General features: G+C 62.4%; 111 protein-coding genes (1 of these 111 running past the window's edge). 58 read left to right on the top strand and 53 right to left on the bottom strand.

All coding sequences use genetic code 11. The features are described 5' to 3' along the window. From rnc to NKI99_RS03700, 8 genes are all read left to right on the top strand, one after another. A protein-coding gene (gene rnc, locus NKI99_RS03735; RefSeq protein WP_352441267.1) for a ribonuclease III crosses the window boundary here: on the top strand, positions 1 to 141 show its final stretch. 612 nt of this gene lie to the left of the window's left edge; 141 of the gene's 753 nt are visible here — the last part of the coding sequence; its start codon lies off the left edge, out of view; its stop codon occupies positions 139 to 141. Next, positions 138 to 1,064: a GTPase Era gene (gene era, locus NKI99_RS03730; protein ID WP_128303038.1), complete on the top strand. Its 927-nt coding sequence runs from the start codon at positions 138 to 140 to the stop codon at positions 1,062 to 1,064. Before rnc ends, era begins: the two co-directional genes overlap by 4 nt. Before the next feature lie 5 nt (positions 1,065 to 1,069). After that, a complete protein-coding gene (locus NKI99_RS03725; RefSeq protein WP_352609816.1) occupies positions 1,070 to 1,963 on the top strand; it encodes an aminoglycoside phosphotransferase family protein in 894 nt (297 codons plus the stop codon). Positions 1,964 to 2,008: 45 nt separating this feature from the next. Further along, the gene (locus NKI99_RS03720) at positions 2,009 to 2,140 is read left to right on the top strand and encodes a hypothetical protein (RefSeq protein WP_352609815.1); all 132 of its coding nucleotides are present in this window, start codon (positions 2,009 to 2,011) and stop codon (positions 2,138 to 2,140) included. Positions 2,141 to 2,690: 550 nt separating this feature from the next. Continuing rightward, complete coding sequence (locus NKI99_RS03715) at positions 2,691 to 3,848, top strand: porin (RefSeq protein WP_352609813.1); 1,158 nt, start codon at positions 2,691 to 2,693, stop codon at positions 3,846 to 3,848. A 132-nt stretch (positions 3,849 to 3,980) separates the two neighbouring features. Beyond that, positions 3,981 to 4,757, top strand: a complete 777-nt coding sequence (gene recO / locus NKI99_RS03710) for a DNA repair protein RecO (RefSeq protein WP_352609811.1) — start codon at positions 3,981 to 3,983, stop codon at positions 4,755 to 4,757. Further along, positions 4,754 to 5,272, top strand: a complete 519-nt coding sequence (locus NKI99_RS03705) for a PaaI family thioesterase (protein ID WP_023812876.1) — start codon at positions 4,754 to 4,756, stop codon at positions 5,270 to 5,272. Before recO ends, NKI99_RS03705 begins: the two co-directional genes overlap by 4 nt. 112 nt (positions 5,273 to 5,384) lie before the next feature. Then, entirely contained in the window at positions 5,385 to 8,129 is a 2,745-nt protein-coding gene (locus tag NKI99_RS03700) for a DUF2339 domain-containing protein (RefSeq protein WP_352609810.1), read from the top strand. A gap of 50 nt (positions 8,130 to 8,179) precedes the next feature. On the opposite strand, the gene NKI99_RS03695 is transcribed toward NKI99_RS03700, so the two are convergent. Beyond that, complete coding sequence (locus tag NKI99_RS03695) at positions 8,180 to 8,575, bottom strand: hypothetical protein (RefSeq protein WP_352609808.1); 396 nt, start codon at positions 8,573 to 8,575, stop codon at positions 8,180 to 8,182. Beyond that, a complete protein-coding gene (locus tag NKI99_RS03690; protein WP_023812878.1) occupies positions 8,568 to 8,819 on the bottom strand; it encodes a type II toxin-antitoxin system Phd/YefM family antitoxin in 252 nt (83 codons plus the stop codon). Before NKI99_RS03690 ends, NKI99_RS03695 begins: the two co-directional genes overlap by 8 nt. 219 nt (positions 8,820 to 9,038) lie before the next feature. Between NKI99_RS03690 and NKI99_RS03685 the strand changes: the two genes are divergently transcribed. From NKI99_RS03685 to NKI99_RS03665, 5 genes are all read left to right on the top strand, one after another. Beyond that, on the top strand, positions 9,039 to 9,557 hold the full coding sequence (locus NKI99_RS03685) for an RNA polymerase sigma factor (protein WP_023812879.1): 519 nt from the start codon (positions 9,039 to 9,041) through the stop codon (positions 9,555 to 9,557). Next, entirely contained in the window at positions 9,554 to 10,345 is a 792-nt protein-coding gene (locus tag NKI99_RS03680) for an anti-sigma factor family protein (RefSeq protein WP_352443177.1), read from the top strand. Before NKI99_RS03685 ends, NKI99_RS03680 begins: the two co-directional genes overlap by 4 nt. Before the next feature lie 310 nt (positions 10,346 to 10,655). Further along, positions 10,656 to 11,759, top strand: a complete 1,104-nt coding sequence (locus NKI99_RS03675; RefSeq protein ID WP_127257394.1) for a peptidase C39 family protein — start codon at positions 10,656 to 10,658, stop codon at positions 11,757 to 11,759. Then, positions 11,759 to 13,222: a RimK family ATP-grasp domain-containing protein gene (locus NKI99_RS03670; RefSeq protein ID WP_352609806.1), complete on the top strand. Its 1,464-nt coding sequence runs from the start codon at positions 11,759 to 11,761 to the stop codon at positions 13,220 to 13,222. The genes NKI99_RS03675 and NKI99_RS03670 overlap by 1 nt, the downstream gene beginning before the upstream one ends. 18 nt (positions 13,223 to 13,240) lie before the next feature. Beyond that, on the top strand, positions 13,241 to 13,513 hold the full coding sequence (locus NKI99_RS03665) for a DUF3303 domain-containing protein (RefSeq protein WP_127268533.1): 273 nt from the start codon (positions 13,241 to 13,243) through the stop codon (positions 13,511 to 13,513). 18 nt (positions 13,514 to 13,531) lie between these two features. Here the strand turns inward: NKI99_RS03665 and NKI99_RS03660 are convergent, their stop codons facing one another. Beyond that, positions 13,532 to 14,443: a LysR substrate-binding domain-containing protein gene (locus NKI99_RS03660; RefSeq protein ID WP_352609928.1), complete on the bottom strand. Its 912-nt coding sequence runs from the start codon at positions 14,441 to 14,443 to the stop codon at positions 13,532 to 13,534. Between the two features lie 111 nt (positions 14,444 to 14,554). Between NKI99_RS03660 and NKI99_RS03655 the strand changes: the two genes are divergently transcribed. Then, positions 14,555 to 15,445 carry a fatty acid desaturase family protein gene (locus tag NKI99_RS03655; protein ID WP_352609805.1) on the top strand — a complete coding sequence of 297 codons (891 nt, stop codon included), beginning with the start codon at positions 14,555 to 14,557 and terminating at the stop codon, positions 15,443 to 15,445. A 12-nt stretch (positions 15,446 to 15,457) separates the two neighbouring features. Here the strand turns inward: NKI99_RS03655 and NKI99_RS03650 are convergent, their stop codons facing one another. The 3 genes from NKI99_RS03650 to ygfZ form a co-directional block, all read right to left on the bottom strand. Further along, positions 15,458 to 17,599: a putative bifunctional diguanylate cyclase/phosphodiesterase gene (locus tag NKI99_RS03650; RefSeq protein WP_352609803.1), complete on the bottom strand. Its 2,142-nt coding sequence runs from the start codon at positions 17,597 to 17,599 to the stop codon at positions 15,458 to 15,460. Positions 17,600 to 17,662: 63 nt separating this feature from the next. After that, positions 17,663 to 18,295 carry an HD domain-containing protein gene (locus NKI99_RS03645; RefSeq protein WP_127289343.1) on the bottom strand — a complete coding sequence of 211 codons (633 nt, stop codon included), beginning with the start codon at positions 18,293 to 18,295 and terminating at the stop codon, positions 17,663 to 17,665. Next, positions 18,295 to 19,155, bottom strand: a complete 861-nt coding sequence (gene ygfZ, locus NKI99_RS03640) for a CAF17-like 4Fe-4S cluster assembly/insertion protein YgfZ (RefSeq protein WP_352609802.1) — start codon at positions 19,153 to 19,155, stop codon at positions 18,295 to 18,297. Before ygfZ ends, NKI99_RS03645 begins: the two co-directional genes overlap by 1 nt. A 75-nt stretch (positions 19,156 to 19,230) precedes the next feature. Between ygfZ and NKI99_RS03635 the strand changes: the two genes are divergently transcribed. Beyond that, entirely contained in the window at positions 19,231 to 20,562 is a 1,332-nt protein-coding gene (locus NKI99_RS03635; protein WP_352609800.1) for a dihydroorotase, read from the top strand. A 35-nt stretch (positions 20,563 to 20,597) separates the two neighbouring features. On the opposite strand, the gene NKI99_RS03630 is transcribed toward NKI99_RS03635, so the two are convergent. From NKI99_RS03630 to NKI99_RS03615, 4 genes are all read right to left on the bottom strand, one after another. Beyond that, entirely contained in the window at positions 20,598 to 21,386 is a 789-nt protein-coding gene (locus tag NKI99_RS03630; protein WP_023812890.1) for a hypothetical protein, read from the bottom strand. A gap of 70 nt (positions 21,387 to 21,456) precedes the next feature. Continuing rightward, on the bottom strand, positions 21,457 to 21,714 hold the full coding sequence (locus tag NKI99_RS03625) for a hypothetical protein (RefSeq protein ID WP_008874920.1): 258 nt from the start codon (positions 21,712 to 21,714) through the stop codon (positions 21,457 to 21,459). Between the two features lie 355 nt (positions 21,715 to 22,069). Beyond that, the gene (locus NKI99_RS03620) at positions 22,070 to 22,447 is read right to left on the bottom strand and encodes a TIGR02301 family protein (RefSeq protein ID WP_013532565.1); all 378 of its coding nucleotides are present in this window, start codon (positions 22,445 to 22,447) and stop codon (positions 22,070 to 22,072) included. A gap of 83 nt (positions 22,448 to 22,530) precedes the next feature. Next, entirely contained in the window at positions 22,531 to 22,965 is a 435-nt protein-coding gene (locus NKI99_RS03615; RefSeq protein ID WP_352609798.1) for an NUDIX hydrolase, read from the bottom strand. A gap of 127 nt (positions 22,966 to 23,092) precedes the next feature. On the opposite strand from NKI99_RS03615, the gene NKI99_RS03610 reads away from it, so the two are divergent. After that, a complete protein-coding gene (locus NKI99_RS03610) occupies positions 23,093 to 23,854 on the top strand; it encodes an SOS response-associated peptidase (RefSeq protein ID WP_352609796.1) in 762 nt (253 codons plus the stop codon). Between the two features lie 71 nt (positions 23,855 to 23,925). Here the strand turns inward: NKI99_RS03610 and NKI99_RS03605 are convergent, their stop codons facing one another. Beyond that, a complete protein-coding gene (locus tag NKI99_RS03605; RefSeq protein WP_023812894.1) occupies positions 23,926 to 24,081 on the bottom strand; it encodes a hypothetical protein in 156 nt (51 codons plus the stop codon). 393 nt (positions 24,082 to 24,474) lie between these two features. On the opposite strand from NKI99_RS03605, the gene cysS reads away from it, so the two are divergent. The 9 genes from cysS to NKI99_RS03560 all read left to right on the top strand — a co-directional run bounded on the left by cysS (position 24,475) and on the right by NKI99_RS03560 (position 32,495). Continuing rightward, positions 24,475 to 25,977: a cysteine--tRNA ligase gene (cysS, locus tag NKI99_RS03600; protein WP_023812895.1), complete on the top strand. Its 1,503-nt coding sequence runs from the start codon at positions 24,475 to 24,477 to the stop codon at positions 25,975 to 25,977. A gap of 280 nt (positions 25,978 to 26,257) precedes the next feature. After that, complete coding sequence (locus NKI99_RS03595; protein ID WP_023812896.1) at positions 26,258 to 26,665, top strand: endonuclease domain-containing protein; 408 nt, start codon at positions 26,258 to 26,260, stop codon at positions 26,663 to 26,665. Beyond that, complete coding sequence (locus tag NKI99_RS03590) at positions 26,662 to 27,048, top strand: VOC family protein (RefSeq protein WP_023812897.1); 387 nt, start codon at positions 26,662 to 26,664, stop codon at positions 27,046 to 27,048. Before NKI99_RS03595 ends, NKI99_RS03590 begins: the two co-directional genes overlap by 4 nt. Positions 27,049 to 27,054: 6 nt before the next feature. Beyond that, complete coding sequence (locus tag NKI99_RS03585) at positions 27,055 to 27,546, top strand: GFA family protein (RefSeq protein WP_023812898.1); 492 nt, start codon at positions 27,055 to 27,057, stop codon at positions 27,544 to 27,546. After that, positions 27,543 to 28,019 (top strand): GFA family protein, encoded by a 477-nt coding sequence (locus tag NKI99_RS03580; protein ID WP_023812899.1) that lies wholly within the window; start codon positions 27,543 to 27,545, stop codon positions 28,017 to 28,019. Before NKI99_RS03585 ends, NKI99_RS03580 begins: the two co-directional genes overlap by 4 nt. After that, positions 28,016 to 28,975 carry a prolyl aminopeptidase gene (pip, locus tag NKI99_RS03575; RefSeq protein WP_023812900.1) on the top strand — a complete coding sequence of 320 codons (960 nt, stop codon included), beginning with the start codon at positions 28,016 to 28,018 and terminating at the stop codon, positions 28,973 to 28,975. Before NKI99_RS03580 ends, pip begins: the two co-directional genes overlap by 4 nt. A gap of 197 nt (positions 28,976 to 29,172) precedes the next feature. Next, on the top strand, positions 29,173 to 30,789 hold the full coding sequence (gene cimA / locus NKI99_RS03570) for a citramalate synthase (protein WP_352609793.1): 1,617 nt from the start codon (positions 29,173 to 29,175) through the stop codon (positions 30,787 to 30,789). An 83-nt stretch (positions 30,790 to 30,872) separates the two neighbouring features. Next, the gene (gene rarD, locus NKI99_RS03565; RefSeq protein WP_352609792.1) at positions 30,873 to 31,799 is read left to right on the top strand and encodes an EamA family transporter RarD; all 927 of its coding nucleotides are present in this window, start codon (positions 30,873 to 30,875) and stop codon (positions 31,797 to 31,799) included. Positions 31,800 to 31,808: 9 nt separating this feature from the next. Continuing rightward, positions 31,809 to 32,495 (top strand): glutathione S-transferase family protein, encoded by a 687-nt coding sequence (locus NKI99_RS03560; protein ID WP_023812903.1) that lies wholly within the window; start codon positions 31,809 to 31,811, stop codon positions 32,493 to 32,495. 16 nt (positions 32,496 to 32,511) lie between these two features. On the opposite strand, the gene NKI99_RS03555 is transcribed toward NKI99_RS03560, so the two are convergent. Then, positions 32,512 to 33,510 (bottom strand): transporter, encoded by a 999-nt coding sequence (locus tag NKI99_RS03555; RefSeq protein ID WP_352609789.1) that lies wholly within the window; start codon positions 33,508 to 33,510, stop codon positions 32,512 to 32,514. Between the two features lie 179 nt (positions 33,511 to 33,689). Continuing rightward, on the bottom strand, positions 33,690 to 33,980 hold the full coding sequence (locus tag NKI99_RS03550; protein WP_128303053.1) for a muconolactone Delta-isomerase family protein: 291 nt from the start codon (positions 33,978 to 33,980) through the stop codon (positions 33,690 to 33,692). Positions 33,981 to 34,088: 108 nt separating this feature from the next. Here NKI99_RS03550 and NKI99_RS03545 point away from each other — a divergent pair, with 108 nt between their 5' ends. Beyond that, positions 34,089 to 34,973 (top strand): LysR substrate-binding domain-containing protein, encoded by an 885-nt coding sequence (locus tag NKI99_RS03545; RefSeq protein WP_023812906.1) that lies wholly within the window; start codon positions 34,089 to 34,091, stop codon positions 34,971 to 34,973. Positions 34,974 to 35,086: 113 nt separating this feature from the next. Here the strand turns inward: NKI99_RS03545 and NKI99_RS03540 are convergent, their stop codons facing one another. Further along, on the bottom strand, positions 35,087 to 35,698 hold the full coding sequence (locus NKI99_RS03540) for an LOG family protein (protein ID WP_023812907.1): 612 nt from the start codon (positions 35,696 to 35,698) through the stop codon (positions 35,087 to 35,089). A gap of 143 nt (positions 35,699 to 35,841) precedes the next feature. Between NKI99_RS03540 and NKI99_RS03535 the strand changes: the two genes are divergently transcribed. Further along, a complete protein-coding gene (locus NKI99_RS03535; protein WP_128303054.1) occupies positions 35,842 to 37,326 on the top strand; it encodes a LysM peptidoglycan-binding domain-containing protein in 1,485 nt (494 codons plus the stop codon). A 24-nt stretch (positions 37,327 to 37,350) separates the two neighbouring features. On the opposite strand, the gene NKI99_RS03530 is transcribed toward NKI99_RS03535, so the two are convergent. Continuing rightward, positions 37,351 to 38,145 carry an NAD(P)H-dependent oxidoreductase gene (locus tag NKI99_RS03530; RefSeq protein ID WP_023813729.1) on the bottom strand — a complete coding sequence of 265 codons (795 nt, stop codon included), beginning with the start codon at positions 38,143 to 38,145 and terminating at the stop codon, positions 37,351 to 37,353. Positions 38,146 to 38,240: 95 nt separating this feature from the next. Here NKI99_RS03530 and NKI99_RS03525 point away from each other — a divergent pair, with 95 nt between their 5' ends. The 6 genes from NKI99_RS03525 to NKI99_RS03500 all read left to right on the top strand — a co-directional run bounded on the left by NKI99_RS03525 (position 38,241) and on the right by NKI99_RS03500 (position 43,803). Further along, positions 38,241 to 39,173: a LysR family transcriptional regulator gene (locus tag NKI99_RS03525; protein WP_031213735.1), complete on the top strand. Its 933-nt coding sequence runs from the start codon at positions 38,241 to 38,243 to the stop codon at positions 39,171 to 39,173. 67 nt (positions 39,174 to 39,240) lie between these two features. Next, the gene (locus NKI99_RS03520; RefSeq protein ID WP_031213736.1) at positions 39,241 to 39,573 is read left to right on the top strand and encodes an ArsR/SmtB family transcription factor; all 333 of its coding nucleotides are present in this window, start codon (positions 39,241 to 39,243) and stop codon (positions 39,571 to 39,573) included. Positions 39,574 to 39,649: 76 nt separating this feature from the next. Further along, complete coding sequence (locus NKI99_RS03515) at positions 39,650 to 41,530, top strand: ABCB family ABC transporter ATP-binding protein/permease (protein WP_023813732.1); 1,881 nt, start codon at positions 39,650 to 39,652, stop codon at positions 41,528 to 41,530. Positions 41,531 to 41,651: 121 nt separating this feature from the next. Then, a complete protein-coding gene (locus NKI99_RS03510; RefSeq protein WP_023813733.1) occupies positions 41,652 to 41,999 on the top strand; it encodes an antibiotic biosynthesis monooxygenase family protein in 348 nt (115 codons plus the stop codon). Positions 42,000 to 42,282: 283 nt separating this feature from the next. After that, entirely contained in the window at positions 42,283 to 42,981 is a 699-nt protein-coding gene (locus tag NKI99_RS03505; protein ID WP_352442157.1) for a phosphatidylserine decarboxylase, read from the top strand. A gap of 3 nt (positions 42,982 to 42,984) precedes the next feature. Further along, entirely contained in the window at positions 42,985 to 43,803 is an 819-nt protein-coding gene (locus NKI99_RS03500; RefSeq protein WP_502895160.1) for a CDP-alcohol phosphatidyltransferase family protein, read from the top strand. Between the two features lie 234 nt (positions 43,804 to 44,037). Here the strand turns inward: NKI99_RS03500 and NKI99_RS03495 are convergent, their stop codons facing one another. Together NKI99_RS03495 and NKI99_RS03490 are read right to left on the bottom strand one after the other, a co-directional pair. Continuing rightward, complete coding sequence (locus NKI99_RS03495; RefSeq protein ID WP_352609786.1) at positions 44,038 to 46,260, bottom strand: AMP-binding protein; 2,223 nt, start codon at positions 46,258 to 46,260, stop codon at positions 44,038 to 44,040. A gap of 123 nt (positions 46,261 to 46,383) precedes the next feature. Beyond that, positions 46,384 to 46,791 (bottom strand): tautomerase family protein, encoded by a 408-nt coding sequence (locus NKI99_RS03490; RefSeq protein ID WP_352609784.1) that lies wholly within the window; start codon positions 46,789 to 46,791, stop codon positions 46,384 to 46,386. A 113-nt stretch (positions 46,792 to 46,904) separates the two neighbouring features. Between NKI99_RS03490 and NKI99_RS03485 the strand changes: the two genes are divergently transcribed. After that, positions 46,905 to 47,762 carry a LysR substrate-binding domain-containing protein gene (locus NKI99_RS03485; protein ID WP_352609781.1) on the top strand — a complete coding sequence of 286 codons (858 nt, stop codon included), beginning with the start codon at positions 46,905 to 46,907 and terminating at the stop codon, positions 47,760 to 47,762. Between the two features lie 164 nt (positions 47,763 to 47,926). On the opposite strand, the gene NKI99_RS03480 is transcribed toward NKI99_RS03485, so the two are convergent. The 3 genes from NKI99_RS03480 to NKI99_RS03470 form a co-directional block, all read right to left on the bottom strand. Continuing rightward, positions 47,927 to 48,835 (bottom strand): DMT family transporter, encoded by a 909-nt coding sequence (locus NKI99_RS03480; RefSeq protein ID WP_352609778.1) that lies wholly within the window; start codon positions 48,833 to 48,835, stop codon positions 47,927 to 47,929. A gap of 60 nt (positions 48,836 to 48,895) precedes the next feature. After that, entirely contained in the window at positions 48,896 to 49,783 is an 888-nt protein-coding gene (locus NKI99_RS03475; protein ID WP_128303058.1) for a DMT family transporter, read from the bottom strand. A gap of 178 nt (positions 49,784 to 49,961) precedes the next feature. After that, positions 49,962 to 51,479: a S10 family peptidase gene (locus NKI99_RS03470; RefSeq protein ID WP_352442162.1), complete on the bottom strand. Its 1,518-nt coding sequence runs from the start codon at positions 51,477 to 51,479 to the stop codon at positions 49,962 to 49,964. A 153-nt stretch (positions 51,480 to 51,632) separates the two neighbouring features. Between NKI99_RS03470 and NKI99_RS03465 the strand changes: the two genes are divergently transcribed. Further along, complete coding sequence (locus tag NKI99_RS03465; protein ID WP_352609775.1) at positions 51,633 to 52,340, top strand: helix-turn-helix transcriptional regulator; 708 nt, start codon at positions 51,633 to 51,635, stop codon at positions 52,338 to 52,340. A gap of 73 nt (positions 52,341 to 52,413) precedes the next feature. On the opposite strand, the gene NKI99_RS03460 is transcribed toward NKI99_RS03465, so the two are convergent. Together NKI99_RS03460 and aguA are read right to left on the bottom strand one after the other, a co-directional pair. Next, on the bottom strand, positions 52,414 to 53,508 hold the full coding sequence (locus tag NKI99_RS03460) for a polyamine ABC transporter substrate-binding protein (RefSeq protein ID WP_352609773.1): 1,095 nt from the start codon (positions 53,506 to 53,508) through the stop codon (positions 52,414 to 52,416). Positions 53,509 to 53,553: 45 nt separating this feature from the next. Then, on the bottom strand, positions 53,554 to 54,660 hold the full coding sequence (aguA, locus tag NKI99_RS03455; protein WP_352609770.1) for an agmatine deiminase: 1,107 nt from the start codon (positions 54,658 to 54,660) through the stop codon (positions 53,554 to 53,556). Between the two features lie 203 nt (positions 54,661 to 54,863). Between aguA and NKI99_RS03450 the strand changes: the two genes are divergently transcribed. After that, the gene (locus NKI99_RS03450) at positions 54,864 to 55,370 is read left to right on the top strand and encodes an OsmC family protein (RefSeq protein ID WP_352609768.1); all 507 of its coding nucleotides are present in this window, start codon (positions 54,864 to 54,866) and stop codon (positions 55,368 to 55,370) included. A 3-nt stretch (positions 55,371 to 55,373) separates the two neighbouring features. Here NKI99_RS03450 and NKI99_RS03445 read toward each other — a convergent pair whose 3' ends face one another. The 16 genes from NKI99_RS03445 to rpsF all read right to left on the bottom strand — a co-directional run bounded on the left by NKI99_RS03445 (position 55,374) and on the right by rpsF (position 69,939). After that, complete coding sequence (locus tag NKI99_RS03445; protein WP_013532531.1) at positions 55,374 to 55,595, bottom strand: hypothetical protein; 222 nt, start codon at positions 55,593 to 55,595, stop codon at positions 55,374 to 55,376. 167 nt (positions 55,596 to 55,762) lie between these two features. Next, complete coding sequence (locus tag NKI99_RS03440) at positions 55,763 to 56,404, bottom strand: hypothetical protein (RefSeq protein WP_352609765.1); 642 nt, start codon at positions 56,402 to 56,404, stop codon at positions 55,763 to 55,765. A 77-nt stretch (positions 56,405 to 56,481) separates the two neighbouring features. Beyond that, on the bottom strand, positions 56,482 to 57,222 hold the full coding sequence (locus NKI99_RS03435) for an SDR family NAD(P)-dependent oxidoreductase (protein ID WP_352550555.1): 741 nt from the start codon (positions 57,220 to 57,222) through the stop codon (positions 56,482 to 56,484). A 44-nt stretch (positions 57,223 to 57,266) separates the two neighbouring features. Beyond that, the gene (purF, locus tag NKI99_RS03430) at positions 57,267 to 58,736 is read right to left on the bottom strand and encodes an amidophosphoribosyltransferase (RefSeq protein ID WP_352609763.1); all 1,470 of its coding nucleotides are present in this window, start codon (positions 58,734 to 58,736) and stop codon (positions 57,267 to 57,269) included. Positions 58,737 to 58,840: 104 nt separating this feature from the next. Continuing rightward, on the bottom strand, positions 58,841 to 59,509 hold the full coding sequence (locus tag NKI99_RS03425; RefSeq protein ID WP_352609760.1) for a CvpA family protein: 669 nt from the start codon (positions 59,507 to 59,509) through the stop codon (positions 58,841 to 58,843). 63 nt (positions 59,510 to 59,572) lie between these two features. Beyond that, positions 59,573 to 60,976 carry a DNA repair protein RadA gene (gene radA, locus NKI99_RS03420; RefSeq protein WP_023813748.1) on the bottom strand — a complete coding sequence of 468 codons (1,404 nt, stop codon included), beginning with the start codon at positions 60,974 to 60,976 and terminating at the stop codon, positions 59,573 to 59,575. A 231-nt stretch (positions 60,977 to 61,207) separates the two neighbouring features. Further along, entirely contained in the window at positions 61,208 to 62,698 is a 1,491-nt protein-coding gene (locus NKI99_RS03415; RefSeq protein WP_127261333.1) for a replicative DNA helicase, read from the bottom strand. Positions 62,699 to 62,924: 226 nt separating this feature from the next. Further along, the gene (locus NKI99_RS03410) at positions 62,925 to 64,154 is read right to left on the bottom strand and encodes an RNA polymerase sigma factor (RefSeq protein ID WP_352609758.1); all 1,230 of its coding nucleotides are present in this window, start codon (positions 64,152 to 64,154) and stop codon (positions 62,925 to 62,927) included. Further along, on the bottom strand, positions 64,151 to 64,516 hold the full coding sequence (locus tag NKI99_RS03405) for a YciI family protein (protein WP_128303068.1): 366 nt from the start codon (positions 64,514 to 64,516) through the stop codon (positions 64,151 to 64,153). Before NKI99_RS03405 ends, NKI99_RS03410 begins: the two co-directional genes overlap by 4 nt. A gap of 45 nt (positions 64,517 to 64,561) precedes the next feature. Continuing rightward, a complete protein-coding gene (locus NKI99_RS03400) occupies positions 64,562 to 65,275 on the bottom strand; it encodes a DUF1428 domain-containing protein (RefSeq protein ID WP_352609755.1) in 714 nt (237 codons plus the stop codon). Positions 65,276 to 65,415: 140 nt separating this feature from the next. Then, positions 65,416 to 66,387, bottom strand: a complete 972-nt coding sequence (locus NKI99_RS03395; protein ID WP_352442170.1) for a small ribosomal subunit Rsm22 family protein — start codon at positions 66,385 to 66,387, stop codon at positions 65,416 to 65,418. Position 66,388: 1 nt separating this feature from the next. Continuing rightward, positions 66,389 to 66,712, bottom strand: coding sequence for a YnfA family protein (locus tag NKI99_RS03390; protein ID WP_352442171.1), 324 nt, complete (start codon positions 66,710 to 66,712; stop codon positions 66,389 to 66,391). Positions 66,713 to 66,779: 67 nt separating this feature from the next. Then, on the bottom strand, positions 66,780 to 68,084 hold the full coding sequence (locus tag NKI99_RS03385; RefSeq protein WP_352609751.1) for a cyclopropane fatty acid synthase: 1,305 nt from the start codon (positions 68,082 to 68,084) through the stop codon (positions 66,780 to 66,782). A gap of 301 nt (positions 68,085 to 68,385) precedes the next feature. Further along, the gene (gene rplI / locus NKI99_RS03380; RefSeq protein ID WP_127289263.1) at positions 68,386 to 68,970 is read right to left on the bottom strand and encodes a 50S ribosomal protein L9; all 585 of its coding nucleotides are present in this window, start codon (positions 68,968 to 68,970) and stop codon (positions 68,386 to 68,388) included. A 220-nt stretch (positions 68,971 to 69,190) separates the two neighbouring features. Further along, entirely contained in the window at positions 69,191 to 69,439 is a 249-nt protein-coding gene (rpsR, locus tag NKI99_RS03375; protein WP_006203718.1) for a 30S ribosomal protein S18, read from the bottom strand. Further along, positions 69,439 to 69,939: a 30S ribosomal protein S6 gene (gene rpsF / locus NKI99_RS03370; protein WP_013532520.1), complete on the bottom strand. Its 501-nt coding sequence runs from the start codon at positions 69,937 to 69,939 to the stop codon at positions 69,439 to 69,441. The genes rpsR and rpsF overlap by 1 nt, the downstream gene beginning before the upstream one ends. A gap of 453 nt (positions 69,940 to 70,392) precedes the next feature. On the opposite strand from rpsF, the gene NKI99_RS03365 reads away from it, so the two are divergent. Continuing rightward, positions 70,393 to 72,051: a pilus assembly protein TadG-related protein gene (locus tag NKI99_RS03365; RefSeq protein ID WP_352609748.1), complete on the top strand. Its 1,659-nt coding sequence runs from the start codon at positions 70,393 to 70,395 to the stop codon at positions 72,049 to 72,051. A gap of 8 nt (positions 72,052 to 72,059) precedes the next feature. On the opposite strand, the gene NKI99_RS03360 is transcribed toward NKI99_RS03365, so the two are convergent. Beyond that, positions 72,060 to 73,991: an LTA synthase family protein gene (locus NKI99_RS03360; protein ID WP_352442174.1), complete on the bottom strand. Its 1,932-nt coding sequence runs from the start codon at positions 73,989 to 73,991 to the stop codon at positions 72,060 to 72,062. Between the two features lie 276 nt (positions 73,992 to 74,267). Between NKI99_RS03360 and fabD the strand changes: the two genes are divergently transcribed. From fabD to gmk, 8 genes are all read left to right on the top strand, one after another. Next, positions 74,268 to 75,209, top strand: coding sequence for an ACP S-malonyltransferase (fabD, locus tag NKI99_RS03355; protein ID WP_352442175.1), 942 nt, complete (start codon positions 74,268 to 74,270; stop codon positions 75,207 to 75,209). Positions 75,210 to 75,274: 65 nt separating this feature from the next. Beyond that, positions 75,275 to 75,499: a type II toxin-antitoxin system RelB family antitoxin gene (gene relB, locus NKI99_RS03350; protein WP_023813761.1), complete on the top strand. Its 225-nt coding sequence runs from the start codon at positions 75,275 to 75,277 to the stop codon at positions 75,497 to 75,499. A gap of 30 nt (positions 75,500 to 75,529) precedes the next feature. Continuing rightward, complete coding sequence (fabG, locus tag NKI99_RS03345; protein WP_023813762.1) at positions 75,530 to 76,267, top strand: 3-oxoacyl-[acyl-carrier-protein] reductase; 738 nt, start codon at positions 75,530 to 75,532, stop codon at positions 76,265 to 76,267. Positions 76,268 to 76,477: 210 nt separating this feature from the next. Then, positions 76,478 to 76,714, top strand: a complete 237-nt coding sequence (locus tag NKI99_RS03340) for an acyl carrier protein (RefSeq protein WP_006203723.1) — start codon at positions 76,478 to 76,480, stop codon at positions 76,712 to 76,714. Positions 76,715 to 76,748: 34 nt separating this feature from the next. After that, complete coding sequence (gene fabF / locus NKI99_RS03335; RefSeq protein WP_352609745.1) at positions 76,749 to 78,011, top strand: beta-ketoacyl-ACP synthase II; 1,263 nt, start codon at positions 76,749 to 76,751, stop codon at positions 78,009 to 78,011. Positions 78,012 to 78,113: 102 nt separating this feature from the next. After that, positions 78,114 to 79,322 carry an endolytic transglycosylase MltG gene (gene mltG / locus NKI99_RS03330; RefSeq protein WP_352609742.1) on the top strand — a complete coding sequence of 403 codons (1,209 nt, stop codon included), beginning with the start codon at positions 78,114 to 78,116 and terminating at the stop codon, positions 79,320 to 79,322. Between the two features lie 157 nt (positions 79,323 to 79,479). Next, positions 79,480 to 80,370, top strand: coding sequence for a YicC/YloC family endoribonuclease (locus NKI99_RS03325; protein WP_352442178.1), 891 nt, complete (start codon positions 79,480 to 79,482; stop codon positions 80,368 to 80,370). A 3-nt stretch (positions 80,371 to 80,373) separates the two neighbouring features. Further along, complete coding sequence (gene gmk, locus NKI99_RS03320; RefSeq protein ID WP_013532512.1) at positions 80,374 to 81,030, top strand: guanylate kinase; 657 nt, start codon at positions 80,374 to 80,376, stop codon at positions 81,028 to 81,030. A 50-nt stretch (positions 81,031 to 81,080) separates the two neighbouring features. Here the strand turns inward: gmk and rsmA are convergent, their stop codons facing one another. From rsmA to NKI99_RS03285, 7 genes are all read right to left on the bottom strand, one after another. Then, positions 81,081 to 81,920: a 16S rRNA (adenine(1518)-N(6)/adenine(1519)-N(6))-dimethyltransferase RsmA gene (gene rsmA, locus NKI99_RS03315; RefSeq protein WP_352609739.1), complete on the bottom strand. Its 840-nt coding sequence runs from the start codon at positions 81,918 to 81,920 to the stop codon at positions 81,081 to 81,083. Between the two features lie 10 nt (positions 81,921 to 81,930). Beyond that, a complete protein-coding gene (pdxA, locus tag NKI99_RS03310; RefSeq protein WP_502895161.1) occupies positions 81,931 to 82,947 on the bottom strand; it encodes a 4-hydroxythreonine-4-phosphate dehydrogenase PdxA in 1,017 nt (338 codons plus the stop codon). A gap of 13 nt (positions 82,948 to 82,960) precedes the next feature. After that, positions 82,961 to 83,890, bottom strand: coding sequence for a peptidylprolyl isomerase (locus tag NKI99_RS03305; RefSeq protein ID WP_023813768.1), 930 nt, complete (start codon positions 83,888 to 83,890; stop codon positions 82,961 to 82,963). A 99-nt stretch (positions 83,891 to 83,989) separates the two neighbouring features. Further along, the gene (locus tag NKI99_RS03300; RefSeq protein ID WP_352609735.1) at positions 83,990 to 86,428 is read right to left on the bottom strand and encodes an LPS-assembly protein LptD; all 2,439 of its coding nucleotides are present in this window, start codon (positions 86,426 to 86,428) and stop codon (positions 83,990 to 83,992) included. Beyond that, positions 86,428 to 87,513 (bottom strand): LPS export ABC transporter permease LptG, encoded by a 1,086-nt coding sequence (lptG, locus tag NKI99_RS03295; protein WP_352550966.1) that lies wholly within the window; start codon positions 87,511 to 87,513, stop codon positions 86,428 to 86,430. The genes NKI99_RS03300 and lptG overlap by 1 nt, the downstream gene beginning before the upstream one ends. Then, positions 87,510 to 88,712, bottom strand: a complete 1,203-nt coding sequence (gene lptF / locus NKI99_RS03290) for an LPS export ABC transporter permease LptF (protein ID WP_128305684.1) — start codon at positions 88,710 to 88,712, stop codon at positions 87,510 to 87,512. The genes lptG and lptF overlap by 4 nt, the downstream gene beginning before the upstream one ends. Positions 88,713 to 88,823: 111 nt before the next feature. Continuing rightward, positions 88,824 to 89,012, bottom strand: coding sequence for a hypothetical protein (locus tag NKI99_RS03285; RefSeq protein ID WP_127289235.1), 189 nt, complete (start codon positions 89,010 to 89,012; stop codon positions 88,824 to 88,826). 51 nt (positions 89,013 to 89,063) lie between these two features. Between NKI99_RS03285 and NKI99_RS03280 the strand changes: the two genes are divergently transcribed. Together NKI99_RS03280 and NKI99_RS03275 are read left to right on the top strand one after the other, a co-directional pair. Then, positions 89,064 to 90,575: a leucyl aminopeptidase gene (locus tag NKI99_RS03280; RefSeq protein WP_352609926.1), complete on the top strand. Its 1,512-nt coding sequence runs from the start codon at positions 89,064 to 89,066 to the stop codon at positions 90,573 to 90,575. A gap of 28 nt (positions 90,576 to 90,603) precedes the next feature. After that, complete coding sequence (locus tag NKI99_RS03275; protein ID WP_023813773.1) at positions 90,604 to 91,053, top strand: DNA polymerase III subunit chi; 450 nt, start codon at positions 90,604 to 90,606, stop codon at positions 91,051 to 91,053. 91 nt (positions 91,054 to 91,144) lie between these two features. On the opposite strand, the gene NKI99_RS03270 is transcribed toward NKI99_RS03275, so the two are convergent. Together NKI99_RS03270 and NKI99_RS03265 are read right to left on the bottom strand one after the other, a co-directional pair. Further along, complete coding sequence (locus NKI99_RS03270; RefSeq protein WP_031213743.1) at positions 91,145 to 91,663, bottom strand: DUF995 domain-containing protein; 519 nt, start codon at positions 91,661 to 91,663, stop codon at positions 91,145 to 91,147. Between the two features lie 174 nt (positions 91,664 to 91,837). Next, the gene (locus tag NKI99_RS03265; RefSeq protein ID WP_031213745.1) at positions 91,838 to 92,761 is read right to left on the bottom strand and encodes a glycoside hydrolase family 26 protein; all 924 of its coding nucleotides are present in this window, start codon (positions 92,759 to 92,761) and stop codon (positions 91,838 to 91,840) included. 623 nt (positions 92,762 to 93,384) lie between these two features. Here NKI99_RS03265 and NKI99_RS03260 point away from each other — a divergent pair. The 3 genes from NKI99_RS03260 (at position 93,385) to NKI99_RS03250 (ending at position 98,797) form a co-directional block, all read left to right on the top strand. Beyond that, positions 93,385 to 95,271, top strand: a complete 1,887-nt coding sequence (locus tag NKI99_RS03260; RefSeq protein WP_023813776.1) for a glycosyltransferase family 2 protein — start codon at positions 93,385 to 93,387, stop codon at positions 95,269 to 95,271. Positions 95,272 to 95,498: 227 nt separating this feature from the next. After that, positions 95,499 to 97,940, top strand: coding sequence for a sulfatase-like hydrolase/transferase (locus NKI99_RS03255; protein WP_023813777.1), 2,442 nt, complete (start codon positions 95,499 to 95,501; stop codon positions 97,938 to 97,940). Positions 97,941 to 98,398: 458 nt separating this feature from the next. After that, on the top strand, positions 98,399 to 98,797 hold the full coding sequence (locus NKI99_RS03250) for a hypothetical protein (RefSeq protein WP_023813778.1): 399 nt from the start codon (positions 98,399 to 98,401) through the stop codon (positions 98,795 to 98,797). Between the two features lie 260 nt (positions 98,798 to 99,057). On the opposite strand, the gene NKI99_RS03245 is transcribed toward NKI99_RS03250, so the two are convergent. Continuing rightward, positions 99,058 to 100,059 carry a glycosyltransferase family 2 protein gene (locus NKI99_RS03245; protein WP_245273299.1) on the bottom strand — a complete coding sequence of 334 codons (1,002 nt, stop codon included), beginning with the start codon at positions 100,057 to 100,059 and terminating at the stop codon, positions 99,058 to 99,060. 44 nt (positions 100,060 to 100,103) lie between these two features. Beyond that, positions 100,104 to 101,030 carry a lysylphosphatidylglycerol synthase domain-containing protein gene (locus NKI99_RS03240; protein ID WP_031213747.1) on the bottom strand — a complete coding sequence of 309 codons (927 nt, stop codon included), beginning with the start codon at positions 101,028 to 101,030 and terminating at the stop codon, positions 100,104 to 100,106. A gap of 547 nt (positions 101,031 to 101,577) precedes the next feature. Between NKI99_RS03240 and NKI99_RS03235 the strand changes: the two genes are divergently transcribed. Next, positions 101,578 to 102,054: a DUF995 domain-containing protein gene (locus NKI99_RS03235; protein ID WP_352442186.1), complete on the top strand. Its 477-nt coding sequence runs from the start codon at positions 101,578 to 101,580 to the stop codon at positions 102,052 to 102,054. A 690-nt stretch (positions 102,055 to 102,744) separates the two neighbouring features. Here the strand turns inward: NKI99_RS03235 and galE are convergent. Further along, positions 102,745 to 103,824 carry a UDP-glucose 4-epimerase GalE gene (gene galE, locus NKI99_RS03230; protein WP_352442187.1) on the bottom strand — a complete coding sequence of 360 codons (1,080 nt, stop codon included), beginning with the start codon at positions 103,822 to 103,824 and terminating at the stop codon, positions 102,745 to 102,747. Then, the gene (locus NKI99_RS03225) at positions 103,821 to 104,858 is read right to left on the bottom strand and encodes a UDP-glucuronic acid decarboxylase family protein (RefSeq protein WP_352442188.1); all 1,038 of its coding nucleotides are present in this window, start codon (positions 104,856 to 104,858) and stop codon (positions 103,821 to 103,823) included. The genes galE and NKI99_RS03225 overlap by 4 nt, the downstream gene beginning before the upstream one ends. Positions 104,859 to 105,911: 1,053 nt before the next feature. Between NKI99_RS03225 and NKI99_RS03220 the strand changes: the two genes are divergently transcribed. The 5 genes from NKI99_RS03220 to NKI99_RS03200 all read left to right on the top strand — a co-directional run bounded on the left by NKI99_RS03220 (position 105,912) and on the right by NKI99_RS03200 (position 109,618). Next, entirely contained in the window at positions 105,912 to 106,517 is a 606-nt protein-coding gene (locus tag NKI99_RS03220; RefSeq protein WP_352609732.1) for a hypothetical protein, read from the top strand. Positions 106,518 to 106,579: 62 nt separating this feature from the next. After that, the gene (locus NKI99_RS03215; protein ID WP_352609730.1) at positions 106,580 to 107,434 is read left to right on the top strand and encodes a 23S rRNA (adenine(2030)-N(6))-methyltransferase RlmJ; all 855 of its coding nucleotides are present in this window, start codon (positions 106,580 to 106,582) and stop codon (positions 107,432 to 107,434) included. A gap of 183 nt (positions 107,435 to 107,617) precedes the next feature. After that, positions 107,618 to 108,070 (top strand): hypothetical protein, encoded by a 453-nt coding sequence (locus NKI99_RS03210; RefSeq protein WP_127289218.1) that lies wholly within the window; start codon positions 107,618 to 107,620, stop codon positions 108,068 to 108,070. Between the two features lie 133 nt (positions 108,071 to 108,203). After that, on the top strand, positions 108,204 to 108,785 hold the full coding sequence (locus tag NKI99_RS03205; RefSeq protein WP_352550511.1) for a TetR/AcrR family transcriptional regulator: 582 nt from the start codon (positions 108,204 to 108,206) through the stop codon (positions 108,783 to 108,785). Further along, a complete protein-coding gene (locus NKI99_RS03200; RefSeq protein ID WP_352609727.1) occupies positions 108,782 to 109,618 on the top strand; it encodes an EamA family transporter in 837 nt (278 codons plus the stop codon). The genes NKI99_RS03205 and NKI99_RS03200 overlap by 4 nt, the downstream gene beginning before the upstream one ends. Before the next feature lie 38 nt (positions 109,619 to 109,656). Here NKI99_RS03200 and NKI99_RS03195 read toward each other — a convergent pair whose 3' ends face one another. Beyond that, complete coding sequence (locus NKI99_RS03195) at positions 109,657 to 109,968, bottom strand: transcriptional regulator (protein ID WP_352550507.1); 312 nt, start codon at positions 109,966 to 109,968, stop codon at positions 109,657 to 109,659. A gap of 574 nt (positions 109,969 to 110,542) precedes the next feature. On the opposite strand from NKI99_RS03195, the gene NKI99_RS03190 reads away from it, so the two are divergent. Both NKI99_RS03190 and NKI99_RS03185 read left to right on the top strand, forming a co-directional pair. Beyond that, positions 110,543 to 111,007: a hypothetical protein gene (locus tag NKI99_RS03190; RefSeq protein WP_024504297.1), complete on the top strand. Its 465-nt coding sequence runs from the start codon at positions 110,543 to 110,545 to the stop codon at positions 111,005 to 111,007. A gap of 412 nt (positions 111,008 to 111,419) precedes the next feature. Further along, positions 111,420 to 112,016 carry a glutathione S-transferase family protein gene (locus NKI99_RS03185; protein ID WP_031213750.1) on the top strand — a complete coding sequence of 199 codons (597 nt, stop codon included), beginning with the start codon at positions 111,420 to 111,422 and terminating at the stop codon, positions 112,014 to 112,016. Positions 112,017 to 112,178 lie beyond the last annotated feature (162 nt).

Genomic DNA, 112,178 nt, shown 5'->3' with positions numbered 1-112,178 from the left:
CCGATAAGCGGTACTGGCGGCTCCCGCAGGGTGGCCGAAGAAGCGGCGGCTTCGGCATTTCTTTTGCGCGAAGGCGTCTGGACCACCACATCGGCCCAAAAATCGGAGCGCGCGCGCTCAAGTGAAGGGAGTGCGGCATGACCGCCACCGAAGAACCGGCAACGGAAGCTGCCCCCACGCATTCCGGTTTCGTTGCCCTGATCGGCGCGCCCAATGCGGGCAAGTCGACGCTGGTCAACCAATTGGTCGGCGCCAAGGTGTCGATCGTCACCCACAAGGTGCAGACGACCCGCGCCATCGTGCGCGGCATCGCCACGCATGACAATGCGCAGATCGTTTTCGTCGACACGCCCGGCATCTTCAAGCCGAAGCGGAGGCTCGACACGGCGATGGTGACCACCGCCTGGGGCGGGGCCAAGGACGCCGATATCGTGCTGCTTTTGATCGACGCCGAGCGCGGCATCAGGGGCGACGCCGACGCCATCCTCGAACGGCTGAAGGATGTGCGCCAGCCGATGGTGCTGATCCTCAACAAGGTCGACCGCGTCAAGCACGAAGCGCTGCTGGCTCTGTCGGCGGCAGCGAACGAAAGGGTGCCGTTCAAGCGCACCTTCATGGTTTCGGCGCTGACTGGTTCCGGCTGCAAGGACGTGCTCGATTACCTAGCCGAGGCTCTGCCGGTCGGTCCCTGGTACTATCCGGAAGACCAGATCTCGGACCTGCCGATGCGCCAGCTCGCGGCCGAGATCACCCGCGAAAAACTTTATCTCAGGCTGCATCAGGAACTGCCCTATTCCTCGCATATCGAGACCGAGAAATGGGAAGAGAAGCCGGACGGCTCGGTGCGCATCGACCAGACCATCTATGTCGAGCGGGACAGCCAGAAGAAGATCGTTCTCGGCCACAAGGGCGAGACCATCCGCGCCATCGGCCAGGCGGCGCGGATGGAGATAGCAGGCATTCTCGAACAGAAGGTGCATCTGTTCCTGTTCGTCAAGGTGCGCGAGAACTGGGGCGACGACCCCGAGCGCTATCGCGAGATGGGGCTCGAGTTTCCGCGCTAGGCTCGATGGTCAACAAGCCGAATATCGACATAGCACTTGTCAGCCGATTGATCGCCGCGCAATTTCCCAAGTGGAAGGATCTTGCGATCAGGCCGGTTGCATCAGGCGGCTGGGACAACAGGAACTTTCATCTCGGTGACGAGATGACCGTGCGGCTGCCGAGTGCCGGGGCCTATTCCCTGCAGGTGGAAAAGGAGCATCGTTGGCTGCCGAGACTGGCGCCTCTGTTGCCGCTGCCGATTCCGGTGCCGCTGGCGATGGGAGTTGCGGCCGAAGACTACCCGTGGCACTGGTCCGTCTACCGCTGGATCGAAGGCGAGACGGCAGAGCGCGAGCGGATTGCCAGCCTGCCGCAATTTGCGACCGATCTGGCCGCGTTCCTGGTCACCCTTCAGCGTATCGATGCCACCGGCGGACCGGCGCCGGGACAGCACAATTTCTTTCGCGGCGGAGCACTCAGCGTCTACGATGGCGAGGCCCGGCAAGCGATTGCCGCCCTCGACGGCAAGATCGATACGGACGCCGCCAGTGCGGTGTGGGAGGCAGCACTTGCCGCACAATGGCACGGTGCACCGGTCTGGTTCCACGGTGACGTCAGTTGGGGAAACCTGCTGGTCAGGCAAGGCCGGTTGAGCGCGGTGATCGACTTCGGAACCTCCGGCGTCGGCGATCCCGCCTGCGATCTGGCGATTGCGTGGACGCTGTTGGAAGGCAAAAGCCGGGAGGCGTTTCGTGCCGGCCTTCCGGCCGACGGGGCGATGTGGGCGCGCGGTCGTGGCTGGACGCTTTGGAAGGCGCTGATCACGGTTGCCGGGCAGATCGACGTCAACCCTGTCGAGGTTGAAAGATCCCGTCATGTGATCGATGAAGTGCTTGCCGATCACGCGCACGGGGCGTGAGGCGCCAAACGTTCAAGCCGCTCTCGCCCACCAGATCCTGATCCTGTGGCCGAACCATCCTCGCATGGCGCGACCAGGGACATTCTGACCGAAACGACGCTTTCCCGGACTTATGGAGTGCCGATCCGCCTGATCGAGGCGGGCGACCACGTCGCCTGCGTCGCCAAGGTCGACTGAGAGGCGTCGCGAAGGAATCGCCTTCAACGGTTGACTGCTGTCACAATCAGCGACGCGACAGCGCTCCAGGGGGTTTCGATCGCTTTGGAAGAGGCAGACAGGCTTGGAGGCGTCATCCCGCTTTTCGCCTCGGTATCAAAGTGGGTTTGGCGGATCGGCGGCATCTGACGATAAAGGGGGCGGCAAGATTCAGGCGATTTCGGCGTAAATCAGGTAGATATTCCGCATTATACGGTCATTTTGGAAATATAGCACGTCACAATTGTATTTAGCCGCGAAAGTATCGGTATATATATTTAATAAATGACATTGTGCCAGTTGTGCCACTCGTCGGATTCGCAAGTGTTATTTGTGCAACACAGTATTAATCTGTTCAAGGAATTGGCATTATTCGAGAAATCGTCATTGAAGACAGATGATCGATGGGTATGTTCGCCGCTGAAAAGGGCGAGCGATGCGAGCCTTTTTCGCTGTGGGGGTGAGGCGGGAAAACATTGCCGCCAGCCACAAATCCGAAGCCATTTATAACTATGACTGGAGAGGTCAGAAAATGAACATCAAGAGCCTCCTTCTCGGCTCAGCCGCGGCCCTCATCGCGGTCAGCGGCGCGCGGGCCGCCGACGCTGTCGTCGTTGCCGAGCCGGAACCTGCCGAATACGTCAAGATTTGCGACGTCTATGGCGCCGGCTACTTCTACATCCCGGGCACCGAGACCTGCCTGCGCATCGGCGGCTATCTCCGCTACGACATGGGCGTCGGCGATTCCGGCACGTTCGATGGTGTCAACAACGTTGCCGATCACATGGACGGCGATAGGCACGACACTTATTACAAGAACATGCGCTTCACGCTGAGGACTTATACCGGCCAGGAAACCGAGCTCGGCACGTTGAAGACCTTCACCGAGACCCGGTTCCAGTTCGGCAACTCCTCTGGCGACTATGACGGAAGCTCAAGCACTGGCTGGCAAGCCGGCAATAACAAGGCAGATGGAACCAGCAAGACTTCGCTGAATTTCGCCTGGATCCAGCTCGGTGGCCTGCGGGTCGGCAAGGATGAAACGGTATACGACCAGTTCATCGGCTATGCCGGCAATGTCATCCAGGACACGCTCATCCCGTATGGTGTCAAGGATACCAACCTCATCAGCTACTACTTCGACGCAGGCAGCGGCTTCACGGGCGTGGTCTCGCTCGAAGAAGGCACCGCCGTCAACACGATCGACAGCTACGTTCCGCATGTTGTCGGCGGTTTGAAGTACAAGGGCGACTGGGGTGCGATCACCGGCGTCGTGGCCTATGACAGCAACTATGAGGAAGTGTCCGGCAAGGTCCGTCTGGACGTCAACGTCAGCAAGGAACTGACGCTGTTCGTCATGGGCGGCTACGGCACCAACGACAACATCAACGACTTCGGCACAGGCCGTACCCAATACAAGCCATGGGGCGGAAACTGGGCGATCTGGGGCGGCGGCACCTACAAGTTCAACGACAAGACCTCGTTCAACGCCCAGGTCTCCTATGACGACTGGAAGAACCTCGGCGTCGCGGCCAACGTTGCCTACACCATCGTCCCCGGTTACACGATCACGGCCGAAGTCGATTACCTCAATGCAGGAAAATTCGACGACTTCGATTTCAACAACTGGACCAAGGCCGACAAGAAGAGCAGCGTCGGCGGCATCGTTCGCTTCCAGCGCAATTTCTAACAGATCGACTGACCTCACCAGCCCGCCCGCAGCACATCGCTGCGGGCGGTTTTTTATGCCATTGGCATGAGAGTTACCCAGGGCCAAGCCGATACCTTGATTTCGCCACCCGATCGGTGAAAAGCTCCTGAAATGGAATGGCGCGACGATGGAATCATTCTCGGCACCCGCAAGCATGGCGAAACCAGCGCCATTCTCGAGGTGTTGACGCGAGCGCATGGCCGTCATCTCGGCCTTGTTCGCGGCGGCCGTTCGCGCAAGCAGCAGCCTGTTCTCCAGCCCGGCAACCGTGTCGACCTGTTGTGGCGAGCGCGCCTTGACGAGCACCTCGGCACGTTCCAGGCCGAAGCGATCGAGATGAACGCGGCCCGGCTGATGGACAGCGCCGTCGCCGTCTACGGCTTGCAGACCATGGCCGCGCATCTGCGCCTGCTGCCCGAGCGCGATGCGCACGAAGGTCTTTACGAAACGCTTGCCGTAATGATCGTCCATCTCGACGATGCCGAAATTGCCGGCGAACTGGTGGCGCGCTTCGAGCTTCTGGTGCTGGACGAACTCGGCTTCGGCCTCGATCTCAGTCAATGTGCCGCCACCGGCACGCGACAGGACCTGGCCTATGTCTCGCCGAAGTCGGGACGCGCGGTATCGCGCGAAGCCGGTTTGCCTTGGCGCGACAAGATGCTGGCTCTGCCGGCTTTCCTGCAGCGCGGCTCCGGCCTGCGCGCCGATGCGGCAGCGGTCGAGGACGCCTTCCGGCTCACCGGCTTCTTCTTCAACCGCCATGTCTATGAGCCGCGCGGCTTCGAGCCGCCAGACGCTCGTACCGGCTTCCTCGCCGCCTTGCGCAAACATCACGCGCGCGGCAAGGCCATAGCTGGCGAGGACGCAGCCAGAGAAATCATCACATGAGCGAGGTCGAACTTTATCCTGGCCGGGTCTCACCGCTCGGCCTCGGCACCATTCCGCACGCCGACATCCTGAAATACACCGGTTTGGAATTGCTGCAGCGCATCGTCGACGGCAAGTATCCGGCGCCGCCGATTTCCTTTCAGCTGAATTTCACTCTCACCGAAGTCTCGGAAGGGCGCGCTGTCTTTCGTGGCATGCCGAGCGAGCGCCATCTCAATCCGCTGGGCAGCGTACATGGCGGCTGGGCGGCGACGCTGCTCGATTCGGCACTGGCCTGTGCCGTGCAGACGCTGCTCGAAAAGGGCGAGGCCTATACGACGGCGGAGTTCAAGGTGAATTTGACGCGTCCCATCACGCCGAGGACCGGCGAGGTGGTGTGCGAGGGCAGGGTTGTTCACAAGGGCCGCACGTTGGCGGTGTCGGAAGCGACGTTGAAGGATGCCGGCGGCAAGCTGCTGGCTTTCGGCACCGAAACATGCTCGATCTTTCCGGCCGCCAATCTGGCGGCGCGTTGACTGGCGGCGCATTGAGTTTTCCGAGCTTGGATTTTCTGGCCGCTTGGCCGCCGCATTTGAATGTCAGTACGACGGATGTCAGTGAAAACTGGCCTGGTTTGGGGGAACCGCCATGTTTGAAAGCCTGATCGGCCTTGTCGCCATCATCGCTTTGTTCGTCATCATTTCGCGCCAGCAGAGCCGCATCGGCCTTGTCGAGCGCGAGCTTGGCGCGCTGCGCAGCCTGGTCCTTTCCGGTGCCGTGCCGCCTGCGGCCCAGTCGTCCGAACAGGTGGACGACAACGCGCCCGCCGACATGGCTCCGGACGCAGCGGCTGCGACCGATATCGTTCCGCCGGAGGTAAGCGCATCAGTCACCGCCCCGGCGCCAGCCACGGACACGGAAGACTCGACCGGCGAGATCGTCTCCGGGCCGTGGACCGCTCCAGAACCGGCACCGAAGGCGGTGGATCCCGCGGAGCTTCCCGGAGCGGCGAAAGCCGCCCGCCAATCCGATGTCGAAACCGCGCTCGGAACCCGCTGGGCGGTCTGGGTTGGCGGCATCGCACTGGCGCTGGGCGGCCTGTTCCTGATCCGCTACACCATTGAAGCCGGCATTTTCGGTCCCGGCGTGCGGCTGGCCATGGCCGGCGTGCTCGGCCTGGTGCTGGTCGCCGGCGGCGAGTTCATCCGCCGCACCGGCTTCAAGGTGCCGGTGCAAGGGGCCGCCGGCGCTTATATTCCAGCAATCCTGACTGCTGCCGGTGCCTTCATCCTGTTCGGCACCGTCTATGCCGCGCATGGCATTTACGGCTTCATAGGCCCGGCACTCGCTTTCACGCTGCTCGGCGTCATCGGCGTGGCGACGATCGCGGCAGCCCTCGTCCATGGCCAGGCGCTGGCCGGCATCGGTCTCGTCGGTGCCATGGTGACGCCGGTGCTGGTCGCCTCGCAGGCGCCCAATCCCTGGGCGCTGTTCGGCTATCTCGCGATCGTGCTCGCCGCCACCGGCGTCATCGCCCGCATGCGCGCCTGGACGTCGCTGATGGCGGCGGCCTTTTTCGGCACCTGTGTCTGGACCATCCTTTACATGACCGATGCGCGGGGGGCGAACCTCTCCGCCATCCTGTTCATCGACGCCGTCACGCTGGCTGTGCTGGCCCTTGTCTGGCTCGCTCGCCGTGGCGATGAAACCGGGCAGGCCAGGGTTTTCGACTGGCCGTCTATCGTGCCTGGCTTGTTCATCGCATTCTCGGCGCTTGGCCTGTCGGTCGACCCGGTCTTTGCAGCCGCCGGCGATGCCTTGCCGGGCGCGGTGGTGATCGCCGCAATGGTGGCTGTCGCGCTTTATCGTCCGCTGGCGCTGCCGCTCCTCTATGCCGCGGGACTGGTCATGGTGCTGATCTATCTCGGCATCATCCCGCCAACCTCGATCGCTTCCGATTTTTCGGGCGGTGCCCTGGGCGTCGACGGACTGCCGGTGGCCACGTCCAACGCGCTGACCTTGCGCATCGGCATCGTACTTGGCCTGGTTTTCATCGGCGCCGGCTTCTGGGCCGCACGCCGGTTCGCCGCCGGCACGCAGATCCGCGCGGCCTCATGGGCAGCGTGGGGCGTCATCGTCCCGCTGGTCGTCCTGCTGGCGCTCTGGTTCACTTTCGGCAATCTCGACCGTGACTTTGTCTACGCTGCCGCGGCGGCACTGCTGGTCGTCATTTTCGCCGCCGGTGGCGAGTGGATCGCGCGGGCCGAGGAGCCGCCGCTCAAGGGCGGTGTCGCGGTGTCGTTTGCCTTGGGCGGCGCGGCCATCGCCGGGCTCCTGCTCATGCATATGGCTTTCGATTCCGGCTGGACCACCATCCTGCTCGGTGCGGCGGCCATCGTGCCGGCGCTGGCCACGCGCCGGCGCGCCTATCCGGTGCTCGGCTGGATTTCGGTCGGCGCTGTGATCGCGGTGCTTGGCCGCGTCGCTTTCGACCCGACCATTGTCGGCGCCGGGTTCCTGTCGAGGACACCGGTCTTCAACTGGCTGTTGCCCGGCTACGGCGTGCCGGCGCTGGCCTTCGGCTTCGCCGCCTGGCAGCTCGCCCGCACCACGAATGGCCGGCCGCGCCTTGCCATGGAGGCGGCTGCGGCGCTGTTTGCGCTGCTCACGCTCGCCATGCTGGTGCGCCACGCCATGCACGGCGGCGTCATCGACACGGGTGCTATGACGCTCGCCGAACAGTCGATCTACACGCTGATCGCCATTGGCGCCGGCGCCATCCTGGTCGCCATCGACATGCGCTCGCCAAGCTCGGTGCTGCGCTATGGTTCGATGGCCGCCGGTGTGGCCTCGGTCGCCTTCATCGTTGTCAGGCATTTCGTCTTGCTGAACCCATTGTTCACCGACGAATCGACCGGCCGCATCCCGGTGTTCAACCTGTTGTTCCTCGCCTATCTCTTGCCAGCGGTCGCCGTTGGCGCGCTGGCGCTCTACACCAGGGACAAGCGGCCGAAATGGTATGCGCAGATGTTGGCTGTGGTGGCTGCCGCGCTTGCCTTCGCCTATGCCACGCTCTCGGTGAGGCGTCTGTTCAAGGGCGAGTTCATCGGCTTGTGGAGCGGCCTCGGCCAGCTGGAAACCTACACCTACTCGGCGCTTTGGCTGGTCATCGGTGTGGCGCTGCTCACCGCCGGCGTCTGGCTGAAGTCGCAGGTGCTGCGAATTGCCTCGGCCGCGCTGATCGCGATCGCCGTGCTGAAAGTCTTCATCTTCGACATGTCGGAGTTGGAGGGAGTGCTCAGGGCGCTGTCCTTCATCGGCCTCGGCGCGGTGCTGATCGGCATCGGACTGTTTTATCAGCGGCTGCTGACGCGGGCGGCGAAGGAGGGATGACACGCTTGCTTCCGTGAACAGTTCTTACCGGTTCATGGACCGCCTATTCGCTATTTTCGGATGGTGCCACGCACGCGGCGTTGTACGACTGCCTCTTTGATGAGGCCCGCGATCTTGCGGACAAACGCCGGGCTGAAGGAACCTATTGGCTTCGTCGTGACCAGATCATAAGCTTCGTCGACTTGTACGCGGTTGTACTCGTCTAGAATCAGCCACGACGGAAAATCGAGCCCACCTCTGCGGCACTCGATTTCGCTCACGGCAACATGCGTGTGGGACTGGTCGGGCTTTTGCGAAGTGAGCGGGAACAAGAAGAGTGCGGCAGGCGTTGCCGGCGTTCTAACCACAATGCAGACGGGCCGCGCCTTGCGGCCGGACTCCTCGCCGACATCAGCCTGCCGCGCCCATAGATAGTAGTATCGAAGCAAATCGCCGGGCTTAAGCATCCGGCTTGTCGCCGGTTGTGATGGCCTCCAATCCGGACATGAGTTCATCGTGGATCTCGTCCGGCGCGTCCTCAAGCGTGTAGGCTACGGCATGAGGCGAACTGACGAGCTGCCGGTATTGGGTGGCTGACAGGATGATCAGCTTCTCCTTGCCACGTTTCGTGAGAGCGACAGGCTCGATCATTGCCGTTTCGAGAATTTCGCCGGACGCCCGGTTCATGTCTGAAAAGGTGAACTGCTTCATCGGGTGGTCCTCATATGTATTTCACCTATTGTGCATATTTTACGTATCTAAGCAATCGATTTGCCGCTGCCTTCCGGTCGGGAATAAATCGGCACCAGCCAGCGTTATCTCATTGCTTGGGTGACCGGAGCGGCGGACCGCTTCGCGCTGGCCGCTTGCGCCGCGCCCGGAAGGCGCGTTCAATCGGATCAACAAGGGCGACCTCGAAAACCAGCGGTCATGGACGAAAAGAAGGCAGCAATCCTTGGCGAAATACCGCGCCTGCGCCGATACGCACGCTCGCTTTTGCGCGACCGCGACGCAGCCGACGACCTTGTTCAGGATTGCCTCGAGCGGGCGCTTGTGCGGCTCGACAATTGGCAGACAGGAGAAAGCCCCAGGAGGTGGCTGTTTACGATCATGCATCATTTGTTCATCGATCAGATGCGCAAGGTGAACCGCCGCGGCGAGGCGGCGATGCTGCCGCTGGAGGCGGGCGAGGCCGTTGCCCAGCCGGCCGAGCAGATGGAGAGCATTGCCTCGCGCGAGATCATCGACGCATTGCAGGCGATCAGCCCCGACCGTCGCGCAGCCCTTGTCATGGTTGCCATCGAAGGTTTTTCCTATGCCGAAGCCGCCAACATTCTGGGCGTGCCTGCGGGCACGCTGATGTCGCGCATTGCGCGCGGGCGTGAGGAATTGCGCGGGTTGCTGGACGACACGGCGCGCCGCCGGGCGATAAGGATCGTCGAGAAATGATCCGCCGCGACTTTTCCGAACGTGACATCCACATGGCGCTCGATGGCGAGCTGCCCGGCGATGAGCGCTCGGCCTACGATGCCTGGCTCGACGCCAATCCCGAAATGAAGGCCAAGAGCGCCCGTTTCACCGCCGACCGAGCGGCGCTGCGTGCCGCCTTCGCCGACGTGCTGGACGAAGCCGTGCCTGCGCGGTTGCGCAAGGTCGTGCTTGGCGAGGTGCCGGTCAAGGCATCTGTGCCACGCTCACGCTGGTGGCTTGCCGCTGCTGCCGCCGTGCTTCTGGTCACTGGCGGACTTGGTGGCTACTTTGCCGGCATCGATGGCATCGGCCAGGAGGACCCGGCGGAAGATCGGCTGGCCGAGCAGGCAATCGCGGCCCATGTCATCTATGCCGCCGAAAAGCGGCATGCCGTCGAGGTGCCGGCCAGCGACAAGGACCATCTGCAGACTTGGCTGTCCAACCGGGTAGGGCTGAAGCTGGTGGCGCCGGACCTGACCGCCGACGGATTCCAGCTGGTGGGCGGCCGGCTGTTGCCGGCAGGCGAGAGCAAGGCCGCCATGCTGCTTTACGAGGACGGCAATGGGCAGCGTATCTCGCTGTTCGTCACCACCGAATCGACCGAGAATGCCAAGGGCACCTACGCCGCCGCGCAAGACGGACCCGAGGCCGTCTACTGGCTGGACAAGGGCTATGGTTGTGCCGTGGTCGGCTCCTTGCCGCGCGAGCGGTTGGCCGAGGTCGCGAGGAGCGCCTACACGCAACTTGTAAACGGGCTGGCAAGCTGAACGGCATCGCTTTTGCCGGTGCCGTCGATCCAGGAATGCTGATCCGGCCGAAGGACCTTTTGCGCCCGTCGGGCCGGCGTCGGATTTGTCACAATTCGGCCCTAATCGAGGTGCGATAGCGCTTGATGAATGCCGTCGCATCGCCCCGAAAATCGGAAACGGTTTTTGGTAACCCGAGGCGAAGATTCAAGGTGGTGGAGCGGACTTCGTGCGCCCAGGTGGACGCCGGTTTTCCCAACGCCCTGGTTGGCGTCAAGGACGTGTTCGAGTAGGGCCATTTCCACCACCAATCGAGGTTTTCTGAAGCCGCATGCCTGCCGAGATCCGCACGGCCCGCGCGTCTGACGTCGATGATCTCGCCGCCATTGAGAAAGCTGTTTTCTCAAGCGACCGTATTTCCCGCCGCTCCTTCCGCCTGTTCATCGAGCGTGAAACCGCCGAGACGCTGGTCGCCGAAGTCGACGGCCGCGTGGCCGGCTATGCGATCGTGCTGTTTCGCAAGGGCAGCGGCGTGGCGCGCCTCTACTCGATTGCGACCAGTCCGTTTTTCGGCGGACTGGGTGTCGGCCGCATGCTGCTCGGATCCGCCGAAGATGCCGCCTTCGAGCACGACCGCATGATGCTGCGCCTCGAAGTTCGCGAGGACAACAGCCGCGCGATCCGCATCTACGAACGGGCCGGTTATCGCAAGATCGGCCGTGAGCCCGGCTACTATGAGGATGGCGAAACGGCACTTCGCTACGAAAAGACCTTGCGTGGCGACATTCCGATCGCCACCAAGGTTCCGTTCTACCCGCAGACCTGCGAATTCACCTGCGGCCCGTGCTGCCTGATGATGGCGATGGCCAATTTCGATCGCGGCTTCGTGCCGGATCCGGTCATGGAAATCCGCCTGTGGCGTGAAGCGACGACCGTCTTCATGATGTCGGGTCCCGGTGGTTGCGAGCCATTCGGCCTTGCTGTCTCGGGCTACGAAAGCGGGCTCGCGGTGGAGATCTACGTTTCCTTCTATGGCGCGCTGTTCCTGCAATCGGTGCGCAGTGAGGACAAGCGCAGGGTGATGGAACTGGCCCAGGTCGACTTTCGCCGACGCGCGGAACTTTACGGTATCCCGGTGAATTACCGTGCATTCACAATCGACGATATCCGCGCTGCGATCGCTGGGGGAAAGCTGGTGCTGGTGCTGATCAGCGGCTTCCTGATGTTCGGCAAGAAGGTGCCGCACTGGGTGCTGGCGATCGGCGATGACGGCGACCATATCCTGATCCACGACCCTTGGGTCGAGGATGAAAGGCAGGAGACCATCCTTGATGCAGCCAACATTCCCGTGCCTTACGGCATCTTCATGAACATGGCGCAGTTCGGTCGCGATGGACTGCGTGCCGCCATCACTCTGGGAAAGCGTGACAGATAATGACCTGGGTCATCCTTACCGGCAGGCAGAGCGATCTCGACCAGGTGGCGACACCACACAAGATCATCACCAATCGCGACTATCTTGCGCATCCGTCGCTGTTTCGCGGCCAGCGGCCGAAGGTCATCAACCTGTCGAACAACTACGCCTACCAGAGCCGCGGCTACTATGCGTCGCTGCTGGCAAGCTCGCGCGGCCACAAGGTGATCCCGACCGTCGAGACGATGATCGACCTGTCGGAGCGCAAGCTCTATGAACACGCTTTGCCGGAACTGGAACTGGCGCTCAACAAATGCCGCAAGGACCTCGGCGACGTTTTTCCGCAAAAGGTCTGCATCTTCTTCGGCATCGGCCCGTCGAAAATCTGGGACCGCTTCGCCAAACTTCTGTTCGACTGGTTCCGCGCGCCGGCGCTCGAAGTCCACATCAAGGACAGCGCCGAATGGGCCTCGATCCGCAAGATCGGTTTCCATCCGCTGGCGCGGATGACCGAGGACGAGGAAAAAAGCTTCATCCAGTGCCTGGAGACCTACACCAACCGCGAATGGCGCGACACCAAGGGCCGCACGCCGGCGCGCTACACCTTCGCCACGCTGGTCGACCCGCATGAGGAATTGCCGCCCTCGGAGATATCGTCGCTGCGCTATTGGGCCAAGATCGCCGAGAAGATGGGCGTCGAAATCGAGCCGATCACCAAACGGGACCTCGCCAAGCTCGCCAATTACGACGCGCTGTTCATCCGCGAGACCACCTCGATCTCCAACCACACCTATCGTTTCGCCCGCCGCGCCCAGCAGGAAGGAATGCCGGTGATCGACGATCCGCTGTCGATGATCCGCTGCACCAACAAGGTCTATCTCAACGAGCTGATGGCCTACAACAAGGTACCGGTGCCGCCGACGGTGATGATCGCCGGCACCTCGGATCTCGAACTGGCGGCGCAGACCCTGGGCTTTCCGCTGGTGCTGAAGATCCCGGATTCGTCGTTCTCGCGCGGCGTCAAGAAATGCGCCAATTTCGAGGAACTGAAGACGCTGGCCACCGAATGGCTGGAGGATTCCGACCTTCTGATCGCGCAGAAATTCATTCCGACCGAGTATGACTGGCGCGTCGGCGTGCTCGGCGGCCAGCCATTGTTTGCCGTGCACTATCTGATGGCCAAGAAGCACTGGCAGATCGTCAACCACAAGGCCAACGGCAAGCCCGACCAGGGCGGCATCAAGACCTTCACGCTAAAGGAAACGCCGGCGCTTGTCGTCGAGACGGCAGTGAAGGCGGCGCGCTGCATCGGTGACGGGCTCTATGGAGTCGATCTCAAGGAGACCAAGGACGGCGTCTTCGTCATAGAGGTCAACGACAATCCCAACCTCGACCATGGCTGGGAGGATTCCGGCGAGAAGGACGAGGTCTGGGTGCGGCTGACGCAGTGGTTCCTGGAGCGGCTGGACCGGCCGGGGCGGTAATTTGATCGGGGGTAGAACATGCAGTTCATCGTCATCGAGGATTTCACCGGCTGCGATCGCAAGGAGATCTACCGCCGCTTTCGCGACCGCGGCCGCCTGAAACCTGACGAGCTTCTCGTGCACCACAGTTGGATCGCGGCGGACATGAGCCGCTGCTTCCTGCTGGTGGAGACCGATGACGTCACACTGCTGCAGCGTTGGGTCATCGAATGGGCGGATCTGGTGGAGTTCGAGATCATCCCCGTGGCGACAAACAAGGACATGGCTGAGGCATTGAGCGGGCACCTCTGATCATCGCCGCACACTACGTCAACGCAGTGCCGGCGAGCCGACTGCGCGCCGACACTCGTCGATCAGCCACAGGCGAAACGCCGCCACGACATCGCGCCTGGCGCTGCGCTCCGGGATCGTCAGGCAATAGGGCTGGCGCAGCTCCAGTGCCTGGGCGAGGGGCCTGACAAGTCGGCCGTCTGCCAGCGCCGCGGCACAGTAGATCCCTTGCGCCAGCGCCACGCCCAATCCCGAAATGGCAAGGTCGAGTGCCGCGCGCGATGAGTTGGCCGAGAGGCCGCGCTGCGCTGCCCGGCCGGGCTCGATGCCGGCCGCCTCGAACCAGTTGTGCCAGGACGGAAAGGACGCACCAGTCGGTCCCCAGCCCGTGTGGATAAGCGGCAGGCTGGCCAGGCCCTCGGGTTTGATTGTGTCCGCCAGCCCGGGGGCACACACGGGATAGACTGCGTCCTGGACGATGTCCTCGGTCGGGTGCTCGCGATAATGCGGCCCATAGGAGAGCCTGATGTCGATCAGTTCACGGTCGAACGGCACCGGGTCGTCGTCGCCTCTGAGCGATATGTCGACGACGCCATGGCTTGAGGCAAAACCAGCGAGACGCTGCGAAAGCCAACCCATGGCCATGGATGGCGGCACCGACACCACAAGGCGTGGGCGGAACGTATCGCCGCCCAGCTGGCGCGCGACGCTGCCGATCTCCTGGAAGGCCATGGTCAGCCTGGGCAGCATCTCGACGCCGGCCTCGGTGAGGACGACGCGCCGGTTGACGCGGTGGAACAGCTTGCGGCCCATCTGCTCCTCGACCGTGCGGATGAGCTGGCTGACGGCGGCGGCCGATACCGAAAGCTCTTCCGCCGCCGCGGCAAAGCTGCCCGCACGCGCCGCGGCCTCGAAGGCCTGAAGTCCTTTGAGAGATGGAAATGTGACCATGATCATCAGATAGATAAGCTCAGCTTATCAAAATTGCAGAAATCGTCGTTTTTGGAAAGTTTTTTCTTTGACTACAGTCGGTGCCATCAAATCCAGCCCGGATCGAAGCCTATGGATCATCGCGACGTAATTTCATCGTTGACGCAGGAAGAGCGCAACCGCCTGACCGCCAAGTCGGATGTCGCGGGTCTCGTCCAACTCGGCGCTCATTGGGGTGCGATCGTGATCATCGGATCGCTGATCGCCGCCAAGGTGCCCTTCTGGCCGCTGCTGATGCTGCCGCAAGGCATCCTCATCGTGTTCCTGTTCACGCTGCTGCACGAAACGGTCCATCGCACGGCCTTTGAGTCGCAATGGCTGAACGATGCCGTGGCGCGGGTGTGCAGCCTGGCGATCGCGCTGCCGGCGGACTGGTTTCGCTATTTCCATTTCGCCCACCATCGATACACGCAGGACCCGCAGAACGACCCGGAACTGGCCTTTCCCAAACCGGAGACATGGCGGCAATATCTTGTCCACATATCCGGCATTCCATTGTGGTGGGGCCACCTCAAGACGCTTTATGCCAACGCGATGGACCGCGGCCGGGAAAGCTACGTTCCACCCAAGGGCTATGACAAGGTGCGCATCGAGGCGCGTGCCATGATTGCCTTCTATGCCGTGGTCATTCTGCTGGCCGTCTATTTCCAGCTCTCGGTGCTTCTCTATGTCTGGATCCTGCCCGCGCTGTTGGGACAGCCGTTTCTGCGCCTCTATCTCTTGGCCGAGCACGGCCGTTGTCCGTTCGTCGCCAACATGCTGGAGAACACCCGGACCACGCTGACCAACTGGCTGGTCCGCAAGCTGGCGTGGAACATGCCGTTCCATGCCGAGCATCATGCCTATCCCGGCGTGCCGTTTCATCAACTGCCGCAGTTTCATGCACTGATCGGGCGGCATCTCAAGGTGGTCGAGCCCGGCTATGTCAGCTTCCACGGCAAATACATCGACACGCTGCGTTGACGATGGCCGGCCTCAGCCGGTCTGGCTGTGGAGCGCTCGGGATTTCAACAGACGCTGGATCTCGGCGGCCGTTGACGGCACGCCGATCAGATAGCCCTGCGCCTCGGTACAGCCATTGCCGCGCAGGATGTCGAGTTGCACCTCGGTCTCGACCCCCTCGGCGGTGACAGTGATGCCAAGCTCGGCGCCCAGCCCGATGACGGTGCGAACGATCGCCGCGGCGTCACGATTGCCCAGGTCGTGGATGAACGAACGATCGATCTTGATCTTGTCGACGGGAAAACGCCTGAGGTAGCCGAGCGAGGAATAGCCGGTGCCGAAATCGTCCAGCGCGATGCGGACGCCGAGTTCGCGCAACTGCCGCAGCGTCCTTAGCACCGCCTCGCTTTCGTCCATCAGCACGGTTTCGGTTATCTCCAGTTCCAACCGATCGGCTGGCACGCCGGAGAAAGCCAGCGCCGAGATGACGCTGCGGGCGAAGCTGCCGCTTTTAAGTTGCACGGCCGAGACATTGACCGCGACGCGCAGGCCGGCGGGCCAGTCGGCCGCCGCCGTGCAAGCTTTCCTCAGCGCCCATTCGCCAAGCGGCACGATCAATCCAGTGTCTTCGGCGACCGGAATGAAGCTGTCCGGCGCCACCGTGCCGCGTGTCGGCGAATGCCAGCGCATCAAGGCTTCCGCGCCGACGATCTCCCCGGATGCGATGTTCATGATGGGCTGGAAGTCGAGGTCGAATTCCTGGCGCGGCAGCGCGGTCTCGAGGTCGATCTCCAGCGCACGCCGTGCCTGTACCATAGCGTCCATTCCGGGTTCGAAGAACCGATACTGATTGCGCCCTTCGCTCTTCGCCCGGTAAAGCGCTGTATCGGCGTTCCTCAGCAGCGTGTCGGCATCTCCACCGTCGTCGGGGAAAACCGCTATGCCCAGGCTGATGCCGATATGCATCTCGCGGCTCTTGTCGCGGAACGGTTTTCCTATTGTCTCGATGATGCGCTTCGCGAGTTTTTCAGCATTGGCAATGCCCTTGAAATTGAACTGGATGATGACGAATTCGTCACCGCCGAAGCGGGCAACGACGTCGTTTTCATTATGAAGGCAGCGCTGCAGCCGCTCGGCCACGCTCTTCAGCAGCCAGTCGCCGGCCGGATGTCCCCAAGTGTCGTTGACCGCCTTGAAGCGATCGAGATCGAGCGAGAAGATCGCCAGCGGCGTGGCCGCCGTGTCCTCCAGCGCAAGGTCGAGCCGTTCGCGAAACATCGAGCGGTTGGGCAGTCCGGTCAGCATGTCGTGATGCGCAAGATGGGTCATGCGCTCTTCGGTACGGCGGCGCTCCGTAACATCGTCAAAGGTCGCCACCCAACCGCCGCCGTTCATCGGCTGGCGGGTGACCAGAACCGTCCTGCCGTCTGTAAGATGCCGATAGGCCGAATGCATTTTTTTCGCCACCAGGCAGGCCTCGGTCTTGGCGACTTCGCTGTCGACATCGATCTTCGTATAGATGCCGAGTTCCAGCAATCGTTCGAGCGCGTCGCGGTGCGTCGTTCCAAGCGGGAAGTCCGCCGCGGTGACGTTGTAGAGTTCTAGGAAACGCCCGTTGCGCACGATCATCTTGCCGTCGGCGTCATACATCAGCAGGCCTTGCGACATATTGGCGAGCGCTGCGTCGAAGCGGCGGTGCTGCTCTTTGAGGTCCTCTTGCGCGCGGCGCTGCTCAGTGATGTCCTCATAGATCGAGACCCAGCCGCCCAGAGCCAGAGGGCGGTGCGAGATGCTGACGATGCGGCCGTCCGACAGTGTTTCTTCGTAGGTCGAGGGCTTTGCCTGATCGATATAGGGTTTGCGGATGGCGTAGAGTTCGTCGGCGGTTTGCGAGGCGATGCCGATATCGACGCTGTGGCGCAGAATGTCGAGGAACCGGATGCCGGGCCTTATCACCCTGGTGTCGAGGCAAAAGATGTTTAGGTAGTTGCCGTTGCAGATGATCATCCGCTCGTCGGCGTCGAACATGCACAGGCCGTGCGACATGTTCTCGACCGCAGCCGAAAAGCGTTGGTTCTGCTCGCGCAGTTCGTCTTCCATGTGGCGGGAGCGGTCCATGCCTTCGGCCTCCCGTTTCGGGTTGGTCGAACCATCCTTGGCATCAGCGACGGGCATGAGCGCGCCTGCGGACCGTGATCGAACGCGCTATTGTGGCCGCCGCCGGTTAATTTAGCGTTTTTAGTCGATTGCGGTCGCCGAAACCTGGTGTCGCGATGTCTCGATCGCGGAAAACCGCTTCAGGAACGCATTTTGCGCCCAGGTCACCGAGCGTGGCGTGAAATCGAAGCGGTCGGCATTGAAGCCGCGCGGACGGCCGAAGAACTCGGTCGCCTCCGCGGTCGAAAAGCCGGCGAGCAGCGTTGCCTCGAAATAGGCGGCGATCTGGTCGGCGCGCTTGATCTCCTTGCGCAGCGCAGCACCCGGTTCCGGCAGCGAGAAGCGCAGATGGATGGCGCGCTGCAGCCGCAACTCACAATCCTTGTAGCTGCCGCCCATTACCGATTTGAACGGTGAGATCATGTCGCCGATGACATATTCGGGGGCGTCGTGCAGGAGGGCCGCCAGCCGGGCGTCGGCCGAAGCCTCGGGTACCAGGTCGCGGAACAGCGCTTCGACCAGCAGCGAGTGCTGGGCGACCGAAAAGGCATGCTCACCGCTGGTCTGGCCGTTCCAGCGGGCAACGCGGGCGAGCCCATGCGCAATGTCTGAAATCTCGATGTCGAGCGGCGAGGGGTCGAGCAGGTCGAGCCGGCGGCCCGACAGCATGCGCTGCCAGGCGCGTGCCGGCGCGCCAACGCGGTCGGCGGCCATCAGACCCCCTCCGCGCTGACGGCTTCCTGCGGGAAGGTGAATTTTGCCCAACCGGGAATGGCGAGTGAAACGGTGGCGTCCCCGGCCATGATCGGCTGGCCGGCGTCGAGCGCCGCCTTGACCCGGTCGATGCGGGCAATGGCCAGACCGGTCGTGCCGGTGGTCGAGCCGAGCGTGCCAACCGGCCGGCCTGCAACGGTTAGCTCGGCGCCCGGCGCGGGCAGGGGTCCGTCGGCCGATACAATCAGCACGCGCCGCCTGGCGGTGCCGCGATGCTGCATGCGAGAGACGACCTCCTGGCCGACATAGCAGCCCTTCTTGAAGCCGACGCCACCGGTTTCGTCCAGCAGCACGTCGTGGGGGAAGGCGTCTCCGAGTTGGTAGTCGCTGCCGCTTTCGGCAATGCCGCCGGCAATGCGGAAGGCTTGCCACGCGGCAAGATCGCTGCGCTCATCTGTTTCGCCATAGGAACGCGTGACGGCACCCTTCGGAAAGCGTGTGTCGGCGGCTGCCGTTGAATCAGATTGTGAGGGTGTTGATTCATGTCCCCATGCGACGGTGACAAATGCCTTATCGGATTTTGCAATCTCGACCTTAGCGCGCAGTTTGTAGAGCGTCAGCCGGCGTATGAAATCGTCCGCTATGTCGGCACGGCATTCGAGCCGGAATGCATTCTCGCCGGTGCGCGAGATCAGGAAATCGAACAGGATCTTGCCTTGCGGCGTCAGCAGCGCACCGGGCTTGGCTTCGCCGGGAGCCAGAATGTCGAGATCGGTGGTCACGATGTTTTGCAAAAAATGCTCGGCATCCGGACCTGATACGGAAATGAGGGCGCGGTCTTTGAGCTGGGCAAAGGGCATGGGCGGAAAAGCAACCTGATCTTGCAAAATGGTCGGCCTTTACGTAAGCCGCTGGCACTCCCCCCGCAAGAGAGCATGGCCATGATCTACGACCTCATCCTGACAGGCGGCACAGTGGTCAACCATGACGGCGAAGGGGCTCGCGACATCGGCGTGAAGGACGGGCGCATCGCTGCCATCGGCGGTCTCCGCCAGGCCTCGGCCGGCGAGACGATCGACTGCCGCGGCCTGCATATCCTGCCGGGTGTCATCGACAGCCAGGTGCACTTTCGCGAGCCGGGACTGGAGCACAAGGAAGATTTGGAAACGGGGTCGCGCGCGGCCGTGCTTGGCGGCGTCACCGCCGTGTTCGAGATGCCCAACACCAATCCTTTGACCACCAGCGAGGCAGCGCTTGCCGACAAGGTCCGGCGCGGCACGGATCGCATGCATTGCGATTTCGCCTTCTGGGTCGGCGGTACCCGCGAAAACGCCGGGGATGTCGGCGAGCTTGAGCGGCTGCCGGGCGCTGCCGGGATCAAGGTTTTCATGGGCTCGTCCACTGGCGACCTGCTGGTCGAGGATGACGAGGGCGTGGCGTCGATCCTGAGAAACACGCGCCGGCGCGCCGCCTTTCATTCGGAAGACGAATTCCGGCTGCGCGAGCGTCTTGACGAGCGCATCGAGGGCGACCCGGCATCGCACCCTGTCTGGCGCGACGAGATCGCCGCCTTACGCTGTACCGAACGGCTTGTACGCATCGCGCGCAGCGTTCGCGCCCGCATTCATGTCCTGCACATCTCGACGGCCGAGGAGATTGTGTTTCTCGAACAACACAAGGATGTCGCGACCTGCGAGGCAACGCCGCATCATTTGACGCTAAGCGCCGACGACTACGCACGCCTTGGCACGCTGATCCAGATGAACCCGCCGGTACGCGCCGCCCGCCATCGCGACGGCGTCTGGCACGGCATTGCCCAAGGCGTCGTCGACGTGCTCGGCTCCGACCATGCGCCGCACACGCTGGCCGAGAAGGCCAAGCCGTATCCGGCCTCACCGTCGGGAATGACCGGCGTGCAGACGCTGGTGCCGATCATGCTCGACCACGTCAATGCCGGCCGGCTGACCTTGCAGCGCTTTGTCGACCTGTCCAGTCATGGCCCGCAGCGGATCTTCGGCATGGCCAGGAAAGGCCGCATCGCCGCCGGCTATGATGCCGACTTCACCATCGTAGACATGATGCGGCGCGAGATGATCACCAATGCGCAGGCCGGCTCGAAAGCCGGCTGGACGCCTTATGATGGCAGGGAAGTGACGGGTTGGCCGGTCGGCACCGTCATTCGAGGCCGACGTGTCATGTGGGAGGGCGAAATCGTCACGCCAGGCCAAGGCAAAGCGGTGGAGTTTTCCGAGGCATTGCCCGTCTAGGCTCCCGGATCTCTGCAAGGGCAGAGGCAGAAAGCTCAATCCCCGGCGACGAAGAACGACCACTGTCCGGCAGGCGTGATGCCGACACGGTAGAAGATATAGGCGCCGAACTGCTTCATATCATTGAAATCGCCGGCGGTGACGATCTTGAAGAGCTCGACCCGCTGCTTGGCGTCCAGCTTGTCCAGCGGCAGGGCGAAGAAATACGGCCACACATAGAGTTCTTGTGGCGTGCCGGCATCGAGGTGGACGTAGCCGGCATTAAGCACCTCCTCCAGGATGGCCAGAATCTCCTGGCCGTCTGGGTCTCCGGAGAGGCCCTTGAGGAAGGCGATGGCGTCGCCGTCTATGTCGGTCAGCGATATCTGTGTCATGCTCTCGCCCGTGCCGATCAACGGCCGCAGCTTTTCGATATCGCCGCCCTTGCAGGCTTCGACGATCAGATCGTGCATGCGCCGCACCGGTTCCGGCAGCTTGCCGAGATCGTAGACGACCTCAGGCACCGGCGTTTCCGGATCGACGCGCGGTCTGGTCACGCCGCCATCCGCCGGGCTGTCCGGCTCGGCTTCGGCAGGAGCAGTCGGCTGGCTGGCCGGCGGCGGTGTTCCGACCGGGTTGGGCATTGGCACGGCGCTTCCGGGGGGCGACATGTCGTCGTCGGCCGGCGGCGTGACTGTCGGGGGGAGCTCTTCGCGCTTGATTTCGCTCAGCGCATACACGGGGCTGCTCGCGAGACACACAAGCAGGGGAATCGCGGCACAGCAAGCGGCGAAGGAGATGCGAAGGATCAAGCCACACGGCTTGCCTGACATCGAAAAACTCACTGCCCGTTTCTCCCTGCTTCCGGGCATGACGCCCGAGCGGCATGTTCCCGTCAAAGAACCGGACGTCGGTTCAGTGCCGCAGCCGTTCAGGTTCGAAGGCGCCAGCAATCACCTTTTCACGCATACGGTCGAGCAGGGCAAGGGCCGAGGTCTCGCCATTGGCACGCAACATCTCGCCGAAGGCTGTTTCGAGCGCTGCTTCGGCGATGATCTCGGGCTCTATCCCGGCGGAGAGACCTTCCGCCCAGGCCTCGCTGTGGCTTTCCACGGCGGTCAGGCGTTTTTCTTCCCTGACCAGCGCGTCGATGTCGTTGACACCATGTTCCATAAGCGAATGTCCACCCTTTCAAGCTGCGATCCATCGATGTGGATCAGGCCTGATCTGTTCATTTCACACGCAGGGGCAATTAAGTATTTGTAAATACGACATTTTTTTGATCGTCTTTTACAAAGCCCGATTGCCTTGTGCGAAGCTGCGTTCAGCTCGAGTCAAACTTAGCCGATTGGGGCGGCCTGCGGGGCGAAAACCTTCAGTTTGAGTTAATTCCGCTTTCGCGCGGTAAGGTTTCGTTAATACTGTTGCAGAAGTGCAACATGAGGATTGCACCAAGATATCGCCTGGCACAAGCCGATATATCGGCTGTGCCCAGCAATGATCCGGATAGTTGTTGATGAGCGAATGCCTAGTTGCCGTAACGCGAGGCGATATCGCGAGACAGCGTCTCGCCTTCCTTCATGTAGCGGCTGATGGCTTCGGTCGCCGAGGGCGTGCACCTCGTATAGGTGCCGCCGAAGGAGCGGTAGCCGCGATTGAAGCTGGCGATGAAGCGGGCGCGCCGCTCGGCGTCCGGATTTTCCGAATCGAGCAGTTTTGTCATCTCGACACGCCACTGGTCGCCCTTCTCGCCGCACAGATTGCGCAGGAAATGCAGCGAGCCCAGAACCTCCGCCAGCCGCATCAACCCAGGCTCGAACGGCGATTCGGCGCTGAGCGCGGGCCGTATCGAAACGGTCGCACCGACCGCAAGACACACGGCGAGGAGCATGGACGGACGGTTCATAAGCCTTCTCTACCCAACGGCGTGGCTCTGCCAAACAGGATAAGTCTTTGTGGCGAAACAATTTGTCGCCTGCAAGGCGGTTTTCAGGGCTTCGGCCCGTCGTCTCCGTCCGGGTCCAACAAGTCCTCGGCCACGGCGAACACCGAGCCGGCGAGCGGCAATGCCGCCATCTCACTGAGCATATAGAAGGCCGCCGTCTCTGCATCGTCGCTGGCTACGGCCTCGCCGCCGGCATAGGCGGCGCCGAAGACCGTGAGGAGATAATCGACCGGGTGGCTGTCATCCCTGCCGTCGATGTGGATTTCCCGCAGCGGGCGGTAATCGGTGGCCCGCAAGCCGGTCTCTTCCAACAGTTCGCGGACCGCGGCCTGTTCCAGCGTCTCACCGGCTTCGACCTTGCCACCCGGAAAGGCATAGAGCCCTTGCGATGGTTGCCGGGCGCGCTTGACCAGAAGCACGGCATCCGCGCGTATGACGGCGACCGAAACTGCCGGAACTATCTTGCGCGCTTCGTTCACGGGTTCCCGATCAGGCGTGTAGGCAGGTCTGTTGTGGATCGCCCAGTATGGGCAAGCTTTAGCGGTTGCGCAACGCCGGTTGCATCGCCACTTTCAAGCTGAACCATTCGAAGGACGCCAATCGACCATGTGCGGACGTTTTGCCTTGACCGCGACGCCGGACCAGACTGCCGCGTTGCTAGGCTTGGCGGAACTGGAGGATTTCCCGGCGCGCTACAACATCGCCCCGACCCAGCCGATCCTGATGGCGGTCGCCGGCCCCCCGCGGGCGCCGGGCTCCAATCAGCCGGACCGGCAGCCAATGCTGGTGCGCTGGGGGCTGATCCCGACCTGGGTGAAGGACACACGCGAGTTTCCGCTGCTGTTCAACGCGCGCTCCGAAGGGGCTGCCGAAAAGGCGTCGTTCAAGGCCGCCATGCGCCATCGCCGCGCCTTGGTGCCGGCGTCCGGCTTTTATGAATGGCGGCAAACCGGCGGCAAGAAAGGCCAGCCTTACTGGATACGCCCAAGGCATGGCGGGCTGGTCGCCTTTGCCGGCTTGATCGAGACCTATGCCGAGCCGGGCGGTTCGGAAATGGACACCGGCGCTATCTTGACCGTCAACGCCAATGCCGACATCGCCCATATTCACGACCGCATGCCGGTGGTGATCGATCCCAGGGATTTCGCCCGCTGGCTGGATTGCCGCACGCTCGAGCCGCGCGATGTCGCCGACCTGTTGCGGCCGGCACAGCCTGATTTCTTCGAGGCAATTCCCGTCTCCGACCTCGTCAACAAGGTCGTCAACACCGGACCGGAGATCCAGGAGCGGGGCGAGATCGGGCCGGAGCCCGAAAAAGTCAAGCGCCAGAAGCCCGGCGCGGACGACAGTCAGCTGACGTTGTTTTAGCTGAGCTGTTCTTCAGGGCCGCATGTCAGCGCCCTCATGCCTGGCACCTTTGGCGCCAGCCACACACTGCTTCAGGCAGCGCGGGGCGATACGATCTTCTGCGCCGGCTTCTTCTTCTTCGCGGTGTGGAGAAGTGCGGCGACGATCGCGGCCGGGCCTATGGCGCGATAGTGGTTGGCCAGCGCCGGTTGCTTGGCGCGATTGGATTCCTGCTTGCTTCGGAGCATGTCTCTCTTCCCAGGTAACATTTTCGTGTCTGCGTTTGATGGCCGATTCTGACCAAATCGTGACGCCTGCTGATCTAGCCGGCGAATGTTTCATGACTGTGCCGACATGTTTAATAAAATGTTTCAGTGGCTCATTACCTGTGATCCAGCGACGTTTTTGCCGAAACTAGCGACTTGACGGCAACACTCGCCAAGGCGATAAAGCCGCCCATGAAAACGTCTTTCGCCATTTGTGGCATTTGCATTATTGGCTAGCCTCGCGCTGGTCCGGACGTTTTCGCCTCATCTTTCCCCAGATTGGACAAACGCCCCGGCCAGCAGGCTGGAGCCTGATTTGCGTCTTGGCGCGGGCTGGCTCCATCCAGATGAAAGATCTGAAACGGGAAGGCACGAATGTCTGACGCATCGCAGGGCCTGCGCCTCTACAACACGCTGACGCGGACGAAAGAGGATTTCGTCCCGATCGATCCGCTGAACGTGCGCATGTATGTCTGCGGTCCGACCGTCTACGACTTTGCCCATATCGGCAATGCCAGACCGGTGATCGTCTTCGACGTGCTGTTCCGCCTGCTGCGCCAAGTCTATGGCGAGGCGCACGTCACCTATGTGCGCAACATCACCGACGTCGACGACAAGATCAACGCGCGCGCTCTGCGCGACTTCGGCGGCGAGATCGCTTCCGGAACACTTTCGCTCAACGAGGCGATCAGGCGGGTCACCGAAAAGACCGCCGACCAGTTCCACAGCGATGTGGCGGTTCTCGGCTGCCTGGAGCCGACGGTCGAGCCGCGCGCCACCGAATTCGTCGAGCCCCGCGCCGACGGCAAAGTCGACATGATCACCTTGATTCAAAGCCTGATCGAACGCGGCCATGCCTATGTTGCCGCGGGCGAAGTCCTGTTCGATACGGCGTCGATGCCGGACTACGGCCAGCTGTCGAAGCGCAATCTCGACGAGCAGCAGGCTGGTGCTCGCGTCGCCGTCGACGCGCACAAGAAAAATCCCGGCGATTTTGTCCTGTGGAAGTTGTCGTCGCCGGAGGAGCCCGGCTGGAATTCGCCATGGGGCAGGGGTCGGCCGGGCTGGCACATCGAATGCTCGGCAATGTCGGCCGCCTATCTTGGCGAGGTGTTCGACATCCATGGCGGCGGCCTCGACCTGATCTTCCCGCACCATGAGAACGAGATCGCCCAGTCGCGCTGCGCCCATGGCACGGACGTGATGGCCAACATCTGGATGCACAACGGCTTCCTGCAGGTCGAAGGCCAGAAAATGTCGAAAAGCGTCGGCAATTTCTATTCGATCAACGAACTGCTGGAGACCGAGACCTTTGGCGGCCGCAAATGGCCGGGCGAGGTGCTGCGGCTGGCGATGCTGATGACGCACTACCGCGAACCAATCGACTTTTCCGTGCGCAAGCTGGAAGAGGCCGAGAACACGCTGCGCAAATGGAAGCGAGTAGCTGATGGAGCGCGTTATGAAACGGGCCCCCCTAGCAGCTTTGTTAAGGCACTTTCGGACGACCTTTCGACACCTCAGGCCTTTTACATATTGGCGGAGCTCGTTTCAGACGCGAGCAAAGGTCTGGGGTCGGAGGGCTCAGAAACGCCCTTTGTTGAAATTGATGGCGATCCAATAGACGTCGAATTTAAGTTGAATGCCGCTGCTGAGGTAAAGGCAGCTTTGTTATTTCTTGGTTTTGACTTTGCGGAAGCAAAAGTTGCCGAACATGCCATTGTTGAGGCAATTGAAACCCGACTTGCCCTCATAGCGTCGAAGAACTGGGCCGAGGCCGACCGCATCCGCGACGAACTGCTGGCGCAAGGTGTACAGTTGAAGGACGGTAAGGATCTGGTCACTGGCGAGCGAGTGACGACGTGGGAGGTCAAGCGGTGAGGTTGGCGCGAAACACTTTTGAAAGGTTGGCGGAGACCCTGGTGACAGCCGATCTCCCCCCTTGCGGGGGAGATGTCCGGCAGGACAGAGGGGGGTGTGAAGGAACGCCATCGTTTCTGTTTGCCTACCCTCGTTTCGACCGTTTCCTGAGAAGGCAGCGGTCTCCAATTGATAAGCGGGCGGGACAGCACCCCCCTCTGCCCTGCCGGGCATCTCCCCCGCAAGGGGGGAGATCAGCCCTCGTCGCCGATTTCGCTAATCACCGGCGAAGGGGTGTTTGATGGGACACGATCTCGTTCCGCAACGACACCGCCGGAATGCAAAATCCATGCGTCGCGTCATGACCGATGCGGAGTTGAAACTTTGGAATGAGTTGCGTGCTCACCAGCTTATGGGGATGAGCTTTCGACGGCAGGTGCCGATCGGACCTTATATCGTTGACTTTGCTTGCTCGGCCTATCGTCTCATCGTCGAGGTAGACGGCAGCCAGCATGCGGATAGCGAAAATCTACAACAAGACGAGACACGCAGCGCATATTTTAAGAGCAGTGGCTGGACCATCCTGCGCTTCTGGAACGACGACGTCATTCGCGATATCGACAATGTCTGCCAGCACATCGTCATCGAGGCCGGCCTGGCCGCTGCCGAAGTGCTGGCGATCGAACCAGCTAGGGAGGCAATTTCATGATAGACCATCTTGGCATCACCGTTGCCGATTTCGATGCTTCGAAGGCTTTCTATGACAAGGCGATGGCGCCGCTTGGTGCAGCGCTCCTCTACATGGTGCCGCTGGAATACACCGGCGGCGCCAAGGTCGGCGGCTATGGCCGTGACCGGCCGGTGTTCTGGCTGAGTTCGGCCAAGGACAAGCCCAGGGATCACCAGCACGTCGCCTTCACCGCGCGCAGCCGCGCCGAGGTCGATGCCTTCCACGCAGCGGCACTTGCTGCCGGTGGCAAGGACAATGGCGGGCCGGGCCTGCGCCGGCATTATCACCCGAACTACTATGGCGCCTTCGTCTTCGATCCCGACGGCAACAATGTCGAAGCCGTCTGCCATGCGCCGGAGTGAGCCGAGATGAGCCTCGACAACCGGCCGATCTACACCGGCGGCTGCCAGTGCGGCGCGGTGCGCTTTCGCGTTGAAGGCGCGCTCGGCGACGCTTCGGTCTGCCATTGCCGCATGTGCCAGAAGGCGTTCGGCTCGTTCTATGCGCCGCTGGTTTCGGTGCGTGGCGCCCGGCTCGACTGGACGCGCGGCGAGCCGAAATACTTCCGCTCCTCCAACCATGTCGATCGCGGTTTTTGCGCCGATTGCGGCACGCCGCTGACCTTCACCGCGCCGGACGGCGTTGGCCTCGCCATCGGCGCGTTCGACAATCCGGCGGAGATCGTGCCGCTGATCCAATGGGGTGTCGAGGCAAAGCTGCCTTATGTCGATACGATCCCGCAATTGCCGGGCGAGGAGACGATGGCCGACGTGTCGTCGGCCTCTTATCTGGCCGATCTCGTCTCCTACCAGCATCCGGACCACGACACCGAACAATGGCCGCCGAAGGAAAGACCATGACCGAGACAGTAAGAACTGGCGGCTGCCAATGCGGCGCCGTGCGTTTCCGCATTCATGGGGCGCTCGGCCGTCCCTCGATCTGCCATTGCCGGATGTGCCAGAAGCAGTTCGGCTCGTTCTTCGGTGCGCTGGTCACGGTGCCCAGGGATGGCGTCAAATGGACCCATGAAGAGCCAAGCTATTTCCAGTCGTCGGTCAACATCGATCGTGGTTTCTGCGCCCGCTGCGGGACGCCGCTGACCTACCGGCAGCCCGGTGGACTTGAGATCGCTATCGGTGCCTTCGACGACCGCTCAGATCTCGCCCCGCAGATCCAGGTCAACTACGCCGCGCGGCTGCCCTGGGTGGAGACGATCTTCGATCAGCCCGTCCACCAGGATCCCGACTACTATAACAGGCAGGAATCCATCATCTCCTTCCAGCACCCCGACCATGAAACAGCGGACTGGCCGACCAAAGGTTTGCAACTATGAGCAGTCAATTGCGTACCCTCTATCCCGAGATCGAGGCCTTCGAGTCCGGCATGCTCGATGTCGGCGACGGCCATCAGGTCTACTGGGAACGTTCCGGCACCAAAGGCGCCAAACCGGCGGTGTTTCTGCATGGCGGGCCGGGCGGCACCATCTCGCCAAAGCACCGGCGGCTGTTCGACCCGAAGCTCTACGATGTCATCCTGTTCGATCAACGCGGCTGCGGAAAATCGACGCCCAATGCCTCGCTCGAAGCCAACACGACCTGGCACCTGGTCGCCGACATCGAACGCCTGCGCGAAATGGCCGGCTTCGACAAATGGCTGGTGTTCGGCGGCTCCTGGGGGTCGACGCTGGCGCTCGCCTATGCCGAAACGCACCCCGAACGCGTCAGTGAGTTGGTGGTACGCGGCATCTACACGCTGACACGTGCGGAACTCGAATGGTACTATCAGTTCGGCGTCTCGGAAATGTTCCCGGACAAATGGGAGCGCTTTCTGGCGCCGGTCCCGGAGGCCGAGCGCGGCGACATGATGGCTGCCTACCGCAAGCGGCTGGTCGGCACGGATCGCAAGGCGCAGATCGAAGCCGCCCGCGCCTGGAGCCTGTGGGAGGGCGAAACGATCACGCTGTTGCCGGAACCGGAGACCAGTGGACCGTTTGGTGAGGACGACTATGCCATTGCCTTCGCCCGCATCGAAAACCACTATTTCGTCCATGCCGGCTGGCTTGAGGAAGGGCAGCTGCTGCGCGACGCGCACAAGCTGAGCGACATTCCCGGCACCATCGTCCATGGCCGCTACGACATGCCGTGCCCGGCGCGCTATGCCTGGGCGCTGCACAAGGCCTGGCCGAAGGCGGATTTCCATCTGATCGAGGGCGCCGGTCATGCTTATTCGGAGCCGGGGATTCTGGATCAACTGATCCGGGCGACGGATCGGTTTGCAGGGAAGATATAGTCGATGCACGGCGATCCTTCACACCCCCCTCTGTCCTACCGGACATCTCCCCCGCAAGGGGGGAGATTGGATGTCGCCTTCGCTTTCGCCAATCGCCGACGATGCAGGACCAGCGCTATCGTCAAAGCTGCCGATCTCCCCCCTTGCGGGGGAGATGGCCGGCAGGCCACAGGGGGGTGCTCAAGCACCTTGCTGTCATGAAAAAGGAAAGACTGTTCCTCTTCGACACCACCTTGCGCGATGGCCAGCAGACGCCGGGCATAGACTTTTCCGTCGAGGACAAGATCGCTATCGCGAAACTGCTCGACGCTTTCGGCCTCGATTATGTCGAAGGTGGCTATCCCGGCGCCAACCCGACCGACACAGCCTTCTTCCAGGAGAAACGTACGTCGCGCGCCAAATTCGTCGCCTTCGGCATGACCAAACGGGCTGGGGTGTCAGCTTCCAACGATCCCGGCCTTGCGTCACTCGTGCAATCCAAGTCGGATGCCATCTGCTTCGTCGCCAAGAGTTGGGACTACCATGTCCGTGTCGCGCTCGGCTGCACCAATGAGGAGAACCTCGACGCCATCAAGGCCTCCGTCGAGGCGGCGATCGCCGCCGGCAAGGAGGCGTTGGTCGATTGCGAGCATTTTTTCGACGGCTTCAAGGCCAATCCCGATTATGCGCTGGCCTGCGCCAGGACCGCCTGTGATGCCGGCGCGCGCTGGGTGGTGCTGTGCGACACCAATGGTGGCACGCAACCCTCGGAAGTCCGCGCCATCGTCGAGAAGGTTATTTCATCAGGTATTTCAGGCGATTATCTCGGCATCCATGCTCATGACGACACCGGCCAGGCAGTGGCGAATTCCCTCGCCGCTGTCGAGGCCGGCGTGCGCCAGATCCAGGGCACGCTCAACGGCATCGGCGAGCGCTGCGGCAACGCCAATTTGATCTCGATCGTACCAACGCTGGCGTTGAAACCGGCCTTCGCCGATCGTTTCGAGACGGGCATTTCGGCTGAGGCGCTGACCGGCATTTCGCGCCTGTCCCGCGCCTTCGACGAACTCCTGAACCGCGCCCCGGAAGCGCAAGCGCCCTATGTCGGGGCCTCTGCTTTCGCCACCAAGGCGGGCATCCATGCCTCCGCGCTGGCCAAGGAGCCGGCGACCTATGAGCATGTGCCCCCGGAAACGGTCGGCAACCGCCGCCGCGTCATGGTTTCGGACCAGGGCGGCAAGGCCAATTTCCTCGCCGAGTTGAAGCGGCGCGGCATCGACGTGCCGAAAGATGATCACCGGCTCGACGCGCTGATATCAGTGGTCAAGGAGCGCGAGGCCGAGGGCTACGCCTATGAGGGCGCCGATGCCAGCTTCGAGCTCCTGGCACGCAAGATGCTGCACGGCCTACCGGAGTTCTTCAACGTCACCTCGTTCCGCTGCATGGTCGAGCGCCGCTTCGACGCCAACGGCCAGCTGAAGACGGTCTCCGAAGCGATCGTCAAGGTGGTGGTCGACGGCGAGGAGAAGATGTCGGTGGCCGAGGGGCATGGCCCGGTCAACGCACTCGACATCGCGCTGCGCAAGGACCTTGGCAAGTTCCAGAGCGAGATCGCCGACATGGAACTGGCCGACTTCAAGGTGCGTATCCTCAATGGCGGCACCGAGGCGATCACCCGCGTTCTGATCGAATCGCATGACGGCACCGGCGCGCGCTGGTGGACGGTCGGCGTTTCCGAAAACATCATCGACGCCTCGTTCCAAGCGCTGATGGATTCCATCGTCTACAAGCTGATGAAGAACCGCGAGATGGCCGGACTGGTGGCCGCCGAATAGGGTTGAACCATCAGCGAAAGTCCATTGATCCATCAGAACTTTGCGATGGTCTTGCCAAGGTGGCTGGGCCATAGCGTTGGCCCATGGCCACTGAAACAATCACCCTGGATGCGGATTCCAAGGCCCGTCGCGGCTTCCTGCTGGCACTGGGGGCCTATCTGCTATGGGGGCTGCTGCCTTTTTACATGAAGGCGGTCGCTCATCTGCCGCTCGCCGAAGTCATTGCCCATCGCATCGTCTGGTCGGTGCCGATCGCCGCCGCCGTCCTGATCTGGGCCGGCCGCACGGCGGATTTCAAGGCGGCACAGCGTTCGCCGCGCACCATCGCCATGGCCGCGCTGACGGCTGCGCTGATTTCGGTCAACTGGGGCATCTATGTCTGGGCGATTGCCGTCGACCGCACTGTCGAGACCGCGCTCGGCTACTACATCAATCCACTGGTCAGCGTCGTTGTCGGCGCGCTGCTGCTTGCCGAGCGCCTCGACCGGCTGCAGATCGCGGCGGTGGTGCTGGCGGCCGTCGCGGTCGCGGTGCTGACCATCGAGGGCGGCAAGCTGCCCTGGGTGTCGCTGGCGTTGGCTTTTTCCTTCGCCGCCTACGGCTTCTTCCGCAAGACGCTGCCGATCGGACCGAGCCAGGGATTTTTGCTCGAAGTGCTTCTGCTGTCGGTGCCGGCACTTGGCTACATCGTTTATCTCATCGCGACCGGGCAGGACCACATCGTATCCAGCAGCGGTGCCGATAGGGCGCTGCTGATCGGCTGCGGTCCAGTCACGTCGATACCGCTGCTGCTGTTCGCCTTCGGCGCCAAGCTGCTGCGCCTGTCAACCATCGGCATCATGCAATATATCGCGCCGACCATGGTGTTCCTGATCGCCGTTCTGATCTTCGACGAGCCTTTCGGCACCACCCAGGCGATTGCGTTCGCGCTGATCTGGGCGGCCTTGGCGGTCTATTCCTGGTCGATGTTGACGACAGCGCGCCGCGCCGCGCCGCAGCCCGCACGGTAAGGAGTTTCGATGTACCTGCTGCATATCGCCAACAAGAACTATTCCTCATGGTCGCTGCGGCCCTGGGTGTTGATGCGCGCGCTGGATATCCCATTCGAGGAGCGGCTGACGCCATTCCCGACCGCATCGAGCTGGGAACTCTACCGGTCGTTTTCGCCCAGCGGCCGGGTGCCGTGCCTGATCGAGGACGGCTGGGCGGTCTGGGATTCGCTGGCCATCGTCGAATATCTGGCCGAACGCCACCATGGCGTGTGGCCCGTCGAAGCCAAGGCGCGCGCCTGGGCACGCTCGGCCGCCGCCGAGATGCATTCGAGCTTCACCGCATTGCGCGGGGCATGCCCGATGAGTTGCGGCGTGCGGGTAAAGCCGTTCCCGATGTCCGATGGGCTGAAGCAGGACCTTTTCCGCCTCGGTGACCTCTGGAATGATGGTCTTGCCCGTTTCGGCGGGCCGTTTCTGGCCGGCGCTCATTTCACCGCCGTCGACGCTTTCTTTGCTCCGGTGGCGTTCCGCGCCCAGTCCTATGGGCTCCCCTTCGAGGGTGCGGCTGCGGCTTATCCGGCGCAATTGCTTGCTCTACCGGCGATGCGCGAATGGTATGCGGCTGGCCTTGCCGAAATCTGGCGCGAGTCCGATCACGAAGCGGAAGTGGCCGCCGCCGGCACAGTCATCGAGGATCTTCGCGCCACGGCGTGATAGCCGCCGGCGGGTGCTACATCTGTCCGAGCCGCCTGACAAAGAGATAGGTCGCTCCCGCGATTACCATCGCTACCGCCGTCACCACCCAGAAGCCCATTGGCGTGTCGACCAGCGGCAGGCCGCCGACATTCATGCCGAACAGGCCGGAGATGATGGTCATCGGCAACAGCACCGCCGTCATCACCGACAGTACGTACAGCAGCCGGTTCGACTGCGTTGTCAGCTTGGCCATCAGCTCGTCTTGCAAAAGCCGGGCGCGGGCCTGCAACTGCTCGCCGTCATAGTGCAGCGTCTGCGCACGATGCGACAGCCGCGCCGCCATGTCGTTGATGGAATCCGGCAGGTCGTTGCGGTGCGAATGGTCGAGATGGCGAAACAGATTGGTCAGCGTCGCCATCTGCCGGTGGATCACCACCAGGTGCCGGCGCGCGTCGACCAGCGCCTGCCGCTCATTGTGCCATGCGTCGCAGACGATGCGATCCTCGATGCCGTCGAGACTGTCGCCAAGTGCCGCAAGTTCGGCCACCATGCCGTCGAACGACTGGCCGACGACCGCCTCGATCAGCGCGGCCGGCGAGCGGAATTTGCGCGATCCGTTCTCGATCGCCTTGCGGATGTTATCGACAGACTGCAGCGGCTGCTTGCGGGCGCCGACCAGCATGGTGTCGTTGAGGGCGAAGCGGAAATGGCCAAGTCCGCCCGCTTCCGCCGAATAGTCATGGCGCACATCCGGCAGGTCGCCATAGAGCCAGTCGTCCTCGAGGTCGATGTGGCAGCCATGGCTGGCGGACAGGAAAGCTTCACGCACCGGTGCCGGCAAAGCCTGATCGGTGCCGATCTCATGGCGAGCGCGCATGTCGGAAAGCTGGTAGCTGCGCCATGTCCAGTGCGCGGCGGCGGCGTCCCTGGTTCGCACGCCCTCAGCGGTGAAGTGATAGATGAAGAACAATCCGTGCTCGTCGGGCAGGTAGGGCGACAGGTCGGTGCCTTCCGGGGCGACAGTGATATCCATGGGGGCGGTGCCAGATGCATGTTCCGAAGATGGCACCGCACGGCGGCTGCCTGGCCTTGATTTCTAGCACGAGCGAACCCGGTTCCGTGTGACGGTTTCTTGACAGCCGATCACGGTCTGTCGATCACCTACGTCAATCCGGTGGTGACGGCCTTCGCCACCCCCGGATTGTGTCCCTGTCAGTGCTTCGGGCCGAAGCCGGGGTAGGGCTTTAGGGATACGATTGCGGCAATGTCCATCATGCCGGCCTTGACCAACGGCAAGGTGGCGAGGTGGGCGCGAACCTCTGCATCATCGGCTGCCTCGAACATCATGCCGCTGCCCGGGATGTCGCCTCGGTTCCACATCTGGCGTACCGCGCCTTCGGCATAGAGCGTGCGCCGCTGTTCGGCTTCGCCGGGTAGAAGCGGAGCGAAATCGGCATCGGCAAATTTTTCGGTGTTGCGGGTGAGAAGGGCAAAGAACTGCATGGCGGTCTCCTTTGGTTGGAATGGCCGAATTATCGCTCCCGCCGGTCAGACTGTCCAAGACTGGTTAGGCTAAAGTTGAGACCTGGGGGGACTGGAGCCCGGAGAAAAATGTTCGATCTGCGTCAGCTCCGCTATTTCGTCACCGTCGCCGAAACCGGCAATGTCGGGCGCGCCGCCGAAATGCTGCATATTTCTCAGTCGCCACTCAGCCGGCAGATCATCCAGCTCGAGGAGCAACTCGGCGTCGCTTTGTTCGAACGGGCAAAGCAGCGGGTCCACCTCAACGCCGAGGGCCGCGCCTTCCTCGTCGAAGCCCGCGCGCTGCTGTCCAATGCGCGACGTTTGGAGCAGTTCGGCCGCAACCTGGCCAGCGGCGCCGTCGGCCGGCTCGCCATCGGCTATGTCGAAGGCGCCGTTCATGCCGGGCTTGTCGCTGGGATGCTGCGCCAGTTCCGTCGCGACCGGCCGGATTTCCACCTGCAGCTGAGAAGCCTGCGTTCGGCGGCGCAGTTGGAAGGGCTACGGCAGCGGTCGCTGGATCTGGGCTTTGTCTACTCGCCGCCAGCCGATGATGACCCGGATGTCGCCGCGATAGCGCTGCGGCATGAGCCGCTGGTGCTGGCGATCCCCGAAGATGATCCGCTTGCTGAAGTGCCAGAGATTGGGCCCGACCACCTTGACGGTCGCACCTGGATCACCGTCGTGCGCCAGCCGGACGACACCAATCGCGGCCAGTTCCTTGCCGCCTGCGCCAAGGCCGGCTTTCTGCCCGACATCGCCTATGAGACGGCGGACCCGCTGACCTCGCTCGGCCTTGTCAGCGCCGGTCTCGGCCTTGCGACGGTGCAAGCCAGCCTGCGTGTCGCTGCGCCGCCGCGGATCGTATTTCGCGACCTGCCGTGGTTCGACCGCACGGTCTCCATCTATCTCGCCTGGCGGCGTCATGACCGACGGGCGGTGATTGCCGATTTGCGGCAGGCAGCTGAGGAATAGAGGAATAGGGGAATAGGGGAATAGGGGAATAGGGGAATAGGGGAATAGGGGAATAGGGGGCGCCGTTCCCAGGCACTTCACATATTCCCCTACTGCCTTACTCCCGTATTCCCCTACATCTTGTCTATCACCGACTGCACGCCCTCGGTCGGGGCGTCTACGGAGGATCCAGCCACCATGATGGCGGCGACGATCGCTTCGGGGTCGTCGACAACCAGCGGCTTGACCCGTTGCGCGGTGTGGATGAAGCCCTCAGCGGCCATGTGATCGAGCAGCGTCAGCATCGGATCCCAGAATCCTCCGACATTGCCGAAGACGATCGGTTTGCGATGATGGCCAAGCTGCGCCCAGGTCATCACCTCGACGATCTCCTCGACCGTGCCGATGCCCCCCGGCAGCGCCACAAAGGCGTCGGATTTCTCGAACATCTTGTGTTTGCGCTCGTGCATGTTGTCGGTGATCAGCAACTCGTCGAGCCGGTCAAGCGCGGTTTCGGTTGCCTCCCTGTTGATCAGGAAGCGCGGAATGATGCCCGTCACCTTGCCGCCGGCGCGCAAAGCGCCTTCGGCGACAGCGCCCATGATGCCTTTGGTGCCGCCGCCATAGACCAGCCGCATTCCTGCTTTGGCAATCGAGCGTCCGAGCAGGTTTCCGGCCTTGATATAGATTTCATCACGGCCCGGAGACGAGCCGCAATAGACGCAGACGGATCGAATCGTGTTCATGCCGATGATTGGTGATTGGGTCTGAAAGCGTGGTCAAGCCCCAAGGGTCAACAAGCCCGGGCTTTTTCTTGTCGGCCCGTTTTTCTTGTCGGCATTGGCAAAACAAGCTAGACCGGCGTTAGGTGGCTAAGGGGTAGGGAAATATGGCAATTAATCCACTGAAGGCGTTCCTGTTCGCGGCGGGTGGGACCGTTGCTGCCGCGGGAACCGCCTATGTATCGGGCGCACTCGACCCGTATCTCAATCCCACGCCGCCGGCGCAAGTGGCGGCGCAGACGTCGCCCGCAGCGCCAAAATCGGCCGATCCCGGCACCGAAGCGCGGCTGCCCGCCGCGGAGGTCCCCGCGGCTCCCGCCGCGGTGCCCCAGGCAACGGCACCGGCCGCGGCGGCGCCGGCTGCGGCCGGTCCCGTCGCACCGTCCTTTGACGTCGTGCGCGTCGAGGGCAATGGCTCGATCGTCGTTGCCGGCAATGCAGCGCCCAACGCAAAGGTCGAGATCCTCAACGGCACGACCGTGCTTGGCTCGACGGTTGCCGGTCCCGATGGCGCATTTGTCATCGTGCTGGACGATCCGCTGAAGCCCGGCGACTATACAATCGCACTGCGCGCGACCACGGGCGATGTCGTCACCCCTTCGGTGCAGACCGCTGTCGTTTCGGTTCCCAAGGATGCCGCCGGCCAGGTGCTGGCAATGGTCGAGGAGCCGGGCAAACCGGCCGAACTGCTCACCGTTCCGGCGCCCGAAACAAAGCCGGCTGCTCCGGCCGCCGCGCCGGCTGCTCCCGCAGCCGAAGCGCCCGCAACTGCTCCGGCACCAGCCGCCCCGGCACCTGCCGTCGTAGAAGCAGCACCGGCTCCTGCCGTGGTAGAAGCAGCACCGGCTCCTGCAGCGCCGGCGACGCCGCCCGCTGCAGGCGTGACCGAGCCCAAGATCGTCGTCGAGGCGGTCGAGATCGACGGCAGCAAGATCTTTGTCGCCGGTCTCGCCGATGCCGGCCGCAAGGTGCGCGCCTATGCCAACGATATCCTGCTCGGTGATGCGCAAACTTCGACGGACGGTCATTTCCTGGTCGAGGCGACGCGCGACATTCCGGTCGGCAGCTACACAATTCGTGTCGACGGCCTCGATACCGACGGTGTGACAGTTGTGGCCCGCGCAGCCGTGCCGTTCGAGCGCGAGCCCGGCGAAGCGGTCGCCGCCGTGGCACCCTCGGCGCCGAAGCCCGTTCAGCCCAAGCCGGCCGCACCTGCCGCCGCCGAGGCGCCGGCCGCGGCCGGGACGGCCCCGGCCACGACGCCTGCTCCCGCCACCGAGGCTCCGGCCGTTGTGGCGGAGGCGACGCCGCCAAGCGATGTGCCCGAGACCGTGGCGCCCAAGCTCGAACACGCCGACGGCGCCGTCATCATCCGCCGCAACGATACGCTGTGGCGGATCTCGCGGCGCGTCTACGGCCATGGCGTACGCTTCTCGACCATCTACCTCGCCAACCAGGACCAGATCAGTGATCCCGACCGCATCTGGCCGGGGCAGGTGTTCAAGGTCCCGGAAAAGTCGAAGGAAGGCGAGGCAGCCGACCTCAAGACGATGGGCGAGCAGGCAACGACAGCGCCGGCCAAGACCAACTAGATCCAAGGCCGTCCAGGTCGAAATCTACTGGTGTGCTGAGCCGCTCAGGTGCAGTTTGAATCCGATCATGTTCGGATCCCCCAGGTCGGGGCGTAGTTTCATGCTCGGAATCAAATAGTCGCCGCCATTCTGCCGGCGATAGGGGATGGGTTGCGTGGTCGCGAGCGTTCTCATCCTCTCGCGCAGGCGCTCGGCGGTGGGTTCGAAGTCGGCTTCACCGAAGCGGTCGACGCTGTAGACGACGAATGGCGGAAGGACGTCGTAGCCCGGGTAGTAGAGGATCCCGTGGTTGATCGGGAACAGCAGATCATCAATTGGTCCGTTGACGCCGCGAGGGGCATAGTGCTCCTCCCAGCCGCCGGCGGTCACGATCAACATTGCGCGCTTGCCCATCAAGGTTCCCTCGCCGTAGCGGTCGCCCCATCGTTTGTCGCTATGTTCGCCCACGCCGTAAGCGAAGCCGTAGGCAAAGACCCTGTCGACCCAGCCCTTGAGGATCGCCGGCATGGCAAACCACCAGAGCGGAAACTGGAGAATCAGGGCATCCGCCCATAGCAGCTTTGCGATCTCGGCCTTGACGTCCTCTGTCAGCGCGTCGGCCTCGAAAGACTTTTTTGACGCTGCGGCAGGCATCAGCCGCGCGCCCGGCGCCAAAACCGGAAAGTCGGCCCGATCAACCGCTGATTTCCAACCCTGGGCGTAGAGGTCCGTCACCCGCACTTCGTGGCCTTGTGCCTCGAGTTCTCTGATGGCGACGTCGCGGAGCGCGCCGTTGAGCGAGCGGGATTCGGGATGTGCGAAGACAAGTAGGATTTTCATGCGGGGGACTCCGGGGATTGAAAAACTGGTCCCTTAGCTAGGCAATATCGACGCAATCCGCTATATATTCGTAATGCATAAGATTGTGCCGAATAGTGGATAAATCGGACATCACCCTCGAACGCATGCGCACCTTCGTTCGCGTCGCGGAACGGGGCAATCTGTCCTTGGTTGCCGGTGAACTGGGTATCGGACAATCGACGGTCACGCGGCATCTGCAGGAACTCGAAGAGGCAGTGGGTGCGCCTTTGCTCAGCAGGACCACCCGGCGGGTCACGCTGACCGACGAGGGCAGCCGCTACTATGCCAACAGCGTCCAGATCCTGCGCCTTGTCGAGCAGGCCGGCGACGAAGCGCGGGGCGCACGTGGCGCGCCGGCCGGCACCGTCCGGATATCCTGTACTGCCGCTTTCGGGGTCTTGCACACCAGCCGACTCATCTTCGACTTTCAGGACCGATATCCCGACATCGGCGTTGACCTCAGCCTCAGCGATGAGCGTGTCGACCTCGTCAGGGAAGGTGTCGACATCGCGCTTCGGTTGGGGCCGCTCACCGACAGCTCATTGAGGCTGCGGGCCCTCGGCCTGTCACGGCGCCTGCTCGTGGCATCGCCGGATTATCTGGCGCAGCGAGGCAGACCGGCTATCCCGTCGGATCTGTCTGGACATGAGGGTATCCGGATGTCGAACGTGGCGGGGAGTGAAACTCTTGCCTTGCAGGGCGCCGGAGGCGAGCGCCATATGGTGCCTTTCGCGGGGCGCCTGCGTGTCGACCATGGGCTTGCCGCGCGCGAGGCTTTGCTCGCGGGTCGAGGGGTCGCACCGGCTCACCGATGGCTTGTCGACGATCTTTTGGCGGCGGGCCTGCTCGAGACGATACTGGATGATTATTCACTGCCGTCCGCCCCTTTGAACATGCTGATCGTCCCGGAGCGCGCGGGCGTTGCAAGGGTCCGCCTGATGGTCGACTTCCTGGCTGAGCGGATTGCCGGCATCCCGGGGATCGAGAAGTCCAGTCCAAAGCGTTAGCCGCTATCTGCTCTGCCCAGAAGAGTAGCTTGCAGCAGCGTCGACCATCGTTTATCGCCGATGGACGATGAGCGAATCCCTAGCTGAAATAGGTATGCCTGGCTGCGCCCCGGACAGCCGAGCCGTTGCCACCCGGCTGGCAGCACTTTCGCACCCGGCTCGGATCGAAATCCTGAAATACCTGTCCGCAAGCAACTCCTGCTGCTGCCGCGAGGTTGTCGACCGTTTCGATCTGGCGCAGTCCACTGTGTCACAACATTTGAAGATACTGGTCGAAGCCGGGCTGGTCCGGTTCGAACCCGACCGTCAGCGCTCGCGCTACGAGGTCGATCGTGCCGCACTTGCCGATGTTTCCGCGTCGGTGGCCGCGCTCGTCAATTCCTGCTGCTCCGGCCGCTAGACCATGATCCCGAAAAGTGGAGCCCGGTTCTCGGACGAGATCATGGTCAAAAAGACATAAGAAGAAGGCACAAGAAATGGCCGAAAAAACCGTCTCCGACTCCTCGACCTTCAAGACGCTGCTCAATTTGTGGCCCTATATGTGGCCGGCGGATCGCGCCGATCTGAGAGCCCGGGTCACATGGGCGACGCTTCTGTTGGTCGTCGCCAAGCTGACGCTGGTCGCCGGTCCCTATTTTTTCAAATGGGCGACCGACGCGCTGGCCGGCGACGCCAAATCGGTGCCGCCGCTGCCGAGTTTTCTGCTGGCGCCGGTCATGCTGGTCGTTGCCTACAATGTCGTGCGCCTGGTGCAACTTGGCTTCAATCAATTGCGCGACGCCTTGTTTGCCCGTGTCGGCCAATACGCGGTGCGCCAGCTCGCCTTCCGCACCTTCGTCCACATGCACCAACTGTCGCTGCGCTTCCATCTCGAGCGCCGCACCGGCGGCCTGTCGCGCATCATCGAGCGCGGCACCAAGGGTATCGAGACGATCGTGCGCTTCATCATGCTCAACACGGCGCCGACCATCCTCGAATTCGCGCTGACCACCGGCATCTTCGCCTACACCTATGGCTGGAAATACGTAGTCGTCGTCGCGGTCACCGTCTGGGTCTATGTCTGGTTCACGGTCCGCGCCAGCGACTGGCGCATCTCGATCCGCCGCGACATGAACGACAGCGACACCGATGCCAACACCAAGGCAATCGACTCGTTGCTCAATTACGAGACGGTGAAATATTTCAACAATGAGGGCATGGAAGCCGAGCGCTTCGACCGCTCGATGGCACGCTACGAGGTCGCAGCGACCCGGATCTGGACCTCGCTCGGCTGGCTGAACTTCGGCCAAGGCATCATCTTTGGCCTCGGCACCGTCATCGTCATGTGCATGTCGGCGCTGGAAGTGCAGGCCGGCACGCAGACGGTCGGCGACTTCGTCTTCATCAATGCCATGCTGATGCAGCTGTCGGTGCCGCTCAATTTCATCGGCTTCATCTACCGCGAAATCCGCCAGGGGCTGACCGACATCGAGCAGATGTTCGACCTTCTGGATGTGCCGCAGGAGATCGTCGACAAGCCGGACGCGAAGCCACTTACTGTCAGCGCCGGCAAGGTCGAGTTCCGCGACGTGCATTTTTCCTATGACCCCAACCGCAAGATCCTGAAGGGCATCAGCTTCGAGGTGCCGGCCGGCAAGACCGTGGCCATTGTCGGGCCCTCGGGCGCCGGCAAGTCGACCATCTCGCGGCTTCTGTTCCGCTTCTACGACGTCCAGTCCGGCCAGGTGCTGATCGACGGCCAGGATATCAGGGACGTGACGCAGGAGAGCCTGCGCGGAGCGATCGGCATGGTGCCGCAGGACACCGTACTGTTCAACGACACCATCGCCTACAACATCCGCTATGGCCGCATCGGCGCCAGCGAGGAGGATATGCAGAAGGCCGCCGAACTCGCCCAGATCGGCCCGTTCATCGAGCGATTGCCTGACGGTTACAAGTCGATGGTCGGCGAACGCGGGCTAAAACTTTCGGGCGGCGAGAAGCAGCGCGTGGCGATCGCCCGCACCATCCTGAAGGCGCCGCCGATCCTGATGCTCGACGAAGCGACCTCGGCGCTCGACAGCCACACCGAACAGGAAATCCAGGCCGCGCTCGATCTGGTCAGCCGTGGCCGCACCACCATCGTCATCGCCCACCGCCTGTCGACGGTGATTACCGCTGATGAGATCATCGTGCTGCAGGACGGCCAGATCGCCGAGCGCGGCACCCATGCCGAGCTGATGCGCAAGCATGGCCTCTACGCCTCGATGTGGGACCGCCAGCGCGAGGCGACCGAGGCCGAGGAGCGCCTACGCATCGCCCGCGAGGGCGACGAGCTTGGCGTTGTCGTTCGTCGACGAACGTCGGAGGTGAATTGACACCGTTTCCTTCTCCAACGAGGGGAAAAGAGAAAATTTCCGCTTGACCTCAACTTAAGTTGAGATCGTAGGCCGTTCTTGGAGCCCGCCAACTAGCGTGTTTAAAAAACGGAGCAATCGAATGAGCGAGACAAATCAGACTGTTGACGGGGGCAGCGTGTTCAGGGTGGACAAATTCGTCGTCCCGGCCGCCGCTCGCAAGGAGATACTCGCCAAGGTCCGGACGACGCATGAATTGCTGCGTCTGCAACAAGGCTTTGTGCAGGATTTCCTGCTCGAGCAATTCTCAGGCCCAGGCGAATTCAACCTCGTCACCATCGTCGAATGGGAGAGCCAGGCGGCCGTCGACAACGTCGTGCCGATCGTCAAAGCCGCGCACGAGCGCATCGCCTTCAACCCGCAGGAGACGATCGCCCGGCTCGGCGTTCGCGCCGACATCGCCAACTATCAGAGGGTTCCCGGGCTGTAGCAAGGCTGCTACCGCCAGCCGATGCCAGGTGCCGGCGCTTCGACGCTGAGCACCTGGCCGGTGCGGGCTTCAGAAGCCTTCGGATTTGGGATCATGGACGGGCAACCTTTTCCGGCGCCTTGAACCGTCGGTGTCCCGAATTCTGCCGACAACGACACCGACCTAGCAAGCGGATCGCGACCCCTGCCGGCGCACCCAATACGGCCTTCCCTATTGTTGCGTTGCGGCGAGGGGGGCTTTCGGCTATTGAGGCCGGACTTGAAACGGAGCCTGTTTATTACCGATGAGCCTTGTCGATACGGTCAAGAACGCGTTCGTACCGATCCATCGCGAGGGCTATCCCTTCATCGCAGCCTTTGGCGCGGCGACGCTTTTCCTCGGTTATTTCTCCTCGATCCTGTTCTGGATCGGTCTGATACTGACGGCCTGGTGCGTCTATTTCTTTCGCGATCCCGAGCGCGTCACGCCGGTAGATGACCGCCTGGTGGTCAGCCCCGCCGACGGCATCATCTCGGCGGTCGGACCCGCCGTGCCGCCGCGCGAACTCGGCCTCGGCAATGTCGAGATGACCCGCATCTCGGTGTTCATGAACGTCTTCTCCTGCCACGTGAACCGCGCCCCGGTGCGCGGCCGTATTGCGAAAATCGAACATCGGCCGGGCAAATTCCTCAATGCCGAACTGGACAAGGCCAGCACCGAGAACGAGCGCAACGGCCTGGTCATCGAGAGCCCCAATGGCACGGTCGCGGCCGTCCAGATCGCCGGCCTGGTGGCGCGCCGCATCGTCTGCTGGGCCGAGGCCGGCGGCTCGATCGGCACTGGCGAGCGTTTTGGCCTGATCCGCTTCGGCTCGCGTGTCGATGTGTTCCTGCCCCTGACCGCGACGCCGCGCGTTGCAGTCGGCCAGACGGCGGTTGGCGGCGAAACCGTGCTGGCCGAATTCGGCGGTGTTGCCGGCACGCCTCTTGTTCGGGTTTCCTGACCGGTGGGCACGCAATACAAAAAGTTCGAGGCCCATGCCAGCGGCGGTCCGCGCATCCGCGAAATCCCGATGCGCATGGTGCTGCCCAATCTGGTCACCGTGCTCGCCATTTGCGCCGGCCTGTCCGGCATCCGCTTCGGCTTCGAAGGCCGCTTCGAGCCGGCGGTGGTGATGGTGCTGCTTGCAGCCTTCCTCGACGGCATTGACGGCCGCTTGGCGCGGATGCTGAAGGCGACATCCAAATTCGGCGCTCAGATGGATTCGCTGGCCGACATCGTCAATTTCGGCGTGGCGCCGGCTCTGGTGCTCTATGCCTTCCTGCTCGACCGCGCCGGTTCGCCGGGCTGGATCGCGGCACTGCTGTTCGCCATCGCCTGCGGGCTGCGCCTCGCCCGTTTCAACGTGCTCGATGACGAGAAGGCCGATCGCCCCATATGGCAGTCCGAATATTTCGTCGGCGTGCCGGCGCCGGCTGGCGCCGTGCTGGTGATGCTGCCGCTTTATCTCTATTTCCTGCGCACAGGTCTGGAGCCCAGTCGTCCAGCAGCCTTCGTCGCCACCGGCTTCACCATCCTGGTCGCTTTCCTGCTGGTCAGCCGGCTGCCTGTCTATTCCGGCAAGAGCCTGAGAATCCCGGGCGACAAGGTGTTGCCGATCATCCTGGGTGTCGTCCTCTACGTGCTCCTGTTGATGACCTATCCCTGGTACACGCTGACCGCTTCGGTCGCCGGCTACCTGATCTTCCTGCCGTTCAGCGTGCGCGCCTATTCGAAGCGCGCCAAGCTGGAGGGCGAGAAGGTGCCGCCTTCGGATATAGGTTAGAACCTACGCTTTCGTCATCCTAGGGCGAAGCAGGAGCGAAGCGACGTTGCGAAGACCCTGGGATCCATGCCGTGACCTCAGCCAAAAAGCGCAACGGACGAGAACTGGCAATCGCTTGGCGCCGGTCGCCTTCTGAATGGCCGCGCGTGACGTGAATGTCACGGAATGGATCCTAGGGTCTGCGCCGCGTCGCTTCGCTCCTTGCTTCGCCCTAGGATGACGACCGCGAGGTATTTACGCCGCGACGCCGAGCCCCAGCCTGTCGATCGCCAGCTTTCTCGTCGACACATAGTCGGTCTTGCCGGATCCCAGCACCGGGATTTCCTCGACCTTAACGATGTCGTTCGGCACCATCAGTTCGGCAGCACCCGCCTGTTTGCCGAATTTGCGCAATTCGTCGGGATTGGCGTCGTCGGCGGTGGTGACCAGCACGATGCGCTCGCCGCGCCTCTTGTCGGGCACGGCCACAGCCGCGTGGTGCTCTTCCGGCCACAGCGACTGCACCAGCATCTCCACCGCACCCAGCGACACCATCTCGCCGGCGATCTTGGCGAAGCGCTTGGCGCGTCCGCGAATGGTGATGAAGCCTTCGCGGTCGACGGCAACGATGTCGCCGGTGTCGTGCCAGCCGGTCAGCGGCTGCAATTCACCGGGGCGGTCCGCGGTCATGTAGCCCATCATCAGGTTCGGTCCGTCGAGCCACAATTGGCCGGCGTCGGAGATGCCGTCGACCGGCTCGAGCTTCATGCGCATGGCCGGCAGCAGCCGACCCACCGTGCCGTCGCGGCCATGGATTGCGGTGTTGACGGCAACCACGGGTGCCGCCTCCGTCAGCCCGAACCCTTCGATGATTTCGGCTTGGAAGCGTTCGCGGTAGACGCGGCGGGTTTCCGGCTTCACCGCCTCGGCGCCGGCGACGACGAAGCGCAGGCTGGAAAAATCACCGTCCTTGGCGGTGCGCGCATAGTTGGCGAGGAATGTGTCGGTGCCGAACATGATGGTCGGTTTTACCTTGCGCGCAACCTCGGGAATGATCTTGTAGTGCAGCGGCGAGGGGTAGAGGAACAGCTTTACCCCGGTGACCAGCGGCAGGATGGTGCCGCCCGTCAGGCCGAACGAATGGAACACCGGCAGCACGTTGAGCAGGATGTCGGCGGGCGAGATGGTGATCCGCGCCTCGGCCTGCATGGCGTTGGCGTAAAGGTTCTTGTGCGACAGCACGACCGCTTTCGGCGTGCCTTCCGAACCGGAGGTGAACAGGATCACCGCCGGCTTGGCCGCATCCTGCCGCTGCAGCGGCCAGCGCCACAGCAAGGCGGCGGCAAGGTTGTCCAATGTGGTTACGCTTTCCCGCACATCCTCCAGCCAAAGCAGCCTGGCGCCGCCCTTTTCGACCGCCGCGACGATATCGGCAAGGTCGGCCTTCTCGACGAACGCGCGGGACGAAATCACGGTCCTTATCACCGCCGTGCGCACGGCCGCGGTGACGCTCGCCGGCCCGGCCGTATAGTTGATCATCGCCGCCACCCGGCCGGCCGACAGAAGGCCGGTGAGCGACAGCACGACGCCATTGGCGTTGGGCAGCATCACACCGACCGCTTCGCCCGGCGCCGTGACGGCCTCGAAGCGCCTGCCCAGGACGCGGGCGCCGATGAACATCTTGCGGTAGCTCAACGCACCCAAGATGACGTCTTCTATGATCGTGTGCGAAGCGCCGACGCGGTCGGCGGCATCGCGCATGGCCAGGAACAGGCCACGATCGAGGTTGGTGCCGAAGAGCCGCGCCTCGGCGACACGGTCGAACAGCGCGTTGGTGTTCGAGGCCTGCTCGGGATTGCGCGCCACCAGTTCGGCGATGGTCATCGGCTCCAGCACGCTGATCGACAGCTGCGGAAACCAGTGTCGTGGTGCCTTGTCCGCGGGCGTCAGCGACACCGGCAGGCTGCGCGCGCCGCCGACGAAGATCGGCACGATCTTGGCATCGGCCTGCATGGCGATGCGGGTGACGGCACGAAACAGCCGAAACGTCTTGACGTCGGGCTCGACCGCATCCGGCAAATAGACAGCGAGCCGGCCCTTGCCCTTCAGCACCCGCACCAACCGGCGGCTGACGAAGACATGTTCGGCGTTGAAGGCGATGGTGCGGCCAAGCTCGCGCCAAGGTTCGAGCCACGGCGAGCGCGCCGAGACCTCATCGAGAATATGCAGCGTGTCTTCCGGCAGCAGCGACAGCATCAGCGCCGGCTCGAAGCGCGATTGATGCGAGATGACGTAGATGACTGGGGCCTGCGCCTTGCGGGCGATCCTGATGCGGCTATCTCCGATCCGGTAGGCGAGCTTGAACGGCACATAGAGCAGCGCCTGGGTGAAGCGCAGGCCGAGGCGGAATTTTTCCGCCACGCCGATCAGCAGCCAGGCCAGAACAAGACCCGCAAGCAGCGCCAGTGTCAGGATCATGCCGCGTCTCTCCCAACGTTTTTAGCATCTCGGCTCTTTGCGGCCGTGTCGGCCAGAACCTAGACGATGTGGGAGCAAGGTCAATGCGGAGCTTTTGCTTCCCTTGGTGCGGGAAGCTGCTTCTCACGCCGCCTGCAGCCGTCCACTGATGAAACGAAATTCCTGCGTCTTGCCGCCATAGCCGTAAGCGGCTGCCGGCACTTCATGCACGAAGGCGTAGCTCTCCTCGTGCACTGCGCCCAGCAGACGGCCGAAGGCTGCGAAGATCGCCTTCAGATAGGCTTCCAGCTCGAGCTTGGTGTTGGTGCCGTCGACCACCTTGATATCAAGCCAGAACGTGTTGGTGCCGTGCTCGGCCAGCGACTTGCCGCCGGCGAACCAGTGCTGCGGATCGACATAGGACACGGCAACTGCCGTGATCGTCGGGTCCTTGCGCAGCTGCGTCGCGGTGATTTCCGTGGCCTCCTTTGCGATGCGAGCGGAAAGCGCCGCGTCAGGCTTGCCGGTGACGCTGACGTTGATGATGGGCATTTTTCTTCTCCTTGGCTTGAGCGGCGTCCGATCGCCGTTGAAACAACCATGCCATCATCTTTAGGTCAAAAAAATCGAATTGTTTTTAACTGAAGATTCGATAAGATCGAAGTATGGAAACACTGGATCCCGATCTGCTCCGAACCTTCCTTGCTTTCGTCGACAGCGGCTCGCTGGCCCAGGCGGCTGCAAGCGTTGGCCGCTCGCCCTCGGCGGTGACCGCCCAGATGCAGCGGCTGGAGGAAATCGTCGGTGAGCCGCTGCTGGCGCCGCAAGGGCGAGGACGCGGCTTGACCCCTGCAGGCGAAGACCTCGTCGGCCATGCTAGGCGGATCCTTGCCGCCCATCGCGAGGCATGGCTGGCGCTTAAGGGCGCCCGCGCTGCCGGACGCGTCGCCATCGGCACGACACAGGATTTCGCCGACAGCGGCCTGCCGGATCTGCTGCGTGCCTTCGCCGGCAGCCATCGGCGCGTCAGGATCGAACTGCGGGTCGGCCGCTCCGCCGAACTGGCGCAGGCGCTGCAGTCTGGCGGCCTCGATCTGGCGATCGTCATGCGCCAGGCGGCAGCGCCGGACGAAGTCGGTGTGCTGCGCGAGCCGATGATATGGCTATGCTCACAAAAGGGGCTGGCCACGCGGCAGGAGGAACTGCCGCTGGCGCTGCTCGACCCATATTGCGGTTTTCGCGAAGCAGCACTTGCCGCACTCGATGCTGCCGGCCGCCGCTATCATATTGCTGCCGGCAGCGCCAGCCTGGCCGGCCTGCGCACGGCGGTGAACGCCGGTGTCGCGCTGACGCTGCGAACGGCCCGCTTTGCCCATTCCGGCATTGTCGAGGCACCGCGCGAGCTTGGCCTGCCACAGGTTCCAATGGCTGAGTTCGCCATCCGGCTGCGCGCTGGCGCCGATGGTCCGGCGGGCGATCTGGCGGCCCTGCTCGGCGGTAACCTTGCCCTGTCGGGCGGTTGAATGAAGAAAAAGCCGACCTTACGGTCGGCTTGGGGGCAAAGAAAAAGCCGACCTTACGGTCGGCTTGGAGTAGGACGGGCCGAGGGGTTTGGGGGGACTTGGGGATGGCCCGTCGCAGCAATAATGCCTGACCCGGATGATGGTTCCGTGACCGCGTCACTTTTTTAAGAAATATTTGATGCTAAGCGTTGCGAGCGGGCCATCAGCCAATCCCGCCCCGCATGGGCAAACACCGCACACAACACGATGACGCCGCCGATCATGCTGGCGGCTGGGGCAATCTCGCCCAGGAACAGGAAGGCAAACAGGATCGCGAACGGCACTTCGGCCGAGCCGAGCAGCCCGGATTCGGCCGGCGGGATGAGCCGCGCGCCCTCCGTCCACAGGATCGAGGAGAGTGCGAAGGACGCGCCGAAAGTGGCGAGCAGAACGGCGTCCCTTGGCGAAACCGCCAGCGGATCGGCGACGAACCAGCCGAGCACGAACAACAGGAAAGCCGAAACCGCACCGGCCCACACCACGGGCGTGTCGCGGAAGGCGCGCACCATGATCATGTAGAGGCCGCTGCCGATGGTCATCAGCAGTGCCAGTCCGTCGCCGAACAGATTGCCGGTGCCGAAGCCGGACCAGACCATGATCGCCACGCCGCACAGTGACACGGCGGCGGCGACCATCGTCTGCAACCGGAAGGGTTCGCGCGTCAGAACCCAGGCCAGCAGCGCGGTAACGAAAGGTGCTGTGGCATAGATGACGGCGACATTGGCAACGAAGGTGAACTTGAATGCCGATATGAAAGCGATGCTGGCGAGAGCCCCTTCCACCGCCAGCAGCCAGCCGCGCCAGCCAAGCCGCAGGCTATCACGCCCGCCGGAGCGGTGGCGCCGCCACAGCACATAGAGGCTGACCAGGATCGAGCCGACGAAGCCGCGCCAGCAGATGATGGTCAGCGGGTCGGCATGGATCGATTTTGTCAGAACGCCAGTGAGGCCGAAGACGGCCGCCGAGGATGACACCAGGATGATGCCCAGCGTGCGCTCCGCGGTGGTGTCGGCGGTGGCTGCAATATCAGTCATACGGCAAGCCTACGCCGTTCAGTCCTGACATCGTAGTGTCAGCAGTGATGGCGATCCACATCATAGGCGTTTGCGGAAATGCTCGGTGCCGACGATCAACAGGCCGGCGGCGACGATCAGGGCAGCGCCCAGGAACACTTCGCGACGCGGCACGTCGCCCCAGATCGCAAAGCCGAGTGCGAATGCCCACAACAGCGAGGTGTATTCCAGCGGAGCGAGGACCGAAGCCGGTGTGCGCTTCATGCCTTCGAAGAGAAGGTATTGTGCCAGGCCGCCGAGTGCGCCGACGCTGGCAAGGAGCAGCAACTGAGCCCCGTCCGGTGTCCGCCACCACAACAACGCCGGTACCGCCGAAAACAGCAGGAAATAGAAATTGTTGAGCAGGAGTTGGATCATCGAGCGCTCGGCAAGGGCGGTTTTGCGCAAGAGTACGATGGCGATGCCCCACAAGAAGGCGGCCGCCAGCACCAGCAGCACCGGCACGGACAGGCCGAGATGAGTCGGATCGCAAGCGATGAACACGCCGGCAAAGCCGATCAGCACCGCCAGCCAGCGCAGCATCGGCACCTTTTCGCCGAGCAGGAACACCGAAAGCACGGTGACAATGATTGGGGCCGCGTAATAGACGGTGGTCAGTTCGGCCAGCTGCAGGCTGCGCGCCGCGTTGTAGTAGCAGAGCCACGCAGCAAGCGTGAAGGCACTGCGCACCAGCATCGGCCGCACGATCGGCGAGCGCATCGTGTCAGCAAACAACTGTCGTCCGCCGATCGCCGCGCACGCACCCAGAATGGTGATGCTGCGGAAGAACATGATCTGCCAGACGCTCATGCCGACGACCAACAGCTTGATCGAAGCATCCTGTGTCGAAAACAGCAGATAGGCCGCACCGGTCAGCAGGATGCCTGCAAGAACCCGCTCGCGTGTTTCGAGAATGGCGATATCGGCCATAAGGCGCGTGGGACCAAAATTGCCGGAGCGGCAGAAATGCTGTGAGGAGCGACACAAGGGAACTGTGAATTCAGCTCCCTTGGCGCCAAGCTATACGGGCGAAAACCGCTGCGGCGCTACGCCAGCCCGGTGCTTATGTTGGGGCAGGGGTCCATGGCGAGTTGCACTGTCGCCAAGCCTATTGCGTCGCCTGGTAAAGCTCCGAAGCGGCCTCTTTCAGGGCGCGCCGACCATCGGATCGGAAATACATCATGTGCCCGCCCTCGACGACATCGAGACGGATAGGCTTGGCATTGGCGAGCGACGGGATCTGGTTCACCAGGTAGCGCGAGGCGAGGTAAGGCGTGACCAGGTCGGTGTAGCCGTTGACGATCACGACGCCGAGCGAGGGGTTCAGCGAGCGTGCTCGCTGCAGATCGTCCATTACCCCGGCATAGCCTTGCCGTGACGCGCTGGTCCCGTAGTCCCAATTATGGCTGATTTCGCCATTGAGCAGCCGATAGCTGACATCGGTGCGGAAATGCAGTTCGTCGCTGATATAGCCGACGAACGCCGACGTCAGCGCCGGCACGCTGCGGTCGAGCACCGGATCCGGGCCGGCGATGCGAGCGCTCTCGGGCGCGATGTCGGCCGTGCCGATCGTGGCGTCATAGGGGCTGAGCACCTTGCCGCTGGCGCGGGCGAACTCCCTTGCGAACAGGCCGGTGGGAATGCGGGCGGAGTTCCGCTGCACCAGGTCGAGCGGCAGGCCGGTGATGTCAGCCACGCGTTGACTGGCCAGCCGCCTGCCTTGCTCCAGTCCGCTGGTGAGCGCCGTAAGGTAATCGCCCATCGCATAATGTTCGACGTCTGCCAGCTTCTCCCGCAATGCATCGCCGCTGACGCCTTCGGCGCGCAGGCGCACCGCCGCCAGTGAAGGCAGTTCGAGCGCCCAATGCAGCGGCTCGAATTCGTCGGGCTGCACCAGCGTGAACTCCAGCGCCGGGGAGATCAGCACGATGCCGTTCGGACTGATGCCGATATCTTCCTGCAATGTCCTGGCGAGCAGCGCCGCGCGGAACCCGCCATAGCTTTCACCGGCAAGGAACAGCGGCGACCCGGTGCGGCCGTTCTGCGCGAGATAGAGCCGGATGAAGGCGCCAATCGAGCTGGCATCCTGGTTGACGCCCCAGAAATCGCGCGTGTCCTGCCCCGGTGCCTCGCGGCTATAGCCGGTTCCCACCGGATCGACGAAGACGAGATCGGTCATGTCGAGCCAGCTGTCGGGATTGTCGATCAGTCTTTGCGGTGACGGCAGGAATTCGCCGTCGGCTCCCATTGCGATTATACGCGGGCCGAGCGCGCCGATGTGCAGATAGGCGGACGCTGCTCCAGGGCCGCCGTTGAACACGAAGGTGATCGGCCGCTGCGGGTCTTTGGCCCCGCTTGCCGGCGGCTCCAGCGTGTAGGCGACATAGAAGATCTCCGCCGTGACGTCGCCCTTGCCGGAAAGCAGCGACAGGGTGGCGGCTTTTGCCTGGTAATCCAGCTTTCTTCCGGCCAGCGTGATCGAATGGTTGGTTGTCTGCGGCGGCGGCAGCAGGGACAGAACGCCGCCCGAGGGCGCCGGCCGCTCCGCTGTTTCAGCCAGGACGGGCTGCGCCAGGACGGCAAGCATCGGCAGGATAAGGCAGATCAGTTTCAGCTTGACCGGCATGATGGCTCCGCGACAACGACTCCCGCATAGGTATGGCCGAGAGGTTCGAAGTCAAAGGAAATGGCTGTTTTGAACTTCTAACGGCTTGCGCTACTGTGAGCCGGAATGCAGTCGAACGTTTCCCTCGATCAGTTTGGACGCTGGAGCGGCGGTGTGGCCGCTGCGGCCGTTGCCGCGACTCCCGAAGAATTGTCGGCTCGCTTCACGGCAGCGGCGAGCGAGTTGCTTGGCTCCGACCGCGCCTATGTCGGCTTTTACCGTCGCGATATCACGTCCCTGACCATCGACGATGCCGGCCCCGATCGCTGGAACCGCGACTACGATGCACGACTGTATCGCCAGGATCCCTTCTTCCAGAGGTTCGCCAGCACAAGGCAGGATTTCCTGTTGCCGCTGTCGGCACTCCGCAATGGCGACTTCCAGCGCACCCCCTACTATCGCGAATTCTTCGGCCCTTCCGACAGTTTCGACGAGATTACCGGCGTCTTCAATCTCGACGGGCTGACCGCTGGCTATGTCACTTTTCTCAGGCGAAACGGGGCAGAACCGTTTGGCGAGCAGGATTTGGCAACGGCTTGCGCGGCAAGCAGCGCGACAAGGCTCATTTTGGAAAGATTGCTTCATCTGTGCCGCTTCCGGCACAAGGGCGCCGCAATCGGTGACGCTCGCTCGCGGCTGAGCAGGCGCGAGGCCGAGATTGCGCGGCATCTGGTCGATGGCGGCAATGCCAAGAGCATTTCGCGAAGTCTCGCCGTCTCGCCCGGCACCGTCCGCAACCACATCAAACAGATCTACCGCAAGCTCGGCGTGCACTCCCAGGTCGAGCTGCTGGCGACCCTCCGCGACGTCGCTCGGGATTGACGGCTTCCGAGCGGCGCTAAAAGCGCTCCGCGCTTTCCCGGAAAAACCGCTGCGCACTTTTCCCGGAATTGCTCTATTGCCCCGTCACGATGCGCGTCCACATGCGGTTTTGTGATCGCAGCAGCTTTGGGTCGTTGTTGTCCACCACAAACAGCTTGGCCTTCACGGCATCAGGCGGAAAGACCCCGGGATCGCTGGCTATCGCCTTGTCCATCAGCGGCAGGGATTCCGGTATCGCATTGGCGTAGGAGACATAGCTGGAATTGGCCGCGGCGATATCGGGCCGCAGATTGAAGTCGATCCAGGCCTGGGCGTTGTCGGGATGCGGCGCATCTTTCGGCACCGCCATCGTATCGAAGTTGATGAGCGTGCCTTCCCTGGGAATGAAATAGGCGATCTCCAGCTTCTTCACGGATTCCGCCGCACGGGTCCTTGCCTGGAGGATGTCCCCCGACCAGCCCAGCACCACGCAGATGTCGCCGTTGGCGAGGTCGTTGATGTATTTGGACGAATGGAAATAGCGGATGTAGGGCCGCACCTTGCCCATCAGGTCCTCGACCTTGGCGAGGTCGTCGGGACTGGTCGATTTGGGGTCGATGTGAAGATAGTTCATCGCCATCGGGATGACTTCCGCCGGCGCATCGATCATGGCCACGCCGCAATCGGAGAGTTTTTTGACCACGTCCACGTCGAAGACCATGGCGAAGGAATCCGTCGGCGCGTCCGGCAGCCTCTGCTTCACCGCGGCGACGTTGTAGCCAATGCCGTCGGTGACGGCCATATAGGGCACGGCATGCAGGTTCTGCGGGTCGGCGCCCGCGATCAGCGCCAGGGCCTGCGGATCGATCTTCGAATGGTTGGCAAGCTTCGATTTGTCGAGTTCCAGGAACGCCCCCGCCTTCACCTGGTTCTTCAGGAACGGATAGGCTGAGGGGTAGACCACGTCATATCCCGAGCCGCCGGTGAGCAGCTTGGTTTCAAGCACCTCGTTGCCGTCATAGACATCGTAGCGAACCTTGATGCCCGTCTCCTTCTCGAATTTCTCGGCCGTGTCCTGCGCGATGTAGTCGGACCAGTTGTAGACGTTGACGATCTTTTCCTCGTCAGCCGAAGCCGCATTTGCGCAGATGCCGCAGGCAAGCAGGGTTGAGAAGATCAGAGCGCGCATAAATGTCCTCCGTTTTCGCTATCTGTTTTGGGCATGCCCCGTCCCTCAACGCCGTTGCGGGGCATAGACCGGCAAGGTGATGCAGGCGACATTGCCGCCACCCAGCAGGATCTCGCGTGAGTTTTCGATGCCGACTATCTTGTGGTCGGGAAACAGCTCGGCCAGCGTCTGCTTGGCTTTCACATCGAGATCGCAGCCGAACTGCGGTACCACCACGACGCTGTTGCCCGGATAGTAGTTGATGTAGCTCGCCGCGATCCGGTTTCCGGCCGGTCGCGCCCAGGTCGAATCCAGCCGGTCCACGCTGTCGCTTTCTTCCGGCGTCATCTCGATCGGCAAGGGGTGGGGCAGCCGGTGAACTTCCAGCGGGCGGTCGCGCGCGTCGCGGGCCGAACGCAACACCTCTTCGGCTTCCCGTACGATCTCATATTGCGGATCCTCCCGATTGTCGGTCCAGCTCAGCACGACGACCCCGGGGCGCACGAAACAGCAGACGTCGTCGACATGGCCGTCGGTCTCGTCGAAGGCGAGGCCGCGTGGCAGCCAGATGACGGTGTCGACACCGAGATAGTCGCCGAGCTGGCGTTCCACCTCGGTCTTGCCGAGGTGGGCGTTGCGATTTCGGTTGAGCAGGCATTGCTCCGTCGTGATGAGCGTACCTTGGCCATCACATTGCAACCCGCCACCCTCGGCGATCAGAGGTGCGCGGTAGCGATCCATGTTCTCGATTTCGAGCACTTTTTGCGCCGCCAGGTCATCCAGGTCCCATGGCGAATAGAGGCCACCGTCGAAACCGCCATAGGCGTTGAAGATCCAATCGACGCCACGCACGTCGCCTTGATCGTTGACGACGAAATTGGGACCGCTGTCGCGCAGCCAGGAATCGTTGGTGGACATCTCCACGACCCGCACATGACCGGGCAATCGCGCTCGGGCATTCTGCCACTGGCGAGCAGAGGCCACCACCGTCACCGGCTCGCTTTGCGCGATCGCCGCGGCGACATCCACGAACAGCTTTTGCGCGGGCTTGGCGCCGAGGCGCCAGGTGTCCGGTCGCTCCGGCCAGATCATCCAGCAGCCTGATTTGAGTTCGAATTCGCCGGGCGCGCGAAACCCATCCTGTTTCGGCCTTGTCGAAAGGGTACGGGGCATCTTGGGACCGCCGGGAAATGGAGTGATGACTTGCCCGGATCAGACGTTTTTGGGACCTTGTCCGTCAATGTCCCATTTGGGATATCGGTGTTGGCGGCTGTCTCCTGTTGCGGAACGGCATTGCCTTCCCACGGTGATCGGCGCAAATCTCGACCGGACGGCGTATGCCGGTGACGCAAGCAGTCGACGAAAGGGGAAAGCGGATGGATGCGACCGAACTGAAGGCCATGCAGGCGCCGCTGAAGCAGGCCTATCGTGACGATGCTTCGCAGGCTCTGATCACGCTTCGCGCCAGGGGCTCGATCGATGACCAGTCGGTTGCCTGCAAGGTGGAGACGGGCAGGGCGCTCGCCATCGCCGGCCTGCATCCGGCAACAGGCGGCTCAGGGCTTGAACTCTGCTCGGGCGACATGCTGCTGGAAGCGTTGGTCGCCTGCGCCGGGGTGACGCTGAAGGCGGTGGCGACGGCGCTCGAGTTCAAGCTCGGCGCCGCCACGGTGGAAGCCGAAGGCGATCTCGATTTTCGCGGCACGCTCGGCGTTGCCAAGGATGCACCGGTCGGCTTTCGCGCCATCCGGCTCAATTTCACCCTCGACACCGCTGAGCCGCAGGAGCGGATAGACTCGCTGCTGAAGCTGACCGAGCGTTATTGCGTGGTATTCCAGACCATCAGCCAGAAGCCGGAGCTGACGGTCAGCGCACGCCGCTGATGCTTACTGCGCTGACGGTTCTTCGGCGTCGCCCTCGTCAGTGAATGGCGAGGCGCTCGGCACGCATTGTACAGACCAGCCGGCCGGTGTCGGCTGTTTCTGATACTCGGTGATGGCGGCGGTGCACTGTTCGCGCTTGTCGAAGGTGCTGGGCAGCACGACCATGCCGCCTTGCGGGCCGGCGATTACCAGATACCAGACCAACGCTGCTGCGGTCGTAGCCATGGGGATTTCCTCATTCTGCCAGTGGGCGCTTGTTGTGGGAGTCGCTGTGATCCTTACCAACTCCACGGAAATGACGAAAGCATGACGGCGGCGCAGCCTTCCATCGTCACATCACAGCCGCGTGATGGGACGATGGGTTCCAGCCCAAATTTCGAAGCCCAATCGGCTCAGTTGGTGGCAAAACAATAGAACAGGCCGTCGCCACCGGTGCCCTTCAGCGCCTCCTGACTGCAGCCGCCGCGCGAGGCATGCGAGGAATTCCAGGATTTGGCGGCTGCCGAATCGTCGAGGCCCGTGCGGTCATGATGGCCCATCATAGCGGCGCCTTCCGCCCCGCTCATCGTCCAGTCGCCGCAGGTCTGGTCGGCGATCCTGGTGCCGTCGGGCTTGGAGCCGGTCAGCACGTCGTGGCGGTTGGGCGTGTCGCCGCGGCCGTTGACCGCTTCGCCTTTCTCGTTGAGCGCTGTCTGCTTGGTGATGCCGTTGGCATCGCTGTGCAACGAGGCGACATGGTCGGCGATCTTGACGCCCTTTGCGTTCACCCATGGCCCCTTGCCGATGCGGTCGCGGGCGTCGGTGTCGCTGGTCGACAGATAGGCGGCCCAACTTTTGCCGGTGACGCCGGCGGCTTCCGCCAGCGACGCGCAATGCGCGTCGGCGCCCTTGAGGCCGCCGAGGTCGGCACCCTTGCCGGAACCGACACTGGTGACGAAGAAGCTCATCTTGCCATCTTGCGAGAGGGCTGCGCCGACTGTGGCGGCGAGGGCGGCCGCGATGGCCGTGGTGGCAACGAGAACAAGTCTGCGCATGTCGATCCTCCAGTTCGAATGGTTACGTCAGAGGAAACGTTGCCGGAGGCCTATTTAATCCATCTCGCAGTCAAGTTTTATTCCGGCTGGCGATAGGCGACGAAGCGATTGTGCTTGGCCTGGAAGATCAATCCGGTCTCTTTCAGCTCCGGCCTGGCCAGCGGTACGATGCGTTTGGCGATCTCGGCGGGGTGCGGCAACGTCTCGGGATCTTCGCCCGGCACTGCCTGGGCACGCATGGCGGTGCGGGTGGCGCCGGGGTCGGCGGCGTTGACCCGGAGCGGCAGGCTCTGCGTCTCATGCGCCCAGGAGCGCATCATCGTCTCCACCGCGGCCTTGGAGGCCGCGTAGGGCGCCCAGAAGGCACGCGCCGAGTGCGCTGCGTTGGAAGACAGGATGATCGCTCGTCCAGCATCGGAGAGCCGCAGCAGGGGGTCGACCGAGCGGATCAGCCGCCAGGTCGAGGTGACGTTGATGGTCATCACCTTCTCGAAGGTTTTTGCTTCGACATGACCGATCGGCGAAATGACGCCGAGCACGCCGGCATTGGCGACGAGAATGTCGAGCTTGCCCCAGCGTTCGTGGATGGCGCCGCCCAGGCGGTCGATACCGGCCATGTCGGCGAGGTCGAGCGGCACCAGTGTCGCCTGGCCGCCGGCCGCCTTGATCTGGTCGTCGAGCTCTTCCAGTCCTCCGACAGTGCGCGCCACCGCAATGACATGCGCGCCGGCGGCAGCCAATTCCTTGGCAATGAAATAGCCGATACCGCGCGAGGCGCCGGTGACGACCGCAACGCGGCCGGAAAGGTCGAGGGTCATGCGATGGATTCCGGGAATTTGACTAACGCTGATGACGGTCCGGCCTACGTCCCGCTCGTCGCCAGCAGCGACAGCGTTCGCACATTGTCGTGGCCTTCGAAGTCGAGCAGGCGGGTCGGATACTGGCCGGTGAAGCAGGCGTCGCAGAATTGCGGCTGGTCGTTGTCGCGGTTGGCCTCGCCGACCGCGCGGTAGAGCCCGTCAATGGTGAGGAAGCCGAGCGAATCGACGCGAATGAACTCGGCCATCTCCTCGATCGACATGCGCGATGCCAGGAGCTTCGATTTCTCCGGCGTGTCGACACCGTAGAAGCAGGAGGCGCGTGTCGGCGGTGAGGCGATGCGCATATGCACCTCCTTGGCACCGGCGTCGCGCACCATCTGCACGATCTTCTGACTGGTGGTGCCGCGCACGATACTGTCGTCGACCAGCACCACGCGCTTGCCCTCGATCATGCGGCGGTTGGCATTGTGCTTCAGCTTGACGCCCATGTGGCGGATCGAATCGCCCGGCTGGATGAAGGTGCGGCCGACATAATGATTGCGGATGATGCCAAGCTCGAAGGGAATGCCTGCGGCCTGGCTGAAGCCGATCGCCGCCGGCGTGCCCGAATCCGGCACCGGCACGACGATGTCGGCCTCGACCGGGCTTTCGACCGCCAGCTCGGCGCCGATGCGCTTACGCACCTCATAGACGTTACGGCCTTCGACCGAGGAATCCGGCCGCGCGAAATAGACATATTCGAAGATGCAGAAGCGGGTCTTCTGCGGTTCGAAGGGGAACAGGCTCTCGATGCCCTTGGACGTGACGACAACCATCTCGCCGGGCTTCAGGTCGCGAACGAAACGCGCGCCGATGATGTCGAGCGCGCAGGTTTCGGAGGCCAGGATCCAGGCGCCGTCGAGATCGCCGAGCACCAGCGGCCGGATGCCGAGCGGATCGCGGCAGCCGATCATCTTCTTGGCCGTCATCGCCACCAGCGAGAAGGCGCCCTCGACCTGGCGCACCGCATCGATGAAACGCGAGTTCAAGTCGCGTTCCTTGCTGGTGGCGACGAGGTGCAAAAGCGTCTCGGTATCGGAGGTGGAGGAGAAGATCGCGCCTTGCTTCTGCAGCGCGCGCTGCACGGTCATGGCGTTGGTCAGATTGCCGTTGTGGGCGACGGCGAAGCCGCCATCGGCCAATTCGGCGAAAAAGGGCTGGATGTTGCGCATGCCGGCGCCGCCAGTCGTGGCGTAGCGCGTATGGCCAATGGCGCGGTTGCCTTGCAGGCTGTCGATGACGCGCTGCTTGGTGAAGGTGTCGCCGATCAGGCCGACATGGCGTTCGACATGGAACTGGCTGCCGTCATAAGAAACGATGCCGGCCGCTTCCTGGCCGCGATGCTGCAGCGCATGCAGGCCCAATGTGACGATGGCTGCCGCGTCCTGCCGGCCGAAAATGCCGAACACACCGCATTCGTCGTGGAAATGGTCGTCGGCCTCGGCGGAAAGCACGTCGTCTGCGTCTGCCATCTTAAGCTCCGCTAAAATCGCCATATAATGCGGGTTCGCGCCGAAAGCAACGCTGGCCGTGCGATCGTTCACACCATCGTCAGATCCTGACGCCGTTGTCGGCGTCAGTTTGCCGGTGCCGCCGGTGCCGGAGCGGCCGGGGCGTTGTTCGCCGGTGGTGTTGCGTCATTGTCGTCAGGCGCCGGCGTGTTGGCATCGTCGCCGCCCGCCGGAGCATCCGCGGCCGGTGCGTCCGGAGCCGCTGGCGTCTCGGCGGCCGGCTGATTCGGATTGAGCTTTTTGAGGATCGCGTTTTCCGGATCCTCGGGCAGCAGGCTTTCGAGCTTGGCGCCGATCTGCTCGAGCAGCGGCCGCGACTTGGCCTCCGTGACCCAGGCTGGTGCCTTGGCGCCGGCCAGCCAGTTGAAGAACAGCAGGGCGACGGCAACGACCAGGATGCCGCGCGCGGCGCCGTAAAGGAAACCGAGCGTACGATCGAGTGCGCCGATCCTGGAATCGATGATCCAGTCGGCTAGCTTCATGGTGATGACCGAGACGATGATCAACGCGATGATGAAGACGACGCCGGCCGCGGCCGCCATGGCGACCTTTTCATTCTCGATGTAGGGCGCGAGGTAAGGCACAACCGGCTTGTAGAAGAAGAACGCCGCCGCTGCCGCCGCTGCCCAGGAGACGACGGACAGGACTTCGCGCGAGAAGCCGCGAACCATGGCGAGCATCGCCGAGACCAGAGTGAAGCCGACGAGAATTCCGTCAAGCAGCGTAATCGGCATGTCTTTCGCCCCACTCCATGAGCCGCATTATAGCGCGGAGCATCGGGTTCTGGGTCCGATGCTCTAATCTTCTTCGTCCACGCGGCTTCGGCGTGAGCCGGCTATGCGTGCCACGAGGTCGGCAAGCTCGGTCGGCTGGAAAGAACCGGCCCCGATCCCCCCGGCCAGTTCCCCGCTGCCCGAGGGCAGAACCGCGCTTCCAAAACCCAGCTTTTCGGCTTCCTTGAGGCGCTGTTGCGCATGCGCAACCGGCCTCACGGCGCCCGAAAGGCTGATTTCGCCGAAATAGACGCAATCGGCGGGAAGGGCAAGACCGGTGAGCGAGGAAACCAGGGCGGCCGCCACTGCCAGATCGGCCGCGGGCTCCGAAATCCGGTAGCCTCCGGCGACATTGAGATAGACATCGTGAGTGCCGAAGCGCACGCCGCAATGGGCTTCGAGAACCGCCAGGATCATCGACAGCCGGGCGCCGTCCCAGCCGACGACGGCGCGGCGCGGCGTGCCGAGCGAGGAGGGTGCGACCAGTGCCTGGATCTCGACCAGCACCGGCCTTGTCCCCTCCATGCCGGCGAAAACCGCCGCCCCCGGCGATTTGGCATGGCGTTCGCCAAGGAAAAGCTCGGACGGATTGGCGACCTCGCGCAGGCCCTTGTCCGACATTTCGAAGACGCCGATCTCGTCGGTCGGTCCAAAACGGTTCTTCACCGTGCGCAGGATGCGATAGTGATGGCCGCCTTCGCCTTCGAAGTAGAGCACGGCGTCGACCATGTGCTCGACGACGCGCGGCCCGGCGATCTGGCCTTCCTTGGTGACATGGCCGACCAGCACGATCGCCGCCCCTGTGGATTTCGCATAACGGATCATCGCCTGGGCGGCGGCGCGCACCTGTGTGACGGTCCCAGGCGCCGAATCGGCAAGGTCGGTCCACAGCGTCTGGATCGAATCCAGGATGACGAGATCAGGCCGCTTGCCGTCGGCGATCGTCGCCAGGATGTCCTCGACATTGGTCTCGGCGGCAAGTTCCACCGGAGAAGAGGCGACGCCAAGCCGCTGCGCCCGCAGCCTGATCTGCGCGACCGCCTCTTCGCCGGAAACATAGACGATGCGATGGCCTTTTGATGCCAGCGCCGCGGCCGCCTGGGTGAGCAGCGTCGACTTGCCGATGCCGGGGTCGCCGCCGACCAGCAACGCCGAGCCGCGCACGAAACCGCCGCCGGTGGCGCGGTCGAGTTCGCCAATGCCCGAGATGATGCGCGGCGCGTCCTCGATATCGCCGGACAGCGTGGTCAGCACCACCGCGCGGCCCTTGCGGGCATTGCGCGTGTTGGCTGGTCCCGAGCCGATGCCGCCGGACGTGCCTTCCTCGACCAGCGTGTTCCACTCGCCACAGGCATCGCATTTGCCGGCCCAGCGCTGATGCACCGATCCGCAACTCTGGCAGATGAATTGGACGCGTGACTTTGCCATTACGTCGCCGCAGGCTGAAAATTGGGAAAGCGGGGCGTTCCTTCACACCCCCCTCTGTCCTGCCGGACATCTCCCCCGCAAGGGGGGAGATTGGCAGTTTTGACTACAGCACCATCTCTGCCACGTCGGCGATTGGCGAAATCGGTAACGACATCCAATCTCCCCCCTTGCGGGGGAGATGTCCGGCAGGACAGAGGGGGGTGTGACAGAGCGCGACGGTAGGTCAAAAAGCTACTCGAACCTTTCCGGCAGATGATGCTCCTCAGCGAGGTCGGAGAAGCGGGTGAACTCGCCCTGGAAGGCAAGGCTGACGGTGCCGGTCGGGCCATGGCGCTGCTTGGCGATGATCACTTCGGCCTTGCCCTGGACCTCGATCATCTTCGTTTCCCAGGCGAGGTGCTCGGGCGTGCCTTTCTCCGGTTCCTTGTTCTTGATGTAATATTCCTCACGGTACACGAACAGCACGACGTCGGCATCCTGCTCGATCGAGCCCGATTCGCGCAGATCGGACAGCTGCGGATGCTTGTCGTCGCGGCTTTCGACCTGACGCGAGAGCTGTGAGAGGGCGATGATCGGCACGCCCAACTCTTTGCCGAGTGCCTTCAGTCCGGTGGTGATCTCGGTGATTTCCTGGACGCGGTTCTGCGACGCCTTGGCGGACGAACCCTGCATCAGCTGGATATAGTCGATGACCATCAGGTCCAGCCCGCGCTGCCGCTTGAGGCGGCGGGCGCGCGCCGCGAGCTGGGCGATCGAGATACCACCCGTCTGGTCGATGTAGAGCGGGCGCTTGTGGTTCTCCTGCGTGTAGGCGACAAGCTTGCCGAAATCGGCTTCCGTCAAATCGCCGCGCCGGATTTTCGACGATGGAATCTCGGTCTGCTCGGAGATGATGCGGGTGGCCAGCTGCTCCGACGACATTTCGAGCGAGAAGAAGCCGACGACGCCGCCATTGGCCGCCTTGACCGAACCGTCGGCCTGCTGGGCAGGCTCATAGGCGGCCGCGATGTTATAGGCGATGTTGGTGGCCAGCGACGTCTTGCCCATGCCTGGGCGGCCGGCGATGATGATCAAATCGGATGGCTGCAGGCCGCCCATGCGGTGGTCGAGATCGCGCAGGCCGGTGGCAATGCCGGATAGGTGACCGTCGCGCATGTAAGCCGCACTGGCCATGTCGACGGCGTTCTTCAACGCATCGGAAAAACTCTCGAAGCCGCCATCGTAGCGGCCGTTTTCGGCCAGCTCGAACAGGCGGCGTTCGGCGTCCTCGATCTGTTCGCCGGGCGCCATGTCGACCGGCGCGTCATAGGCGATGTTGACCATGTCCTCGCCGACGGTGATCAGCGCGCGGCGCGTCGCAAGGTCATAGATGGCGCGGCCATAGTCGGTGGCGTTGACGACGGTAACGGCCTCCACCGCCAGCCGCACGACATATTGCGCCATCGTCATGTCGCCGACTTTCTCGTCGGCCGGCAGGAAGGTTTTTAGCGTTATCGGCGTCGCGACCTTGCCCATGCGGATGAACTCGGACGCCACCTCAAAGATCTTGCGGTGCAGCGGCTCGTAGAAATGGCTGGCCTTGAGGAAGTCCGAGACGCGGTAGAAGGCATCGTTGTTGACCAGGATCGCGCCGAGCAGCGCCTGCTCGGCCTCGATGTTGTTGGGCGCTTCACGATAAAGCGGTGTTTCCGCCACGCCGAATTTTCGCGCTGCTTCTGCCATGATGTCCCCGATTTCGATCCCGGCTTCTCGATATCAGAACGTGACAAGTCCATGCTGACTTATCTGCACCAGTGCCTGTCCAATCAGCTTTGATACCCGCGATTCACAGCCGAGTTTTTTCGGTGGAAAGAATCGCAATTGACTCGAATCGAAAGAACGATTGTAGCGCATTCGCAGGGAGAACAAAACGGGAAAACAAGAATGGTGCCCTGTGCAGCCATCCCGCTCAAAGCTGACCGAGTCGCCCCTCGATGAACCGGCGTTCCGCCGGTTGCCGGGTCAACTCGATCGCCCGCCGGTAGGAGGTCCTTGCCGCTTCGGTCAAGCCAAGCCTGCGCTGCATGTCTGCTCGCGCCGCGTGCGCCAGATGGTAGCCGTCCAGCCCGCCTTGTCCCATGACCGCCTCGATTGCCGCCAGTCCGGCCTGCGGGCCGCCGCGCATGCCTATGGCCGCGGCGCGGTTGAGTGCCACGACCGGCGAGGGGTCGACGCGGCCGAGTACATCGTAAAGCGCGACGATCTGTACCCAGTCGGTCTCCGCCGTGCCGGCCGCCTCGGCGTGGACGGAAGCAATGGCCGCCTGCAGGATATACGGTCCGATGCGGCGCGAGGCGATCGCCCGACCGATCAGGCCGTCGGCCTCGGCGATCAACGAACGGTCCCACAGCGTGCGGTCCTGATCCTCCAGCAGGACAAGGTCGCCGCTGGCATCGACCCGCGTCGCGCGCCGCGCCTCGTGCAGCAGCATCAGGGCAAGCAGCCCTTGCGCCTCCGGCTGGTCGAGCAGTTCGACCATCAGCCGGCCGAGCCGGATCGCCTCGGCGCACAGATCGGCCCGCGTCAGGTCCGGCCCCTCGGTTGCCGCGTAACCCTCATTGAAGATCAGGTAGATCACCTGCAGCGCACTCTCGAGACGCGCCGGCAGGTCGTCGCGGTCCGGCACTTCGTAAGGGATGGCCTCGTCGCGGATCTTCGCCTTGGCCCGCACGATGCGTTGCGCAATGGTCGGTGCCGGCGTCAGATAGGCGCGGGCGATCTCTTCGGTGGTCAAACCACCCACTTCGCGCAGGGTCAGGGCGATGCGTGCATCCGGCGCCAGCGCCGGATGGCAGCAGACGAAGATGAGCCCCAATTCATCGTCCTGGATGTCTTCCGGCATGGCCGGCTCCGGTGTCGGCTCGGCCAGAGCCGTGAGCTCGGGCAGAGCCCCGGCCAGCCGCGCTTCCCGGCGCCAGCGGTCGATGGTCCTGAAGCGGCCGGCCGAGACCAGCCAGGAATAGGGATTGGCCGGCACACCCTGGCGCGGCCATTGCTCGGCGGCAGCGGTGAAGGCCTCGTGCAAGGCCTCCTCCGCCGCGTCGAAACCGCCGAGCAGGCGGATCAAGGTCGCCAGCACGCGCCGCGCCTCGGTGCGGTAGGCCGCCTCCAGGGCGTCGCGCGGGCCGGCGGTGCTCACAGGACCGGCGGCGGCTGGCTGAAGTCGACGACCGGACGGACTTCGATAAAGCCGATCGTTGCCAGCGGATGGCCGCTCGCCACCCGCACCGCTTCATTGAGATCACGGGCTTCGATGACGATGATGCCGCCCAGGATTTCCTTGGTCTCCATGAACGGGCCGTCGACCGAAGACATCTTGCCGTCGCGGACCTGCACGGTCATCGCCTCTTCCGGCAACACCAGGGCTTCGGCGGTTACGAAGTGGCCGCTGGCCCTGAGCACCTCGTCATATCCGGCGCATTCGGCCAGCACGGCGTTGGCTTGCGGGCTGCCGCCGAACAGCGTCTTGGGGTGGTAGTAGATGAGACAGGCATAACGCATGGTGGGTTTCCTTTTCCAGGATTGTCGAAACTAGGGTTCTTGGGATCAGGCGTCGAGGATCGGTGCGAAGCCGCCATGGACCCGGCGCTGGTTGTCGTAGGGCATGGTGTCGGCATACATGCGCGGATCGGCAATCACCTTCTTCCAGGCGTCGTCACGCACCTGCTTCGACGGCCATTCGACCCAGGCATAGACGACAACCTCATCGCCCGTCGCTTTCACGGCGCTGCGGTAATCGGTGATCTCGCCGTCGGGAACATCGTCGCCCCACGCCTCGACGACGCGGGTTGCGCCATGTTCCTTGATCACCGCGGCCTGCTTCGCCGCCACGGCAAGGTAGGCTTGCTTGTTGGCGGCCGGCACCGGCACCAGCGAGCCATCGATATAGCCGGTCTTGCCGGTCGTGTTCAGGTCGATGAACGGCGTGAAACCGCCGATGATCATGTGCTTGCCGTCAAAGGGCATGGACGCGCCGATCTCCGCCATGCGCGGGTCGCTCATCATCGTCTGATAGGCAGCGTCCGCCGCCGCCTTGTCCGCGTATTCGTGCCACGAAAAGGTGATGATTTCATCCGGCTTTGCCTTCACGGCTCCCTTGAAGTCGGTGATCTTGCCGCCGGGCACGTCGTCGCCCCATCCCTCGACCATCCGGGTGGTGCCGAACTCCTTCAGCACCGATGCCGCCTTGGCGACATGCTTGCGATAGGCTTCCTTGTTGGCGGCGGGCACCGCGGCGACAAATCCTGCGATATAGCTCATTGCGTCTCTCCTGTTGGCTGATGCCGTTTGACACTCTTGGCGTCTCGAAAGATCCGAGAACGCCAATGGTCGAACGGCACGGCCTGGATTCGACATCGCTCCGAATTTTTCTTCGGAGCGGTTCGAAACGCCACTGCCGCCTATTCGGAACCCAGCCTGTCGCCCCAGTCCAGGCGCCGAGCCAGCTTGAAGTCGGCGCCGTCGCGCTTGGTGAACAAGCGCTCGGCGGCGGTGCCGTCGTCCTGGCAAAGCTTAAGCAGAACCTTGCCGGAGCCGGACTTCGGCGGCGCAAGAACCCGCGCTTGGTGTGATGTGGGTCCGTCGCGAGAAGCCGCGACATAGATGAACTTCTCGTCTTCCCACGGCACGTCGGCATCCTTGGCCAGCCGATGCAGGCGCGAGCGGGCGACGCGGCGGGAAAAATGGCACCAGTCGGGCTGGACCAGCGGGCAGGGCGCCTGATGCGCGCAAGGCGCTAGCACATGCGCGCCCGCCTCGATCAGCTGCCGGCGCACGGCAAGGATGCGCTGCCAGCCGGCGGGGGTGCCCGGCTCGACCACAAGCAGCGTGTCGGCGGTGAGTTGCCAGAGCCGGTCGATGAGCTTCGGCAGTGATGCGGGAGCGATTTCATCGAGCACATAGGCGCAAGTGACCAGATCGGCCGACTGGAGGTCGGCAAGGTCGATGGTGGCATCACCCGCCAGCCACCTCGTCTGTGCGGCAATCGCACCGGCGGCAAGTGTCTCGCCGACCTTGCGTACCGCCGCACTGGCTTCGAACAACACAGCCTGTTCGAGATCGGGCCACAGCTCAGTCGTGGCCCAAAGCGCAGTACCAGGACCCGCGCCGACATCGAGCAGGCTCTTGGGTTGGAAGGCGGGCTTGGCATCGCTCAGCGCATCGAGACTGGCGCGGATCGCGGCATAGGTCGCCGGCAGCCGCGTCGCCAGATAGGCTTTCACCGCCAGATCCTCGGCCATGTGCAGACGGCCGTCGCGCAATTCGGCACGATAACGGTCGGACAGCGTTTTTGCCGCTTGTTTGAGTATCGCCAGCGGAACGTTTTCGAGCAAGCGCTCGACACCTTGGCGAAGGGATGCCGGCAACTCCATCTCACGCGCCCCGCGGGACGAGAAGGATCACGGAAGCGCCGGCAATGCAGAGCGCCGCGCCGGCAAAATCCCAGCGGTCGGGGCGCACGCCCTCCACCAGCCACAGCCAGCCAAGCGATGCCGCAATGTAGATGCCGCCATAGGCGGCGTAGGCGCGGCCGGCGGCTGACGTGTCGACCAGCGCCAGCAGGAGGCCGAACAGGGCAAGCGAGCCGAGGCCGGGAAGAAGCCAAAGCGGTGACTTTTCCAACCGCCACCAGGCCCAGAACGAAAAGCAGCCGGCGATCTCGGCCAGAGCGGCGGTGGCATAGAGAACGTAGGTCATGAAAAAGGTTCCGCGACGGTCACGGGACCTTTTTCAGTGCAGGCGCCGGCAATGGCAAGCGGCAATGCTATTCCTGGTCCGCAACCTTGCGGCGACGAGCCGGCTTGGCGGTCGGGCTCTTTTTGACGGGAGCCGTTTCACGATGCCCCATATCGCGTATCTCGAGCGCCTTTTCGCATTTGGCCATGTAGTCGCGCGACATCGGCAGCGTATCGTTCTTCTTGGTGATCTGGATCTGGAAGATGACCAGGTCCTGCCAGCGGAAGGCGGCTTCCGAGGCCGCCAGATAGAATTCCCACATGCGGCAGAAGCGCTCGTCATAGATCGCCTTGGCCTTGTCGCGGTTGGTAGCGAAGCGCTCGCCCCAGTGCTTCAGCGTATCGGCATAGTGGAGCCGCAGGATCTCGACGTCGGTGACGACCAGGCCCGACTTTTCGATCGCCGGCATGACTTCCGAGAGCGAAGGGATATAGCCGCCCGGGAAGATGTATTTGCGGATGAATGCGCTGGTCGCCCACGGCACGCCGGAACGACCGATCGTGTGCAACAGCATCACGCCATCGGGCTTGAGCAGCGTCGCGCTCTTGTCGAAGAACGTACGGTAGTGGTTGACGCCGACATGCTCGAACATGCCGACCGAGACGATGCGATCGAAACGCTCGTTGAGTTCGCGGTAGTCCTTGAGCTCGAAATGCACGCGGCTTTCCAGCCCTTGCGCGTGCGCCCGGTCGGTGGCGACGCCATGCTGCTCGGTCGACAGCGTCACGCCCTGCACGTCGACGTCGAACGCTTTGGCGAGGTAGAGGCCAAGCCCGCCCCAGCCGGAGCCGATGTCGAGCACCGTCTGGCCGGCTTTCAGCCGGAGCTTGGCGGCGATGTGGCGCTTCTTGGCGGCCTGCGCTTCGTCCAGCGTCATGTCCGGCTGCTCGAAATAGGCGCAGGAATACTGCATGTCCTGGTCAAGGAAGAGCCGGTAGAGGTCGCCCGACAAATCGTAGTGGCGCTGCACGTTGCGGCGCGAGCGCGAGGCGGTGTTGATCTGCTGCAGGCGGCGGAAGGCGTGGCGCAGCCCTTCGATGGCCTTCGACCAGGTGGCGTCGATGCCGCCGCTGCCCATATTCTGGAAGGCGATGCGCATCACGCCCAGCACGCCGCCTTCGAGGATGTCGAGTTCGCCGTCCATGTAGGACTCTGGCACTGCCAGCATCGGATCGAAGGTGATGGCGCGCTCGGCATGCGCCGTCTTGATATGCATGTGCACCGGTTCGCCGCTGCCGTCGCCGAAAACCACAGCCGAGCCCTTGGGGCCGGTCACCTTGAGATTGCCGGTGCGCACCAGGCGGTCGAGAACGCGCTTCAACAGAATATTCATGACCAAATGTCCCCTCTCGGCCAAACAGGCTGCCTTGGCGCGTGACCGCGAAAATCGGGATCGATTTCGCCGGGGGTCTTGCGCCGAACCAAAGTTGCACAGCGTGCTTTGCGCGGCCAAAGGACGCGCTACGCCATAGTCTGCAACAATATATAGGGGTTCGAAAAGTTCCATTTGGCACAAAAATGCCCGGGCGAGAGACCCGGGCATTGGTCCAGCATGGCTGGATGACGGCAAAGTGATCGGAGCTTGGCTTTAAGTCGTGATCAGCCCATGGCTCCAATCGTCTTGCGAAGTGTGATCAGGCGTTGTCTTCGCCGCCCTCGAACTCGGTGTTCGGATCGAAGAAGTTCTCCGGCCGGGCGTTGTCGTTGATGTCGTCGCCATAGATGGCTTCGGCGGTGGTCAGTGTCTCGCCCTTGGCCTGGCGCTCGGCTTCGTCGGCCGTGCGGGCGATGTTGAGCGTGACGGTGACCTCGACTTCCGGATGCAGCGCGATCGCCACATTGGTGACACCGATGGTCTTGATCGGCTGGTTGAGCAGGATCTGGTTGCGGTTGATCGAGAAACCTTCCGCCGTCAGCAGATCGGCGATGTCGCGGGTCGAAACGGAACCGTAAAGCTGCCCGGTTTCGCCGGCGGAGCGGACGGCGATGAAGCTCTTGCCGTCGAGCTTTTCGGCGATCTGGGCCGCTTCCGACTTGCGCTCGAGGTTACGGGCTTCGAGTTGGGCGCGCTGGCCTTCGAACTTCTTCTTGTTGGCTTCGTTGGCGCGCAGCGCCTTGCCCTGCGGCAGCAGGAAGTTACGGGCAAAGCCGTCCTTGACCTTGACGGTGTCGCCCATCTGGCCGAGGCGGGAAACGCGTTCGAGAAGAATGACGTCCATGGTTTTGTTCCTTCGGTTGGGCGCCAATCGATCGATGAGATCGGCGCCGAATGTCTCTGGAACAGGTCAGGAAGCTTGAGCGCCGGGGGCGCTGGTGACGCTGTCCTGCCTGTCGCGGCAGTTAGAGGTTTTTGACCTCAACCCGGGATTTGATGTCCAACCCTGCGGCGCCCGTCGCCGTGGGAGAAGAGCGGGCGGCGAGCCGCCCGCATTGACGCTATTAGCGAACCACGTAGGGCAGCAGGCCGAGGAAGCGGGCGCGCTTGATTGCCTTGGCGAGTTCGCGCTGCTTCTTCTGGCTGACGGCGGTGATGCGCGACGGCACGATCTTGCCGCGCTCGGAAATGTAGCGCTGCAGGAGACGCACGTCCTTGTAGTCGATCTTGGGCGCGTTGGCGCCAGAAAACGGGCAGGTCTTGCGGCGGCGATGGAACGGGCGCCGGGTCGGGATCTGATTGATGTCGACCATTATTCTGCACCCCCTTCAAAGCCTTCGCGCGGACGGCGCGGACCACGATCGGCACCGGCGTCGCCGAACGAGCGCGGCGGACGATCGCCACGGTCGCCGCGATCACGGTCGCCGAACGAGCGCGGGCCACGATCGCCACGGTCGCGGTCGCCGAAGCCGCCGCGTTCCGAGCGCTCTTCGCGCTTCTGCATCATGGCCGACGGGCCTTCCTCATGCGCCTCGACCTTGATGGTCAGGAAGCGCAGCACGTCTTCGGACAGGCCCATCTGGCGCTCCATCTCGTTGAGCGCGGCCGCTGGGCAATTCAGGTCCATCAGCGTGTAGTAAGCCTTCCGGTTCTTGTTGACCCGGTAGGTGAGGGACTTCAGTCCCCAATTCTCGACCCGGCCGACGGACCCGCCATTCGCGGAGATGACACCCTTGTACTGTTCGACAAGAGCATCGACCTGCTGCTGCGAGAGGTCCTGCCGGGCAAGAAACACATGTTCGTAAAGAGCCATTATGTCTTATGCCTTTCTTCGTTTCTCTCCCGGTTCCCGGCGGCAAAAGCCTCTGCAACTTCTCTGACCCGCAAACCCTCGAAGGGGCAGGGGGAAGAAAGGAGCATAACGAGACGGTCGAGAGCGGAGACACGGGAGGCGGAAGCACTTCCGGCTTCACACGAAGGTTCTAAAAAACCTCCGGCCCTCCGTTCAGCCCCCAGCAAGGACCGGCAGATTGCGGGCGTCTATATAGCAATCCGACCGTAAAGCAAGGGCAAGCGGCATTCCCGTGTGTCCCACGTGACGATCGGGGAGCAGCAACGGCGGAAGTTGTGGTTTCCGGGAACCACGTCTTAACCACACTAGAAGGTTGTGTGGAGTTGAAGCCCAGCCGTCAACGGTCGATTCATCATGGAAGGCGCAAAAGCCCGGACGACCGCACAAAAGCGGCAAGCATTTCCGGGGGTAAGGATGCTTCTCGACAAATTCTGGCGCTCGAAGAGCGGCAATTTCACGCTTGTGCTGGCACTGGGTTTGCCGGTCATCCTGACAGCAGTCGCTTTCGCAACCGATGTCTCGACCCTTATGCGGGCCAAGAGCAATTTGCAGAACGCTCTCGATTCGGCAAACCTTGCTTCCTCGCACCTTGGCGATCTCGACATCACCCGCAATGACGCTTTCAACCGCTATTTCCAAGCCAACATCGTCGGTCATGGCGAGCTCGGCAATGCGCAGGCGACGTTGACTGTCGACAAGGGCGTCAACTTCGTCAAGACAAAGGCGGTTGCCTCGGCGGACGTCAATCTCAACTTCGCCTTCCTGTTCGGCGACAGCAAGCGCATCGTCGTCGATGCCTCGGCGGTCGAATCGAACAACCAGCTCGAAGTCGTGCTGGTGCTGGACAACACCGGCTCGATGGCCGGCGCGCGCATGACGGCGTTGAGGACGGCGACAAAATCGTTGCTCGACACGCTCGAAGCGGCGAAATCGCCGACGCGCAAGATCCGCGCCTCGCTGGTTCCTTTCGTAACCGCTGTCAACGTCAATGGCGACGGCTTCGATCCGTCCTGGATCGACATGGACGGCAAGTCCTCGACCAACGGCGTCAATTTTCCTGTCATCGACGGCAAGCGACCGAACCACATGGCGCTTTTCAAACAGCTCAAGAAGACCGGATGGACCGATGCCGGATGGAATGGCACCGGATGGAAGGGTTGTGTCGAGGCGCGGCCAGGCGCTTACAATATCTCCGACACGCCACCCGACACGGCCAAGCCCGACACGCTGTTCGTGCCGTACTTTGCGCCGGACGATCCCGAAGACGCCCAAAAGCCGTCTGGCGCCTATGGCAATTCGGACAAATACTACAACAACTCCTACCTCAACGATGTCAGCGACAAAACCAGGCTTGCCCAGTCGGGCATCAACATTCTGGGCATCGATCTCAGCAACCTGCTCGGCAACCTCATCGACCTTTTGTCACCCGATGACAGGGCTGCCAGGGAAAAGATCGCCAAATATGTTGCGCCCGCCAAGGAACTCATCACCGAGACCGGCTCTCCCATCACTATCGGCCCGAACCGTGCGTGTCCGACCCCGGTGGTCGCCCTGACCGACGATTTCGACAAGCTGCGCAAGGCAGCCAGTCAGATGACCGAGTGGAACGGTTCGGGCACCAATGTCTCCGAGGGCCTGTCATGGGGTATGCGGGTGCTGTCGCCCGCCGCGCCCTACACCGATGGAGCGCCGTGGAAGACGCCCGGCATCAGCAAGATCGTGCTGTTGCTCACCGACGGTGAGAACGTCGTCTATGGCGCCAGCCAACAGCCGACGAAGTCTGACTACACATCATATGGCTATCTGGCCGGCGGCCGTTTCGGATCGGATAACCAGACGACGGCGGCACGCAACGTCGATGGCTGGACCAAAAGCGTCTGCACCCAATTGAAGGACCAGGGCGTACAGATCTACACCATGGTGCTGCAGTCCGACACCGCAGCCAACCGCACGCTCTACAGCGCCTGCGCCTCTGATCCGAGCGGCTATTATGCAGTCAACGATCCGACCAAATTGCCGGACGTCTTCCAGCAGATTGCCAACAAGTTCTCAAAGCTGCAATTGACGAACTAAAGGCGGTCTCAACTCGTATGGGCGGCGACAATCTTGTCGACCGTTTCGGGGAAGAAGTCGGGTGCCGCGTGGCGTTTGCCGAACATCATATCGTACTGCAGCAGGCGGAAATCGCGGATCGCCGGATCGATCTCCTTTTGTCGCGCCCAATCGGGCGTGGCTTCGCCAGCCGGCGTCAGCAGAAGATTGCGGTCGACGACACGGTAGCGTTCGCTCATCTCGCCCAGGAAGCCGGTGTAGTAGGGATGGCTGATCCCGGCCGTTTTCAGGATATGATAGGGCAGGAAGGCTGGGCTGACGGCACCCATGTGCTCAGCCGGTCCGGTGCGGTTCGACCAGATGACCAGCGGCGTCTCGTGGTGTTCGAGGGCGGCCTCGGGCGACGCTTCCTTGCGCGGCGCGACATTGTCCTTGAGGAAGCCGGTTTCGACGTAGACCGGCCCCAGCGGCGGCAGATGATCGCCGAAGAAGGCGATCACGGTGGGACGGGAGCGTTTCTTCGCCCATTCGACCAGGCGTTCAAGGCCGCGATCCGCATCGGCTGAACCCTCGGCATAGCTAAGCAGCGATTCGCGCGCCCATTGGCTGATCGGCGCCTTCACCGTATGCGTCGGATTGTAATAGCGGTTCGGCTCGTAAGGACCGTGGTTTTGCAGGCTGACGGCAAAGAAGAACACTGGCTCGTCGCTGGCGTCGGCCTCGCTGATGATCTCGTCGGTCATCGCCGCGTCCGATGCCAGCGGCCCGCGCTTTTGCATGGGCGGCAGCGTCTCTTCCGACTTGAAGTCGTTGAAGCCGAAATCGGCGTAGACCGCGCCACGGTTCCAGAACCAGTTGGTGCCGGGATGGATGGCGCGCGCCCGGTAACCCTGGCTCTTGAGGAAGGTTGCCAGCGAAGGCGTCGGCGTGCGCACATATTGCTGATAGGGGATGCTGCCGGCCGGCAGGAAAGCGTTGGAAAAGCCGGTCAGGGCCTCGAACTCGATGTTGGCGGTCATGCCGCCGAATTCCGGCGAGAACATCGAGCCCGAGCGCAGCGCCCGCACGTTGGGGATCGGATCGGGCGTGATGGTGACGCCGGGCAGCTTGGTCGGATCCCAGAAGGATTCGCTCATGACGATGATGATGTCGGGCTTCTCGGCCGGCACCGAGGCGGTTACATCAGGTCTGCCGATCGCCGCGATCGCTTTGTCGGTATAGCCTGGCGGCGCCGAGACATGCGCCATCGGCACATTGAGGGCGAAGGCCAGCGCAAAACCGTTGGAGGCATAGTTTTCCTTCTGGTCCCACATGATCGGGATGATCTGCAGCCGGTCCCTGGTCCAGGAGAAGGTGGCGTAGTCCATGATCGAAACGAAGAAGGCGAGCAGCGGCACGGCCAGCGTCAGCCGGGCAAGGCGGCCCTTGCGGCTGAGCGCGGGAACCTTGCGGCGCCACAGCCGCCAGCCGTAGACGAGCAGCGACAGGCCGGCGACGATGCCGACGACCATGGCGAGCGCGGTCATCGGCCGGTCGCGCACCAAAAGCGGCAGCAGCGCGAAGATCTGGCGGGCATAGAGGAAATCGGTGGGATAGAGCGGATCGCCGAGATAATGCGACTTCTGGTGGCCGACGAAGGCAAGGGATAGCGTCAGCGGCGCGACGATCATCAGGCTCTGATGGCTGCGGCCGAGCACCGCATCGAGGCCGATCAGGATCAGCGCGAAGACGACGATGGTGGTCCAGCCGGGCTTCAGCGGCTGCAGGAAGAAGGAGACGGTGCCAGCAAAATCGCCGCGCACGATCAGTTCGATCGCAAACACCAGGACGGCCGCGATCGCCAGGCTGACAAGCCCATAGCGCACGACCGGCCATCTCCTGCCCGGCAGATAGCCGGTGGAGGGGTCGTCTTCCAGGAACTGTGGCGCGGGCTTGCCGGCGCGTTTGTAACTCTTTGCCACTTAAACTTCCCCACCCAGCGACAAACACGTCACTCGATTGTCATGGAATTGTCACGCAAAGCTAGCGCCTGTGGCCAAAATAAGAAGAGCCAGCAAACGAATCGTGAGCGGTTTTCATCAGGAGTGATCGCCAAAAAGCCTTTCGGAACAGGCACTCGGCGGATGAGGCGGCCGTCGGGCAGGGTCGAACCGGGCTTGACTTGGCGCCCCGCCATGCCTCACAGGCAAGAAAAACCCGTCTTCAGGCAAGCAAAACCAGCCCTTGGGAGCCCTCGCATGGCCGTCGCATTCACCTTTCCCGGACAAGGCAGCCAGGCGGTCGGCATGGGCAAGGATCTCGCCGACGCCTTCCCCGAAGCGCGCAGGGTCTTCCAGGAAGTCGACGACGCACTTGGTGAGAACTTGTCGAAGCTGATCTGGGAAGGGCCGGAAGAGGCGTTGACGCTGACCGCAAACGCGCAGCCGGCACTGATGGCGGTGTCCCTGGCCGTGGTCCGGGCGCTGGAATCGCGCGGCTTCTCGCTGAAAGGCAAGGTCACCTATGTCGCCGGTCATTCGCTGGGCGAATATTCGGCGTTGGCCGCTGCTGGCTTCGTTTCGGTTGCCGATGCCGCCCGGTTGCTGCGCATACGCGGCAATGCCATGCAGGCGGCGGTGCCGGCCGGCGAGGGCGCCATGGCGGCGATCATCGGATTGGAACAGGCCGATGTCGAAGCAGCCTGCACCGAGGCATCCAAAGGGTCGGTCTGTCAGATCGCCAACGACAATGGCGGCGGTCAGCTGGTTATTTCCGGAACCAAGGCTGCGGTCGAACTGGCGGCGAAACTGTGCACGGAAAAGGGCGCCAAGCGAGCGCTGATGCTGCAGGTTTCCGCGCCTTTCCACTCCGCGCTGATGGCGCCCGCGGCCGACGTCATGCGGGAAGCCCTGGCCGGCGTGACAAAGAATTCGCCGGTGGTTCCCGTCCTATCCAATGTCACGGTTAGCCCGACCAGCGATCCGGACGAGATCGCCCGCCGCCTGGTCGAACAGATAACCGGCCGCGTGCGTTGGCGCGAGACGGTGGAGTGGTTCGGCGCGAACGGCATCACCACGCTTTACGAAATCGGCGCCGGCAAGGTGCTTTCAGGATTGGCGCGGCGCATCAACCGCGACATTGCCACCGCGTCGGTCGGCTCCGCGGCTGAGGTCGAGGCGGCGTTGGCGGCGCTTGGTTGAACGGCTTGACTTGAATTCGCTGATGCGCGGCCACATGAATACGTGCATCGCAACTAAGGTGCGGCATGTCCACATCGATCCGTCTTTCTCCTGAGATCAGGCTGCGCCTGGATGTTCTCGCGTCCAAGACTGGGCGCAGCAAAGCCTATCATATGCGTGAGTTCATTGAGCGCGGCCTTGAGGACGTAGAAGACTACTACCTTGCCGCCGAGGTGCTGGCACGGATCAGGAGCGGCGAGGAAGGTATTATGAAAGGCGACGACTTCTGGGGCTGTGATGTCTACAGATAACCGTTATCCGGTTTGAGAGAAGGAAAAGACATGTTCGAATTGACTGGCCGCAAGGCGCTCGTCACCGGCGCATCGGGAGGCATCGGTGAGGCGATCGCCAGGATGCTGCATGCGCAGGGCGCGATCGTCGGCCTGCATGGCACCCGCGTCGAGAAACTGGAAGCGCTGGCCAGCGAGCTTGGCGACCGGGTCAAGCTGTTCCCGGCCAACCTGTCGAACCGTGACGAGGTCAAGGCGCTCGGCCAGAAAGCCGAGGCCGATCTCGAAGGCGTCGACATCCTGGTCAACAATGCCGGCATCACCAAGGACGGGTTGTTCGTGCGCATGTCGGATGCCGACTGGGACACCGTGCTCGAAGTCAACCTGACCGCCGTGTTCAGGCTGACCCGCGAACTCACCCATCCGATGATGCGCCGCCGCCATGGCCGCATCATCAACATCACCTCGGTGGTCGGCGTCACCGGCAATCCCGGCCAGACCAATTATTGCGCCTCAAAGGCCGGCATGATCGGCTTTTCCAAATCGCTGGCACAGGAGATCGCCACCCGCAACATCACCGTCAACTGCGTCGCCCCGGGCTTCATCGAATCGGCGATGACCGACAAGCTCAACGACAAGCAGAAAGAGGCGATCATGGCGGCGATCCCGACGCGGCGCATGGGCACCAGCGTTGAAGTCGCGTCCGCCGTCGCTTATCTCGCCTCCAACGAAGCCGCCTACGTCACCGGCCAGACCATCCACGTGAATGGCGGCATGGCGATGATCTAACGAGGTTCGGCAGCAACGCCGGCGGGTTGTGAAAAGAGACCATTTCGGCTTGGACCTCAGCTATTTTTCGTGTAATGCGGCCCGCAACCCGGCGGTTCGGGCAAAAACCGGTCCGTAGTCGTTGCGTTTCCGGCAGGACCATCTTTCAGCTTGATTAGCGGCATTCTGCCCGCTAACGAAGACAGACAAACAAAAGACGAGGATGCCCAAATGAGTGACACCGCAGAGCGCGTCAAGAAGATCGTCATCGAGCACCTTGGCGTCGATGCCGACAAAGTGACGGAGCAGGCGAGCTTCATCGATGATCTGGGCGCCGACAGCCTCGACACGGTCGAACTCGTCATGGCGTTCGAAGAAGAATTCGGCGTCGAGATTCCCGACGATGCGGCTGAGACCATCCTGACCGTTGGCGATGCCGTGAAGTACATCGACAAGGCTTCGGCCTGACGCTTTCCGCAGTCATCACCGGGGAGGACCTGCGATGAGGCGTGTCGTCGTCACGGGCCTTGGGTTGCTGTCGCCGTTCGGCATGGGCTTCGAGCACAGCTGGAAGGAACTTCTGACCGGCCGCAGCGCTGCCAAGCGCATCACTGAGTTCGAGGTGGAGGATCTTGCCTGCAAGATCGCCCACGTCATTCCGCGTGGTGACGGCAGCAATGCCACCTTCAATCCGGAGGCCGTGCTCGAGCCGAAGGAACTGCGCAAGATCGGCGACTTCATCCTGTATGGGATTGCCGCCGCCGACGAGGCGCTGAAGGATTCCGGCTGGGAACCCAAGACGCATGAAGAGCGGTGTGCCACCGGCGTCCTGATCGGCTCCGGCATCGGCGGCATCGAGGGCATCGCCGAGAACGCGACGATCCTCAAGGAGCGCGGCCCGCGCCGCATCAGCCCTTTCTTCATCCCGGGCCAGATCATCAATCTCGTCTCCGGGCAGGTTTCGATCCGGCACGGGCTGAAAGGCCCGAACCATGCCGTCGTCACGGCCTGTTCGACCGGCGCGCACGCTATTGGCGATGCTGCCCGGTTGATCATGTGGGGCGATGCCGACGTGATGGTCGCCGGTGGCGCCGAAGCGCCGGTGACGCGGCTGTCGATCGCCGGCTTTGCCGCATGCCGGGCACTGTCGACGGAACGCAATGATTCGCCGCAAATGGCGTCGCGACCCTATGATCGGGACCGCGACGGCTTCGTCATGGGCGAGGGCGCCGGCGTTGTCGTGCTCGAGGAGCTCGAACATGCCAGGGCGCGCGGCGCCAAGATCTATGCCGAGGTGACGGGTTATGGTCTCACCGGCGATGCGCATCACATCACCGCGCCCGCCGAGGATGGCGATGGCGCCTTCCGTTGCATGACGGCGGCACTGAACCGGGCCAAGTTGACGCCGGCCGATGTCGACTACATCAACGCGCACGGCACCTCGACCATGGCCGACACGATTGAGCTCGGTGCCGTCGAGCGGCTTGTCGGCAATGCCGCATCGAAGATTTCGATGTCGTCAACCAAGTCGTCGATCGGCCATCTGCTTGGAGCGGCGGGTGCCGCCGAAGCGATCTTCTCTATCCTTGCCATCAGAGACAATGTCGCGCCGCCGACCATCAATCTCGATAACCCGGAACGCGAAACCGCGATCGATCTGGTGCCGAACAAGCCGCGTGCCCGCCAGATCGACGTGGCGCTGTCCAATTCCTTCGGCTTTGGCGGGACCAACGCGTCGCTGGTCTTCCAGCGCTACAATGGCTGATCGTCCGGCTGCCGGGCGGCGCTTTGGCGTGCCGTCAATTTTGCCATATTCGCCCCTACTCTGCCGCTGGGGATTCGTTGGGCGATCAAACGGTAGGGCGAAATGAACACAAATCCGGCAGGCAACGGAGAATTCGGGCAACGGCCGCCGACATCCGGCCCGATCGTGCCGAAAACGGCCAGCGAGGCGTTGCGGCCAGAGGCTGGCACGCCACCGCCGAAGCGCTCGCGTGCGTCACGCAGCCAGGTCGTCGTGTTCATGAACTTCGTCATCTCCTCGGTGATGCTGGTGGTTCTGGCGGCCGGCGTCGCGGTCTATTTCGGCAAGCAGGAATTCACCGAACCCGGACCTTCGGCTAATGGCGACACCTTCCTGGTCAAGCCGAACACCGGCGTCCAGGATATCGCCGACCAGCTCGAACGCCGCGGACTGATCAGCGACGCCCGGGTATTCCGTCTTGGCGTGCGGGCCTTCGGCAATGATTCCGCGCTGAAAGCCGGCGAGTACGAGATCAAGCCCAGGGCTTCCATGCGCGATATCATGGAGCTTTTGAAGAGCGGCAAGTCGGTGATGTATTCGCTGACCATTCCTGAGGGACTGACGGTCGACCAGGCATTGCAGCGCATCGCCGAGGAGACTGCGTTGAGCGGCGACATGCCGGCAACCACGCCGCCGGAGGGCAGCCTCGCCACCGACACGCTGCGCTTCACGCGCGGCGCGACACGCCAGCAGATGGTCGACAAGCTGCTGGCGGATCAGAAGAAGCTGGTCGACGATGTCTGGGAGCGGCGCGCGCCTGACCTGCCGCTGGCCAACGTCGAGGAGTTCGTCACGCTGGCCTCGATCGTCGAGAAGGAGACGGGCAAGGGTGACGAGCGTTCGCGAGTTGCCGCCGTCTTCCTGAACCGGCTTGCCAAGGGCATGCGCCTGCAATCCGATCCAACCATCATCTATGGGCTGTTCGGCGGCAAGGGAAAGCCGGCGGACCGGCCGATCTACCAGTCGGACATCCAGAAACAGACTCCCTACAACACCTATGTGATCAATGGCTTGCCGCCGACGCCGATTGCCAATCCGGGTCGTGCAGCGCTGGAGGCGGTGGCCAATCCGTCGAAAACCGCCGACCTCTATTTCGTTGCCGACGGCACCGGCGGGCACGTCTTTGCCGCGACGCTGGACGAGCACAACGAGAATGTCGCCCGCTATCGCGCGTTGCTGAAGAAGCAGGCCGATGATGCCGCCAAAGCCGCCAAGACGACTGGCACCGGCGACAGCGATGCCAGCGGCGGTGACGCGGGCGCTGCCCAGTAAATGAAGAAAGGCGTTGCCCGACAGGCAACGCCCTGACATTTGGAAGAGCGCCGCGCGTCCGATTTCGACGCGCCTGCGGCGCAGTCTTTTTTCAAGCCGCACTCGCTCCTGTCCGGAAAGCCGGTTCAGGGCGATGTGCCAGGGACGTGTGGGCGATATGAATTTGCAGAGCATGACCGGTTTTGCACGTGCCGTCGCCGAGCACGAAGGCACTTCGATCGCCTGGGAGGTCAAGTCCGTCAACGGCAAGAGCGTCGAGGTACGGCTGCGGCTGCCGCAAGGCTTCGAACGGTTGGAACCTGCTGTCCGGCAGATACTTCAGAAACGTTTTGCACGCGGCAATTTCCAGGCGACGCTGACCATCGGCCGTGCCGTTGGCGCGCAGGCGCAGCCGGTCGTCAACGAAGCCTTCCTGAAGGACCTTGCTGGGCTCGCCAAACGGCTGCAGGAGCAATTCGGCGTTGCTGCGGCGACGTCAGATGGATTGCTTTCGCTGCGCGGCGTGCTCGACATTCCTGAAACCGTCGAAACCGAGGAGGCGAGGGCCGCGCTCGATGCCGCGATCATGGTCGCGCTCGAAGTGGCCTTGAACGGGCTCGAACAGGCACGTCAGGGCGAAGGAGCCGCGCTGGCTTTGCTGTTGTCGGGTCATATCGACACGATCGAGGTGCTGACGCTGCGAGCCGAGGCGGATCCATCCCGCGAGACGACGGTGATTCGCGAACGCATCGCCGAGCAGGTCAGGCTGCTGATGGACGCTTCCGCCAATCTGGATGCCACCCGACTGCACATGGAGGCGGCGTTCCTGGCCACCAAAGCCGATATTCGCGAAGAGATCGACCGGCTGAAAACGCATGTCGCGTCCGGCCGGGCTCTGCTGCTGGGCGGCGGTGCGGTCGGTCGCAAGCTCGATTTTCTGGCACAGGAATTTAACCGCGAATCGAATACGCTGTGTTCCAAATCGAATGCCGCAGCCGTCACCGCGATCGGCCTGGACCTGAAGGCGGTGGTCGACCAATTTCGTGAACAGATCCAGAATCTGGAGTAGCCGATGGTTGCCAAGGATTTGGGGTCCCGCATTCGCCGCCGGGGCCTGATGCTCGTCCTGTCGTCGCCATCCGGCGCCGGCAAGTCGACGATCGCGCGCAATCTTCTGGAAAGCGATTCCAGCCTCGAACTGTCGGTCTCGGTCACCACCAGGCCGCGCCGCGGAAGCGAGATCGAAGGCGTCCACTATCATTTTCGGACGATGCGCGAATTCGAGCGGCTTCGTGATTCCGACGCACTGCTGGAGTGGGCCGAGGTGCATGGCAATTGCTATGCGACGCCGCGCGAACCGGCCGAACTGGCGCTGTCCGAGGGGCGCGACATGCTGTTCGACATCGACTGGCAAGGTGCCCAGCAGCTCAAGGAGAAGATGCGCGCCGACATTGTCTCGATCTTCATCCTGCCGCCATCGATGAAGGAGTTGAAGGCGCGGCTGAAACGTCGCGCTGAAGACCAGGAGGCGGTGATCGAGACGCGGCTGAAAAACGCCCGCAACGAGATCGAGCACTGGAAGGAATATGATTTCGTCATCGTCAATGACGACCTTGACCGCGCCTTCGCCGAAGTGCGCGGTATCGTCGTCGCCGAGCGGCTAAGACGCGACCGCCGGCCAGGCCTGTTCGATTTCGTCTCTGGACTGTTGGACGAGAAGACGGGCTGAGGCGGTGAAGCGCCAATCTCCCCCACGAGGGGTGGGAGATCGGCAGCTTCTTACACCGCATTGGTCAGCCGCACGAACTCCTCGACGCTCAGCGTTTCGGCGCGGCGTGTCGGATCGATGCCGGCGCGTTCGAGCAGGGCCTCGCCGCCGAGGTTCTTCACGCTTTGCCGCAGCATTTTGCGACGTTGGCCGAACGCGGCTTCGGTGACGCGGCCGAGTTTTTTTACCTCGGCGGACAGAGGGGTCGGGCGCGGCACCAGATGCACCACCGAGGAGGTGACCTTTGGCGGCGGCGTGAATGCCTGTGGCGGTACGTCGAAGGCGATCCTCGCCTCCGTCCGCCAGCCGGCAAGAACCCCTAGCCGGCCATAGCTGTCGCTGCCGGCGGGCGCGACGATGCGCTCGGCCACTTCGCGCTGGAACATCAAAGTCATCGAGGTGTAGAAAGGCGGCCAGTCGCTGACCGTCAGCCAGCGCACCAGCAGCTCCGTGCCGATGTTGTAGGGCAGGTTGGCCACGATCTTGACCGGACCGCCGTTCCCGGTCGCTCGGCTGGCAAGGCCTGCGAAATCCGTCTTCAGCGCATCGCCGGAAACAACCTCCAGCCGGCCGGGATAGTGGTCGGACACTTCGGCAAGAGCAGCCAGGCAACGTTCGTCGCGCTCTATGGCGACCACATGGCGCGCTCCGTTGTTGAGCAAGGCGCGGGTCAGCCCGCCGGGACCAGGACCGACCTCGATTACTGTTGCATCGGACAAGTCGCCGGCGGTGCGCGCGATCTTGCCGGTGAGGTTGAGGTCGAGCAGAAAATTCTGGCCGAGCGCCTTCTTCGCCTGCAACCCATGACGCTCGATCACCTCGCGTAGCGGCGGCAGCCCGTCGATGCTCATGCCCGAGGTCTCATACGGCGATTGCCTTCGTGTTCGTGTCGGCCAGCCGCCGGGCAAGCTTCAGCGCGGCTATCAAGCTGTCGGGCCGCGCCACACCCTTGCCGGCGATGTCGAAGGCCGTGCCGTGGTCGGGCGAGGTGCGGATGAAGGGCAGGCCGAGCGTGACATTGACCGCCTCGTCGAAAGCCAGCGCCTTGGCCGGGATCAGCGCCTGGTCGTGATACATGCAAAGGGCCGCGTCGTAGCCCGCCCGCGCCCGGACATGGAACAACGTGTCGGCCGGCAAAGGGCCGAAAGCGTCGATTCCTTCGGCACGCAGGATGTCGACCGCCGGGCGCACGATCAGCTCGTCCTCGAGGCCCATGGCGCCGCCTTCGCCGGCATGTGGGTTGAGCCCGGCAATCGCCAGCCTCGGCTTGGCGATGCCGAAGCGGCCGGTAAGGTCGGCGGCGGTGATGCGCGCGGTGGCGACGATCAGTTCGGTGGTCAGTGCCTTCGGCACCTCGGCCAGCGCGATGTGGATGGTGACGGGAACGGTGCGCAGGTCGGGTCCTGCCAGCATCATCACAGGCATCGCCTCGACGCCGCTGTGCCGGGCTGCCAGATGCGCCAGATATTCGGTGTGGCCGGGAAAGCGAAAGCCCGCATCGTAGAGCGGCTTCTTGGCGATGGGGCAGGTGACCACGGCCGAGGCTTCGCCGGCAAGGCAATCGGCGACGGCGCGGTCGATGGCCTCGATGGTGGCGGCCGCATTGGCCGGATCCGGCCGGCCGGGGCTGTCGATGCAGCCGGCGGCTAGCGGAACGATCGGCAAGGCGCGGGCAAAGACCTGCGCCGCTTGCGCTGATGTCGTTTCGACGACCGGCAGCGAAATGCCGAGCAGGCGCGCCCGGGAGGCGATCAGCGCCGGATCGGCGAGCAGGTAGAAGGGGGGCAGGGCGGCAGCTTCGCGCGCCATAAAGGCGGCGATGGCGATCTCCGGCCCAATGCCGGACGGATCGCCGGCGCTCAACGCGAGCGCACTCACTGTGTTGCCCACGTCAGCGCTTGACGATGCGGGCTTTTGCCTTCAGCTCGTCGACATATTTCTTGCTGAGCGCGTCGGCATCCTTGTCGCCGCCGGAGCCTTCGGCCTGAAACGCCATCTGGGCGACCTTGTCGTCGGACACTTCGCGCGACGAGCAGATGCCGATGAATTCGACGCCGCGCTCGGTTTCGCGCGTGGCGGTGGCACCGCCGACTTTGGTAGCCTTGATCTGCTCGGCCCAGTCCGGCGGCAGCTGCGGCGCGAGCACCCGGCCCAGATCGCGAACGGTGACGTCGATCAAGCCCTTGGCGAATTCGCGCGTCGTGTTGCAGCCGTTGAAGCGGGCGCGCATGGCGTCGGCCTCGCGCTTGCGTTTGCCCAGCGTCGCGCTGCGTTCAGCCGCCGGCACCACGAAGATGACCTGCTGCAGCATGTATTCGGTGGCGCTCGGTTTGGCGCCGCCTTTTTCGAGCATCTTCCTCACGAGATCCTGCTCGCTGACGGCACCTGTGCCGTCGCCGGAACGGTAGCGTGCGCTCAAAGCCTGGTTCCAGGCCATCTGGGCGCGGATGAATTCCTTGAAGTGGCTCTTGGTGACACCTGACTTCTCCATGACGCCGTCAAGCTGGCTGAGCTGCATCTTGTTGCTCGAGGCAAAGCGCTGATACGCCGCCTCGACCTGTGCGTCGCTGATGCGGATGCCAAGCCGCTTGGCCTCGGCCATACGCAGCGTCTGGTCGATCATTTCCTGGCCGGCATCGCCCTTCTTGCGCTGCAGCTTCAGGAAGGCGGCGCGATGGGCGATGTCGCCGCTGGTGACCGGAATGTCGTTGACGACGTATTTGATCTCGCTGGCGAAAGCCGGCGGCGTCATTGCAGTGATCGACACGGACGTCGCCGCCACGAGCAACGCGAAACCTGCTGAAAAGAGGTATTTCCTCATCGTTGGTATCCCAATTCTATCCCGGTCCCGCCCAATTTCATCTTTCCAGGTGCGCGAAATCCGTGCCAGCCCTATGCGGCGAAACGATGTCGCCGATTGTTACTGGATCGTGTCGACGCCACTGGTCGACGAGCCGAAATCGCCGAGGGTGCGGAACGACAGATTGAAGCCGATGGTCTGCGACACCTCCCTGGTGTTCAGATCGCGCGACTGCGAGTAGGTCATCAGATAAGTGAAGCAGGAATCGTTGTAGGCGAAGCCGACACCGTCCTTGACCAGCAGGCTTTGCTGCAGGTCGTAGGTTCCTGTGCCGAAGACGCGCCAGTTTTCGGCCAGATGCGTGGATGCACCAAGTGTGACTTCGTGGCGGTCTTCCGTGAAACCGTACAGCGGCTGGGCCTGGATGAAGGCGTATTTGGCGCTCAGCGACACAGGCAGGCCGGAATAGGCGGCCTTCACCTCGGCACGGCGGACCTCGAAACTCTGTTCGTCGAAACGGCCGCTGACCGAGGCCGCGAAGCCGTTGGGGCTGTTGATGCCGAACAGGCCGACATAGTCGGACTTGGTCGTGTCGAGGCCGGAATTGGCGCCGACATTGACCAGATCCGGCGCGGCAAAGGAGTTCTCGCCGCCGATCTGATAGGATTGGCCGAAAATCGCATTGGTGCCCCAGCCATTATTGTACGAGCCGGAATAGCGGAAGCCGACATTGGCGCGCGAACCGCCTTCGACGCGGTCGTAACCGGAGAACTTGTCGCGCTCGAACAAGGTGGTCGCGTCGAAGACCATGCTTTGGGCGTCTTCGTTGGGCACTGAGAGGCCGCCGACATATTGCTCGTTCGGACGCATGAAGACCTGCGCCATTGGCTCGATGACATGGCTGGACCCGCTGGCCATGGAAAACAGCACCGGCCAACGCATCTCGAGGCCCGCGGTTGCCATGTAACGGGCAAATGACGAGCGCATATCGTCCTGCTCGCCCAAATGCGTTGCCATTCGGTCGATGGCGTCTAGCGAAGCCGACGATGCGTTGAGGTAGTCCACATCGCCCTGCAGCGCGAGCAACGGCGTTAGCACCAGTCCGTCATCTGTGACGAAACTCCGCTTCCACTCGGCCTCGGCGGTGAGACGGCCCGATTCGCCTTCGATGCCGCGGACGCGCTGCGTCGGAGTGAGGGCATTGTAGGGCTGGACGAAGGTCTCATCGACATCGTCGCGGCGGATGACACGCGCGTTGACATTGAGGGACAGCTGGCCGCCGGCCACCGAGGCATCAGGAATATAGGCGTAATCGAGCGACGGCAGCACCCACGGCTGTTGTCCACTTCGCGCAGAGATATTGTCGTCAGGCGTATCTTCCTGCACATCGAAATGCATGGCGCGCACGTCGAAATAATTGCGGCCGTTGAGACCCGTCAAGTAGACTGACGACTGGTGAACGCTGCTATTGTACTTGTCGATGCCGTAGGTGTTCGAGAAGTTCTTGTCGGTCTGCAGCAGCACGTCCCAGCCGAAGTTCCAGCGTGAGTTGATGGCGAACTGCCCCTGGGTACCCATCATGCCGCGGAATTTGTTGGGATCGCCGGCGCTGCCCGAATTGACGTTGTGGCCAGAGCTGGATGGGAAGGCAGTGGTGTCGAGGAAGGCGTCGGGATTCTGCTGGTGTATCCCGGCGATCTTCAAGCTGTACTCGCCATTGTCGAAGCGCTGACGCCACTCGGCCTCACCGAGGAAACCCTGCCTGGTATAGCCGGTGCCGGTGACGGTCAGGTCGTAGGTCGGCGCCAATGCGAGATAATAGGGGACTTTCACGCCGACGCCGAGATCGCTCTTGTAGATGATGCTCGGGATCAGGAAGCCGCTCTTGCGCTTCACCGTCGGGTCGGCAATTTCGAATGCAGGCAGATAGGCAAGCGGAAAACCGAAGAATTCGAAATTCGCATTCTCGAAGCGAACCGTCTTCTTCTCACCGTTCCAGATGATCTTCTTGGCCTTGACGCGCCAGGTCGGCGCTTTGTCCGGCTTATCCTCGCACGGCTCGCAGGCGGTGTAGACGCCATTGTGGAAGGTGGTCAGCACGCCGCCCATGCGTTCGGCGCTTTCGGCGGCGAAATAGGCCTTGTCGATGGTCTCGACCCGCAACGCGTTGACGAAGCCGTCGGCGAAGTCGTCGGTGATGTCGATATGCTGCGAATTGATCTTGGTGCCGTCGCTGTTGATGACTTCGACGTTGCCGCTCGCCACCATCCGCTTGGTGTTGCGGTTGTACTCGACCCGCTGGGCGACAAGGCGATTGCCACCATAGTCGATCTGCACGCCGCCAACGGCGGTCACGGTCTGGTTGTCGTTGTTATAGACCAGCGTATCTGCCGCCAGCAGCATTTGCGAGCCGGACGGAACCGATGTCGCCATGTCGCCGACGTCCTGCGCGAGCGCCGGTGCCGGAACGGCGTAGGCAAGCACGCACGCCAAGGCGGTCGCCGCATAGAGGCGCGCCAAACCGGCCTGCCTGTTGCTGGGCAAAAACGCCTCCCTCACTAGCCGTCTTCCTTGTATAGCAGGAAAGTCACCCCGAAGAACATAGCCACCATGACCGGTACCCAGGCGGCTACGACAGTCGGCACGAATCCCGCCACGCCGAATGCCTTTACCAACACCGAAACGACATAAAGCAGAAAGCCAGCGATGATGCCACCCAGAATCATCGTCGCCGACTGTCCCATCCTGGCAAATCGCATTGAAACCGTTGCCGCGATCAGCGTCATGGCGACGAGCAGGAACGGCAACGCTACGAGCGAATCAAACTGCATGGCAAAGGCATTTGCCTTGAGGCCGAAGGAGCGGGCAACTTCGATCTTTCCGGGCAGGTCGTAGAAGGGGATGGTTTCGGGGCGCGCCAGCCGCTCTTGCACGAATTCGGGCTTCAAATTGGTCGGTACGCGATCGGTTGCCAATACCTGGATCGTGCCGTTCTGGAACGTCTTGACGTCCTGCAATTCCCAATAGCCGTCGCGCAGGAAGGCACGGGTGGCGTCCTTGCGCGCGACGATGTTGCCTTGCGGGTCGAGAATGAAAAACACGACGTCGGCCATTTCCAGGCCCTGGTTCAGGATGGCCCGCGCACCGATGATGGTGTCCCCCGAACTGGTTTTCTGCCGGATCCAGGGCGCGGCATCGGCCGAGACCGTATTCGATTTGCCGGAACGCAGCTGGGTTTCGATCTGCTCGGACCAGGAGAATGCGTGCGCGGCGAGTGGATTGATGACGCCAACCGACAGGACGCCGAACAGCAAGGCTCCGACACAGCAGGGCAAGAGGAACTGCCAGGCGGAAACACCGGCGGAACGCGCGATGACCAGCTCGTAACGCCGGTTCAGCGATACCAGCGTCGCCATCGCCGAGAAGAGACCGACGAACGGCACCGTCTGCAGCATGATCATCGGCATACGGAGGCCTGAAATGGCTACCGCCGTGCCGTAGGTGAAGCCGGGCAGGCCGGTGGTGCGTCCGGACAGCTCGGTGAAATCGATCAGGAACACCAATGCCAGGAGGCCGATGAAGAACCAGATGGTGATCGTCACATAGCGGAAGAAGAAGTAGCGGCCCAGTGTCCAGCCCATCAGCCGACCCCTTGCCCTGATGCGCCGCGCCTGGACAAACGCAATTTGAAAGCATTCCAGCTGTCAGCGATGCGCGTGGCGAAGTTTGTCATCCAGTCCGCCCAGGTCACGGGCAGTTCCAGTGTCCGGTTGGAGACGATGAACCAGATCGCCACCGCGGAAGCCACGATCGGCACGCCATAGACCATATACGCATATTGCGGGACCTCATCCGCCTTGCTGGCGGCAAAAAAGCCCAGCCAACGCACGAACAGCGATATCGTGATCGCCGTGATCAGCGGATTGACGCGCGCCTCGCGGTGCGAGCGCGCATCCCCGGCGACCGCAAGCGCGATCAGCGCGAAAACCATGGAATAGGTCCATTCCGAGAACCGCTGGTTGACTTCGGCCCGGTATTCGTAGGGGTTCTGCTGATAATACTTGTCGTTGGCGCCCGGGTTGAGCAGGTACTGCGTCGTCTGGTCCTTGGGCAGGAGCGTCACCGCCGAAGCCGCCGCCATGAAGGCCGACATGTCGAAGGCATAGGAGGTGAAGCGGATGACGGAGAGATCGCCGGTCAGCGTTTTGCGATGGATGACGCCGTCATTCATCATCAGCACCTTTTCACCGCCGCGTTCGATGATGCTTCCGGTCTTGGCGTAGTAGACGAGGTTGACGCCTTCTTCGCGCGAATCGGCGACGAAAATGCCACCCAGCCGATTGTTCGGAAGGCGCTCGCCGATCTGCAGGAACAACCCGTCGTCAATCTTGCGGAAGGTGCCTTCCTGGATGATCAGCGACAACAGATCCGCGCGCGACGACGCCACCAGGGCCCGGTTCTTCTGCCGTGCGTAAGGGTCGATGCCGTTGTCGACGGCAAAGGAAAAAACGGCGGCGGCGAGCGCCAGCAACATGATCGGCCGCACGATCGTCCAGCGCGAGGCCCCCGCGGCGTTGACGACGGCGAGTTCGGAATCCGAATTCATGACACTGAGTGTCTGTGCGACCGCTACCACCAGCGCGAAAGGCACCACGATCGGGATGATGGACGGAAGGATGAGGGCGGCGACTTCGAAGAAGGTGAGCGCCGACTGGCCGCTGTCGGTGACCAGGTCGATCTTTGCCAGCACCTGCGTCGTCCATACGATCGCCAGCGTCCACACAAGTGCGGCCATGAAGACCACGAAAGCGCGGCGCATGATGTAGCGTTCAACGACCTTCATGAAGGCTTTTCTCGATTTTTTCGAACGGCATCATGCCACCGAACAAGGTAGCTGTCCGGCAGCGCCTGCACAACTGGCTCATCAGATGGTCTATCCGGGTTCTGTCCCACATCACGCCCCCCGGCTGGGCGGAGTGTCGGCGGGAATGGATAAGAAAGGGCGAACATCGATGGTTAACAACAGGTTGCGGCAAAAAGCGGGGCCGTGCCGCGACGAATCGTCATCGATTCCATAGGTCATATGGGATGCCAATTCGGCAAAGTCTTGCCAAATGCCGGAAAACGACCAAATGTCGCGCATCGTTTCGAACCGCTTCCCCAAAAGTCGCGCATTCCCTGAAAGCAGGACATGATGAATCAAAGACCGTCGATCGCCTTCGCCAAATTTTCCGGGTCCCAGAGCGCGGTGAACAAGAAGGGCACGGTCTTCGTGCTCGCGGCGGATGAGGGCGGCCTGAGCGACGTCGCCAAGGCCGGTGATCCCGGCAAGACACTGGAGCGGGCCTTTCCCGTGGCTGAGTTCACGGGCAAGTTCGCCAGCACGGTGGAAGTTCTGGCGCCGCAGGGAGCATCGCTCGACAGACTGGTGGCGATAGGCGCCGGCAAGGTATCGGGACTGGACGAATATGCGTGGTTGAAGCTTGGCGGCACCGTTGCCGCGTCGCTGCGCAAGGCGACCGAAGTGGCGGTGGTCCTCGATGTGGTCGGCGCCTCGCCGAGCGCGAAAGACGCGGCAAGCCTTGCCGCGGGCATTCTCCTGCGCAGCTATTCCTTCGACAAGTACAAGACCAGGAAGGACAAGGACGACGGCAAGGCAGAGCCGAAGAAGCCGGTCAAGGTGACCATCCACACCGCCGATCCGGCCGCTGCGAAGAAGGCCTTCGCCGATGCCGAGGCGGTGATAGACGGCGTCCTACTGGCGCGCGACCTCGTCAACGAACCGGCAAACGTGCTTGGGCCGGTCGAGTTCGCTGCCCGCGCCAAGGCACTCGAGGCACTAGGCGTCAAGGTCGAGATATTGGCTGAGAAGGAAATGAAGAAGCTCGGCATGGGCTCGCTGCTCGGTGTCGCGCAAGGATCGCCGCGCGGCGCCCGCATGGCGATCATGCAGTGGAACGGCGGCAAGCCGAAGGACAGCCCGATCGCCTTCGTCGGCAAGGGCGTCACTTTCGACACTGGCGGCAATTCCATAAAGCCGGCCTCGGGCATGGAGGATATGAAGGGCGACATGGGCGGTGCCGCCGCCGTTACCGGCCTGATGCATGCGCTGGCGGCCCGCAAGGCGAAAGCCAATGTCGTCGGTATCATCGGACTGGTCGAAAATGCCGTCGACGGTCATGCCCAGCGCCCCGGTGATATCGTCACTTCGATGTCGGGCCAGACCATCGAGGTGCTCAATACCGACGCCGAGGGCCGCCTCGTGCTGGCCGATGCGTTGTGGTACTGCAACGACCGCTTCCAGCCGAAATTCATGGTCAATCTGGCGACGCTGACCGGCGCCATCATGGTGGCGCTCGGTCAACATTATGCCGGCCTCTTTTCCAACAATGACGAACTGGCCGAAAAGTTGGCGGCGGCGGGGCAGGCGACGCAGGAACGGCTGTGGCGCATGCCGCTGGGGGCCGAATACGACAAGCTGATCGATTCCAAGAACGCCGACATGAAGAACATCGGCGGCCGTTTTGGCGGCGCCACCATCGCGGCGCAGTTTCTGCAGCGCTTCGTCAAGGACACGCCATGGGCCCATCTCGACATTGCCGGCACGGCGATGGGGGCGCCGTCGAACGAGATCAACCAGTCCTGGGGTTCCGGTTTCGGCGTCAGGCTGCTCGACCGGCTGGTGCGCGACAATTATGAGCAGTGAACGGGTTCAATCACTATAGGCTGAAGCGATGGCCGACGTCCTGTTCTACCACCTGACCGAATCGACGCTGGAGGATGCGCTGCCAGGCCTCCTGGAGCGCAGCGTCGACCGTGGCTGGCGCGCCGTGGTGCAGACAGGCACCGAGGAACGCCGCGATGCGCTCGACCAGCATCTTTGGACCTTCCGCGACGATTCGTTCCTGGCGCACGCAACCGATCGTGAGGCTCATCCCGGCGAACAGCCGATTCTGTTGACCACCGGCGACGGCAATCCCAACGACGCCAAGATAAGGTTCCTGGTCGACGGCGCGGTGCCGCCTGACCTTGGCGGCTACGAGCGCGCCGTGTTCCTGTTCGATGGCCACGATGCCGCCCAGCTCGAGGCGGCGCGAGGGCACTGGAAGGTGATGAAGAGCGCTGGCCACGCCGTCACCTATTGGCAACAGACGCCAGATCGCCGCTGGGAGCGCAAGGCTTAAGGCAGGTCGCCTGAACGTGACTGAGGCAGGTCGCTGACCGTTCAGTCGACCCGCTTTTGGACCAGTGCCCTGTCCCGGATGAAAGTCTCTACTACTTTGCCTTGATCCGGCTCTGTTTGCGGCTGACGTAGTCGCCGTGTTTCAATTTCATGAATGCGTCCGCAAGGTTGCGGTGCGAACTCCTGAATACGTACCATTCTCCATCTGGAACCCGGCGCTGGTAGAGAATCCTGCCTGCCTGGCGATGTTCGAAACAGGAAAGAGCGTTGGAGTCGCCTCCGGCTCCGTGCCATTTTGCGCGGAAGCACAGCTTGCCTCCTCCGGGAATGAACCAGATGCCGTCACCGTAGCCCAGCTTGCGCGCCTTGTCCGAGGTCCAGGCACTGAACTGACGGCGCTGGACGGCAAAATATCCGGCACCCTCCCGACCCCAGAGCCACGAGCGGTTCTGGTACATCTGGTAGATGCCTTTGTCCGGCACCACCTCTGCCCGCATGGCCTGTTCGGCGATTTTCGTCGCCGTCTTGGCTGTTGCGGGAATCTGGAAAGCAAACAGACCAATGGAACAGGCAAGTGCCGTTCCGATACAATTGCCCAGTACTCGTTTCACAACCCCTACCCCTACTGTTACGCCACGCCCAGTTTATGAGAACGCTTGAGATGATTTCAGGTGAATCCTGAAATCTGAATCCGCCACTAAATCAAAGAGATGGAGCATGATGCCTGGACAGATGGTGCCCCGTTTGTCCGAAAAGCCGCTTTCTCACTTTTTCAGTATCATGCTCTAGGGCAAGACATGCTGGGTCACCCTCCAGTCGGGCAGACCATAGCCGCCCAGCCACGGCCACACTTCCTTCTGGTTGAAGTAGACGACCGAAGTCAGAGCCGGAAACTCCGCGTAGGATTTGCGGGAATCTTCCTGCCATTTCGAGACATAGTCCTGCTTTCCGACATAGCCGAGTTCCGCAACGACGATCGGCTTGTTGAACACCGCAACGCGGTCATAGCCGGGCTTCAGCAGTTCAGCGAAGGTGCGGTCACGACCGGTCTCGTCACCGTCTTTTTTCTGCAGACCGAACACCGACAGGCCGATGACGTCGACATAGTCGTCGCCGGGGTAGTATTTTTCCAAACCCTCTTCGCCTTTGGGCGACCACATGTACTTGGCGGCGGGGGCAGCCTTGCGGCAGATGTCGACTTCGCGCTTGTAAGCGGAGATCCAGTCCTTGGGAGCCCAGTTGGCCCAGGTGAAGCGGCCGTTCTTGTCTTCCATTTCCTGAGCCCAGCGAATGGTCACCGGGCTCTTCATCTGTCCCACCAGGCCGCAGATTGCCTGCATGTTGGCATCATATTTGCCGCTCAAAATGCCGTCACGCAATTCGGGCGGGGTGATGCGCCAGTCCTTGGACCATGTCCACGGCTCAATCGTGATCAGAAGCGAGCGGCCGCGCTGCAGCGCATAAGCGTCGGCAAGCGGCAGCGTCGACAGATCGACGTCTTCCCAGGGCAGGAACAGCTCTTCGATGCTGGCGCTCTTGTCGGTGCTGAAGTCCCCGTAGGGATCATAGGAACCGAACGCCGACGCAGCGCTGCTCGTCTGAAGGGGGTCGGTCGCGGTTACGGAGCCGGCCCCTCCTGCAGTAGGGAAGGCGGCGCTTCCGCCCAATACCAGCGCGATTGCAAGTGCCTTTGCCGCGGAGTGTGTCATCATAGATTCTCCCATGGCCTCGACTTCTCGCGGAAGTTAAGGCTTCGCCCGTGCGCATCGATGCCTGATCGATACGGCTACCCAAAAACCTATCGGCTCGATTGGCGGAATCTGCGGGATTTCGGAGCGATCATTGGCGGTTGTGCGAACCTTCGCACGAAGCCCACCCAAAAATACTTCTCAAGGCGCCAACACAGAAGGAGCCGTCGAGAGAGTTTCGCCGCGATACTCACAAATTCGCGTCAATATTCCGATATATCATCCCTGTCTAATTTAAGAGCCGGACGGACCAAAGAGTCAAGCGCAATTAATGGTTGCTTAACCATGATCCTCGCAACATGGTTAACGCTGCCTTGAGCGGATCTTCCTGCGATAGCCTCGGCCCCTTCGACGGATTCTCCGACGCTGAAACTTTTGCCGGCTGTGATTGCTGTGCTGGTCGGGGGAGGCGTCCACGGAATTACCCTCCCGATTCAAGATGTTAAGTTAACCAATTCGCAAGAAGTATAGTTAACCAACACTTAATTTAGTTGACTCTAAGACACCCAAGTGGATTCTAAGGGCGGGTTTTCAAGGCGCGTCTGCCGTCGTTCGGCTGATGCTCGGGTGGCGGCGGTACGTGTATGAGTGTTTCCGCGGACGTGGGGATCATCAGCGGCAAGACCATGCCGAAACGGGGGCGTGGGGCGGCTCCGGGGAAGGCGGCGGAGAAGCCTCCTTTTCTGGTGCCGGTGCTGTCGGCCACCCAGCGGCGGATCTGGAGGCTGGGACTTGCCTGCTGGTCGGTAACGTTCGGATTTTTCTGGTTCTGGTGGCTGCAGCCCGGGCACATCGAACATGTCATTCCATACATGCTGGCGACATTGACGCTCGTATGGCTGACGTTCATGCCGATGTATTTTCTCTTGAACGTGCATGCGATGAAAAAGCCGTCCAGTCTTCACACGATCCCGGAACGTTCGCGGGTCGCGATGGTGGTGACCAAGGCTCCGTCCGAACCGTTTTCGGTGGTTGCGCGAACGCTCGAAGCGATGCTGGCGCAGGACTGTCCGCATGATACCTGGCTGGCCGACGAGGACCCGTCAGAGGAAACGATTGCCTGGTGCGATGCCCATAACGTCATGATTTCGACGCGGCGCGGGCGGGAAGATTATCACCGCAAGGTGTGGCCCCGCCGGACGCGCTGCAAAGAGGGAAACCTGGCGTTCTTCTACGACCACTATGGTTATGAGCGCTACCACTTCGTCGCTCAGATGGATGCGGACCACGTCCCGACACCAACCTATCTCAGGGAAATCCTGGTCGCCTTTGCCGACCCGGCGGTTGGCTATGTATCGGCGCCGAGCATATGCGACAACAATGCCGCTGAAAGCTGGTCGGCACGCGGCCGACTGTTCCCGGAAGGGATGTTCCACGGACCCTTGCAGTCCGGCCATACGGGCGACGGAACGCCGCTCTGCATCGGCTCGCACTATGCCGTGAGAACCGCAGCGCTCAAGCAGGTCGGCGGCCTTGGCCCGGAACTGGCCGAAGATCACTCGACGTCCATGCTGTTCATTGCGGCTGGTTGGCGCGGTGTGCATGCCATAGACGCCATTGCCCATGGCGATGGCCCGCAGACCTTTGCCGATCTTGTCACGCAGGAGTTCCAGTGGTCGCGGAGCCTGATGACGATCATGCTCGAATACTCGCCGATATACCTTTCCAAGCTATCGCCACGGCTGAAATTCCAGTTCCTGTTTCGCCAGCTCTGGTATCCGCTTTTCGCCGTGTTTTCGCTTGTCATGTACGTCATGCCTATGTACGCGCTTCTGACGGGGAAGAGCTTCGCCAATGTGACGTATGTTGATTTCCTTTTATACTATGCTCCGAACTCTATTTCCCTGATTATGCTGGTGATGTTGCTGAAGGCATTCGACCTGTCGCGCCCGCTCACTGCCAGGACGATCAGTTGGGAGGGAATGTTGTTCTCATTCTTCGCGCGTTGGCCGTGGGTGCTGGCGGGCACGCTGTCGTCGATCCGTGATTATGTGACCAAGTCGTTCGTGGATTTTCGTGTTACCCCCAAGGGCAGTGGCCCGAAAAATCTGCTGCCTGCCCGCGTCATCGTTCCGTATGTGGCACTTGCAATCGGAGCTTCGCTGCCGGTCCTTCTAGTGGACCGCGCGTCGGATGCCACCGGCTTCTACTGGTTCGCTGCCTTCAATGCGTTCGTCTACGGGTTGCTTGTGGTCGTAATCATCACCAGGCACCTGGCGGAGAACAGAATTTCGTTGCGGCGCAACGTCGCGAAACTCGCCTTGCAGGCCTCGCTCGCTGGCGTTGCGCTCTTCGTCCCGGGCGCTGCGTTTTATGACCGCGGCCTGGAAGGCATATATGGGCTCCAGCAGGGAGCAGGCAGTGTGCGCATCGTCAGCGTGGCCTACCCGGTTTCCGGAGCCGGGCGTGGCGGGAGCGGAACCCGCACATTCCATCTTGACCCCGCCTGGGATCGGCCAATCGTCAGATAGTCTGGAAGAGCCTGGCGCCCGCCAACTCAGGAATTGCCATGACAAAACACCCAAGGCACGGGGATTTCTCGACCCCAGGGGTGGAAGCGGTGGCTAATTCGAGATCTGTCGGTTCGCCGGGCGAGTGAACCTGGCACTTGGAAAATGGCAGCGGCTTTGAGATTGCAACGTAGCATCAGGCCCTTTGCTCTTTCGGTTGTCATCGCGGTTATGCACGGAACGGTCAGATGGAATTGAAGACACAGCCCGGTTCACAAGGTTCCAAGCGCTTCCTCCGCGCAGGCCTGCTGATCGCTTGCACCGGGTTTTTCTCCTGGGTGCTTCTGGGTGTCTACCGCGGCTTCATCATCGATCCCCAATCGACGCTCCAGGGTCGCTTGGCCTCTATCCCCAGCGGGATAGCGTCAAGCTACCACGATCTGATTTTCATTTCGTCGCTGACGGCAGCAGCCCTGCTCCTGCTTTTCCTGGCAAAGGCCAGCCGCCTCTTCGGCGTCGTCGTGGTCATCACTTTCTATCTCGCCATCCTGATTTCGCTATGTTGGGGGTTTGCCAACATCAATCTCGTCAAAATGCTGAGCGAGCCGTTTACTTTCCAGTGGTTGATCTATGGCGACTTCCTGCAGAATGCCGACGCCAAGAACGCCATAGGTGACGCGCTCAACCCAAGGGATTTCGCATTCTCGTCGTTGTCCATAGTTCTGGCGCTGGTCTTGGGTTATGCGACAGCAGGGCTGTGCGTGCGGCTGGCGGGAACTGCTCGATCGGTATTGCTGGGGACGCTTTTCCTGTGCGTCGGTGCTGGACTGGTCGGCACCGGGTACCATGTTCGGGCGACGGCCTTGCCAGAGGCAAAGGTTGCCAACCCTATCGTGTACTTTGTTGAATCGGCTCTGTTCAGTCCGACCCCCGTCGTTTTCGCCGTGAATACCGGGGTGGACGTTGACGTCGCCAGCGTTGGGGAACGTCCGGCGGAGACGTCCAGCTTCAAGGTGCAATCACCAAATCCGATAAAGAACGTGCTGGTTTTCATGATGGAATCGGTGCCATCCCGATACGTCGAGACGTTTGGTGGAAAGTATCCTGTTACACCAAACATAAAGAGCTACTCAAGTGACTCGATACGCTTCGACAGTATATATGCGCACACTCCCTCTACAAACTATTCGATATTTTCGTTGTTCAGCTCGATGTACAATGACATATCTTACTATGGAATGACCGCGAGCCATCCGGATCTGCCGCTGAGTTCAATATCCAACACTCTGACCGCAAGCGGCTTTCGCACCGGATTTTTCTGGAGTGCGGATTCACGGTTCCAGCGCGTGGATGAGTTTCTGCTCAACAAGGGGCTTGATGTCATTCAGGACTACCGTGGGCAGAAATGCGATATTCCCACATTCAAGCTCAGTTCCAAGGAATGGAAGAATTTCGACTACAACAGCGACCTCTGTACCGCTCAATCCGTCATCAACTGGGTGAATGAGGATGCCGAAAATCCCTTCTTCGCGGTGATGTTTACGGCGATGACCCATTACCCCTATCTCATCGACAGCCCGCTGTTTACGGCGATGAAAGAGATCCCCGACCTCTCTGACGGCTCGAAAGTTCACTATTCCGATGACGAGAAGTTCAACGCCTACCTCAACGCGCTGAAGGTCGGCGACCAGGCGCTGGGACAGATACTCGATTCACTCAAGCAGTCCGGCAAACTCGATTCGACGCTTGTGGTCATACTCGGCGACCACGGTGAAGCGTTTGGAGAGCATGGGAACTACGTTCATGCCAGTGCTCTCTACGAAGAAAATATCCATATCCCGCTTATCATGATCAACAAGCAGCTTTTCCATGATGACGTCGCACATGCTGTCGGTGGGATTATCGACATAGCCCCGACCATCCTCGATATACTCGGCCTTCCGCTTCCAAGATCCTGGCAGGGTCACAGCTTGTTCAGCGAGCAGCGGCCGAACAAGACATTCTTCTTCATTCCCTGGAGCGGTTTCCAATTCGGCTACCGCGAAGGAGATCGAAAGGTCACCTTCAACGCGACCACCGGCAGCATCGAGGCGTATGACCTCAAGACGGATCCTACGGAAAAGGTCAACCTCATCAAGGCCGGCACCGGCGATCGCACCGCCATCCTGCAGCCGATCGCGGGATGGGTACAGTCGCAGAAGCGCCGCGTTGCCGATATGATCGCCGATGCGACGAAAGACGCGGCGCGTTGCAGCATTGCCAGCCTCGAGATCGACGCGGCCGGTACCAGCTTCGAAGGTTCCCCTCGGCTCGACGTGCTTGTCGACGGAAAGCCGGTTGGACAGGCGGACGTCCTGGGGACGGAAAGCACGGCGATCACAGCAGAATCGATCGTCGCGGAGTTGAAGGCAGCGTCCGCTCATACCGTACCATTTCGCTTCAATCTAAGCGCCGTGCCCAATCCGCGGAAAATCGAACTCCGCTATGCCAACGACTTGTGGGCGGGGCAGGGCAAGGCTGGCGATCGCAACCTGTTCGTCAAGAATATCAAGATAGACGGCCGAGTGGTGCCGAAGAGCAAGCTGCATGTCGACAACAAGACTGTAGGGTTCATCGATGACAGCGGGACCAGCATGTTCAACAGCGGCTCGCTGTGGGTCAGCGGTCCATTTGTCGAGGGGTGCATATAGCGGCATAGGCACTCTGGAGCGGGCCGCCACATCCAGCCACTTCCGGCGATAAGGATCGCCAGCCCTTTTTGTCGGCTGGAGAGAGCCTGGGGCAGTCGGCCCTGCCGGCGCCGGTTGCGGCGCTGAGCGTTTTATACATCGCAACATCCCTGACAGCCCAAGCGCCGGCTTCTGTTTGCCGCGGGCGCGAGTCCGTCGCGTATGCCGGTGTGCCGTTTGGCAAGGCTCCGTCTGCCAGCCGATCCGACAATCGAATTTCCTTCAAATTCGAGCGAAGAGTGAAAGGCTGCGTTCATTATGACGTTTGCACGAATTTTAATAAGTCTCTTCTAATATGACGGAACGATGTGAGTGGAAAACGACCACTCACGAGCGATTAGAAACGACGGATTCGAAGTATATTCTTCGCTTTCAATCACGTTGCATTACAGGGCAGGGAGCAGATGATGAGACAGTTTATGGAAAATCTGACCGGCAGAAAATATGCCTATGCTGTTGCTGCAATCGCATTGGCCTCGATGTTGTCAGGCTGCCAGACGATGGACACGACCAAGACCAGCTCAATCAACGGACGGATCGTTGATCAAGGTTTTGGCAAGAAGGTCCAGCACGTCAGGAAGCTCGATCGCGTCGGAAAGAAGGTTCTCTACCGCAAGCCGCTCACACAGACGACCATGGTGACGCGTACGAGGCAGGAGGCCTATGCCGCCTTCGTGCGGCCGCAGCGGGTCGGCAGGCCGGCGATGGTGAAGGTCTCCTACAGCCCGGGCAATGGCGGCCCGTTCCTCGGTCATTCGCCTTGGATTTGTGGCCCGAGCGGTTTCGGCCAGCGCGCCAGCTGCCGTTCGCGCTACTAGACCATCGGACCCAAAAGTGGCGGCGCGATTTGAATGAAGGATCCGCCGCTCTTGTCTTCGCCGGGGGCGCGAGTCGAGGGCGAGGGGTTGGCGCAGGATATTGCGCCTTGCCTCGCCCTCAGGCCGCCATTCCCGGCGTCGACGAACCCTGCCGGTCCACTGTCGGCCTTGAAACCAAAATCACACCCAGCAAGCTGTTGATGAAGCCACCGCTCCGGTCAGCGCTGTGGGCGCGGAGCTTCCATGGCGTTCCGATCAAGTCACGATGGCCGGCTGGGGCGGAGCCAGCCGTCATTGTCACCGGGCGCCGGGCGCGGCCGCGCGACATAGGCCGATGCTCCATTCGCTTCGTGATAGACCCGTGCCAGCATTTCAGCCAGCACGCCCGATGTCACCATCTGCACCCCGGCGATGAGCAGGAAGAAGCCGGTGAACAGCATCGGGCGTGTTCCGATGTCCTCGGCGAAAAGCAGCTTCAGGCAAAGCAGGTAGGCAAGGATCAGCGAACCCAGCGCGCCAAGCACGATGCCGATGCCGCCGAAGAAGTGCCCGGGCCGTGTGCGATAGCGCATGAAGAAATACATGAACACCAGATCGAGCACGACCCTGAAGGTGCGCGAAATGCCGTATTTGGACTGGCCGTGGATGCGGGCATGGTGCGTCACCACCTCCTGCGCGATGCGTCTGGGTGTCGTCACCGTGGCCAGCCATGCCGGGATGAAGCGGTGCATCTCGCCATAGAGCTTGACGCTGCGGATGACGTTGCCGCGATAGACCTTCAGGCTGCAGCCATAGTCCTTGAGGCGCACCCCGGTGACGCGCGCGATCAGCGCGTTGGCAATGCGCGAGGGCAGCCTGCGCATGAAAAACCCTTCCTGGCGATCCTTGCGCCAGCCGACCACCAGGTCGAGATCCTCGCTCAACAGGCGGTAGACCATACGCGGAATGTCGAAGGGATCATTTTGCAGGTCGCCGTCGATCGTGGCGATGACGTCTCCGCGCGCCGCGTCGATGCCGGCCTGCATCGCGGCGGTCTGCTTGTAGTTGCGCACCAGCTCGACCGCATGCACATGCGGGCCGTAATGCGCCGCCAGGCGCCTGATCTCGCTCACCGTCGCGTCGGTACTGCCGTCATCGACCAGCACGACCTCCCATGGCTGCTCGTAGCGTTCCATAGCCTGGTGAATCCGTGCCAGCAGTGGCTCGACGTTTTCGGCTTCGTTGTACATGGGTACGACGATGGACAGTGTATGGTCCGGCATCACCGTGCCGTCAGGCAGTCCCGAAGCAGGGATGGGCAATACGCTCATAGGGATGGTTTCCTTGCAGGGCCGACGGCCGGGTTCCCCGGCAGCGTCGATTTCGAGGGAAACAGCCAGGCGATCGCACCCGTGGCGATTGCCGAGCAGAAGATGAACAGATGCAGTGCCAGCGCTGCCTGAAGGCCGCTCTTCATGGCAATGCCGGAGGTGAGCAGCGCCGCCGCTGCACCCGCCTCGTAGGTGCCGAAGCCGGCAACGCCTTGCACCGGCAGTATGGCGGCGCCTTCGGCCCCGACGACGCCTGGAAAGGCGGTCGAAAAGGATGTCCCCAGCAGCATTGCCAGCAACCATCCCTGTACGGTGAGCTTCAGCGACCAATTGGCGATCGTCCACCACCAGCCATAGCGCGATCGGCCGGTCGCCTCGGTGAAGACATCGCGCAGCCTGCCGAGTTTCGCCACGATCTTGCCGCGGCCTGCCCAGTCATGCGGCGCCCGCGCCCAGCGCGGCAGATACCAGGCGGCAGCGACCACCGCCGCCACGCCCGCGATCCTTGTCGCCGGATGCAGGCCCGGCCACACCACCAGGGCCAGCACGCCGACGACGAAGGCATCCTGCAGTCTGAACCACAGAAGCGAGGCGCTGGCGCGCATGATCGGTATGCCGAAGACCTGGCGCAGGAGCAGGGGAAAGGCCGTCTCGCCGCCGCGAAAGGGCACGACGTTGATCATTGCATTGTGGATCAGGATGATCCGCAGGCAGGCACCGAAACGGCCATGCACCTCGTCGCGGAACTCGTCGCAGACGCGCAGCGCGCGCAGCACGTAGGTGACGAACAGCGCAAGCGCCACTGCCGCGAAAGCGCCGGGCGTGATGCTCGCGAAAGCATCGCCCACCATCTTCCAGCGCGAGTCGCTGACGACCCACGCCAGCAGGGCCAGGCTCACGATTATTGAGGCAGCTCGTTTCAACAATTCAACAATTCCTGCGCAGGCTTGCGCTATCGGATTCCGTCGGCCGCGGCGTGCTGTATCTCAAAATCCACAGCATTGGTAGCGGCCCAAGCCTTTCCGATCGATCGCATTGCCTGGCTTGCGAGCGCGCATCCGCGCAACTTCAGGCGGCCGCTGAACCTCCGGCATCGGCCTGCTTTCCGACCCGACTATGGCCTCGGTTTCATCGATGGCTGCTGATTAGGTCGGCCGGCTGTCCGGATCCATAAGCCCGATGCGCAATCGCGATGTTGCCGTCTTGATGGACAATGCGCGTGTCGCGAATAGTTGTTGCCCGCGTGCTTTGCGGCGGTTGACACCGCCTTTCTCACGACTGTTAAATGGTTCGCGTGGCCGTCAAAGTGCTGACGCAGCCGCCTTGGACCGAATAGACATGCGAGTGCCAACTATGCCGACAGCTTTGATCAGATCGCTGCCGCTTGATGTCGGCCGTCGGCATCGCAAGGGGCCTCGGCGGTGTGCAAGTCTCAAGCAACTTGTGCTGCTCCTAGCTCTTTGCGGTCAGGTGGCTGTTTCGGGAGCGGCGCACGCGGCCGCCGCCAACGACAAAAGCACGGCGGAAGCCGGTACCGCCGCTGTTCCGACTGCTTACGAACTACAGCTTCTGTATGCCGGCCGCACATGGATATGGAAGGACGGAGCAGCTTATTTCGCGCGGGACAATCGACACCTCAGGGCCTGGACGTCCGGGCAGGGCACGGCAACCGTCGCGGAGGGCAGATGGCTGGTGACCAAGGACGGCAAGATGTGCATGGAGCTCGCCTGGCGATCGAAGAGCTACACCGGCGAGCCGCACCGCACCTGCTACAGCCATCGCATTCAGGGCCGGAACATCGAGCAACGCAAGGATCCGGACGGGGAATGGTACGGTTTCAAGCGATCTCCCGAGGATCCTTCCGACGAATACAAGAAATTCGAAGCAGGCGACACCAAGGGCGCGCAGTTCGAAGAGACCCGCAAGCTGGTCGATGCCAAGAAGTAGGCCATGCTTCCAGCCACGCTGAGCCAGTGGCCTGGCTGTTCTTGCCGTGCGCCTGTCGCGGAACCCGCGAATCGCCTATGGTTAAGCCTTAAGCGGCTCGGCAGGCGCGGTCGGCGCGCCGATCGCATCTAGTCGCATTCAATTGCATCAGCCAGACGACGAGACGATGGCCTGCCATACGGTTTTGATGAAATTTAATAATTAGTGATATCTAATATAGCGTGTGATGTGCGAGTGGTCACTCATGCGGCGTGAAAGCGGCCCAAGTATAGTATGTCGCAACGCGCCCTTGGCTTATACTTGATAGCAAGGGACAGAGGATGAGAAATTCCGCGAGCGTATTTTGCTCAAGCAAAAATGTCGTATCTATTGCCGCGGCCGTAGCGTTGAGCTCTATGGTTGCAGGTTGTCAAGGTATGGACGCAACTGAAACCGGTTCGGTCCTTATCAGGCCCATAGTCCACCCGGTCCGCAGTCAGCCCGCGGTCCAGCCCGTGCAGGCCACATTTCTCGTGCGCTCGCTCCGTGCCGACCATCCGATCCAGATGACAAGCACAATAGCAACTGAAAGTGCCTACGCCTTTGCACCACCGCAACGGATCAAAGCCAGCACGCCGGCGCCGGTGAAAATCTCGTTCAATCCGGGCGATGGCAGCACGTTCTCGGGCGGCTCGCCTTATATCTGCAGCCCTAGCGGATTTGGCCAGCGCGCGAGCTGTCACCCCCGCTATCTCTGACTCGTCGAGCGACGACCGACGCTGCCACCCTGGCTGGCGGCAGTTTCATTGGCTTGGTCTTCAGTCCGAAAAAGGGAGCGGCCGTCCTGACAATGGTGTCGATGTCTGAAAGCTCCGGCACAAAGCCAAGATGTTCGCGTGCGCTTCCCGGATCGGCGTAGAGCTCCGCCGGATCCCCAGGGCGTCGGCTCCTGAGCACTGCCGGAACCGGCCTCGACGTCATTCGGCCGACCGCCTTGACGATCTCCTTGATGGAGATGCCCCGCCCGGTGCCGAGATTGACCGCAAGACTTCGCCCGCCACCCTCGAGATAGATGAGCGCTTTCAGGTGAGCGCGGGCCAGATCGGTGACGTGGATATAATCCCTTACGCAGGTGCCGTCCGACGTGTCGTAGTCGGTGCCGAAAACCTCGATCGCGTCGATGATGCCCGATGCGGCCATGAGCACTCTGGGAACCAGATGGGTTTCCGGCGAATGCCACTCACCGAGCTCGCCGTCGGGATCGGCGCCACAAGCGTTGAAATAGCGCAGGATCGCAAATTTCATTCCATACGCGGATGCATAGTCGCCGATGATCTGTTCACCCATCAGCTTGGAGCGCCCGTAGGGGCTGATCGGATTTTGCGAGGAGGTCTCGCGAACGGGCAACGCTTCCGGCACGCCGTAGGTCGCACAACTGCTGGAGAAGATGATGTTTTCGATCGAACTCGCGCGTGCGGCATCGAGCACCGCGATGGTGCCTGTCACATTGGTCGAATAATATTCGGCCGGCTCGCGAACGGACTCTCCGACATAGGCCAGCGCCGCAAAATGGATCACGGCCGTCGGCCGGTACGTTTCCATAGCCCGCCGCAGTGCATCCTGATCCCGGATATCGCCGACGACAAGCGGACCCCAGCCGACGGATCTCTCATTGCCGCGGCTCAGATTGTCGAAAACCACCGGCATGTAGCCGGCGGCGGCCAGCTGCTTGCAGGTGTGACTGCCGATGAAACCGGCTCCACCCGTCACCAGGACTGCCGGCCGGCTCATGAAGCGGCAGCTCCTCTGGCGATGTGGCTTCCGTAAAGCAGGGCATCAAAATACTCGACGGTACGCGCGAGCCCCTGGCTCAAGCTGATTTTCGGCTCCCAGCCGAGATTGGCCTTGGCAAAGGAGATGTCCGGCTTGCGCTGCCTGGGATCGTCGACGGGCAGCGGCCGATGCACGATCTTCGATCGGGCGTTGGTGTAATCGACGACCAGCGTCGCCAGTTCCATGATGGTGAATTCGGCAGGGTTGCCGAGATTGACCGGGTGGGCGGGCGCGCTCGGCGCGTTCATCAGTCGGATAAAGCCCTCGATCAGATCGTCGGCATAGCAGAAAGAGCGCGTCTGTTGGCCGCTGCCATAGACGGTCAGGTCCTCGCCGCGCAGCGCCTGGACGATGAAGTTCGAAACCACACGCCCATCGTCGGGCTGCATGCGGCGACCATAGGTGTTGAAAATGCGGGCGACACGGATATCGAGGCCATAGGTCCTCGAATAATCGAAGAACAGGGTTTCGGCCGAGCGCTTGCCTTCATCGTAGCAGGAACGCGGTCCGTGCGTGTTGACGTTGCCGAAGTAGCTCTCGGGCTGTGGGTGCACGAAGGGATCGCCATAGACTTCGGATGTAGAGGCCTGGAATATCTTGGCCTTGTTCTGTCGCGCGAGTTCCAGAAGGTTCAGCGATCCAAGCACGCTTGTCTTGAAGGTGTGGATCGGGTCTGCCTGGTAGTGCGGCGGAGAGGCGGGGCAGGCGAGATTGTAGATCTCGTCGCATTGAAGATCCGAAGGCAATGCATCGACGATGTCGTGCTCGATGCAACTGAAGCGCGGATTATGCAGAAGGGTATTGAGATTGTATCTTTTGCCGGTGTGGAAATTGTCCAGCGCGACAACGTCGTATCCGTCCCGCAAAAGACGTTCGCACAGATGCGATCCTAAAAATCCCGCTCCTCCGGCGACAAGGGCGCGTGGTCGGCTTTGGTTGGCGCCCCTTTGGCTGCCGGATTCCAGTTTCAGAACCTTGACAAGCTTACTCATGCTTTCCTCATACGCACCGCACACGCTACCGCCGGGCCGGGACAAAGCATCGCCCGGCCACGTTCCTCAGAACGTGGCAAACCTCCGCATCTGCGGAACCGCCATCACTGATGTGCGTCAATTGTTCTTTGGCTTTCGCGAAGCTGGTGCGACTACACAACCTCCGTGCTGCCACTCAGCATTCTCTGCGCCCCGAAATCGCGATTACACGCTCGGTGTCACCATCGTCGATTGCTCGCCCAAATTGCACATCCCAACGCATCGAAAATATACCTGTGGAAATCATAGTCAACTAAATTAGATATTTCTTAACCATATCTGTTTGCGAATGGTTAATCACGGGCCGGCATCGGCCTCGAAGCTGAACCGGGAGATGTCCAGAGCAGTTCCTCATTTCGAATCAGCGTATTGGGTCGGTCGCTGGCCGTCGGCGCCACACGCTGTTCGTTATGTCGAATCAGCGCTTGGCAGCCAAGATCGCCATGGAGGAGGGGTTGCGCAATTCAGGGCGAGGTCGGGATGGATCCAGCCGAAAGTGGATTTAACGACCCAAGCGACGGGAAAATTTCAGATAGCAACGAGATTGCTGCCCGAAACCGCTCGGAGTGCAAATATAAATTCCAGGGCGCGAATATTCATACCATAGGGCTTGACCTATCGTAGGCACGCCGCAGCTGGCTATAGTTGGAAGAAGGGCAAGGGCTAAAGCTTTGTAAGCAAATTCATTCACAGGGACGAATTTTGACTTTATCCTCTTTTGGTGCCGCTGTTCATGATCTTTGCCCATCAAGGCCTCTGGTTCGCAAGGCGCACCGATGGCCCATTTCGCCGAAAAGCGCATGCGCGTGTTCATTTCATAGTGGAGGAGCGGTCATTTCGGCAACGAATTTTAAGCGCATAGGTAGAACTCCGCATTGGCGCCCGGCCACGCCGCCACAGGGTTGTTGCTTGCGCACGTCTAGCTCGATCGCCTGGGGTGGCGACTCGGCTGGCCATCGCCTTTTGATCGTTGGGGCGCTATTGGCAAGGTCACGATGGAATGTGGTGATGTGAATGCGCTTTCTGTTTGTCCTGATCCTGCTCGTCGGCGCCGGCATTGGTGTCGTCTATCCCTGGGCGATGAGCAATTTCTCCGGCCATCAGATCGGCACCTGGCGGGTCTATGAGCAGGGCCGCTTCAAGCCGCTGACGGTGCCGCTCTCCGGCCGCGACGCGCCGGTGCGGGTGCTGGTCGACCTGACCGCAAGAGCAGAGCGCATCGTCTCGCAGCAGCGCACCGTGCTGACGCTGACCGCTGCAAGCAATGGCCGCACGGTGCTGGCCTCGACGCTGCAGTTCAGCCATTCCGACAATCCTCGCCAGGCCAGCCCGCAACTGCCCGACAAGATCTTTCGCGACGAGGCCGGCGTGATCGCGACCGTCAGCCCGGGTCCCTACATCTTCACCGTCGGACCGGGTGATGCCGACGACATACCGATGCGGGCGGTCGATCTCATCCTGCGCTCCGGCGCAGGCGAGATCGACAGCCGTGCACGGCCGGTCGGCTTCGCGCTGATGGCGATCGGCCTGATCGGATTCTTGCTGACTTTGCGCACTCGTGGTGGCCGGCCGGAAAATCCGAACTCGCAGCCGCCACCGCCGCGCTGGGGCAGGGGCTGATGCATGTCGCCCAAAAATGTGCAGCGGTTTTGGGACAACGACATGCATAACGGCACAAAACAATGAACTACCGCCACGCCTATCATGCCGGGAATTTCGCTGACGTCGTCAAGCATGTCGTGCTGACGCGCTTGCTTGAGTATCTGAAGCAGAAGGATAAGGCGTTTCGGGTCGTCGACACCCATGCCGGCATTGGCCGCTACGACCTGTCGTCGCTCGAGGCGCAGAAGACGGGTGAGTGGCAAGGCGGCATCGGCAGGGTGATCGATGCCCCGTTTGCCGCGCCGGTGGCGGCGCTGCTCGCGCCCTATCTGGAGACAATACGGTCGCTCAACCCCGAGGGCGGCATCCAGAAATACCCGGGCTCGCCGTTGATCGCGCGCCATCTCATGCGCAAGCAGGACCGGCTGACGGCGATCGAGCTGCACCCCAAGGATGCCGCGAGGCTGAGGACGTTCTTTGCCGGCGATTTCCAGGCCCGGATCATCGAGCTCGATGGCTGGCTGGCGCTCGGCGCCCATCTGCCGCCGAAGGAAAAGCGCGGCCTTGTCCTCATCGATCCGCCATTCGAGGAAGCGGGTGAGTTCGAACGCCTTGTCGACGGGCTTATAAGGGCGCACAAGCGGTGGCCCGGCGGCATCTACGCGCTCTGGTATCCGATCAAGGACCGCAAGGCGATCATCGCCTTCCGCAAGGCGCTGAAGCAATCCGGCATTCCGAAGCTGCTCGACATCGAATTCGAGATCAGGCCGGCCTCTTCGGAACCCAGCCTCGACGGCAGCGGTCTGCTGGTGGTCAACCCGCCGTTCACGCTGGAGGGCGAGCTGCGGACGCTGCTGCCGGCCCTGCACAGGCTGCTTGTGGTGGGGCGGCCGGCGCACTGGTCGCTGGAATGGCTGGCCGGCGAGCAGGCTTGAGGCGGGCCCATCGACGACCCGGGGACCGCGCTCTTTTGGTCCGGACATGAACGTGCCAGAGCCATTCCGGTGCCGGCTTTGGTCAAAAAGCAGTTTCAAACTGGGAAACCATTGTCAACGCAACCGCTTGACCGCCGCCGAGCGAATCCGCACAGTGCGCGCAATCGACCTTGAGAGGCTGCCATGACTCGCTTCGCCAAATCCGCTCTTGCCGCCCTGATTTCGCTCTGCACCCCGCTTGCCGCGCCTCTCGGCGTCACCAAGGTCGTGCAGGCGGCCGATCTTACGGTCTATTCCGATGAGGACAGCGGTGTCTGTGGCGAAGCCTGGGTGCTGAACAAGATCACCAGCCGCTTCTCTTACCAGGTGCATCACGTTCCGCATCTGCCTGATGTGCAGATCACCGATTTCCGGCGTATTCACCAGCATCGCTATCTGGCGGCCAACGATACCTGGCCGATCGGTCGCCGTTATTGCGGCGCCACCGTCAGTCTGTCCGACGGCCGCGATCGCACCATCTGGTACCTGATCGAGGAAGGCCAGGGCTTTGCCTCGATCGGCGACAATGTCGAATTTTGCGTCTCGGGCTTCGACCGCTGGATGGTCTACAACGGCCGCTGCCGCATTCTGCGCTAAACCCGGTCTCCCCTTCCAATCTCTTTCGCGCCTGTGGCTTGATCGGCTGCAGGCGTTTTTTGTGCCGCGTTGACAGCAGACGCGATCCGTCGCATAGCTATGAGACAGACCTGTCTCACCACTCGGCAAACGCATGACACCATCGCCCGTTTCCGATAAGCGCCAGCACGTCGTTGAAACGGCCTACGTGCTGTTCAAGCGCGCCGGCTTCCATGCGACCGGTATCGACCGGATCATCGCCGAAGCCGATGTGGCCAAGATGACGATGTATCGCCACTTTCCCAGCAAGGACGAACTGATCGTCGAGGTGCTTGGCTATCGCGCTATGCGTTTCGACCGCCAGCTCGACCGGCTCGCCCAAGAGGGCATTCCGCCGGAACAGAAAATCGGAAGAATCTTCGACTGGCATGCACGCTGGTTCCGCAGCCCGGATTTCCATGGCTGTCTGTTCGCACATGCGCTGGCCGAGTTCGGCGATCCCAGGCATCCGGTTTTCAAGGCCGTTGTCAGGCAAAAGAACGGCCTCAAGCGGCGCATGCGGTCTATCCTCGAAGAGGTGATGCCGCGCGGCCGCGCCGAGAGCGTGGCGGCGACGCTGCTTATGCTGATCGAAGGTGCGACCTTGCTGGCGCAGATGGGGCAGGCCGACGCCGCCATTCGCGACGCCCGCAAGGCGGCCATGGGCATCGTCGCTGCTTCGCGCAGGCCGCAATGAGCCCGCTGGTCATCGGGCTCGCATTGTTTGCGGCGATCCTGCACGCAAGCTGGAACGCGTTCCTGCGCACGGGGGCCGACAGGCTGTGGACCGTCACCGTCATGAGCTTTTCAAGCACGGCGCTCGCCATCCCCTTCGCCTTCTTCCACGCCCTTCCGGCCGCGCCGGCCTGGTCCTACATCGTGCTCTCGGCCTGCCTGCAGGTTGGCTACAGTTTGTTTCTGGTGGCCGCCTACAGATATGGCGAACTGGGACAGGTCTATCCGATCGTTCGCGGCAGCGTGCCGCTGCTTGTCACGCTCGGCGGGTTCTTCCTGGCCAACCAGCAGCTCACTCTGCCGCAGACCATTGGTGTCGCGCTGGTCGCGGGCGGCATCATGGGCCTTTCACTCGGACGGGGCAGGGCCGCCACGACATCGATATTCTGTGCATTGGCAACGGGAGCTATCATCGCCGCCTATGCGACGGTCGATGCGCTCGGCGTTCGGGCGGCGGGAAACGCCGGCGCCTACACCGCATGGGTCCTGCTGATCTACGGCGCGTTGCTGCCGGCGGCCTTCGTCGCCTGCCGTGGCCGGCTCATTGTCGACCTGCGCGCGTCTGAAACCTGGAAGGCGCTGGGCGGGGGCCTGTTTGCACTTCTGGCCTACGGTGTCGTGGTCGCGGCCTTCGCGCTCGGGCCGGCCGGGCCGATTACCGCGATCCGCGAAACCAGCGTCGTCTTCGCGGCCTTCATCGGACGCCTGTTCCTCGGCGAGGTGCTGACGCCGCGGCGGGTCGGCGCCTGCGCCATCGTCGCGCTCGGCGCCATCTGCCTCGGTTATCAGCCGTGACGGAACTGCGGATCGCGCAGGATTGCCCGGTCACCATGCTATTTCCTGCGCGGCGCCGCCTCGGCCTGATCGAGGATTTTGCGCAGGAATGCGGCGTGGCCGCGGAACGCGCGCCGTCCACTCGTCGTCGCCTTGACGCGCGTCTGCGGCCGGCGGCCGACGAACAGCTTTTCGATGTCGACATAACCCGCCCTGGCCAGCGTATCGAGGTGCGCGCCGAGATTGCCGTCGGTGACGTCCACGATGGCCTTCAGCCCGGTGAAGTCCAGTGTTTGACGCCTTTCCAGCATGCTCAGCGCGGCCATGATCCTGAGCCGAGTGCTCTGGTGGATGATTTCGTCGGCACTCATCGATTGGCTCCGGCGCAGCCAAGCCGGAGGCCACGGACAACCATGCTGCCGCCGTGGCGGACCGTCTTGGCAATCTGGAACGGCGGCAGCGCCGCTTGCTCCTGTGCGATCGACATTGAAGTGCTCCCGCATGCTGTACAGAATACTCTGTCATGTAGAGTTATCTGTCAATTCACGAGCAAGCCGATCTGCGATCGTGCTTGACAAGACGATGCATCGACCGGCTGTCGCATTGCAGTATAGATCGTGCGCCTGCACGAGATGATCGCACCGATGAGGCGGCGGTCATGATATCGGCGACCGACGATCGACATGCAAAGCTGTTCACTGATCTTGGGAGCTTCACGAGAGGAGCGGTCCCGCGGAGTGTGGAGAATGTCGGCGACACATTCTAGCCATTGGTCGAAGATCAGCAGTGAATTTCTGCGACGGTCAGCACGACCATGTGCCGATCGTAACCGAAATTTAAGCTGCGAAAATCGGTCTATTGCTTCGCTGGCTAGCAAGCCGCGAGTCAGATATGCATGAGCGTGCCGGGTCATTACGGCCGTCGGCACAAAGGAAGGGGCATCGCATGGCTAAGCAGTCATCCAAAGCGCCGGCGTCCAAGGCACCGGCAAAGAAAGCACCCGCAAAAGCAGCGACGGCAAAGGTCGCAGCTGCAGTGAAGAAAGCAGCACCCGCTGCCAAGCCGAAGGCCGCGGCGGCCAAGGCAAAAGCAGCACCGGCCAAGAAGCCGGCAGCGAAAGCTGCTGCGAAACCGGCAGTGAAGAAGGCGGCACCCGCGAAGGCAGCGGCAAAGCCGGCTGCGAAGGCGGCACCGGCCAAGAAGCCTGCAGCGAAAGCCGCGGCGAAACCCGCAGCGAAGAAGGCAGCGCCCGCCAAGAAACCGGCTGCCAAGGCTGCACCTGCCAAGAAGCCGGCTGCGAAGGCTGCTCCGGCAAAGAAGGCTGCGGCAGCGAAATCTTCAGCACCGGTGAAGAAAGCGGCACCTGCGGCCAAGCCGAAGGCAGCGCCCGCGAAGGCCGGCAAGAAGTAGTCGCGTCTTCCCTCGCCGGGGCGGTGCCGAAACAGTCAAGGGCGGGTGCCTGACAGGCGCCCCGCTCGCTGTTTAGGCAGTCGGAAGGCGAGAACAGAGGCGGACGGAGGATATCTTTTCGCAGCTCCCAGGACTTCGCCATAGGGCGAAGTCCGGTGGGGCTTTTTTTGTGTCATTCATGCGGGTGATGAAATATCGGCGCGAGGCTCTTCGGTCTTGCCTGCCGGCTGAGCGATCCCTGCGATTCCGGCAACTCGGCGACCATGGTGATGAAGCGCCGTCTTCACGGAGCGCTCGCTAAACGGCCCTGGCCGATGCGCCGCTCGCTGGCGGCTGGGTTTTCCGCTTCTGGCCATTGCTCGATCGCGCCTGATCGGTCAACACTGCCGGCCTGCAAAACAGGAAACCGATCATGCCCAGACTGCTCTATGCGTCCACCTCTCCCTACAGTTCCAAAGTGCGCATGGCCGCAGCCTATGCCGGCATCGACATCGAAACGGTGGCGGTCAAAACCGAGGACAAACCGGCCGAACTGGTCGACGCCAACCCGCTCGGCAAGATCCCGGTTCTGGTGCTCGACGACGGTCGCTCCATCCATGACAGTCGCGCCATCACCCAGCATCTCAACCGTTTGTCGAAGAACGCGCTTTTTCCACGCAATCCCGACAAGCGGCTCGAGGCGGAAGTGCTGGAGGCATTGGCCGACGGCATTTGCGACTGCGCGCTGTCGATGGTCTATGAACGGCGCACGCGGCCCGAGGAGATGGTCTATCAGCCTTGGCTCGATCGCCAGTGGGCGAAGATCACGGCGGCACTCGACCTGCTCAACGCCAACCCGCCGAAGCTGCCGAAGAAGATCACCGCCGGCCAGATGGCGCTGCGCGCCTGCCTTGGCTATCTCTCGCTGCGCTTTGCCGGAAAATGGGAAAAGGGCCGCGCCCGGCTGACACGGTGGGCTGCGCGCTTCGACGAGAAGTTTCCAGAGCTGAAGCCCTGCATTCCCGGTTGATAGCCGATTACCCCGGAATTGATTTCCCGATCACCCGGGAAAATCACTCAGACACAAAAAAAGCCGGGCGCGAGGCCTAATGCAGTTCACTTAGGCACCTTCAGTGTTCTGACAGGATATTTGGCTGGTAGCTTTTTGACGACACGGGGGCATGATCGCCCC

Source organism: Mesorhizobium sp. M0239 (genome assembly GCF_040321815.1).
GTDB lineage: Bacteria > Pseudomonadota > Alphaproteobacteria > Rhizobiales > Rhizobiaceae > Mesorhizobium.
The sequence above is the reverse complement of the archived record's forward strand: the minus strand, read 5'-3'. Positions and strand labels throughout refer to the sequence as shown.

Bases quoted from the DNA above. Each gene is read 5' to 3' on its own strand.
- NKI99_RS03605 (WP_023812894.1), bottom strand. From the start codon at position 24,081: ATGCTCCGAAGCAAGCAGGAATCCAATCGCGCCAAGCAACCGGCGCTG.
- NKI99_RS03425 (WP_352609760.1), bottom strand. From the start codon at position 59,509: ATGCCGATTACGCTGCTTGACGGAATTCTCGTCGGCTTCACTCTGGTC.
- NKI99_RS03340 (WP_006203723.1), top strand. From the start codon at position 76,478: ATGAGTGACACCGCAGAGCGCGTCAAGAAGATCGTCATCGAGCACCTT.
- recO (WP_352609811.1), top strand. From the start codon at position 3,981: ATGGAATGGCGCGACGATGGAATCATTCTCGGCACCCGCAAGCATGGC.
- NKI99_RS03685 (WP_023812879.1), top strand. From the start codon at position 9,039: ATGGACGAAAAGAAGGCAGCAATCCTTGGCGAAATACCGCGCCTGCGC.
- NKI99_RS03205 (WP_352550511.1), top strand. From the start codon at position 108,204: ATGACACCATCGCCCGTTTCCGATAAGCGCCAGCACGTCGTTGAAACG.
- NKI99_RS03195 (WP_352550507.1), bottom strand. From the start codon at position 109,968: ATGAGTGCCGACGAAATCATCCACCAGAGCACTCGGCTCAGGATCATG.
- NKI99_RS03705 (WP_023812876.1), top strand. From the start codon at position 4,754: ATGAGCGAGGTCGAACTTTATCCTGGCCGGGTCTCACCGCTCGGCCTC.
- NKI99_RS03445 (WP_013532531.1), bottom strand. From the start codon at position 55,595: ATGGCTACGACCGCAGCAGCGTTGGTCTGGTATCTGGTAATCGCCGGC.
- relB (WP_023813761.1), top strand. From the start codon at position 75,275: ATGTCCACATCGATCCGTCTTTCTCCTGAGATCAGGCTGCGCCTGGAT.
- NKI99_RS03505 (WP_352442157.1), top strand. From the start codon at position 42,283: ATGAGCCTTGTCGATACGGTCAAGAACGCGTTCGTACCGATCCATCGC.
- NKI99_RS03390 (WP_352442171.1), bottom strand. From the start codon at position 66,712: ATGACCTACGTTCTCTATGCCACCGCCGCTCTGGCCGAGATCGCCGGC.
- NKI99_RS03225 (WP_352442188.1), bottom strand. From the start codon at position 104,858: ATGAGTAAGCTTGTCAAGGTTCTGAAACTGGAATCCGGCAGCCAAAGG.
- NKI99_RS03610 (WP_352609796.1), top strand. From the start codon at position 23,093: ATGTGCGGACGTTTTGCCTTGACCGCGACGCCGGACCAGACTGCCGCG.
- NKI99_RS03460 (WP_352609773.1), bottom strand. From the start codon at position 53,508: ATGCGCGCTCTGATCTTCTCAACCCTGCTTGCCTGCGGCATCTGCGCA.
- fabD (WP_352442175.1), top strand. From the start codon at position 74,268: ATGGCCGTCGCATTCACCTTTCCCGGACAAGGCAGCCAGGCGGTCGGC.
- NKI99_RS03440 (WP_352609765.1), bottom strand. From the start codon at position 56,404: ATGCGCAGACTTGTTCTCGTTGCCACCACGGCCATCGCGGCCGCCCTC.
- NKI99_RS03305 (WP_023813768.1), bottom strand. From the start codon at position 83,890: ATGAGGAAATACCTCTTTTCAGCAGGTTTCGCGTTGCTCGTGGCGGCG.
- NKI99_RS03475 (WP_128303058.1), bottom strand. From the start codon at position 49,783: ATGGCCGATATCGCCATTCTCGAAACACGCGAGCGGGTTCTTGCAGGC.
- NKI99_RS03285 (WP_127289235.1), bottom strand. From the start codon at position 89,012: ATGCGCGACATTTGGTCGTTTTCCGGCATTTGGCAAGACTTTGCCGAA.
- rarD (WP_352609792.1), top strand. From the start codon at position 30,873: ATGGCCACTGAAACAATCACCCTGGATGCGGATTCCAAGGCCCGTCGC.
- NKI99_RS03190 (WP_024504297.1), top strand. From the start codon at position 110,543: ATGGCTAAGCAGTCATCCAAAGCGCCGGCGTCCAAGGCACCGGCAAAG.
- rpsR (WP_006203718.1), bottom strand. From the start codon at position 69,439: ATGGTCGACATCAATCAGATCCCGACCCGGCGCCCGTTCCATCGCCGC.
- NKI99_RS03245 (WP_245273299.1), bottom strand. From the start codon at position 100,059: ATGCCGGACCATACACTGTCCATCGTCGTACCCATGTACAACGAAGCC.
- NKI99_RS03555 (WP_352609789.1), bottom strand. From the start codon at position 33,510: ATGGATATCACTGTCGCCCCGGAAGGCACCGACCTGTCGCCCTACCTG.
- NKI99_RS03620 (WP_013532565.1), bottom strand. From the start codon at position 22,447: ATGAACCGTCCGTCCATGCTCCTCGCCGTGTGTCTTGCGGTCGGTGCG.
- era (WP_128303038.1), top strand. From the start codon at position 138: ATGACCGCCACCGAAGAACCGGCAACGGAAGCTGCCCCCACGCATTCC.
- NKI99_RS03400 (WP_352609755.1), bottom strand. From the start codon at position 65,275: ATGAGCTATATCGCAGGATTTGTCGCCGCGGTGCCCGCCGCCAACAAG.
- NKI99_RS03520 (WP_031213736.1), top strand. From the start codon at position 39,241: ATGAGCGAATCCCTAGCTGAAATAGGTATGCCTGGCTGCGCCCCGGAC.
- pip (WP_023812900.1), top strand. From the start codon at position 28,016: ATGAGCAGTCAATTGCGTACCCTCTATCCCGAGATCGAGGCCTTCGAG.
- NKI99_RS03635 (WP_352609800.1), top strand. From the start codon at position 19,231: ATGGCCATGATCTACGACCTCATCCTGACAGGCGGCACAGTGGTCAAC.
- NKI99_RS03200 (WP_352609727.1), top strand. From the start codon at position 108,782: ATGAGCCCGCTGGTCATCGGGCTCGCATTGTTTGCGGCGATCCTGCAC.
- rsmA (WP_352609739.1), bottom strand. From the start codon at position 81,920: ATGAGCATCGACGGGCTGCCGCCGCTACGCGAGGTGATCGAGCGTCAT.
- NKI99_RS03250 (WP_023813778.1), top strand. From the start codon at position 98,399: ATGGAAAATCTGACCGGCAGAAAATATGCCTATGCTGTTGCTGCAATC.
- fabG (WP_023813762.1), top strand. From the start codon at position 75,530: ATGTTCGAATTGACTGGCCGCAAGGCGCTCGTCACCGGCGCATCGGGA.
- rplI (WP_127289263.1), bottom strand. From the start codon at position 68,970: ATGGACGTCATTCTTCTCGAACGCGTTTCCCGCCTCGGCCAGATGGGC.
- NKI99_RS03650 (WP_352609803.1), bottom strand. From the start codon at position 17,599: ATGCCCGTCGCTGATGCCAAGGATGGTTCGACCAACCCGAAACGGGAG.
- NKI99_RS03325 (WP_352442178.1), top strand. From the start codon at position 79,480: ATGAATTTGCAGAGCATGACCGGTTTTGCACGTGCCGTCGCCGAGCAC.
- NKI99_RS03540 (WP_023812907.1), bottom strand. From the start codon at position 35,698: ATGAACACGATTCGATCCGTCTGCGTCTATTGCGGCTCGTCTCCGGGC.
- galE (WP_352442187.1), bottom strand. From the start codon at position 103,824: ATGAGCCGGCCGGCAGTCCTGGTGACGGGTGGAGCCGGTTTCATCGGC.
- NKI99_RS03680 (WP_352443177.1), top strand. From the start codon at position 9,554: ATGATCCGCCGCGACTTTTCCGAACGTGACATCCACATGGCGCTCGAT.
- cysS (WP_023812895.1), top strand. From the start codon at position 24,475: ATGTCTGACGCATCGCAGGGCCTGCGCCTCTACAACACGCTGACGCGG.
- NKI99_RS03700 (WP_352609810.1), top strand. From the start codon at position 5,385: ATGTTTGAAAGCCTGATCGGCCTTGTCGCCATCATCGCTTTGTTCGTC.
- NKI99_RS03595 (WP_023812896.1), top strand. From the start codon at position 26,258: ATGGGACACGATCTCGTTCCGCAACGACACCGCCGGAATGCAAAATCC.
- NKI99_RS03405 (WP_128303068.1), bottom strand. From the start codon at position 64,516: ATGCGTTATGCCTGTCTCATCTACTACCACCCCAAGACGCTGTTCGGC.
- NKI99_RS03515 (WP_023813732.1), top strand. From the start codon at position 39,650: ATGGCCGAAAAAACCGTCTCCGACTCCTCGACCTTCAAGACGCTGCTC.
- NKI99_RS03665 (WP_127268533.1), top strand. From the start codon at position 13,241: ATGCAGTTCATCGTCATCGAGGATTTCACCGGCTGCGATCGCAAGGAG.
- gmk (WP_013532512.1), top strand. From the start codon at position 80,374: ATGGTTGCCAAGGATTTGGGGTCCCGCATTCGCCGCCGGGGCCTGATG.
- NKI99_RS03645 (WP_127289343.1), bottom strand. From the start codon at position 18,295: ATGGCCGCCGACCGCGTTGGCGCGCCGGCACGCGCCTGGCAGCGCATG.
- lptF (WP_128305684.1), bottom strand. From the start codon at position 88,712: ATGAAGGTCGTTGAACGCTACATCATGCGCCGCGCTTTCGTGGTCTTC.
- NKI99_RS03260 (WP_023813776.1), top strand. From the start codon at position 93,385: ATGAGTGTTTCCGCGGACGTGGGGATCATCAGCGGCAAGACCATGCCG.
- NKI99_RS03470 (WP_352442162.1), bottom strand. From the start codon at position 51,479: ATGCCGGTCAAGCTGAAACTGATCTGCCTTATCCTGCCGATGCTTGCC.
- NKI99_RS03395 (WP_352442170.1), bottom strand. From the start codon at position 66,387: ATGGAGTTGCCGGCATCCCTTCGCCAAGGTGTCGAGCGCTTGCTCGAA.
- NKI99_RS03695 (WP_352609808.1), bottom strand. From the start codon at position 8,575: ATGCTTAAGCCCGGCGATTTGCTTCGATACTACTATCTATGGGCGCGG.
- NKI99_RS03580 (WP_023812899.1), top strand. From the start codon at position 27,543: ATGACCGAGACAGTAAGAACTGGCGGCTGCCAATGCGGCGCCGTGCGT.
- NKI99_RS03280 (WP_352609926.1), top strand. From the start codon at position 89,064: ATGAATCAAAGACCGTCGATCGCCTTCGCCAAATTTTCCGGGTCCCAG.
- NKI99_RS03655 (WP_352609805.1), top strand. From the start codon at position 14,555: ATGGATCATCGCGACGTAATTTCATCGTTGACGCAGGAAGAGCGCAAC.
- NKI99_RS03590 (WP_023812897.1), top strand. From the start codon at position 26,662: ATGATAGACCATCTTGGCATCACCGTTGCCGATTTCGATGCTTCGAAG.
- NKI99_RS03365 (WP_352609748.1), top strand. From the start codon at position 70,393: ATGCTTCTCGACAAATTCTGGCGCTCGAAGAGCGGCAATTTCACGCTT.
- NKI99_RS03675 (WP_127257394.1), top strand. From the start codon at position 10,656: ATGCCTGCCGAGATCCGCACGGCCCGCGCGTCTGACGTCGATGATCTC.
- NKI99_RS03625 (WP_008874920.1), bottom strand. From the start codon at position 21,714: ATGGAACATGGTGTCAACGACATCGACGCGCTGGTCAGGGAAGAAAAA.
- ygfZ (WP_352609802.1), bottom strand. From the start codon at position 19,155: ATGCCCTTTGCCCAGCTCAAAGACCGCGCCCTCATTTCCGTATCAGGT.
- NKI99_RS03495 (WP_352609786.1), bottom strand. From the start codon at position 46,260: ATGATCCTGACACTGGCGCTGCTTGCGGGTCTTGTTCTGGCCTGGCTG.
- NKI99_RS03210 (WP_127289218.1), top strand. From the start codon at position 107,618: ATGACTCGCTTCGCCAAATCCGCTCTTGCCGCCCTGATTTCGCTCTGC.
- purF (WP_352609763.1), bottom strand. From the start codon at position 58,736: ATGGCAGACGCAGACGACGTGCTTTCCGCCGAGGCCGACGACCATTTC.
- NKI99_RS03530 (WP_023813729.1), bottom strand. From the start codon at position 38,145: ATGAAAATCCTACTTGTCTTCGCACATCCCGAATCCCGCTCGCTCAAC.
- NKI99_RS03490 (WP_352609784.1), bottom strand. From the start codon at position 46,791: ATGCCCATCATCAACGTCAGCGTCACCGGCAAGCCTGACGCGGCGCTT.
- NKI99_RS03275 (WP_023813773.1), top strand. From the start codon at position 90,604: ATGGCCGACGTCCTGTTCTACCACCTGACCGAATCGACGCTGGAGGAT.
- NKI99_RS03545 (WP_023812906.1), top strand. From the start codon at position 34,089: ATGTTCGATCTGCGTCAGCTCCGCTATTTCGTCACCGTCGCCGAAACC.
- NKI99_RS03220 (WP_352609732.1), top strand. From the start codon at position 105,912: ATGCGCTTTCTGTTTGTCCTGATCCTGCTCGTCGGCGCCGGCATTGGT.
- NKI99_RS03265 (WP_031213745.1), bottom strand. From the start codon at position 92,761: ATGACACACTCCGCGGCAAAGGCACTTGCAATCGCGCTGGTATTGGGC.
- NKI99_RS03585 (WP_023812898.1), top strand. From the start codon at position 27,055: ATGAGCCTCGACAACCGGCCGATCTACACCGGCGGCTGCCAGTGCGGC.
- NKI99_RS03715 (WP_352609813.1), top strand. From the start codon at position 2,691: ATGAACATCAAGAGCCTCCTTCTCGGCTCAGCCGCGGCCCTCATCGCG.
- NKI99_RS03510 (WP_023813733.1), top strand. From the start codon at position 41,652: ATGAGCGAGACAAATCAGACTGTTGACGGGGGCAGCGTGTTCAGGGTG.
- NKI99_RS03480 (WP_352609778.1), bottom strand. From the start codon at position 48,835: ATGACTGATATTGCAGCCACCGCCGACACCACCGCGGAGCGCACGCTG.
- NKI99_RS03185 (WP_031213750.1), top strand. From the start codon at position 111,420: ATGCCCAGACTGCTCTATGCGTCCACCTCTCCCTACAGTTCCAAAGTG.
- cimA (WP_352609793.1), top strand. From the start codon at position 29,173: ATGAAAAAGGAAAGACTGTTCCTCTTCGACACCACCTTGCGCGATGGC.
- NKI99_RS03435 (WP_352550555.1), bottom strand. From the start codon at position 57,222: ATGACCCTCGACCTTTCCGGCCGCGTTGCGGTCGTCACCGGCGCCTCG.
- fabF (WP_352609745.1), top strand. From the start codon at position 76,749: ATGAGGCGTGTCGTCGTCACGGGCCTTGGGTTGCTGTCGCCGTTCGGC.
- NKI99_RS03670 (WP_352609806.1), top strand. From the start codon at position 11,759: ATGACCTGGGTCATCCTTACCGGCAGGCAGAGCGATCTCGACCAGGTG.
- NKI99_RS03725 (WP_352609816.1), top strand. From the start codon at position 1,070: ATGGTCAACAAGCCGAATATCGACATAGCACTTGTCAGCCGATTGATC.
- NKI99_RS03385 (WP_352609751.1), bottom strand. From the start codon at position 68,084: ATGAATATTCTGTTGAAGCGCGTTCTCGACCGCCTGGTGCGCACCGGC.
- NKI99_RS03535 (WP_128303054.1), top strand. From the start codon at position 35,842: ATGGCAATTAATCCACTGAAGGCGTTCCTGTTCGCGGCGGGTGGGACC.
- NKI99_RS03485 (WP_352609781.1), top strand. From the start codon at position 46,905: ATGGAAACACTGGATCCCGATCTGCTCCGAACCTTCCTTGCTTTCGTC.
- NKI99_RS03550 (WP_128303053.1), bottom strand. From the start codon at position 33,980: ATGCAGTTCTTTGCCCTTCTCACCCGCAACACCGAAAAATTTGCCGAT.
- NKI99_RS03660 (WP_352609928.1), bottom strand. From the start codon at position 14,443: ATGGTCACATTTCCATCTCTCAAAGGACTTCAGGCCTTCGAGGCCGCG.
- NKI99_RS03215 (WP_352609730.1), top strand. From the start codon at position 106,580: ATGAACTACCGCCACGCCTATCATGCCGGGAATTTCGCTGACGTCGTC.
- aguA (WP_352609770.1), bottom strand. From the start codon at position 54,660: ATGCCCCGTACCCTTTCGACAAGGCCGAAACAGGATGGGTTTCGCGCG.
- NKI99_RS03560 (WP_023812903.1), top strand. From the start codon at position 31,809: ATGTACCTGCTGCATATCGCCAACAAGAACTATTCCTCATGGTCGCTG.
- NKI99_RS03690 (WP_023812878.1), bottom strand. From the start codon at position 8,819: ATGAAGCAGTTCACCTTTTCAGACATGAACCGGGCGTCCGGCGAAATT.
- rpsF (WP_013532520.1), bottom strand. From the start codon at position 69,939: ATGGCTCTTTACGAACATGTGTTTCTTGCCCGGCAGGACCTCTCGCAG.
- NKI99_RS03415 (WP_127261333.1), bottom strand. From the start codon at position 62,698: ATGGCAGAAGCAGCGCGAAAATTCGGCGTGGCGGAAACACCGCTTTAT.
- NKI99_RS03450 (WP_352609768.1), top strand. From the start codon at position 54,864: ATGGATGCGACCGAACTGAAGGCCATGCAGGCGCCGCTGAAGCAGGCC.
- mltG (WP_352609742.1), top strand. From the start codon at position 78,114: ATGAACACAAATCCGGCAGGCAACGGAGAATTCGGGCAACGGCCGCCG.
- NKI99_RS03255 (WP_023813777.1), top strand. From the start codon at position 95,499: ATGGAATTGAAGACACAGCCCGGTTCACAAGGTTCCAAGCGCTTCCTC.
- radA (WP_023813748.1), bottom strand. From the start codon at position 60,976: ATGGCAAAGTCACGCGTCCAATTCATCTGCCAGAGTTGCGGATCGGTG.